Here is a 110,734-nt window from a genome sequence, read left to right as displayed (position 1 = left end):
CGACCTGGCCGGGACCCTGACGCCCGTCGACGTGGGCGACGTCTGCATGAACCTCGACGACGGCTGGTTCGAGGAGCACGGCGTCACGCCCCCGGTGACGCTCGAGGACCTCGCGAAGCCGGAGTACCGGGACCTCACGGTCGTCACCAACCCGGCGACGTCGTCGCCGGGCCTCGCGTTCCTGCTCGCGACGATCGGCGCCTTCGGCACGGACGGCTGGCAGGCCTACTGGGCCGACCTGCGCGACAACGGCGTCAAGGTGGCGGAGAGCTGGGAGGACGCCTACTACGTGGACTTCTCCGGCGCCGGCGAGGGCGGGCAGCGCCCGATCGCCCTGTCGTATGCGACGTCGCCCGCGTTCACGGTGAGCGACGACGGGAAGTCCTCCACCACGAGCGCGATGCTCGACACCTGCTTCCGGCAGGTCGAGTACGCGGGCGTGCTGACCGGCGCGAAGAACCCCGAGGGCGCCCAGAAGCTCGTCGACTTCCTGACGAGCGCCGAGTTCCAGGCCGACGTGCCCGGCCAGATGTACATGTACCCGGCCGACCCGGACGTGGAGCTGCCCGCCGACTGGCAGCAGTTCGCACCCCTGGCCGACGAGCCGTTCGAGGTGGCGCCCGCGGACGTCGCCGCGCACCGCGACGAGTGGATCGAGCAGTGGACGGCGACGGTCGTCGGCTGACGCGCCCCGTGCCCCGCGTCCCCCGCAGCACCGCCCGCCCGGCAGCCCGGGCGGCGCGGTGGCGCGCCGACCGGTCACGTGCCGGACGGTGGCGGGCAGACCGATGGGGCGCGTTGCTCGGCTGGGGCGCCGCCGTCGCGCTCCCGCTGGGCTTCCTCGCGGTCTTCTTCGCGTGGCCCGTGGTGTCGCTCGTCCTGCAGGGGTTCTTCACCGAGACGCCGGCGGGCCGCGAGCTCGACCTGTCCGGCTTCGCCGAGGTGCTGTCCCAGGAGCGCACGTGGCGGATCGTCGGGCAGACGCTGGCCCAGGCGCTCGCCGGCACGCTGCTGTCCGTGCTGCTCGGGCTGCCGGGCGCGTACGTGCTGTACCGGTGCCGGTTCCCGGGCCGCACGCTGGTGCGGGGCCTGGTGACGGTGCCGTTCGTGCTGCCGAGCGTCGTCGTCGGCGTCGCGTTCCGCGCGCTCTTCGCGCCCGGCGGTCTGCTCGGCTGGGCGTACCTGGAGGAGAGCTTCGCCGGCATCGTGCTCGCGCTGGTGTTCTTCAACTACGCGGTGGTGGTGCGCACCGTCGGCGGCATGTGGGAGCGGCTCGACCCGCGTGCCGAGCAGGCCGCCCGTGCGCTCGGCGCGACGCCCTGGCGGGCGTTCCGCACGGTGACGCTGCCGGCGCTCGGTCCGGCGATCGCGTCGGCTGCCGCGGTGGTGTTCCTCTTCTGCGCGACGGCGTTCGGCGTCGTCCTGGTCCTCGGGGGCCTGCGCTACGGCACGATCGAGACGGAGATCTGGACGCGCACCACCCAGTTCCTCGACCTGCGGTCGGCGGCCGTGCTGTCGGTGCTGCAGCTCGTCGTCGTCGCCGGTGCGCTGCTGGTCAGCTCGCGGGCGCGGGCGAAGCGGGAGCGGGCGCTGCACCTCACGAGCGACAGCGTGTCCGCGCACCGGCTGCGGCTGCGCGCCGGCGGGAACGGCACGGACCTCGTGCCCGCGCTCGTCACCCTCGCCGTCGTCGCCGGGCTCCTCGTGCTGCCCATGGCCGGGCTCGTCACCCGGTCGCTGCGCGCCCCCGACGGCTCCTGGGGCCTCGACAACTACGTGGCGCTCGGCACCACCGGCGGGCGCAACGCCCTCACCGTCACCGTGTGGGAGGCGCTGGGCAACTCGCTGCGCACCGCGGCGTGGGCCGCGCTGATCGCCGTCGTCGTGGGCGGGCTCGTGGCGCTCGTCGTGTCGCGACGCCCGCGGCGCGCGGGGCTGCGGCGGGCCGTCGGCGTGCTCGACGCGGCGTTCATGCTGCCGCTCGGCGTCTCCGCCGTGACCGTGGGCTTCGGCTTCCTCATCACGCTGGACAAGCCGCTCGGGCTCGACGTCGACCTGCGCACGTCGGGTGCGCTGGTGCCGATCGCGCAGGCGGTCGTGGCGATCCCCCTCGTGGTGCGCACGATGCTGCCCGTGCTGCGCGCCATCGACCCGCGGCTGCGCGAGGCGGCCGCCACGCTGGGCGCGGCCCCCGGACGGGTGCTGCGGACCGTCGACGGCCCGCTGGGCGTGCGGTCGCTGGGGCTGGCGATCGGGTTCGCGTTCGCCGTCTCGCTGGGGGAGTTCGGCGCGACGTCGTTCCTCGCGCGCCCGGACACGGCCACCCTGCCGGTGGTCATCTACCGCCTGATCGGACGGCCCGGGGCCGAGAACTACGGGATGGCGCTCGCGGCGTCCGTGGTGCTGGCCGTGCTCACCGCGACCGTCATGATGGTGGCCGAGCGCCTGCGCGGCGACCGGCCGGGAGGGGAGTTCTGATGCAGCAGGGCCAGACGTCGGGGCTCGCCGTGCGCGACGCCGTCGTGCGGTACGGCGCCACGCGCCGCCGGCCGGGGGCGGTCGCGGTGGACGGCATGTCGCTCGACGTGGCCGCCGGCGAGATCGTCGCGCTGCTCGGGCCGAGCGGCTGCGGCAAGTCGTCGCTGCTGCGCGCCGTCGCCGGGCTGGAACCGCTCGCGGGCGGCACGGTCGCCTTCGACGGCGCGGACCTCGCGGGGGTGCCCGTGCACCGGCGCGGGTTCGGGCTGCTCTTCCAGGACGGCCAGCTCTTCCCGCACCGCGACGTCGGGCGCAACGTGGCCTACGGGCTCGAGACCCAGGGCGTGCCCCGCGTCGAGCGGGCCGCGCGCGTCGCGGAGCTGCTCGCGGACGTCGGCCTGGCCGGGTACGCGGGCCGGTCCGTCGCGACGCTGTCCGGCGGGGAGAAGCAGCGCGTCGCGCTCGCCCGCGCGCTCGCGCCCCGCCCGCGCCTGCTGCTGCTCGACGAGCCGCTGTCCGCCCTTGACCGGCGGCTGCGCGAGCGCCTCGCCGTCGACGTCCGCGACACCCTCAAGGCCACCGGCACCACCGCCGTCTTCGTCACACACGACCACGACGAGGCGTTCACCGTCGCCGACCGCGTCGCCGTCATGGACGCCGGGCGGCTGCTGCAGGTGGACGCGCCCGACGTGCTGCTGAGCGCGCCCGCGAGCCCGCGGGTGGCGGAGTTCCTCGGGCTGTCCGCCGCCGACGACGGCGACGACGCCGACGACGATGCTGGTCGCCCGGAGACGACGGGTGCAAGAACCGCGGCCGTGACGACATCATCGGGGCATGACGTGGTCTGACGGCCGGCGATGGCGGGCCTTCGCGGCGGCGTGCGGCGTGGCCTGCCTCGCGGCGCTGGCCGGCTGCGCCGGCGGCCCGGGTGCGTCCCCGGCGAGCACGGGGGAGGAGCTGTTCGCGGAGCGCGCGCCGCTCCCGTCGTGCGGGGAGGTGACCGCGCGACCCGACCTCGGCGAGGGCGAACCGAAGGCGGAGCTGGCCGAGGCGTACGCGTGCCTCGATGCCGCGGCCTCGGGCGAGGGGGCGGAGCTGGTCGTGCGGTCCCTGACGGTCGAGGGTGACCCGATCGTGGAGTACTGGCGTACCGGGCCGGGGATCGACGGGCTCGAGGTCTACAGCGACAACACGCAAGACACCTACGGCGACCAGGTCTGGCGGCACCGGGTCTGTCCGGGCACGGCCACCGTGACCGAGCCGGAGGACTGCGAGGAATGGGCTCTCGTCGAGGGCTGAGGTCTCACGCCTCGCCGGCGTCGTGCACGAGCAGGGCGACCTGCGTGCGGTTCTCCAGCCCGAGCTTGTCGAGCACGCTCGACACGTGCGCCTTCACGGTGGGGACGCTGAGGTAGAGGCGGGCCGCGATGTCGGCGTTCGACGCGCCGTGGCCGAGCTCGACGGCGACGTCACGCTCGCGGGCGGTGAGGGCGTCCAGCGCAGCGCGGGCGCGGTCGCGCGAGCCGTCCGAGCCGGCGACGGCGGCCATGAGGCGCCGCGCGACGTCCGGCGCCAGCACGGGCTCGCCCGCGGCGGCGGCGTGCACGGCGGCGGCGATGCGGGCGGGCGGCATGTCCTTGAGCAGGTAGCCGGCGGCCCCGGCGCGCAGCGCGCCGCCCACCTCCTCGGCGGTGTCGAACGTGGTGAGCACGACGACGGCGGGCGGCGACGGGCGGGCGCGGACCCGCCGGGTGGCCGCGATGCCGTCCACGCCGGGCATCCGCAGGTCCATGAGCACGACGTCGGCCGGGTGCGCGTCCAGCACGGCGGGGACGTCCGCGCCGTCGGCCGCCTCCGCGACCACCCGCATCCCGTGCGCGCCGTCGAGCATGAGGCGCAGGCCCGCGCGCACCAGGGCGTCGTCGTCCACCAGCACGATCCGCACGGGAGTGGTGCCGGACGCGGGGCCGCCCGCAGGGCCGGGGACGGGGAACGGGCCGAGCCCGGGCGTCGTCGTCACGCGTCCCACGGTAGCCAGGCCTCGACCGCGAAGCCGCGCGACGCGTCGGTCGCTCCGGACGGGCCGCCGCGCGGGCCCGCGGACAGGGTGCCGCCCAGCAGCGTGGCGCGCTCGCGCAGCCCCACCAGCCCGGTCCCCGTGCCGACCCCGGCGGGGGCGACGGCACCCGGCGCCGCGCCGTCGTCGACCACCCGCACCCGGACCTCGCCCGGGGCGGTCGCCACCGTGACCCGGACGGCGGCACCCGGCGCGTGGCGGCGCGCGTTGGTGAGCGACTCCTGCACCACGCGGAAGACGGCGGTCGCGACCGCGGCGGGCGGGGTCGCGTCGGGCGAGGAGTCGCCCGTGCGCTCGTAGGTCACGTCCGTGCCGGCGGCGCGGGAGTCGTCGACGAGGCGGCGCACGTCGTCGAGGCCAGGCACGGGGCCCAGGTCGTCGGGGCCTGCGCGCAGCAGGCGGATGACCTGCCGCAGATCCTCCAGCGCGTCGCTCACCCCGGCGCGGACCCGCCCGGCGGCGGCGGCGAGGGCGGCCGGGTCGGCGTCCGGGCGGTACTCCATCGCGCCGGCGGTGGCGGCCAGGAGCGACAGGCGGTGCGCGAGGGTGTCGTGCATCTCGCGGGCGATCCGGGTGCGCTCGGCCGTGCGGGCCTCGGCCACCCGACGCTCCTGCTCGGCCTCGGCCCGGCGGGCACGGTCGCGCAGGGACCACAGCACGAGCGCGCGCTCGCGGCCGTACGCGCCCCAGCCGAAGAGCGCGGCGTGCACCGCGACGTCGCACAGGAGCCACCAGCCCAGCGGCAGGCCCACCGGCCGCCACAGCGCCTGGGCCGCGTGCCCCACGACGCCCGCCCCCGCGACCCACGCCGCCGTCCGCACCGGGTACCAGCGCGCCACCTGCAGCGTGGCCACCGTCGACGCGGGCGTCGCCGCCCCCGACACCGCGGCCAGGGTCGCCAGCGCGACCGCGGCGGGGACGCTGCGGCGCGTCATGAGCAGCGGCACGAGGGCGACGGCCACGACGGCGACGGCGACGTCGACCGCGGCCGGCACCTGCGGTGTCGTGCCGACGACGGAGGTGTCGGGCGTGGCTGTCACGACGGCCGCCGTCGCCGCCGCGGTGAGGACGGCGACGAGCCCCCACGCCGTCGCGAGGACGCCGCGCGGCACGGGCGGGGGGCCCTGGTCGGGCGGTGGGCCCGGGACGCCGGCGGGCGACGCCGTCGCCGGGTCGACGGCGGCGGCCTGCGGGGCGGTGCCGGTGGGCGTCATGACCGGGACGCTACGGCGCGTCGCCGTGCCGCGACACCGACCAAAGTCGGGGGTGCGGCCGACCGGCGACCGGGAGGCGACCGACCACGGCAGGGCGCGCGGGAGGCCCGCCGCACGGGAGCGTCGTCCTGTCGGCAGGGCGCCGGCGCCGAGGAGGGGACGACATGGACGCGACGTCGAACGACACCGACCGCCACCGCGCGACGCAGGGCAACGCCCGGGGCAGCTCGACCGGCGGCCCGGCAGGGCGCACGTGGCGCGACCGGGAGTGGTGGAACCGCCCGCGCACGGTGATCGTGGGCGCGGTGCTGACCGGCGCGGTGGTGTTCGGAGTCGGCACGCTGGCGGGCGTGGACCCGCAGGTGCGCGCCGGGTCGGGCACCCTCGAGGTGACGATCTCGATGGTCATCGCCGCGAGCCTCACGGCGGCTCTCGGCGGGTGGGGCGTCCGCGCCCTGCTGCTGCGCCGCCCGCGCGGCGGCCGCGCGCCGTGGCTGGTGCTGAGCGGCGCCGTCCTGCTGGTGTCGCTGCTGGGCCCGCTGGGGGCCGCGAACGCCGGCGCGACGCTGCTGCTCCTGCTGGAGCACCTCGCCGTGGGCGGCGTGATCATGCTGGGTCTCAGCGGGGCGGGCCCTCGGGGCGCCAGAGCGGCGTGACGACGTCGCGGGCCGCGAGCATGAGCGCGAGCAGGGGGCCGCGCTGCCGCTCGAACGCGGCCGGGTCCACCAGCCCGCGGTCGAGGCGGCGGTGCAGCATCGCCAGCTCGGTCGCGGCCTGCTGGTAGTCCCGCATCGCGCGGGCGGGGCCGGGGCCGCCCGCGGCGCGGACCTGGGCGCGGGCCCGGCGCCGCCGCTGCAGCGACGTGAGCATCACGACGTCCGGCAGGGCGACGACGCCCAGCGGCCCGTACTGCGGCAGGTGCTGCCCGATGAGCGCCACGATGCGGGCGCGGTCGTGGCGCACGACGACGAGCAGCGCGACCACGACGCCCAGGCCGAGCAGGTACACCGCCAGGACCACCCCGAGGCCGAGGGACGCGGCGCCGTTCCACAGCGCGTGGTACGCGATCGCGCCGAGCAGGCCGAGGAGCACGGGCCAGACCCGGGCCCAGCCGCGCGGGGCGAGCGCCGCCGTCGCGATCCCCAGGCCGGTGAGGGACGTGCACAGCGGGTGGATCAGCGGCGACAGGAGACCGCGCGCGACGAACGTCGCGGCCAGCGCGTCCGGCCCCGCGACCGTGTAGTAGTGGATGTTCTCCACGGTGGCGAAGCCGAGGCCCACCATCGAGCCGTAGATGATGCCGTCGGTGGGGCCGTTGAGCTCGTGCCGGCGGAACCAGAGCATGCCCACGAGCACCAGCGCCTTGAGGGTCTCCTCGACGACGGGCGCGGTGAGCACCGCCGTCGCGACGAAGCCCTCCTCCTGGCCGAGCAACGGCGTCCACAGCAGGGTGAGGCCGGCCGTGTTGATCCCCATCGCGACCAGCACGGACACCCCGGCGCCCCACAGGAACGCGAGCACCAGGGCGTCCGGCGGCTCCGGCTCGAGGCGGTCGAGGGCGAGCACGCCCGCCAGCAGCAGGGGCAGCGGCAGGACGGCGAGGAACAGGCCCTCGAGGAACGTCGGCCCCTCCGCCGACGTCACCACCAGCGCGGCGAGCAGGCACGCCGACGACGCCGCGATCGCCACGATGACGCCCACCGACGGGCGGCGCGTGGGCCGCCCGTCGAGGATCGCGCGAGGGTCCAGGGCCGGCATGGGGCCCGATCCTAGGGGGCGCGTCAGGCGCGGTGCTCCCGGTAGTAGCGGATGAGCGCCTGGGTCGAGGAGTCCTGCGCGGCCAGGGCGGCGTCGTCGCCCGACACGGCGGGCGCGATCTCCAGCGCCAGCTTCTTGCCGAGCTCCACGCCCCACTGGTCGAAGCTGTCGATGCCCCACACGACGCCTTGCACGAAGGTGATGTGCTCGTACAGCGCGACGAGCTGGCCCAGCACCGACGGCGTGAGCGCGGGCGCGACGATCGACGTCGTCGGCCGGTTCCCGGAGAACACGCGGGCCGCGACGATCTCCTCGGGCGTGCCCTCGGCGCGCACCTCGTCCGCCGTCTTGCCGAAGGCGAGCGCCTTGGTCTGGGCGAAGAAGTTGGCGAGGAACAGCTCGTGCACGTCGGCGCCCGCGGCCACGGCCTTGCCGTCGCCCTCGTCGTCCTTGAGGGGGTAGGCGGGGGTGGCGACGGCGATGAAGTCGGCCGGGATGAGGCGCGTGCCCTGGTGGATGAGCTGGTAGAAGGCGTGCTGGCCGTTGGTGCCCGGCTCGCCCCAGAAGATCTCGCCGGTCTGCGTGGTGACGGGCGACCCGTCCCAGCGCACCGACTTGCCGTTGGACTCCATCGTCAGCTGCTGCAGGTACGCGGGGAAGCGGTGCAGCTGCTGCGCGTACGGCAGGACGGCGTGCGTGTGGGCGCCGAGGAAGTTGCCGTACCAGACGTTCAGCATGCCCATGAGGACGGGCACGTTGGCCTCGAACGGCGTGGTCCGGAAGTGCTCGTCGACGGCGCGGAAGCCGGCGAGGAGGTCGCGGAAGACGTCGGGGCCGAAGGCGATCGCCAGCGACGTGCCGATGGCGGAGTCCACCGAGTAGCGGCCGCCCACCCAGTCCCAGAAGCCGAACGCGTTGGCCGGGTCGATGCCGAAGTCGGCCACCTTGTCGAGGGCGGTCGAGACCGCCACGAAGTGCGCCTTGACGGCGGCCTGCTTCGCGTCCGGGTCGTCCTCGATGACGCCGGCGGCGATGAGGCTCTCCCAGAGCCAGGCGCGGGCGAGCCGCGCGTTGGTGAGCGTCTCCAGCGTGCCGAACGTCTTGGAGGCCACGACGAACAGCGTGGTCTCCGGGTCGAGGTCCGCGGTCTTCTGCGCGACGTCGGTGGGGTCGATGTTGGAGACGAACCGGGCCTCGATGGCGTCGTCGCCGGTACGGCCGTACGGCTTGAGCGCCTCGTAGACCATGACCGGCCCGAGGTCGGAGCCGCCGATGCCGATGTTGACGACCGTGCGCACCGGCTTGCCCGTGACGCCCGTCCACGACCCGTCCCGGACCTGGTCGGCGAACGCGCTCACCTTGTCGAGCACGGCCTGCACGTCCGCGTCGACGTCCTGGCCGTCCACGACCAGCGGCGGCTGCGTGCCCGGCGCGCGGCGCAGCGCGGTGTGCAGGACGGCGCGGTCCTCGGTGACGTTGATGTGCTCCCCGGTGAACATCGCCTCGATGCGCTCGGGCAGGTGCACGTCGTGCGCGAGGCGGACGAGCAGGTCCAGCGTCTCGTCCGTCGCGAGGTTCTTGGAGAGGTCCACGTGCAGGTCGCCCGCGACGTGGGTCATGCGCGCGGCGCGGCCGGGGTCGGCGGCGAACCAGCCGCGCAGGTCGCCCCGGAACTCCTGGTAGTGGGCGTACAGGTCGCCCCAGGAGGTCGTGGTGGTGGGATCGACGGGGGAGGAGGTCATGAGGCCAACCGTACTGACCGCCCGGCCCGGTTGCGCGGCCTGTTCACGCTGCCAGGATGACCACTGCCGGGAACGGACCCGGCCTGGCGCAACGGAGGCACGCATGGCGAATTTCACGGTCTGGAAGTTCGACGACCCGGGCGCGGCCGACCGCGCCTTCACGGCCGTCAAGGGCGGCGAGAGGGACGGCCTGGTGAAGGTCGTCGACCACGCCGTGGTGAGCTGGCCGGAAGGCGCGAAGAAGCCCGACACCCACGGCTCGCACGACGACACGGCGAAGGCGTCCGGCTGGGGCGCCGTCTGGGGCCTGCTGCTCGGCGCGCTGTTCTTCCTGCCGGTCCTCGGGGCCGCGGCCGGCGCCGCGATCGCCGGCATCACCCGGTCGCTGTCCGACGTCGGGATCACCGCGAAGGACATCGAGCAGATGAAGAAGGAGATCGTGCCCGGCACGTCGGCCCTGTTCATCGTCACCGAGCCGATCGACCCCGACCGGCTGGCGGAGCGGCTCCACGGCGTCGACGCGACCCTGGTCAGCACCAACCTCACCGACGCGGAGCGCCGGAACCTGCTGGAGGCCTTCGGGCAGTGAGACGGCGGCCCGTCAGGCGGGCTGCCAGCGGCCGCCCCGCCGGCGGGTGAGCGTGCCGCCGAAGGTGTCGGCCAGCGCGTCGACACGGTCGTGGACGGCGTCCGCCACGCGGTGCGCGGCGGCGTCGTCCTCCGCCGTGAAGCGGACCGTGATGCGCGCCCGGCCCCGCACCACCCCGACGTCGTACGACTCCACCGTGACGAGCTCGCGCGCCGCGGCCGCCGCGGCGGGCAGCACGTCGGCGGGGTCGACCCCCGGTTGCAGCAGACCGACGGCGAGGCTCACGCGGTAGGAGGGCACGCGGCGATCCTGCCACCTCATGGGCACAGGTCCCCGACGAGCACCGTCCCGTCACAGGTCGCCCCGGTCCCGCACACCTGCGCCCCCGTAGACTCGCCGCCGTGACTGCCGAAGCCTCGACAGACCCCTTGTCCGTGCCCCCCACCGGGCAGGACGTCGCCCCCCGTGGCGTCGCCCTGGAGATCGCCGTGCAGGACGTCGCGGGCGCGCGCGTCGCGGCCGACGGCGGCGCGGACCGCCTCGAGCTGTGCGCCGCGCTCGCCGGCACGGGCGGGCTCACCCCGTCGGCCGGGATGGTCGCCGCCGTGGCCGACGCGCTGCGCGGTTCCGGCGTCGGCGTGCACGTGCTGGTGCGCCCGCGGGCCGGGGGCTTCGTGTTCGCGGCCGACGAGGTCGACGTGCAGGTGCGCGACGTGCGCGCGGTGCTCGACGCCGGGGCGGACGGCGTCGTCGTCGGCGCCATGACCGCGGACGGCGAGGTGGACGCCCCCGCGCTCGCCGCGTTCGTGGCCGCGGCCGGCGGCGCGGACGTCACGTTCCACCGCGCGATCGACCAGGTGGCGGACCCGGTCGCCGTCCTCGACGTCCTCGCCCGCGCGGGCGTGCGCCGCGTGCTGACCTCCGGGGGCGCCCCGCGGGCCGGCGAGGCCCTCGACGTGCTGGCGGCGCTCGCTGCGCGCGGCCGCGAGCTCGGCGTCGAGGTCATGGCCGGCGGCGGCGTCCGCGTCGAGGACGTGCCCGCCCTCGTCGGCGCGGGCGTGCACGCCGTCCACCTCTCCGCCAAGCGCACCGTGGTCGCCGACGGCGGCCCCGGGGGCGGCGGCAGCAGCGGCTACGACGTCACCGACCCCGACGCGGTCGCCGCGACCCGTACCGCCCTCGACGCCGCGCTCGCGACGACGCCCGACGCCGGGGCGGGCGCGTGACCGGCGTCGTCCACGCCGCCGCCGTGGCCGCCTCGACGACGGACCCGTCCGAGGGCTACGACGGCTTCATCGGCTGGGTGCTGCACCTGATGGTCACCCTCGGCGAGGTCGGCGTGGGCGCCGCGGTGCTGTTCGAGACGTTCATCCCACCCATCCCGTCCGAGGCCGTCCTGCCCGCTGCGGGCTTCCTCGCCTACGACGGGCAGATGAACGCCTGGCTCGCGATCCTCGCCGCCACGGCCGGCGCCGTCGTCGGCGCCTGGATCTGGTGGTACCTCGGCCGGCTGCTGGGGCGCGACCGCACCCGCGCGATCGTCGACGCCATCCCGCTCATGGACGGCTCCGACTTCGACAAGGCCGAGGCGTTCTTCGCGAAGTGGGGCCGCGTGGCCGTGCTCGCGGGGCGCTGCGTGCCGCTCGTGCGCAGCTTCATCTCCATCCCCGCGGGCATCGAGCGCATGCCGTTCTGGTCGTTCACGCTCTACACGGCCATCGGCTCCGGCGTGTGGAACGGCATCTGGGTGGGGCTCGGCTACGCCTTCGGTCCCGCCATCGAGCCCGTGCTGGAGCAGTGGAGCGGCATCATCTCCGACGCCGTCCTCGTGGTCATCGGGCTGCTCGTGCTGTGGTTCGTCGTCGTGCGGCTGCGGCAGCGCTATCTCGCCCGCCGAGCCCCCCGCGAGCCGCAGCACCGGCACGGCCGCCCGCGCTGACCGGCGGCACTCCCCGTCCGGGCCCTCGACGTGCCGGTCGGCTGACGACCGACTGTTACCGCGGCGGGGGTGCCGTCGAGGCGCGGACGACGAGCGACGTGGGCAGGCGCAGGTGGCGCTCGCGGGCGGTGCCCTCGAGGAGGTCGAGCACCATGCGCAGCGCCTCGGCGCCCATGCGGTGCAGGGGCTGCGCGACGGTGGTCAGCGGAGGAGTGCTGCCCCACGACTCGGGGATGTTGTCGAAGCCGACCACGGACAGGTCCTCGGGGACGCGCAGGCCGAGCTCGGCGGCTACCTCGATGACGTGGATGGCGGAGAGGTCGTTGGCGGCGAACACGGCGGTGGGGCGGTCCGGCCGGTCGAGCAGCGTGCGCACGGGCGCGTCCGCCAGGTCGGGACGGTAGCCGCCCACCTTGATGAGCAGGGGGTCGACGGCGATGCCCGCGCCCTCCAGGGCCTGGCGGTAGCCGAGCTCGCGCAGGCGGGCGGACTCGAGGTCGGCGCGGCCGCCCAGGTGCGCGACGCGCCGGTGGCCGAGCCCGATGAGGTGCTCGACGGCCTCGCGGGCGCCGGTGGTGTTGTCGGAGTCCACGGTCGGCGTGCCCTCGGGACCGGTGTGCGGGTCGACGGCGACGACGGGCACGGGGGAGTCGGACGACATCACCATCGTCGGCGTCACGACGATCGCCGCGTCGACGAGCGTGCCGGCCAGCCGCGACAGCGACCGTCGCTCCCAGCCGGTGCGCGCGCCGCCGTCGGTGCGGCCCGCGTAGGCGAGGAGCTCGTAGCCGGTGCCGTCGACGGCCGACGAGATGCCCTTGAGCAGCTCGGTGGAGTAGGGCTCGAACTCCGCGACGAGCACCCCGATGACGTTCGTGCTGGTACGGCGCAGGCTGCGGGCGACCAGGGAGGACTCGTAGCCGAGCTCCTCGACCACGGCGAGCACCCGCTCGGACGTGCCGGCGGCGACGCCGTACCGGTTGTTGACGACCTTCGACACGGTGGCGACCGAGACGCCGGCGACGCGGGCGACGTCGGAGATGGTGACGCGCCCGGCGGCGGGGGCTGAGGGACCACGTGACGGGTCGGCGGCGGTGCTCACGAGTCGACAGTATGCGCCATGCGCGCGGCGGTCACGTGTTCTCGACGCCGTCCGGCATGGCGGGCGGGTGAGGTGTCGAAATCGTTATCGACAACGATTGACGATCGGACCGTCCGCCTGTCACTCTCGTGTCAGGCACAACACCTACCTCGCGGCAGCGTCGCTGCCGTGCCCGTCGACGAGGACAAGGGATCGAAGATGACGAGGACGAGGTTCATGCGAGGCGCCACCGCGGTCGCGCTCGGGACCACCGTGGCGCTCCTGGGCGCCGCCTGCGCGGGCCAGGGCACCGGCTCGCAGGGCGACGACGACGGCGGCAGCAGCGCCGACGCCAGCACCATCACGTGGTGGCACAACTCCAACACCGGTGACGGCAAGGAGTACTACGACAAGGTCGCCGCCGACTTCGAGAAGGACCACCCCGGCACGACCGTCGAGGTCAGCGCCATGGCCCACGAGGACATGCTCACGAAGCTCGACGCCGCCTTCCAGGCGGGCGACGCGCCCGACGTGTTCATGGAGCGTGGCGGCGGCGAGCTCGCCGACCACGTCGAGGCCGGGCTGCTCAAGGACCTGTCGGAGCCGGCTGCCGACACGATCAGCACCATCGAGCCGTACATGTCCGGCTTCCAGGTGGACGGCGCGTCGTACGCCCTGCCGTTCTCCATGGGCGTCGTCGGCTTCTGGTACAACAAGTCGCTGTTCGAGAAGGCCGGGATCACCGAGACCCCGACCACGATGGACGAGCTGTACGACGTCTTCGACAAGCTGAAGGCCGCCGGCATCACGCCCGCCTCGGTGGGCGCGGGCGACAAGTGGCCCGCCGCGCACTACTGGTACTACAACGTGATCCGCCAGTGCTCGGCGGACACCCTGGACACCGCGGTCACGTCGGTCGACTACTCCGACCCGTGCTTCGTCAAGGCGGGCGAGACCCTCGACGAGCTGCTCGCCACCGAGCCGTTCAACAAGGGCTTCCTCACCACCCCGGCCCAGACCGGCGCGACGTCGGCCTCCGGCCTGCTCGCCTCGGGCAAGGTCGCGATGGAGCTGGCCGGCCACTGGGAGCCCGGCGTCATGCAGGGCCTGACGGAGGACGGCTCCGGCCTCGGCGAGGACACCGGCTGGTTCTCCTACCCCTCGATCGACGGCCAGCAGGGCACCGAGGGCGCGCAGATGGGCGGCGGCGACGCCTGGGCCGTGTCGAAGGACGCGCCCGACGTCGCGGTCGAGTTCGCCCAGTACCTCCTGAGCGACGAGGTCCAGCAGGGCTTCGCCGAGCTCGACATGGGTCTGCCGACCAACCCGACCGCCTCGGAGAAGGTCTCCGACCCGGCCCTGGCGGAGCTGCTCGAGGTGCGGGACAGCGCCCCGGAGATCCAGCTCTACCTCGACACGCTGCTCGGCGCGTCCGTGGGTGGCGCGATGAACGACGCGATCGCCCTGCAGTTCGCCGGCAAGGCGACCCCGCAGGACGTGGTCGACGCGGTGCAGTCCGCCGCGGAAGCGGACCAGTGACCGTCCGATGACGGACACCGCAGTCCGGTCCGCCGACCGTGCCCCGGCACGGTCGGCGGACCGCCGTCCGGAGCGCCGCGGCCGCGCCGCGACGTGGCGCAAGCGGGCGGAGATCGCCCTGTTCGTGACGCCGGCCCTCGCGCTGCTCGTCGCGTTCGTCGTGGTCCCCGTGGCCACCGCCGTGCAGATGTCGCTGTACAAGTGGAAGGGCTTCGGCCCGATGGTCGACTTCGTCGGCCTCCGCAACTACGTGTCGGTGCTGACCAACGAGGTCTTCACGGACGCCGTCGTGCACAACCTCATCATCGTGGTGGGCTCGATCGTGCTGCAGCTGCCCCTCGGGCTCGCGATCGCGCTGCTGCTCAACCGCAAGATGTGGGGCCAGGGCCTGCTGCGCACCATCATCTTCGTGCCGTACGTGCTGGCGGAGGTCATCGCCGGCGTCGTGTGGTTCCAGCTGCTGCAGCCGCAGTACGGCGTCATCGACACGATGCTCGCCGCCGTCGGCCTGCACGGTCCGGACCAGGGCTTCCTCGGCACGCCCGAGTACGCGCTGTGGACCGTGCTCGTGGTGCTCACCTGGAAGTACCTCGGCCTCGCCGTGATCCTCTTCCTCGCCGGCCTGCAGGGCGTGCCCGACGAGCTGTACGAGGCCGCCCAGCTCGACGGCGCCTCCTGGTGGCAGGTGCAGCGGCGCATCACGATCCCGCTGCTCGGCCCGACCATGCGCACCTGGGGCTTCCTGTCGATGATCGGCTCGCTCCAGCTCTTCGACATGGTCTGGATCCTCACCGGCGGCGGCCCCGCGAACGCCACGACGACGATGGCCACGTTCCTCGTCAACGAGGGCACCAAGCGGCAGAACTTCGGCATCGCCGGCGCCGCCTCCGTCGTCCTGTTCGTCATCGCCCTGGTGCTCGCGCTCGCGTACCAGAAGTTCATCCTGAGCCGCGACAGCAAGGAGGAGGGCCGATGAGCGCCGTCACGACGCCAGCCCGCCCGTCCGCCCGCACGGCGGACCGCGGGGCCCGGAAGAAGTCGTTCTCCGGCGGGAGCCCCCTGGTCTACGCGATCGCCCTCGTGGTGGTGGCGGTGACGCTCGGGCCCGTGCTGTACGGCGTGCTGGGCGGGTTCCGCACCAACGCCCAGCTCGCGGAGGACCCGGCCGGCCTGCCCAGCCCGTGGGTGTGGGACAACTACGCCGGCGTCCTCTCGGCCGACTCGCCGTTCTGGGGCTACTTCCTCAACTCCACGATCATCGCCGTCGTCACGACCGCCGTCGTCGTGGTGTTCGGCATCATGGCCGCCTATCCCCTCGCGCGGTACCGCTTCAAGGGCCGCGAGGCGCTGTTCATGGTGTTCGTGATCGGCCTGCTGTTCCCCGCGACGGTGGCGATCATCCCGCTGTTCATCCTGATCACGCAGAACTACCACATGGGCAACACCTGGTGGGGCGTGGCGCTGCCGCAGGCGGCGTTCGCGCTGCCGATGACGGTCGTCATCCTGCGGCCGTTCCTCCAGGCGCTGCCCACCGAGCTCGAGGAGGCCGCGCAGCTCGACGGCGCCAGCCGCATCGGGTTCTTCTGGCGGATCCTGCTGCCCCTGTCGGGGCCGGGGATGGTGACGGTCGGCGTGCTCGCGTTCGTCGGCTCCTGGAACGCCTACCTCCTGCCCCTGCTGCTGCTGCAGGGCGACATGCGGACGCTGCCCCTGGGCGTCGCCGACTTCTCCACGGAGCACTCGGCCGACACCGCGGGCGTGTTCGCCTTCACGACGCTGGCGATGATCCCTGCGCTGGTGTTCTTCCTCGCGATGCAGAAGCGCATCGTGAACGGCCTGCAGGGAGCCGTGAAGGGATGACCCAAGGAGAGCACGTGACCCACCCCGTCCCCACGGCGAGCCGGCTGCCCGAGCTGCCCGTGGTGTCCGAGCGCGTCCGCGCGCTGCACGCCCGCATGACCCTGGAGGAGAAGCTCGCGCAGCTGGTCGGCTACTGGCTCGACCAGGGCGGCGACGTCGTCGCCCCCATGCAGGGCGAGATGGCAGCCGGCGCCGGCGGCCGCCTCGAGGAGGTCACCCGGCACGGCATCGGCCACTACACCCGCGTGTACGGCACGCGGCCGGTGGACCCCGCCGAGCGGGCGGCCTGGCTGTGGGCGGAGCAGCAGCGGCTGCGCCGCGAGACGCGGCTCGGCATCCCCGCGCTCGTCCACGAGGAGTGCCTCACCGGCCTGTCCGCGTGGAAGGCGGCGACGTTCCCGACGCCGCTCGCCTGGGGCGCGTCGTTCGACCCGGACCTCGTGGCGGAGATGGGCGGCGTCATCGGCGCGTCCATGCGCGAGCTGGGCATCCACCAGGGCCTCGCGCCCGTGCTCGACGTCGTGCGCGACCCGCGCTGGGGCCGCGTCGACGAGTGCATCGGCGAGGACCCGTACCTCGTCGGGACGGTCGGCACCGCGTACGTGCGGGGCCTGCAGGACGCCGGCGTGCACGCCACGCTCAAGCACTTCGCCGGGTACTCGGCGTCGCGCGCCGGGCGCAACCACGCGCCCGTGTCGGCGGGCCCGCGCGAGATGGCCGACGTCTTCCTGCCGCCGTTCGAGATGGCGGTGCGCGACGGCGGGGTGCGGTCCGTGATGGCCACCTACGTGGACGTGGACGGCGAGCCGATGCACGCCAGCACGGAGTACCTCACGCGGATCCTGCGCGACGAGTGGGGCTTCGACGGCACGGTCGTCGCGGACTACTTCGGCGTCGCGTTCCTCGAGGTGATGCACCGGATCGCGGCCGACCGCGGCCAGGCGGCCGCGCAGGCGCTCGCGGCCGGCCTCGACATCGAGCTGCCGTCGGGCGACGCGTACCTCGAGCCGCTCGCGGAGGTGGTCCGCGCGGGCGGGCTGGACGAGGCGTACGTGGACCGCGCCGTGCTGCGCGCCCTCGCGCAGAAGGAGGAGCTCGGGCTGCTCGACGACGACGCGTTCGCCGGCGAGCCTCCCACCGTGGTCGACCTCGACTCGCCCGCGCACCGCGACGTGGCGCGCCGCCTCGCGGAGGAGTCGCTCGTGCTCCTCAGCAACGACGGCGTGCTGCCGCTGACGCGGTGGAGCGCCGCCCCGGCGCGCGTCGCCGTCGTCGGCCCCAACGCGCACCGCAGCGACGCGCTCATGGGGTGCTACTCGTTCGCGAACCACGTCCTGGCGCACCACCCCGACGTGCCCGTGGGCTTCCACATCCCCACGGTGTTCGAGTCCCTCGGGGGCGCGTTCCGCACCGCGGGCCTGCCGCAGCCGGAGCTCGTGCACGCGGCGGGCTGCGACGTCGAGGGCGAGGACACGTCCGGCTTCGCGGAGGCGGTCGCCGCCGCGTCGTCGGCCGACGTGGCCGTCGTCGTCGTGGGCGACCACGCCGGCCTGTTCGGGCGCGGCACCGTGGGCGAGGGCAACGACGCGGAGTCGCTGGAGCTGCCCGGCGTGCAGCGCGGGCTCGTCGAGGCCGTGCTCGCCACCGGCACCCCCGTCGTCATGGTGGTGCTCTCGGGCCGGCCGTACGCGATCGACTGGGCGCTCGACGTCGCGGGCGACTCCGACGACCGGCGCCCGGGCGCGGTGCTGCAGGCGTTCTTCCCGGGCGAGGAGGGCGGTACGGCCGTCGCCGCGGCGATCGCGGGAGCGGTGAACCCGTCGGGCCGGCTGCCGGTGTCGCTGCCGCGGTCGGCGGGGGCGCAGCCCTACTCGTACCTGCACCCCGTGCTGGGCGGGCCGTCCGACGTGACGTCCACCGACTCGACGCCGCTGCGGCCGTTCGGCTTCGGCCTGTCGTACACGACGTTCGCGTACACCGACCTGGCCGTGGACGGCGAGGTCGCCGCGGGCGGCTCGTTCGCGGCCGCCGTCCGGGTGACGAACACCGGGACGGTCGCCGGGTCGGACGTCGTCCAGCTCTACGGGCGCGACCTGATCGGGTCCGTGACCCGGCCCGTGGCGCAGCTGCTCGCGTACCGCCGCGTCGTGCTCGAGCCGGGGGAGTCCGCCCTCGTGACGTTCGACGTCCCCACGACGCGGCTCGCGTTCGCCGACCGCCGTGCCGTGCGCGTCGTCGAGCCGGGCGACGTCGAGGTGTGGGTGGGATCGCACGTCGCCGCCACGCCCGACGCCGAGGCCGAGGAGGTGCAGGACGCCACCGGCGGCGCGATCACCAGCGCCCGGCGCTCGGAGAAGCGCGACCTGCCGGGGACGGCGACGCCGCGCGCGACGCTCGTCGTCACCGGCGACACCTACGAGGTGACCGGTGCCGACCCGCGGGTGGTGACGTCGGTCGTGGCGTGACGATCGGTCGTGGTGTGACCGGCAGGGCCGGGCCCGAGGGTACCGCCTCGGGCCCGGCCCGCGCCGTCCCGGTCACCGGGCGAGCGCGGCGGCCCGATCAGGCGCCGTCCGGCCCGCCGTGCGGGCGCGACTCCCGGAACCACGCGGCGAGCGGCCGCGCGGTGAGCACCACGAACGCTCCGAACAGCGACTGCGGGACGAGGGCCGCCAGGCCGTCGCCGGTGGCGGCGACCACGCTCCCGTTCACGGCGACGTCGGCGACCATCACCACGACGCCCAGCACCACCCCGGCCCGCCGCCGCCAGAGGAGCAGCGTCACCACGAGCGGGTCGACGACGGTGAGGGCCACCCAGAACGCGCGGACGCCGGCGGGGTGCCCGGCGTAGACGTCGAGGCCGCCCAGCACGAGGTCGACCACGTGGGTCGTCGTGCCCACGAGGAACCCGGCCATCCAGAGCAGGCGCACCACGCCCAGGGCGCGTACGGACCACCGCGGCGAGGGCACCACCCCAGAATGGGGCATGGCCCGCCTGCTGCACGTCGTCCGGTCCGTCGTCGCGCCGATCACCCGGACGCGCGCCTTCCGCGCCGTCGCCCCCGTCGCCCTGCCGCCCGTGGAGCGCGCGCTCGCGTGGCTCACGCGCGGGCGGTTCCAGCTGTCCGCGGTGCTCGTGCCGTCGCTGGTGCTGCACACCGTCGGCGCCCGGTCGGGCGAGCCCCGCGACACCTACCTCATGTACACGCCCGTGGGCGGCCCGGACGGCACGGTGCGGCTGGTCGTCGCGGGCACGTCGTTCGCGCGCGGCCGGCACCCCGCGTGGACGTACAACCTGCTCGCCCACCCGGACGCGGCCGTGAGCATCCGCGGCCGACGGTTCGACGTCCGCGCGACCCCCGTCACCGACGACGGCGAGCGGGACGCGCTGTGGGCGCGCATCGAGGCGCAATGGCCGGGGTACCGCGCCTACGAGCGCGAGTCCGGGCGGGTGGTGCGGCTGTTCGTGCTCGAGCGGGCGGACGCCCGACGGTCACGCGCCCCGCGCCCGGTACGCGGTGGGTGACACCCCGTGGGTGCGGGCGAACCGGCGCGAGAAGTACAGCGCGTCGTCGTAGCCGCACGCCTGCGCGACGGCGGCGACGGGCAGGTCGGTGGAGTCGAGCAGCTCGCGGGCCCGCGCGAGCCGCAACCCGGCCTGGTACTGCAGCGGCGACGTGCCCACGCGCGCGCGGAACCGCGCCCCGAGCTGGGACGGGCTGAGCCCGACCATCGCCGCGAGCGACCCGACCGACGTGCGCTGCGGCGTCGTGGCCCGCAGGTGCTCGACGACGCGCTCGACCGGGTCCGGGGCCGGCCCCGGGGAGCGCCGCCCCGTCGCCACGACGTGCGCGAACGCGTGCCACGCCGCGCCCGTGGCACGGACCAGGCCGCCGGCCGTGCCGTCGTCGAGCCCGTCGATGGCCTGGGAGACGAGGCTGGCGAGCGCGGCCGGGTCGCGCAGGTGGGAGACCGGTCCGCCGGCGGCGGCGCGGGCGGCGGCGACGAGCTCGTCGGCGTCACGGCCGGCGGCGTGCAGCCACCAGAGGGTCCACGGGTCGTGCGCGGCGGCGGCGTACTCGTGCGGCGTCCCGGCCGGAACGAGCACCACGTCCCCGGGCCGGACGTCGGACCGGCCGTCCGGTGTGCGGCACCAGCCGGCGCCGGCGGTGCAGACCAGCAGGACGTGCTCCCGGGCGCCGTCGGGTCGCGACCGACCGTGGCGGGCGGCGTGCGGGAAGAACCCGGCGTCCGTCACGACGAGCCGGCCCGTCACCGGGCGCGCGAGGGCTGCGCGGACCGTGGGGCGCGGCACGACGACCATGCGCTGACCGGCGAAGCCGTCCCGGCGCGCCGCGGTCGCATCGACCGTCGTTTCGTCCATGTGCCCCAGGGAATCGCCCATCGTGCGACGCGGTCAAGCGGCCTACGTTCGTCCCATGCCAGGAGAAGAGTCGCGGATCGTCCTGCCGGCCGTCCCGGACGGCCTCGCCGACCGGCCCGTGCGCGGGTGGCGCGAGCCGGTGTCCATCGACACGTACGACATCGGCGAGCCGGACCGGTACCCGGCGTACCTGGACCAGCGGGTGTACCAGGGGTCGTCGGGGGCGGTGTACCCGATGCCGTTCGTGGACCGGGTCGAGCAGGCCAAGGCGCCCCGCGAGTGGGACGCGATCCACCTGGAGAACACGTTCGTGCGCCTCATGGTGCTGCCCGAGCTGGGCGGGCGCATCCACGTGGGTCTGGACCGCACGCGCGGCTACGACTTCTTCTACCGCAACGACGTCATCAAGCCGGCGCTGGTCGGGCTGGCCGGGCCGTGGCTCTCGGGCGGCGTCGAGCTCAACTGGCCGCAGCACCACCGGCCCGCCACGTTCCTGCCGACGGAGGCGTGGATCGAGGAGGAGCCCGACGGCGCGGTGACGGTGTGGTGCTCCGACCACGACCCGTTCGCGCGGATGCAGGGGATGCACGGCGTGCGGCTGCGCCCGGACAGCGCGCTCGTCGAGCTGCGCGTCCGCCTCGTCAACCGGACCGACGACGTGCAGACGTTCCTGTGGTGGGCCAACGTCGCCGCCGCGGTGCACGACGACTACCAGGCGTTCTTCCCCACGGACGTCACCGTCGTGGCCGACCACGCCAAGCGCGCCGTCACGACGTTCCCCGCGGCGTCGGGCCGCTACTACGGCGTCGACTACCCGGCGCAGCGCACCGCCGGGCGTCCCGACGGCGACCGCCTGGACCGGTACCGCAACATCCCCGTGCCGACGTCGTACATGTGCCTCGGCTCGCAGGACGACTTCTTCGGTGGCTACGACCACGCCGCCCGCGCCGGGTTCGTGCACTGGGCCGACCACCGGGTGTCGCCCGGCAAGAAGATGTGGACGTGGGGGAACGCCCCGTTCGGCTGGGCGTGGGACCGGCACCTCACGGACACGAACGGCCCGTACGTGGAGCTCATGGCGGGCGTCTTCACCGACAACCAGCCCGACTTCGCGTTCCTGCGCCCGGGCGAGACCACGACGTTCTCGCAGTACTGGTACCCGATCCAGGACGTCGGCCCGGTGCACCAGGCGACGCGCGACGCGGCGGTGCGGCTCGACGTCGAGGGCACGGCGGTGCGCGTCGGGGTGGCCGTGACGGCCCCGCGGCCGGGGGCGCGGGTCGTGCTGCGCGCCGGCGGCGAGGTGCTGCTGGACGAGCGGGCCGACGTCGCGCCCGGGGTTCCCCTCGTGCGCGAGCTCACCGGGCCCGCCGGCGTCGACCCCACCGCCTACGACCTGGTCGTGGAGCACGGCGGCGCGACCCTCCTGGCCTGGCGCCCCCGGGCCGCGGCGGACCCCGACGCCGAGGTCCCCGAGCCCGCCACCGAGCCGCCCGCGCCCGGCGAGATCGCGTCCTCCGACGAGCTCTACGTCACCGGGCTGCACCTGGACCAGTACCGGCACGCGACGCGGTCGCCCGAGCCGTACTGGGCGGAGGCGCTGCGCCGCGACCCCGGGGACGCGCGCTGCGCGACGGCGCTCGCGGCCCGGCGGGCGCGCGCGGGCCGCCTGGAGGAGGCCGAGCGGCTGCTGCGCACCGCGGTCGCGCGCCTCACGGTGCGCAACCCCAACCCGCGCGACGGCGAGGCGCACTACCGGCTGGGTGTCGTCCTCGCCCGGCAGGGCCGGACGGCCGAGGCTCGCGAGGCGCTGGGCACGGCGTCGTGGGACCAGGCGTGGCGGGACGCCGCGGCCGTCGCGACGGCGCGGCTCGACCTCGCCGAGGGGCGCGACGCCGCGGCCGCGGAGGAGCTCGACGCGCTGCTGCGCCGCAGCCCGGACCACGTGCAGGGGCGCAACCTCGCGGCCGTCGCCGCCCGGCGGGCCGGGAACACGGAACGCGCCCGCGACCTGGTGCGCGGCACGCTCGCCGTCGACCCCCTCGACGCGTGGGCGCGCGACCTCGGTGTCCGGCTCGGGCTCGCCGTCCCGGTCGGCCCGACGACGGACCCGACGATCGCGCTGGACGTCGCGCTGGAGCACGCGTCGGCGGGGGAGGTGGCGGCCGCCGTCGAGCTGCTGGAGGACGTCGCGACCCGCCCGTCCCCGCGCGGGCAGCGCGACGTGCGGGCCCTGGCCCTGCTGCACCGCGCCGACCTGGAGCTGGCCTGCGGCGACCGGGCGGCCGCGGCGGACGCGCTCGAGCGGGCCCGGAACGCCCCGCGCGCCTGGGCCTTCCCCGCGGCGACCGACGACGACGCCCTCGCGCGGCTGCGCCGGGCGTGGCCGCAGGACCCGCTCGTGGCCGGGCTGGCGGGCCACCGCCTCTATGCGGCCGGCCGGCGCGAGGACGCGGTCGCGGCCTGGGAGGTCGCGGCGGCGGGCGACGGGACCGACGTCGTCGTGCTGCGGAATCTCGGCGTGGCGGCCTACAACGTGCGCGGCGACGCCGACGCGGCGGCCGCCTGGTACGCCCGCGCGCGGGCGCTCGCCCCCGACGACGCCCGCCTGCTCTACGAGGCCGACCAGCTCGAGGCGCGGCGGGGCACCGACCCGGGGCGCCGCCTGACGACGTTGCTCGACCAGCCCGACCTGGTCGCCGCCCGGGACGACCTGTCGGTCCAGCTCGCGGAGCTGCTCACCGCGCGCGGCCGCGCGGCCGAGGCGCTCGACGTCCTGGGCGGCCGGGCCTTCCAGCCGTGGGAGGGTGGCGAGGGCCGGGTGCTGGCCGCCTGGGACGCCGCGCACCTGGACCTCGGCCGCCAGGCCCTGGACGGCGGCGACGCCGCGGCCGCGCTGGCGCACGCCACCGCCGCCCTGACCCCGCCGGAGTCCCTCGGGGAGGCGCGCCACCCGCTCGCCAACACCGCCGACCTGCACCTGCTGCTCGGCGACGCGCTCGCCACGCTCGGCCGGGACGACGAGGCCCGGGACGCCTGGCGCACCGCGGCCGACCAGCAGGGCGACTTCGAGGGCATGGCCGTCCAGGAGCTCTCGGAGCGGACGGCCGCCTCCGTGGTCGCGCTGCGCCGGCTGGGCCGTGACGACGATGCGCGGCGCCTGCGCGACGGGCTCGCGCGGTACGTCGACGAGGAGGCGGGCCGCCGTGCGACCGTCGACTACTTCGCGACGTCGCTGCCCGCCATGCTGCTGTTCGCCCACGATGTCCAGCAGGACCACGACGACCGGGTCCGCGCCCTGCGCGACCAGCTCGCCGCCCTCGACGAGGACGCCGCCGCGCCGGCGTCCGCCTGACCCCCCGCGTCTCGAAGGAGAGTGCCCCATGACCGTCGCCCCCTCCGGCCGGCGCTCCGTCCCGCACCGCGTGCAGGCTCGTCGCCCCACCCCGCCGCGTCGCGACCACCTGGAGCTGGGCGACCCGCCCGGCGCGTCGGACGCGGTGGCGGTGACCAGCCGGTACCTCGAGCGGGCGGGGCTGCCCTGGTTCCCCGTGACGGGCGAGGTGCACTGCTCGCGCCTCCCGCGCGAGCGCTGGTCCGAGGTGCTGGGGCACGCGAAGGCGGGCGGCCTGGACTCGGTGGCCACGTACGTCTTCTGGCAGGCGCACGAGCCCGCGCCTGGCGACTTCCGGTGGGACGGGAACCTCGACCTGCGCGCCTTCATCGAGACGGCCGGCCGGCACGGGCTCGACGTGGTCGTGCGGCTGGGGCCGTGGGCGCACGGCGAGGCGCGGTACGGGGGCTTCCCCGACTGGCTCGTCGAGCGCGGGCTGGCGACGCGCACGAACGACCCGGCCTACCTCGACCTGGTGCGCACCTACTACGCGCAGGTGGTGGCGCAGCTCGACGGCCTGACGCACGCCGAGGGCGGGCCCGTCGTCGGGGCGCAGGTGGACAACGAGCTCTACGAGCAGCCCGAGCACCTGGCCACCCTGCGCACGATCGCCGAGGAGCAGGGGCTGCGGGTGCCGGTCTGGACCGCGACCGGGTGGGGCGGCGCCCAGGTGCCGGCTTCGCTGCTGCCCGTGTACAGCGCGTACGCCGACGGGTTCTGGGAGGACGCCGAGACCGAGTGGCCGGCGTTCTCGCCCGTGCACTTCCGGTACAGCACGGTACGCGACGACCTCTCGGTGGGCGCGGACCTGCGCGAGGCCCTCGACGGGATCGTGCTCGGCGGCGACGGCCCCGGCACGGGCGTCGCCCTGAAGGACGACGACGTCCTGCCGTACGCGACCTGCGAGCTGGGCGGCGGGATGCACGTCGCCTACCACCGGCGCCCGCTGGTGACGCCCGACGACGTGGCCGCGCTCGCGCTCGCGAAGCTCGGCAGCGGCTCCGTGTGGCAGGGGTACTACATGTACGCGGGCGGCACCCAGCGCGTCGGGCCGCACGGCACCGAGCAGGAGTCCCACGCCACCGGCTACCCCAACGACGTGCCGAGGCGCACCTACGACTTCGGCGCCCCCGTGGGCGAGCACGGCCAGGTGCGACGTCACCACCACCTGCTGCGCCGCCAGCACCTGTGGCTGCAGGCCGACGGCGCGGCGCTGGCGGCCATGACCACGACGGTGGGCGGCGGGAGCAAGGACGCGGGCGAGCTGCGCTGGTCGGTACGGGCGGACGGGCGCCGCGGGTACGTCTTCCTCACGACGTACCAGCCGGCGCGGTGCCCGCTGCCGCCGCAGCCGGGCGTCCAGGTCGCGGTCGAGCTCGACGACGCCACCGTGACCGTCCCGACGCGTCCCGTCGACCTGCCCGCGGGCGTCTCGGTGGCGTGGCCGCTGCGGTACCCGCTGGGCGAGGGGCTGGTGCTGCGCAGCGCGACGGCGCAGCTGCTCACGAGGATCGACGGGGCGGGCGTCGGAACAGGAGTCGGCGGCGCCGCGCGGGAGGTCGTCGTGCTGGTCGCGACCGACGGCGTCCCGGTGGAGCTGGTGCTCGAGCGGGACGGCGACGGCGAGGTCGGGGCGAGCGGCCCGGTGGCGGCGCGCGCCGAGGACGGCGCGACCGTCCTCGACCTGGTCGGCGAGCCGGGGCCGGAGACCGTGATCCGGCTGCGCGGCCGTTCCGGTGAGGTCGACGTCCTCGTGCTCGACGAGGGGTCCGCGAACCGCCTGTACCGGCTCGACGTCGGCGGCCGCGAGCGCCTGGTGCTCGCCGACGCCCCTGTGCACGCGCTCGACGGCGGGCTCGTCGTGCACACGGAGGAGCCGGCGGTGACGGTGTCGATGCTGCCCGCGCCGCGGTCGCTCGAGGTGGCCGCCGGCGACGAGGCGCGCCTCGACCCGTCCGCCGCGCAGGGGCCGTGGACGTCGTGGACGCTCTCCGTGCCCGGGGCCGGGCGCCGCCGGGTCGCGACGGACCTGCACCCGGACGCTCCCGCCCCGCCGGAGCCGGCGACGGGCGGCCCGATGGGCCGGCTCAGCGCGCCGACCGACTTCTCCGGCGCCGCGCGCGTGGACCTGGACGTGGCCGCCGACGCGCTCGCCGGCGTCGACCGCGCGCTGCTGCGCGTCGCGTGGACGGGCGACGTGGGCCGCGCCGTCGTGCGCCGCGAGGGTGGCGACGTCGTCGTGAGCGACCACTTCTGGCACGGCCGGGACTGGGACGTCGACCTCACGCCGTGGCGCGACGCCGTCGCGCGCGCCGGCCTGACGCTCGAGCTGCTGCCGTGGCGCGCCGCGACCGGCGTGTGGGTGGACCCGTCCGTGCGCGACGTGCCGGACGGGATCGCCGTCGCCGCCGTCGATGTCGTGCGCGTGGCGCGGGTGGTGCTGGCGGTCGGCGACCCTGCCTAGGGTGACGGCATGGCCGACGTGAACGACCCGTACGAGCTCGTCCCCACCGCGCCGGACGTCGAGACCTACGTGCGGCTGCGTCGTGACGCGGGGCTCAGCCCCAAGACGCCCGAGCAGGCGGGGTACGCCGTCGCGAACAGCTGGGCGTTCGCCCACGTGCGGCACCGACCGTCCGGCGACGTCGTCGCGATGGGGCGCGTGCTCGGCGACGGCGGCTGGTACTTTCACGTCGCCGACATGGCGACCCTGCCCGACCACCAACGGCAGGGCCTGGGTCGGCGCGTGCTCGGGTGGCTGCTCGCGCAGATCGACGAGCGGGCGCCCGCGAACCCGTACGTGACGCTCATGGCGGACGCGCCGGGGCGTCCCCTGTACCGCAGCATGGGGTTCGTCGAGTCGGCGCCGCACAGCCTCGGGATGGTCCTGGCCGACCGGCCCTGAGCGCCCGGGCTGCCAGGTGCGGCCGGTCGCGAGACCATCGGACGATGGCGACCGACGGCGACATCCAGCAGACCATCAGCGACCTCATCGCCCGGGAACGAGAGCTGCGCGAGCGGCTGGCGAAGGGCGAGATCGACGCGAGCACCGAGCACGAGGAGCTCGCCGCGACGGAGACCCGGCTCGACCAGTGCTGGGACCTGCTGCGGCAGCGGCAGGCGGCGCGCGAGTTCGGCGGCGACCCGGACCAGGCGACCGTTCGCCCCGCGGACGTCGTGGAGCACTACCGGGGGTGACGCCGTCCGCCACCCCTGGAGCAAGGAGCCTCCGACCGATGCAGAAGATCCCCCGCCCCGCGACCACGAAGAACCCGCCCGAGCAGTTCCACGGCGACGTGTGGCTCGACCCGATCGCCGCGCCGCAGGAGGGCGACCAGCGGATGGTCGTGGCGCTCGTGCGGTTCGCGCCCGCGGCGCGCACGGCCTGGCACTCGCACGCCCGCGGGCAGACGCTGCACGTCGTGTCGGGCGTGGCGCTGGTCGGCACCCGCGACGGCGTCGTCGTCGAGGCCCGGCCCGGCGAGACGGTGTACTGCCCGCCGGGGGAGGAGCACTGGCACGGGGCGTCGCCGGACGACTTCATGGAGCACCTGGCGATGCTCGAGAACGCCGACGACCCGGCGGCGACGACCACCTGGCTGGAGCACGTCACGGACGAGGAGTACGCCCGCGCGCCGTGGCTCGACGTCTGACGCCGCTCAGATCAGCAGCGGCGCCAGGCCGAAGCCGATGGCGACGGCGGACGCGACGGACACCAGCCCGGGCACCATGAACGAGTGGTTGAACAGGTACTTCCCGATGCGGGTGGTGCCGGTGTCGTCGAGCTCGATGGCGGCGACGACGGTGGTGTAGGTCGGCAGCAGGAACAGGCCGGTCACGGCGGGGAACGACGCGACCATCGTCGTCGCCGCGACGCCCATCCCGGCCGCCACGGGCATGAGGGCGATCGTCGTCGCCGCCTGTGAGTACAGCAGGGCGGAGGCGAGCAGCAGCACGACGGCGAGCATCCACGGGTAGCGCTGGATGATGTCGCCGCCCAGCTCCTCGATCTCGGCGGTGTGGCCCTGCACGAACGTGTTGCCCAGCCACGCGACGCCGATGATGCAGACGGCGGCGCTCATGCCGCTGCGGAACGTCTGCTGCGTGATGACGGTGCTCACGTCGATCTTGCACAGCAGGGCGATGAGCAGCCCCGCCAGCAGCATGAACGTCATGATGGCGCCGCTGCGGGTGATGGTCGGGTCCTCGATGAGGCCCACGGAGTCGGACACGGCCGTGGAGTAGAGCACGACGACGAGCAGCGCCGCCGCGAAGATGATCAGCGACAGCAGGGCCCGCGGCTTCGCGACGAACTCGGTGCGCTCGCGCCGCTTCACCAGCCCCTTGGCGAGCCGCTCCTGGTAGACCGGGTCGTCCTGCAGCTCCACGCCCTGCCGGGACGCGACGACGGCGCCGACCATGCAGCCCACCAGCGTGGACACCCCCGCCACCGTGAGCAGGGTGAGGTAGTCGACGCCCAGCGGCTCGACGACGGCGGCCATCGCCACCACCGCCGCGGAGATGGGTGACGCCGCGATCGCCATCTGCGACGCCACCACCGCGATGGACAGCGGCCGCGACGGTCGCACGTTCGACTCCTTCGCCACCTCGGCGATCACCGGGAGCGTGGAGAAGGCGACCTGCCCGGTGCCGGAGAACACCGTCATCACGTACGTGACGAGCGGCGCGAGGAAGGTGATGCTGCGCGGGCGGGCGCGCAGCAGCACCTCCGTCTTCGCCACGAGGTAGTCCAGCCCGCCGGCCGCCTGCATCGCGGCGATGGCCGCGATGACGCACATGATGATGCCCAGCACGTCCCAGGGGACGCCCGTCGCCGGGTCGACCTCGAGCCCGAGCAGCCCGAGGACGATGACGCCGGCGCCGCCCGCCAGTCCGATCCCGATCCCGCCCAGGCGCGCGCCGATGAAGACGAAGACCAGGACGACGGCGAACTGGACGAGGATCACCGGGCGGCCTCACCCTCCTCGGCGGCCGTGGCGTCGTCGTCGTGCTCGTGCCCCGGGTCGGACGGCGCGCCGGTCGCGTCGTCGGACTCCACGACGCGCGACGACTCGCCCTCCTCGCCCAGCGGCGGGATGCCGCGCTCGTCCGGTGCGTAGAAGCGGCCGCTGTAGCGCGGGTGGAGGAAGTTCTCGGTGGTGAGGATCTTGTCGACCTCCTCGGCGGTGAGCAGGCCGCGCGCGACGACGACGTCGCGCACCGAGGCGCCCGTGCGGGCCGCCTCCTTGCCCACGAGGTCGCCGTTGTGGTGCCCGATCACCTCGTTGAGGTAGGTGACGATGCCGATGGAGCCGAGGACGTGCTGGCGCATGACCTCGGCGTTCGCGGTGATCCCGACGACGCACTTGGTGCGCAGCGCGTCGCACGCGTTGGTCAGCAGCCGGATCGACTCGAACATCGACTCCGCCAGCACCGGCTCCATGACGTTGAGCTGGAGCTGCCCGGCCTCGGCCGCGTGCGTGATGGTGACGTCGTTGCCCATCACCTTGAAGCACACCTGGTTGACCACCTCGGGGATCACCGGATTCACCTTGGCCGGCATGATCGACGACCCGGCCTGCAGCTCGGGCAGGTTGATCTCGTTGAGCCCCGCGCGCGGCCCGGAGGACAGCAGGCGCAGGTCGTTGCAGATCTTCGACAGCTTGGCCGCGAGCCGCTTCACCGCGGAGTGCACGGCCAGGTAGGCGCCGTTGTCGTAGGTGGCCTCGACGAGGTTCTCCGCCGGCACCGTGCCGAGCCCGGACACCTCCGCGAGCCGCCGCGCCGCGACCTTCGGGTAGCCGGGCGGGGTGTTGAGGCCCGTGCCGATCGCCGTCGCGCCCAGGTTGACCTCGAGCAGCAGGTCGGCCGCGTTCCGCAGGCGCTTGACCTCCTCCGCGACGTTCACGGAGAACCCGGCGAACTCCTGCCCCAGGCTCATCGGCACCGCGTCCTGCAGCTGGGTGCGGCCCATCTTCGGCAGGTCCGCGAACTCCGACGCCTTCTCGTCGAACGCCCGCGACAGCCGTCGCACCGCCACGACGAGCGCCTCGGTCAGGGCGTGCACGGCCAGGCGGAAGCCGGTGGGGTAGGCGTCGTTGGTCGACTGGGACTTGTTGACGTGGTCGTTGGGGTTGATGACGTCGTAGCGGCCCTTGGGGAAGCCGGACAGCTCCAGGGCGAGGTTGGCGATCACCTCGTTGGTGTTCATGTTGACGCTGGTGCCCGCGCCGCCCTGGAACACGTCGATCGGGAACTGGTCCATGCACCGCCCCTTGACCAGCACCTCGTCGCACGCGCCGATGATGGCGTCCGCGACGTCCCGCTGGATGGCGCGCAGCTCCCGGTTCGCGAGCGCCGCCGCCTTCTTCACCATCACCATGCCGCGGATCATCTCCGGCACGTCGTTGATGGTCGTCCCGGAGATGGGGAAGTTCTCGATCGCCCGGACGGTGTGGATCCCGTAGTACGCCTGCGCAGGGACCTCTTTCGGTCCGAGCAGGTCTTCTTCGACGCGCACGTCGGCCATGGGTTCAGCCATGGGCCCGACGCTAGCAACGCGGGCGCCACGACACCCGCGCAGAATGGACGGTGGCCTGCCGACGGAACGCCGTCGGGCCTTCGCACCGGAGGAGCAGGGAGTCGTCATGACCTACCAGATCGGCTACATCGTCGGGAGCCTCGCGAAGGGGTCCATCAACCGCACGCTGTCCCGGGCGCTCGTCCGGCTGGCGCCCGCGGACCTCGAGTTCACGGAGATCCCCATCGGGGACCTCCCGCTCTACAGCTGGGACTACGACGCCGACTACCCGCCCGAGGGCCGGGCCTTCAAGGCCGCGGTCGAGGCGTCGGACGGGCTGCTCGTCGTCTCGCCGGAGTACAACCGGTCGATCCCGGGCGCCCTGAAGAACGCCATCGACTGGGGCTCGCGCCCGTGGGGCCAGAACTCCTTCGCGCGCAAGCCCGTCGGCATCATCGGCGCGTCGCCGGGCGGCATCGGCACCGCCGTCATGCAGTCGTCGATGCGCGCCGTCCTCAGCTTCCTCGACGCGCCGCAGCTCAACGCCCCGGAGGCGTACATCACCTTCGTCGCCGACGACTTCGGCCCGGACGGCGAGGTGACGAACGAGAGCACCGCCGGTTTCCTGCGGCACTACATGGACGAGTACTGCGCGTTCGTGCAGCGCGTGCTCGCCGTCACGGCGCCCGGGCACATCGGCGACAGCGACCCGGCGTCGGCCAAGTAGCCGGTCGCCGACGCGGCCGGGGGCGGGCCGGGGCGTGAGAGGCTGACGTCGTGCGCGTGGACGTGTGGCTGTGGGCGGTGCGGCTCTTCAAGAGCCGGTCGTCGTCGGCCGCCCTGCTCCGGTCGGGGCGCGTGCGCGTGAACGGCACCGTGGCCAAGCCGTCGACGTCCGTCACCGTGGGCGACACCATCACGTGGCGCGACCCGCTCCGGGACCGCAAGGTCGTCGTCGTCGAGCTGCTGCCCAAGCGCGTCGGAGCGCCGCTCGCCGTGAAGGCGTACCGCGACGAGAGCCCGCCGATGCCCACTCGCCAGGAGCGCGAGGCCGTCGGCGTCCGCGACCGCGGCGCCGGCCGCCCCACCAAGCGCGAGCGGCGCGAGATCGACCGCCTGCGCGGCGGCCGCCGCTGACCGCGACGTGTCAGGACCACGCGCACGTTCCCGTGCTCCTGGCCCTGACAGCTCGGGTGGGGCGAGGCCGGTAGCGTGCGGGACATGACGAGCACCGCCGACCGCATCGCCGCGCTCCTGCGGGAGCACCCCGTCTGGGACGGGCACAACGACCTGCCGTGGGAGGCGCGCGACCAGGTCGCGTACGACTGGGCGCGGCTAGACCTGGAGGCCGGCACCGAGGGACGCACGCACACCGACGTGCCGCGGCTGCGGGCCGGGGGCGTGGGCGCGCAGTTCTGGTCGGTGTACGTGCCGTCCAACCTGCCCGGCAGCGCGGCGGTGACGGCGACGCTCGAGCAGGTCGACGCCACCCGCCGCATGGTGGCGCGCTGGCCGGAGCACTTCCGCCTCGCGACGAGCGCCGACGACGTCGTGGCCGCGTGGGCGGAGGGCAGGATCGCGTCGCTGATGGGCGCGGAGGGCGGCCAGTCGATCGACTCGTCGATGGGCGCGCTGCGGATGCTGTACGAGCTGGGCGTGCGGTACATGACGCTGACGCACAACCACCACACCCCGTGGGCGGAGTCGGCCACCGACGAGCGCCCCGCCGACGGGCGCTTCGACCACGGCGGCCTGACGCCCTTCGGGCGCGAGGTGGTGCGCGAGATGAACCGCCTCGGGATGCTCGTCGACCTGTCGCACGTGTCGGCGGGCACGATGCGTGCCGCCCTGGACGTCTCCGAGGCGCCGGTGATCTTCTCCCACAGCTCCGCGCGCGCCGTCTGCGACGTGCCGCGCAACGTGCCCGACGACGTCCTCGCGCGCCTCGCCGACAACGACGGCGTGTGCATGGTGACGTTCGTGCCGAGCTTCGTCACCCCCGCGATCGGCGAGTGGCGGGCCGAGGCCGGCGAGGCCGCGCGGGCCGCCGGGATCGCGCCGAACGACTACGCCGAGTTCGACCGGTTCTCCACCGCCTGGGCCGAGACCCACCCCAAGCCGCCGACGACGCTGGACGACGTCGTGGCGCACGTCGAGCACGTGCGCGAGGTCGCGGGGGCGGCGCACGTCGGGCTGGGCGGCGACTACGACGGCGCCGGCGGCTTCGCGGACGAGCTGCGTGACGTCTCCGGCTACCCCGCCCTGCTGGCGGCGCTCGCCAGCCGCGGCTGGTCGGACGCCGACCTGGCCGGGCTCACCAGCGGCAACGTGCTGCGCGTGCTGCGCGGCGCGGAGGACGTCGCGGCCCGCCTGCGGGGCGAGCGGGAGCCCAGCGTCGCGCGCCTGGAGGACCTCGACGGCGGCGCCTGACGGCCCCGGAGGCGCCCTCCTGATCGTTGCCCCCGACGGCTGCCCGGCCGGGAGCGGTCCGGAGGGCTAGCGTGAGCCCATGACCGGCGCGCCCGTGCGGGTGTTCCTCGTCGACGACCACGAGGTGGTGCGCCGCGGCGTCGCCGACCTGCTCGGCATGGAGGACGACCTCGAGGTCGTCGGGACGGCCGGGACGGCGGCGGAGGCCCTCGCGCGGGTCCCGGCCCTGCGGCCGGACGTCGTCGTCCTCGACGTCCGGCTGCCCGACGGCGACGGCGTCACCGTCTGCCGGGAGCTGCGCTCGCGCACCGACGTCGCGGTCCTCATGCTCACGTCGTTCGACGACGACCAGTCGCTGTTCGACGCGCTCCTCGCCGGCGCGTCCGGCTACGTGCTCAAGCAGGTGCGGGGCACCGACCTGGTGGCGGGCATCCGGACGGTGGCGGGCGGCGGCTCCCTGCTGGACCCGCGCGCGACGGGCCGGGTGCTCGCGCGCCTGCGCGGGCAGACGGAGGTCGACGACCCGCTCGCCGACCTCACGCCCCAGGAGCGGCGCATCCTGGCCCTCATCGGCGAGGGCATGACGAACCGGCAGATCGGTGCCGAGCTGTTCGTCGCCGAGAAGACCGTGAAGAACTACGTGTCCAGCCTCCTGGCGAAGCTCGGCCTCGAGCGCCGGGTGCAGGCGGCGGTCCTCGCGGCGCGGCTCGATCAGCTGGCGCGGCCCGAGGCCCCCGACCGGCCGCCTGCCCCCTGATCCGCGCCGGCGACGTCGCTGCGCCCGGGCGCGAGCGGCACCCGCCAGCGCAGCGCCGTGCCGCCGGCCCGACCCGGCCGCACCTCGAACGACCCGCCCAGCTCCGACGCCCGGCGGGCGAGGTTCGCCAGCCCGCTGCGCGGCGCGTCCGCGGGGATCCCGACGCCGTCGTCGACGACGCTCAGGGCCAGGTCGCCGTCGGCGCGCAGCGCGACCCGCACCCGCGTGGCGCGCGCGTGCCGGGCCGCGTTCGACAGGCTCTCCCGCAGCACGGCGACGAGGTGCGCCGCGACCGTGGACGGCACCTGGGCGTCGATCGGCCCCTCGAACCGCACGGTCGGCGCGAAGCCGAGCGCGTGGGTGGCGGCGTCGGCCTCCGCCAGGAGCAGCGAGCGGGTGCCGACGCGGTGCGGGAGGTCGCCGCCCGGGTCGCGCAGCCCCCGGATGGTGGTGCGGATCAGGTCGATCGTCTCGTCGATCTGGTCGATCGCCGACCCGACCCGGCCGGCCGCCTCGCGCGTCTCCTCCGCGTCCAGGGGGCCGGGCGACGCGAGGCGGCGGTCCACGGTCTGCAGGGAGAGCCCCGTCGCGTAGAGGCGCTGGACGGCGAGGTCGTGCAGGTCGCGGGCGATGCGGTCGCGGTCGCGCACCACGGCGAGCCGGGCCGCGTCGGCGCGCCGCTCGGCCAGCTCGAGCGCGACGGCCGCCTGGTTCGCGAACGCGCCCAGCGCCTCGACGACGACGGTGGGGAAGGGCTCGGCGCCGCGCACCCGCCCGACGACGAGGACGCCGCGAGCCCGCCGCCCGCGGCCCACCAGGGGGAAGGCGGCGACGGGGCCCAGCGTGCCGTCCGGGTGCAGGGCGACCTGGGCCCGGCCGTCCGTGGCGGCATCGGCCGTGACGACGGGGCGCCCGTCCACGAACGCCATCGCGCTGAACGAGCGCGGCGGGTCCAGCACCTGCCCGCGCAGGCTCTCCGCCCGGATCCCGACCGCCGAGCGGACGACGAGGGCCGGCGGGTCCTGGACGGGGCCGTCCTCCACCGGCACGGCGATGCCGGCCGTGTCGGCCGCGGACACGCTGATCGCCTCCGCCGCGACCAGGTCGAGCACGCTGTCCGGGTCCTCGCCGGACAGCAGGCGCCGCGCGATCTCGTCGTCGGCCCGCAGCCACCGCTCCCGCATCCGGGTCTCCTCGTAGAGGCGCGCGTTCTCGACGGCGAAGCTCGCGGCGGTGGCGAAACCCTCCAGGAGCCGCTGGTCGTCCGGCGTGAACTCCCCGCCGCTGCGCTTCTCGGTGAGGTAGAGGTTGCCGAACGGCTTCCCGTGCACCTGGAGGGGCACACCGAGGAAGCTGCGCATCGGCGGGTGGTGCGGCGGGAACCCGACGGAGCGCGCGTCCGCGGCGATGTCGGGGAGGCGCAGCGGGACGGGGTGGCGGATCAGCTCGCCGAGGATCCCGTGCCCCGTGGGGTACGGGCCGACGGCGCGGATCTCCTCCTCCGACATGCCCACGGTGAGGAAGCGGGCGATGCGTCGGTCGTCGCCGAGGACGCCGAGGGCGGCGTAGCGAGCATCGACCACCGTGGCGGCGGCCTGCACCACCCGGTGCAGCGTCGTCTCCAGCTCGAGGCCCCGGCCCACGGACACGACGGCGTCCAGGAGGACGTCCATGTGCCGGTCCGGGCGGCCCTGCCGCGGACTCACGGCACACAGGGTAGGAGCAGGGCCGTATGCCCGCCCGTTGACCCGCTCGTCCCGATCGGGACCTTCGGCCCGGCCGCCGGGGCGTTCGGCACTGACACGGTCCCCGGCACGCGTGGCCCACTGGTGCGGTCGGAGGAGGACGTCATGGTGACCAGCAGCGTGGAGGTACCCGTCCGGGACGTCGTCGTGGGCGTCGACGGCTCGGAGGGCGGCTACCACGCGATGGCGTGGGCGGCGGGCGAGGCGCTGCGCCTGACGGCGCGGCTCGTCGTCGTGCACGCCTACGCCCAGCCGGTCGGCGTCGGGTCGGTGACGACCCGCGGGCCCGACCCGAGGGGCGAGGCGGAGGCGCTGGTCGCGCGGTCCCGGGCGCGGTTCGAGCGCACCGCCCCGTCGCGGGAGCTCGCGACGACGCCGGGCGCGGTCGAGTTCGTGGCCGTGCGCGGCGACGCCTGCGCGGTCCTCGTGCACCACGCCCGCCGTGGCGCCGTCGTCGTGGTGGGACGCCGGGGCGTCGGCACCTTCGACCGCGTCCCGATGGGTTCGATCTCGTCCACCGTCGCGGCGCTGGCGCCCGGCACGGTGGTCGTCGTGCCGCGGGCCGCCCGCGCCCAGGACCCGCGCCGCGTCGTCGTCGCCGTCGACCCCCGCGAAGCCTCGGACCGCGTGCTCGAGGCGGGGTTCGACGAGGCCGACCGCGCCGGCGTCTCCCTCACCGCGGCGCACGCCGCCGACGAGGGGCTGTTCGCCGGTGCCACCGACGGCGACCTGGCCTGGCTGGAACGCCTGCGCGCGGAGGCGCGGGCGGACCTCGAGGCCCGGGTGGCGCGGTGGGGCGAGAAGTACCCCGCCGTCGGGTGGACGGTCGAGATGCGCGAGGGCGTCGCGCCGGGCGCGCTGCTCGCCGCGCTGCGGTCCGACGACCTGGTGGTGACCGGCGGCCGCGCCGCCTCCCTGCAGGTCGGCCGCGCGCGCAGCGGTCCCGACCGGATCGTGCGCCACGCGCCGTGCGCCGTGTCGGTGGTGCACGACTGAGCTTGCCGCCGCGCCCGTCGACTCCCCCGGAGGGCCGCGGCGGCAAGAACACCGGTCGGGGAGACGCCCTCAGGCGTGGAGCGAGCGCTGCGACCAGCTGGTCCCCAGGGCGCGCAGGACGTCGTGCGGGTCGCGCTGCGTCGCGTCGGTGTAGGCGCGCAAGGACATCACGGACGCCGTGAGCATGGTCGTGATGACCTCTCGCGCGAGGCGGGGGTCGACGCTCGCCTCGTCGAGCAGCTCCTGCACGACGCGGGACCGGATGCCGAGGTCGGGTTCGGAGCACGCCGTGAGCAGGGCGATCGTCAGCGAGCCGGCGTCCGTGCCGACGGTGCCGTCGCCGGCGCCTGTGCTGTCAGTACCCATGGCGTCCCCCTCCGCGGCCCGACGGGATCCGGTCTACCGCACGGGACGACGTCGCGCACGCGGACGGCGCTTGCAGGGCCGGGACGCCGCACGCAAGGATGCGCGCGATGATCCTCTCGCCCGCGCCCCGCCGTCGTGCCGCGCCGCACCTGCCGCCCGCCCTCCTCGGGGCCGGCCTCGCCGGCGCCCTGCTGCTGGCGGGCCCCGCCGCGGTCGCCGACGAGGGGCTCACGGAGGAGTCGCACAGCCGGTACGTGCTGCGGGCGAAGGACACCGAGGTGCGGGCGACGGCGACCACCACGATCGGCAACGTCACGCCCGACCGCGGGCTGACGTACTACTACTTCACGTCGTACTCGATCGCCGTCCCGGCGGGGGCCGAGGACGTGCGCGCGACGAGCGGCGGCGCCGCCCTGCCGGTGCGGCTCGAGGCGACCGAGGACCCGAGCACCCGGTACGCCGTGGCGACGTTCGCGCCGCTGCGGTACGGGCAGACGCGCACCATCGAGTGGAGCTTCGTGGTGCCGGGCGAGCCGGTCCGCTCGGCGGACTACACGCGGGTGGGCGACGGGTTCGCGACGTTCGCCGTGTCGGGCGTGGGGGACGTCGGCCGTACGACGGTCGAGGTGGTGCTGCCGGCGTCGATGACGTTCGACGCGACGTCCGACGCGTTCACGTCGGAGCGGTCCGGGAAGACGGTCACGTACCGGGCCACCGAGAACACCGACTCCGACGGCATCTGGGCGGTCGTCTCGGCGCGCGACCCGAAGAAGGCGGACGAGAAGTCCGTCGACGTGGACGGCACGAGCCTCACCCTGCAGAGCTTCCCGGGTGACACCAGGTGGACCGGGTTCGTGGCGAAGCGGCTGCAGAAGGGCCTGCCGGTGCTGGAGGACCTCGTCGGGCAGCCGTGGCCGGGCGGGCTGGACACCATCCGCGAGGACGTGTCGCCGAAGGTGCTCGGGTACGCCTGGTTCGACGCGGACAAGGACGAGATCGTCATCCCCGAGGACCTCGACACCGCGACGCTGTACCACGAGCTCACGCACGCCTGGCTGAACCCGGACCGGCTCACCGGGAGGTGGCTGTCCGAGGGGATGACGGAGGTGGTGGCGCAGCGCGCCGTCGACCGCACCGGGGCGACGAGCGATCCGTGGTCGACGCCGGACCGGGGCGCCGACGTCGCCGTGCCCCTGACGGCGTGGGACGCGCACCCCGGCGAGCTCGACGAGGACGCCGAGCAGTACGGGTACGCGGCGTCCTACGCGGTGGTGCAGAAGCTGCTGGGCGGGCTCGACGACGACGCGTTCACGGCGGTGGTGTCGGCGGCGCAGTCGGGGGAGAGCGCGTACGAGCGACCGGGGTCGCGGGAGGAGAACTGGGGGCGCACGGACTGGCGGCGCTTCCTCGACCTCGTCGAGGACCGCGGAGAGGTCTCCGGAGCCTCGAAGGTGCTGCGCACCTGGGTGCTCGACGCCGAGCAGAAGGCCGCGCTCGAGCCCCGGGCCGCCGCGCGCGACGCGTACGCGGAGCTCGACGACGCCGACGGTGCCTGGTCGCCGCCGCTCGGGCTGCGCACGGCCATGACCGACTGGGAGTTCGGCACGGCGAAGGACGTGCGGGCCGCGCTCGACGGCGCCGCGCAGGACGCCGGCGAGGTGCAGGCCGCGGCGGCCGCCGCGGGCGTGGAGGCGCCGGAGTCCGTGCGCGCGGCGTACGAGGGGGCGTCCGACGCCGACGCCTACGCGGAGCTCGCCGCGCTGCTGCCGCGGGCCGCCGAGGTGACGACGCGCGTCGGCGCGGCCGTCCGCGCGTCCGACGCGGACCGCGACCCGCTGACGGAGCTGGGGGCGCTGGTGCTCGGCGTCGACCGGGCGGCCGGGCGCGCGCGGGACGACCTCGCCGCCGGCGACCTGGACGCCGCCGCCGAGCACGCGGGCGCGGCGTCCGACCGGGCCGGGCTCTCGACGGCCGCCGGTGCCGGCGTCGTCGTGCTGGTGCTCGCCGCGGGGGCGGGCGTCGTCGCTCTCGTGGTGCGCCGCCGGCGCAGGTCAGTCGTCGTGGAGGATGCGCTGGAAGAGGGCGTGGTCCTGCCAGCGGCCGGCGATGCGGAGGTAGGACGGCGCGGTGCCGATGCGCTCGAACCCGGTGCGCGCGAGCACCTTCTGTGACGCCGCGTTGTGCAGCAGGGTCGCCGCCTGGACGCGGTGCAGGCCCAGGTCGTCGCGGGCGTGCGCGCACGCGGCCTCGACGGCCGCGGTCATGACGCCGCGCCCGGCGAGCGAGGCGTCGACCCAGTAGCCCAGGTGGGTGTTGCGGAACGCCCCGAGCACGACGTCGGACAGATTGACGCGGCCGACGATCCGGTCGCCGCGCTCGAGCACGAACGGCACCGACCGGCCGTCGTCGTGCGACCGCAGCTCCGTGGCGACGAGCTCGGCCTGCCGGTCGGCGTCGTAGAACTCCGGCGGGCGCGCGGGCTCCCACGGCTCCAGGTGCGCCCGGTTGCGGGTGTACGCCGCGGCGAGCGCGGGCCCGTCACCGGGGCGCAGCAGACGCAGGGTGACGCCGGCGGGCAGGGATCGGGACGTCGTGGCGGGCACGACCGCGAGCCTAGCCGCGGGCCCGGGCGCGCAGGGCCGCGAAGGCGGCCCGCACCTCGTCGGCGACCGGGCGCGCCTGGCCGGAGGCGATCCAGGCCTCGAACCCGACGCGGAACGCCGCCACGCCGGCCTCCGCGACCATCGAGGCGTCGGGCTCCGGGACCCCGCGACCGCGCAGGGCCGCCGCGGCGGCGTCGCGCAGCCCGGCGAGCTTGAGGAGCTCCCGCTCCTGCAGGCGCGGGGTCGCGGCGACGACGACGGCGCGGCGGGCCGCGAACTCGCGGCGCTCGTCGAGGACGGCGACGGCGGTGGCGACGGCCTCGCCGACGACGTCGAGCGGGTCGGCGGCCTGGGGGGCTCCGGCGATCGCGGCCTCGACGGCGGCCTCCAGCTCGTGCGAGCCGTCGAACAGCACCTCGCGCTTGTCCGCGAAGTGCCGGAAGTACGTGCGCTCGGTGACGCCGGCGCGCTCGGCGATCTGCGCCGTCGTCGTCTGCTCGAAGCCCTGCTCGGCGTAGAGGTCGAGCGCGGCACGCGTCATGCGTCCGCGCGCGTCGGGTTCCCATCGGGCCATGCGGGACAGTCTAGTGATGACAGCCTCTGACATCAGGTGTAGCGTGAGTGATGTCAGCAACTGACATCACCTGGCCCGCGCCCCGCGGGCCGAGAGGAGAACCCATGCGTGTCTTCGTCACCGGAGCCTCCGGCTGGATCGGCTCCCACACCGTCCCTCACCTGCTCGCGGCCGGGCACGACGTCGTCGGCCTCGGCTACTCGGACGACTCCGCCCGCCGGGTCGAGGCCCTGGGCGCCACCGTCCACCGTGGCGGGCTCGACGACCTGGAGAGCCTGCGCGCCGGCGCCAAGGACGCCGACGCCGTCGTGCACCTGGCCTTCAAGCACGACTTCGACGACTACGTCGGCGCGGGCCGCACCGAGCGCGCCGTCGTCCAGACCTTCGTCGACGAGCTGGCCGGCAGCGGCCGCGGCCTCCTGCTGGCGTCGGGCCTGATCGGCACCACCCCGGGCGCCGTGATGACCGAGAACGACCGCTCCGTGTTCTCCGGCCCGGACGCCCCGCGCGGCGGCTCCGAGGGCCTGGCCCTCGACGCCGCGGACCAGGGCGTGCGGTCCGTGGCGCTGCGGTTCGCGGCCACGGTGCACGGGGTCGGCGACCACGGGTTCACGGCCGTGCTGACGCAGATCGCGCGGGAGCGCGGCGTCTCCGGCTATGTCGGCGACGGGTCGAGCCGGTGGCCCGCGGTCCACGTCGACGACGCCGGCCGGCTCGTCGCCCTCGCGGTCGACAAGGCGCCCGCGGGCTCCGCGGTGCACGCCGTGGGGGAGGAGGGCGTGCCCTCCCGGGAGATCGCGGAGGCGATCGGCCGTGCCGTCGGGGTGCCCGCCGTCTCCGTCGACCCGGAGGACGCTCCCGAGCACTTCGGCTGGCTCAGCCGGTTCTGGGGCCTGGACGCCGTCGCGTCGAGCGCGCTCACCCGCGAGCGGCTGGGCTGGGAGCCCACGGGGCCGACCCTGGTCGAGGACCTCGCTGCCGGCGCCTACGACCACGTGGCGCGCGGCTGAGGTCTCTCAGCCCTGGCGGTCCTCGTCGGCCAGCCGCGGCTCGGTGCGCAGCGCCGGACGCAGGCCCGCCTTGTCGGCGTAGAACGCGCGGATCTCGTCCATGTCGGCGCGCACGTCGCCGGTGAGGCGGAGGGTGGGGCCGAGGCCCGTCGTCATCGTGGTGCGGTCCACGTACCCGAGCGTGACCGGCAGGTCCGCGGCCCGGGCGATGCGGTAGAAGCCCGACTTCCACCCGTCGCCCGACCGCGTGCCCTCGGGAGTGACGACGAGGTGGAACACCTCGCCGGCGCGGACGTGCGCGAGCACGTCGTCGACCACGCGGCTGGGGTCGCGACGGTCCACGGGGATGCCGCCGAGCGCGCGCATGAGCGGTCCGCGCCAGCCGGCGAACAGGGTGTGCTTGCCCAGCCAGCGCACGTCCAGCCCGAGCCGCCACGCGATGGCGAGCATGAGCACGAAGTCCCAATTGGACGTGTGCGGCGCGCCCACCAGCACGCCCGCCTGCGCCGGGGCGGGCTCGCTGCACAGGGTCCAGCGGCTGAGCCGCCAGTAGGTGGCGGCGAGCGCGCGGCGCAGGGTGCTGAGCATCGGGCGACTCTACCGGCCCTGGCGCAGGTGTGATGGAATCTGAACATGTTCAGACTGAACGTGTTCAGGAATCCGGCAGCGCGATGAGCGGCCCCGAGGAGTCGACCCGAGACCTGGTCCGTCGGACGGCCTTGCGGATGTTCCGCGAGCAGGGCTTCGCGGGGACGACGATGCGCGCCGTCGCCGCGGAGGCGGGTGTCGCGACCGGCGTCGCGTACTACTGGTTCGGCTCGAAGGCGGACCTGGTCCAGGAGCTCTACCTCGACGTGAACGAGGATCACGCCCGCCGCGCGGCGGGTGCCGTGGACGGCGAGACGGGTCTCGGCGCGCGGCTGCGCGCGCTGTGGCACGCGGGGCTCGACGCGTTCGAGCCGTACCACGACCTGGGTTCCGAGCTCGTCGCCGTCGCGATCCGGCCCGGTGCCGCCGAGAGCCCGTTCTCCCGGGCGTCCGACGCGACGGCGCGGCTCAGCCGGGACCTGCACGCCCAGGCGGTCGAGGGCGCGCGGGTCCCGGCCGCGCTGCGCGACGAGCTGCCGTACCTGCTCTGGCTGGCCTGGCTCGGGGTGACGCTGTTCTGGGTGCACGACGCCTCGCCGGGGCAGCGCAGGACGCGCGCGCTCGTCGACGGCGCGGCCCCGCTCCTCGCGCGGGTCGTGCGCCTCGCCGGCCTGCCCGGGGTCCGGTCGGTCGTGGACGACGTCGTCCGCCTCGCGGGGCAGGTGCGGGCGTGAGCGGCGAGCGGGAGGGCAGGGTGTGGCGCTTCGGCGGCGACGGCCCGTGGTCGCGGGCGTTCGGAGTCACCGCCCGGACGTGCGCGTGGGCCTCCGGCATCCTCCTCGCGCTGGTCCTGGTGGCGGCGGTCGTGGGCCTCGTCCTGGCCGTCGTCCTCGGGGCCAGGGGCGACGAGGGGGCGGGCTGGGGGACCGCGGCCGGTGCCGTCGGCCTGACCATGTGGATGGTGGCGGCCGTGGTCGTCTGGGTCGTCGGCCTCCCTGTGGGGACCGCCCTGGAGCGGGTGCTCGACGACGCGGCCGTCGCGCCCCCGTGGCGGGCCGCCGTCCTCGCCGGTCTCGGCGGCTCCCTGGCTTTCGCCGCGTCGGTCGTGGTCGGGCTGTGGGCGTGGCCGGGCATGCTGGCGGTACTCGTCGCCGCCGGGATGGCGGCCGCGGGCGTGGGACGCCTCCTCGTCGCGCAACGCGCCCGGTGCGTGCCGTCGTCAGGCAGGCTCAGCTCGTGACGGCGCAGCCAACGCACTCGTCCCGCTCCGCATCGCCCTCGTCGGCTCGGGCGCGGGCAGCACCGCCGACCACGTCCTGGAGTCCGGCGCGGCCGACGTGCGGCTCGTGCTCGGGAACAACAGCCGAGCGGGGATCTTCGACGTCGCCCGGCGGCACGGTGTCGCGACCGCCCACCTCAGCGGCCTCACGCATCCCGATCCGGGCGAGCTCGACGCCGCCGTCCTCGGGTGCTCGACGGCGCCGACGTGGACGTCGTGGTGCTCGCCGGGTACATGAAGAAGCTCGGGCCGCGCGTGCTCGCCCGGTTCGAGGGACGGATCCTCAACACCCACCCCGCGCTGCTGCCGGAGTTCGGCGGCGTCGGCATGTTCGGGGACCACGTGCACGAGGCGGTCCTCGCCTCCGGGTGCAGGGCTTCCGGTGCCACGGTCCACCTGGTGACGGCGGGCTACGACGAGGGCCCGGTCGTCGCCCAGGCGGAGGTCCCGGTCCTGCCCGGCGACGACGTGCCCGCCCTCCGCGCCCGGGTGCAGGCCGCGGAGAAGGCGCTCCTCGTCGACGTGCTGCGGACCTGGCGGCCCTGACCGGCGGGCGTACCGGCGAGTCCGCCCTGGGCGAGTCGTCGCACCGCACAGGTTGTCGTGCCGGGCTCTGTCGGCGGACCGGGAACGGCCGGTCAGCCCCGCGCCGTCAGGGCGAGCACCCCCGCCGCGACGGCGAGCGGCGCGACGACCACCCCCTGGAGCACGACGCGGCGCAGCAACCCCGCGGGCGCGGAGAACGTGTGCCGGCGGTACTGCTGCAGCCACAACAGCGTGGCCAGCGACGCCCAGGGCGTGACGAGCGGTCCGGCGTTGACGCCGACGAGCAGCGCCGCCAGCCGGGCGTCGTCGCCCGCGACGGTGGGGGCGAGGGCGAGGTAGGCGGGCAGGTTGTTCACCGCGTTCGCGGACGCCGCACCCACGGCGGCGACCTGGGCGAGGGCGCCGGCGTCGTCGCCCGTGCCCACGAGCGGGGCGAGCAGGTCGGTGAGGCCGTGCGCGTGCCAGGTGCCGACGACGGCGAACAGACCTGCGGTGACCACGACGGTGCGCCACGGCACCAGCTCGCGCGCCGGGACGAGCAGCGGCACCCGGCGCCATGCCGTCGCCGCGCCGAGCACGACGACGGCGCCCAGCGCCACGGGCAGCACCGGCAGCCCGGCCGCGAAGCCGACGCCCATGAGGACGACGACGGTCGCCGCCGTCCACAGCAGCACCGGGTCGTCGGCCCGGCGCGTCTCCGGCACGGCGAACGTGCCGCGCAGCGCCGGGGCGTGCAGGACGGCGAGCGTGGCGAGCACGACGACGAGCACCGCGACGGCGGGCGCGACCATGACGCCGAGGTAGCCGCCGTCGAACGACGACGCGGCCATCAGGTTGGTGAGGTTGGAGACCGGCAGCAGCAGCGACGCCGTGTTGGCGAGCGCCAGCACGGTGAGCGCGAGGGGGAGCGGGTCGCGGCCGGCGCGGCGCGCGACGGCGACGACCGCCGGGGTGAGCAGCACGGCCGTGGTGTCGAGGGACAGGACGACGGTGCAGAGGGTCGCGACCGCCGCCACGAGGAGCCAGAGCGTCACCGCCCGTCCGCGGGCGAGACGGGCGGCGCCGTCCGCGACGGCGTCGAACAGGCCGGCACCCGCGCAGAGCTCCGCGACGACGGTGAGCAGCACGACGAACCCCAGCACCGGGCCGGTGAGCTCGGCGAGGGAGCGGGCGTCGGCGGCGGGCAGCGCCCCCGACAGCGGTAGGACGACGACGAGGAGCAGCGCCGGCACCCACAGGGGCGGCAGGAACCTTCTCGCCGGGCGGCCGGGGCCGGTCACCGCCGGCTCGCGGGGGGTGTCACGGGCAGAGCGTAGACGTCGCGGGGAAGTTCGGTTGTAGTGATCGACCCCGTGCCGGCAACTGAGGGGTATGAGCACTCGACGCCCCGGGGACGCCTCCGCGCCCCTGATCTTCGCGCTCGTCGCGGTCGGCTGCGCCACCGTCTGGGTGGTGTGGCTGGGCGTGCTGATGCTCTCCGATCCCTCGGGGCCGCAGACCGCCGGCTGGGTGCTGACCGTCGCCGGGGGTGCGGTGCTGGCCGCCGTCGCCCTGCTGGTGGCGTCGCTGCTGCGCGGCCCGACCCGCATCGTGGCGCACGACCCGTCCGGCGCGCGCTGGTCGCTGCGCGCGGCCCCGGTGCCGGTGCGCCTGGCGACGTCGGAGCCCCTCGAGCCCGGGTCTCGTGGCGCGGCCCTCGCCGCCCAGGTGGTGCGCGCCGCCACCCGGCCCGGCACCGCCGAGCGCGTCGACCGGGCACGGGCCGTCCTGGTGCTGCGGCAGATCCTCGAGGTCGCGCAGGAGACCGACGGGACGGGCGGCCCCGGCGCCGAGTGGACGCGGGTGCGTGCCGCCGTCGTGGACCTGACCCTGCGGGCGTCCGACCACCCGCCGCACCCGGTCACCCCGCTGCCCTGGGAGGAGCACCTCGCCGCGCCGCAGTGAGCGGACCGCACCAGCTGCCCGCGGCGCCCGTCCGGCCTGATCAGGGGCTCGCCGGGCGGGCGCCGTCGGCGTCGGCCAACGCCTCCGCGACGAGGCGGTGGCCCTGCGCCTCGAACGCGTCGTCGCCCACCTGGTACGCCCAGCAGGCGGTCCCGATCGCCTCGCGCACCCGGGACCGGGCCCATGCCCCCGGTTCCCGCGGGTCGTGCCCGTACCCGCCGAGGAACGCCTCCTCGGCGCCCGCGTACCGCCGGAACTCCCGCGACGCGAGCCGGTCGAGGTCGCTCATCGCCGGCCGCAGGTCAGCGCGGCCGAGGTCGATGACGCGCACGGTGCCGTCGTCGTCCACCAGCCAGTTACGTGCCTGCCAGTCGCCGTGCGTCGGGACGACGACGGCGGGTGGCGTCGGCCAGGAGCGGATCAGCGTACGGAGCCGCTCCACGTCGCCCGGGGCGATCCGGTGCGGACCGTCCAGCCACCGCTCGGCCCGGGCGTTCGCCCTCGCCTCGTAGCCGACGTCCTCGACGGCGAGCTGCCCGTGCAGGGCGGCCAGCAGCCGCCCCGCCTGCTCGTAGGTGTCCGGGTCGCCGGCCGCGGCGTCGTCCCGGACCAGCCGGCCCGGCTGGTATGTCGTGACGAGCACCTTGGCGTCGACGTCGGCGTGCACCAGACGCCCGACCCGGTCCTCGTCGGGCGACGCACCGGGGTCGTCCGCGAGCCAGGGCCCCGTCCATTCCCGGTGCGCCCGGAGCTCCCGCGCGATGTGGTGGTCCTGCTCGCCCCCGGCCTTGACGACGAGCGTCCGCCCGCCCGCGGCCACGCGGAGCACCGTCGTCTCCACGAGCCCCCAGCTCATGTCCTCCTCGACCACGACGTCCGGCAGCCACGTGCTCAGCAGCACCCGCTGCCGGTCGGAGAGGGCGCGGAGGTGCAGGTTGGCGGGAGACATCCGGGCAGGCTAGCGCTCAGTCCTCGTGCCGCGTTCGTCCTCGGGCGGCGACTCACACGCGAGATCGGTCATCCGGTACGAGATCGGTCGGGATGAGGACCGATCTCGCACCGGATGACCGATCTCGAGGATCAGGCGGGGCGTTCCCCGGGCTTGACGGCGAGCACGGGGCACTCGGCGGTGAGCAGGATGCGCTGCGCGACGGAGCCCATGAGCAGCTTGCCCACGGGGCTGCGGTGCCGCAGCCCCACGACGACGAGGCGCGCGGACAGCTCGGCGGCGACGTCGAGCACCTGCTCCGCGACGTCGCGCCCCATCTCCTGCCGCACGACGTGCGGCAGCCCGGTGCCCCGCAGCCGCTCGGCGAGCTCGGCCAGCCCGGCAGGGGCGGCGTACCGCTCGTCCACGAGGGCGTCGCCGCGGGTGCCGTTGACGACCGCGATGCCGCGCCCGCCCTCACGCGCCCAGGCGATGCCGTGCTCCAGCGCGGCGTCGCCGAACTCGTCGGGCGTCCACGCCACCACGACCCAGCCGTCGGCGGGGGAGGTCTCGTGCTCCGTCATCGGACGGCTCCTTCCGTCTCGGCCTCGGCGTCCTCCGCCTCGGCGACGATCCGCGACTCGGTCCGCGACCGCCACCGCGACAGCAGCGGCCGGGTCAGCAGGACCAGCCCCAGCACCGCGTAGATGGCGATGGCCAGCGGCTCGCTCCACAGGATGGCGGGGTCGCCGCCGGAGATGGTGAGCGCCTCGCGCAGCTTGGTCTCCATGAGCGGGCCGAGGATGACGCCGAGGATGAGCGGCAGCACGGGCAGACCGAACCGCCGCATCGCCATCCCGAGCAGGCCGAACACCAGCAGCAGGGCGATGTCGAACGGGTCGAGGTTGGTGGCGTAGGCGCCGAGGCAGGCGAAGAAGAGGATGCCCGCGTAGAGCTGCGGCCGCGGGATGCGCAGCAGCCTGGCCCACAGCGGCGCCAGCGGCAGGTTGAGCACCAGCAGCAGAAGGTTGCCGATGAGCAGGCTGGCGAGCAGCGTCCACACCATGTCGGCGTGCTCGGTCATGAGCTGCGGGCCGGGCTGGATGCCGTACCCCTGCAGCGCGGACAGCATCACGGACGCCGTCGCCGTCACGGGCAGGCCGAGCGCCAGCATCGGCACGAGCATGCCCGCGGCCGACGCGTTGTTCGCGGCCTCCGGCCCGGCGACGCCCTCGATGGCGCCGTGGCCGAACTCGTCCTTGGCGCCCGCGCGCCGCTTCGTGACGCCGCGCTTCGCCAGGCTGCGCTCGGTGACGAACGACAGGAACGTCGGCAGCTCGGCGCCGCCGGCGGGCAGCGCGCCGAACGGGAACCCGTAGGCGGTGCCGCGCAGCCAGGGCTTCCACGACCGGCGCAGGTCCTCGCGACCCAGCCACGGCTGCCCGACCGGCACGACGCGCGCGGGCTTGCGCCGCAGGTGCGCCGCGACCCACAGGGCCTCGCCGAGCGCGAAGATGCCGACCGCCACCACCACGATGTCGAGGCGGTCCACGAGCTGCGTGACGCCGAACGTCAGGCGCGGCTGCCCGGTGTTGAGGTCCAGGCCCACCAGGCCGATCGTCAGGCCGACGAACAGCGAGAGGAGGCCGCGCAGCGGGCTCGCGCCCAGCACGGTCGCGGTCATGACCAGGGCCAGCACCATGAGCGCGAAGTACGACGGCGCGCCGATCTCGACGGCGACGTCGGCCAGCGCCGGCGCGAACATCGCGACCAGCAGCGTGCCGATCGTGCCGGCGACGAACGAGCCGACGGCGGCCGTGGCCAGCGCCTGCGCGCCCCGCCCGACCCGCGCCATGAGGTTGCCCTCGAGCGCCGTCATCACCGATGCCGACTCGCCGGGGGTGTTGAGCAGGATCGACGTCGTCGACCCGCCGTACATGCCGCCGTAGTACAGGCCGGCGAACATGATGAACGCCTGCGTGGGCTCCAGCCCGAACGTCACGGGCAGCAGCAGCGCGATCGCCATCGCCGGCCCGATGCCGGGCAGCACGCCGACGAACGTGCCGAGCAGCACGCCCACCGCGGCGTACAGGAGGTTCATGGGGGTGAGGGCGGCGCCGAGGCCGTCCCAGAGCAGTCCGAGGTTGTCCATCAGAGCCTCACAGGATCCCGTCGAGGACGCCGGGCGTGAGCGGGATGCCCAGCCCGACGACGAAGCCGTACCAGCTGGCGACGGCGAGCACGAGGCCCACCAGCACGTCGCGGACGACCGTGCGGCTGCCGAGTGCCCAGGCCGAACCGGCGAAGAGGATGGCGCCCGCGAGCGCCCACCCGAGCCAGCTCACGGTGGCGATGGTCAGCAGGATGACGCCCACGAGCTTGAGCACGGTGGGCCAGTCGGTGGCGGTCGTGGCGTCGACGTCCTCGCCCGCCTCCGGCTCGGGGCGCGAGCCGCGTGCCGTCGCGACCGCGAGCAGCACGCTCGTCACGGCCAGCCCGGCGCCGATGACGAACGGGAAGATGCGCGGGCCCACGGGGTCGGCGAACCCGACCTCGAGCGTCGCGGCGTCGACGACGGTGTACACGCCGACGACGAGCAGCACGGCCGCCAGCCCGTACTGGGCGCGGTCGACGCGGGGCGTCGTCGCCGGTGACTCCTCCTGGACGGTCACAGCAGGTTCAACTCCTTCAGGGTGGTCGACACCCGCTCGTCCTGCTCGCGCAGGAACCGCTCGAAGTCGTCGCCGGTGGTGAACGCGTCGGTCCAGCCGTTGTCGGCGAGGGCCTGCTCCCACTCGGGCGAGTCGTGCATGCGGGTGAGGTAGTCGATGAGCCGGTCGCGCGCCTCGTCGCTGATGCCGGGCGGGGCGACGACGCCGCGCCAGTTGGTGAAGACGAGGTCGATGCCGGACTCGGTGAGGGTGGGGACGTCGGCGAAGGCGTCGCCGGCGACGCGCTCCTCGCCGGAGACGGCGAGCACGCGCAGCTCGCCCGCCTCGATCTGCCCCTCGAACTCGGCGAGGCCGGAGAACCCGACCTGGATCTTGTGCCCCAGCAGGGCGCTGGTCAGCGGGCCGCCGCCGTCGTACGACACGTACCGCAGGTCCTTCGGGTCGACGCCCGTCGCCTTGGCGAGCTGCATGGGGAACAGGTGGTCGGGGCCGCCGGGCGACGACCCGCCGCCCACCACCACGGAGCCCGGGTCCTCCTTCCACGCGGCGACCAGGTCGTCGATGGTCTGGAACGGCGAGTCCGCGGGGACCAGCACGCCCTCCTGCTCCTCGATGAGCTGGGCGATCGGGGTGGCGTCGTGCGGGCGGGCGTCCACGCCGAACGAGTACGTGGAGCCGACCACGCCGAGCCCGAGCGTCATGAGGAGCCGCTCGTTGCCCGCCTCGCCCATGAGCCGCGACATCGCGACCGAGCCGCCCGCGCCCAGGATGTTGGTGACCTGGATGTCGCCGCCGGTGATGTCGTCGCGGTCGAGGACGCCGACGGCGGCGCGGCCGGTCTGGTCGTAGCCGCCGCCCGGGCTGTTGGGGATCCACATGTCGAGGTCGGTCGAGTCGTCGCCGCGCGTCACGCCGCACGCGGCGGAGACCGCCACGAGGGTCGCGGCGAGGGCGACGGCGACGGCGGCGCGCAGGCCTCGTCGTCGGCGGGATGTCGTCGTCGACACCGGGTACTCCAGACTGTCGGTGCTGCGGGGCGGCTGTGCCCCGGGTGAGATCGTCACAGGTGCGTGCGGGGCGCGTCATCATTGGGCAACCAAAGGAGGTTGTGGAACTTGCGGTCACGACGTGCGCGAGGCTCCCGGCGCCACCTGACGCTCGGCGGTCAGGTGCTGGCGCTGCAGCTCGCCGTGCTGCTCGTCGTCGTGGCCGCGGCCGCCGTCGTCTTCCTGGGACAGGCCGACGCCGCGTTCCGCGACGACCGCGCGGACCGCCTCGAGGTCGCGGCGGAGGGGCTCGCCGGCATCCCGGCGGTGCAGGCCACGCTCGCCGCGGACGCCCCCGACACCCAGGCGCTCGCGTTCTACCTCCAGACCCGCGCGGCCTACGTCGACGCCCGCAACGCCTACCTCACCGATCCCGAGGGCCGGATCCTCGTCGCCACCGACCCGACCCGTACGGGGGAGCGGCTCGACCTGCCCGCCGACGCCGCCACACGCGCCGGCAGCGGCGACGTCGCCGACGTGGCCGGGCGCTCGATCGCCGCGTGGGTGCCGGTGTACGGCGGCAGCGACCCGGCGCCGGAGCCGAGCGCCCCCGAGCCGGTCGCCGTCGTCGTGCTGGCCGACCCGTACCCGCCCCTGACGGAGCGGCTCTCCGACGCCGGCGGCGACGTGCTCGTGGTGCTCGGCATCGGCACCGCGCTCGCGGCGGCGGGGTCGTGGCTGCTGGCGCGCCTGGTCAAGCGACGCACGCGCGGCCTGGAGCCCGCGCAGATCGCGGCGCTCGCGGACCACCGCGAGGGCGTGCTGCGCTCGATCCGCGAGGGCGTCGTCGTCGTGGGCGACGACGGCGCGGTGAGCCTCATGAGCGACAGCGCGCGTGAGCTGCTCGGGATCCCGGCCGACGCGCCCGACCCGACGGGCCGCCGTCTGGAGGACCTGGGCCTCGACCCCGCCGTCCTCGACCTGCTGCGCGGCACCGACGAGGTGCACGACGCCGTGCTGGTCGCGGGCGACACGGTGCTGGTGCTCAACCGGCGCCGGGTGCTGCACGACGGCCGCCCGTCCGGCACGGTGACCACGCTGCGCGACCGCACCGAGCTGCTGGCGCTGCAGAGCGAGCTGCACGCGCGCGAGAGCGTCACCGAGACGCTGCGCGCGCAGACGCACGAGTTCAGCAACCAGCTGCACACCGTCTCCGGGCTCATCGAGCTGGGGGAGTACGACGAGGTGGGGCGGTTCGTGGAACGGCTCACGCGGCGGCGGGCCGACCTGAGCGACGTCGTGACGACGCGGGTCGCCGACCCGGCGGTGGCGGCGCTGCTCATCGCCAAGGCGACGCTCGCGGACGAGCGGCACGTGGAGCTCGTCGTCGACCCGGGCAGCGCGCTGCCCCGCCTGGACCCCGACCTGTCCGCGGACGTGGGCACCGTGCTCGGCAACCTCGTGGACAACGCCGTCGACGCCGCGGCGTGGGCAGCGGGCCCCGACGCGCGCGGCGTCACGGCGCCGGCCATGGTCCGGGTGCGCCTGGCGCTGGACGGGCCGGCGCACGACGTCCTCGTGGAGGTCGCGGACACCGGGCCGGGCGTGCCGCCCGAGCAGGCGGACGCGATCTTCCGCCGCGGCTGGAGCACCAAGCCGCACGGCGCCACCGGCCGCGGCGTGGGTCTCGCGCTGGTGCACGTGCTGGCGCAGCGCCGGGGTGGCCACGTGACGGTGCACAATGGCGGCGCCCGCGACGGCGAGGAGAACGGTCGCGACGGCAGCGGCGCCGTGTTCATCGCGCGCCTGCCGCAGACCGTCACGGGCACCGGACGGACCGATCAGGGGGTGCAGCAGGCGTGAGCCTCGACGTGCTGGTGGTGGAGGACGACTTCATGGTCGCGTCCATCCAACGCCGCTTCGTGGAGCGGGTTCCGGGGTTCCGGGTGGTCGGCGAGGCGCACTCGGGCGCCGACGCGCTCGCCGCCGTCGAGACCCTGCGCCCCGACCTCGTGCTGCTCGACGTGCACCTGCCCGACATGAGCGGCATCGAGGTGCTGCGCCGTCTGCGCGCGGCGGGCCACGACCTGGGCGTCGTCGTCATCACCGCCGCCCGCGAGGCCGACACCGTGCGCGCCGCGGCGGCCGGCGGGGCCGCGCACTACCTCGTCAAGCCGTTCGCCTCGGAGGATCTCACCGCGCGGCTCCAGGAGTTCCGTCGTTCGCGGGCGGCGCTCGAGGGCCTGGACGACGACGGCGTGGCGGGCAGCCCGGCCGACATCCAGGCCGACATCGACGCCGTCTTCGCCCGCCCGCCGCAGGCCGCGACGCCGCGCGCACCCCTGCCCAAGGGCCTCAGCCCGGAGACGGCGGACGCCGTCCTCGCGGCCCTCGCGGACGGCGCCGAGCTCAGCGCCACCGAGTGCGCCGACGCCGTCGGCGTCAGCCGGGTCAGCGCGCGTCGCTACCTGGAGCACTTCGCGACGACGGGCCGCGCCGCCGTGCGCCTCAACTACGGCACCGCGGGGCGCCCCGAGCGCCGCTACCGGCTGCGCTGAGCCGCTCCCTCCGGTCCGGCGTCGCCCAGCACGCGCGCCGTGATCCGGGGCAGCGCGTCCGTCAGCGCGGCGGGCCGCGGTGTGCGGGTGACGAGCGTGACCCGGACGGCCCCGGGCACCGGTGACGGCACGACCCGGTCGCCCGGTGCGGCGTACCAGCGGGCGGTGAGCTCGGGCACGAGGGCGGGGCAGCCCAGCTCGCGCGCGATGCGGAGCGTGGCCTCGGTGGTGGGGCCGCGGCGCGGGACGGCGCCCAGCGCGGACAGGCGCCGGTGCGTGGTCTCGCCGGCCAGGTCGATGAGGCTGTACACGACCGTGCGCCCCGCGAACGGGCGGCTCCCCGCGGCGAGCGGCGCCACGCCGTCGGGCAGCACGACCACCCGCGGCGACTCGCCCAGCGGCGTGCGCTGCAGCCCGCGCGGCACCGCCATCTGCTCCGCCACGGTGACGATCGCGGCGTCCAGCGTGCCCTCGTGCACCTGCCGGACGAGGTTCGGGCCGTGGTCCACCTCCGGCAGGATCGTGACCTCGGGCAGCTCGAGCTCGACGGCGGTGAGCACCATCGGGCTGAGCGCCTGGATGGTGCCCACGGACAGCGAAGGCGCGGCGACGGCGGCGAGCACCTGGTCGGGCAAAGCGTCCAGGTCGGCGAGGAGCCCGGCGGCCAGGCGGGCGAGCTCGCGGCCGGCAGGCGTGGGCCGGGCGCCGGTGGTGTCGCGGTCGAACAGCGGTGTGCCGAGGCGGCGCTCCAGGGCGGACAGGCGGCGGCTCGCGGACGGCTGCGCGACGAGCAGCTCGCGCGCGGCCGCGCCCACGGAGCCGTGCCGCGCGACCGCCTCGGCGAGCAGCAGGTCGTCCACGCTCAGACGGGAGGTCATGCCCTCAGTGTATGAGCGACGTGCCTGCGTCGCCGTCTACCGGCGGCGGCCGCGGCTGCCGAGGATCGAGGCATGCGTCGTCCCCTGCTGATCCTCACCGCGATCACCTTCCTCACCTGGGTGGGTGCGCGGATCACCGCCGTCGCGCTGCCGCTCGTGGCGCTCGCCGAGACGGGGGAGGCGTGGGCCACCGGGCTCGTGGGCGGCATGTCCGGGCTGCCGCTGCTCACCGTGGGCTGGTGGGGCCGCGGCCTGCGCGAGCGGCTCGTGTCCGGGCGGGCGCTCGCCGTCGTCATGCTGGTCCAGGTCGCCGGGCTCGCGATCGTGCCGGTCGCGGCGCTCGTCGGCCAGGTGGGCGCGGTCAGCCTGTGCGCGTCGGGCCTGGTGACCGGCGTCGCCGGGGCCCTCCTCGGGCCCGCCGAGCGCGCGCTCGTCGCCGACCTCGCGGACGCGGGACGGCACGGCGCCGCGGCGGGGAGGGGTGAAGGGGCCGGCGCGACGGCGGCCCGGTGGCTCGCGTGGCAGGACCTCGCTCACCGCGTGTCGATGATCTTCGCGCCGCCCCTGGGCGCCTGGTTGGTCGTGGCGTGGGGTGCGGAGCCCCTGCTGTGGTGCCAGGCCGCCGTCGTCCTCGTCGCCGCCGGGGCGATGCTCGGCGTGCCCCGGGCCGACGGCGTGCGGGGCGCCGGGAACGTCGAGCGGACGGCGCGGGCGCTCGCCGTCCTGCGCGCCCACCCGCAGGTCGCGGTGGGGATCGTCGCGGCGGGCGTCGGCGGGGTGTGCTGGTTCGGCTTCAGCCTCGGTCTGGCCGTCCTCGGCGTCGAGCACGGTATGCCCGGCGCGCTGATCGCGGCCGGGATGAGCGGGTACGGGGCGACGTCGGTCGCCGCGTCGCTGGCGGCGCCGCTGGTCGTGGACCGGCTGCCGCGCCTCGCGACGGCGGTCGGCACCTGGGCGGTGCTCGGCCTGTCGTTCGCGGCGCTCCCGGCGGTGGTGCCGAGCGTGGCGGGCGTCGCTCTCGTGGCGGCCGTCGGCGGGCTGGCGACGCCGTTCGGGATCGCCGCGCTCAACGCCCTCATCAGCGAGCAGACGTCCGGGGCCGAGCGGCGCGCGGCGTTCACCGCGGAGACCGTGCTGCACTCGGGCGGCGCGTCGCTCGGGCTGCTCGTCGGCGGCGCCGTCATCGGGTGGGTGGGCGCGGGGCCCGCGCTCGTCGCCACCGGCGTCGTGCAAGTCGCGGTCGCCGTCGTCGGGATGGGGGCCGCAAGGCGGCTCCGGGACCGCAGCCGGCGCGCCGTGGGCCCGACCGACGCGCTGCAGGGGCGGGCGCAGGTCGTCCGCGAGGGCGTCGATGCCGCAGGCTAGGGGCATGCGTCTCCTCCTGCTGCGACACGGTCAGACCCCCTCCAACGTGGCGGGGCTGCTCGACACCGGGGCGCCCGGCCCCCGGCTGACCCCGTTGGGCGAGCAGCAGGCTGCCGCCGTCCCGGCCGCGCTGGAGGGGCGGCGGATCGACGCGCTCGCGGTGTCGTCGCTGGTGCGGACCTCGGACACCGCCGGCCCCCTGGCCGCCGCCCGCGACCTGCGGCCCTCGGTGCTCGACGGGCTGCGCGAGGTCGAGGCGGGCTCCCTGGAGATGTCCTCCGCCTTCGACGACCACCACACCTACCTCGAGACCGTGTTTGCCTGGTCGCGCGGCGACCGTTCGCGGCGCATGCCCGGCGGGCCCGACGGGCACGAGTTCCTCGCCCGGTTCGACGACGCCGTCGCGGCGCTCAGCACCGTCAGTCGCGAGACCCGCGACGGCGGCGTCGTCCTCGCCGTCTCGCACGGCGCCGCCATCCGCTCGTGGTCCGGCGCCCGTGTCCGCGGCCTCGACGTCGAGGAGCTGGCGCACACCCCGCTGGCCAACACCGGCCTCATCGAGGTCCAGGGCGACCCGGAGTCCGGCTGGGAGCTCGTGGAGTGGCACCGCGAGCCCGTCGGCGGTGCGCTGCTCGACGCCGTCGTCGCGCACGACCCGACCGGCGAACCCGTCGACGAGTGACAGACGCCCGTCGACGTAGCACCTGGTGACGCTTCGTGCCGAGGAAGCGTCACCAGGTGCTACGTCGACGCGCGAAGGGTGCCAGCATGCTGCTCATGACGACCGTGACGCTGCGCCCGATGACCGCGGCCGAGTTCGACGAGTGGCAGGACGCGTTGGCCGAGGACTACGCGGCGGAGCAGGTCGCCGCGGGCCGGTGGCCGTACGAGGGGGCGGTGCGGCGCGCCCGCGAGGAGTCCGCGCGGCTGCTGCCGCAGGGTCCGGCCACGGAGCGGATGCTCGTCAACCTCGCCGTCGATGCCGACGGGGAGCCGGTCGGGCGCAGCTGGGTGGCGCTGGACCCGCCGCACGCGACGGCGGGGATCGCGTTCCTCTACGACATCGAGGTCGTCGAGGCCCGGCGCGGCCAGGGCCTGGGCCGAGCGCTCCTGACGGCGACCGAGGACGCCGCCCGGCGGGCGGGCGCGACGGCCCTGGAGCTCAACGTCTTCGGGCGCAACGCCGCGGCCGTGGCGCTGTACGACTCGGCGGGCTACGCCGTCGTCACGCAGCAGATGCGCAAGCCGCTCTGACGGTTCGGCGGACCCGGCGCCGCTGACGGGGTCCGCGGTGCTGCCGGTGGCGCCGCCCGGGAGACACTTGGGGGCAGGAATGTCAGCGAGACGAGGAGTCTGAAGTGCCCCAGGGAACAGTCCGATGGTTCGACGCCGACCGAGGGTTCGGCTTCATCGACCTCGGGAACGAGGCGGAGGACCTGTTCGTGCACGCGTCCGAGATCGTCGGCGAGGACGGGCCGAAGCAGCTCCGCGAGGGGCAGGCCGTCGAGTTCGAGGTGGGCGAGGGCGACCGCGGCCCGCAGGCGCGGCGCGTGCGGGTCACGGGCGACCGGGCCGCCGACGCGCCCGTGGGCGTGCTCGGCACGGTCGCCTGGTACGAGCCGGCCAAGGGGTACGGCTTCATCACCCCCGACGGCGGCCGCGGCGAGGTCTTCGTGCACAGCTCGGCCATCGTCACCGGCGGGGCGATCTCCGAGGGTCAGCGGGTGGCGTTCCTCGTCGTCGACGGCGAGAAGGGGCCGCAGGCCGACCACCTGCTGCCCCTCGCGGCGGAGGCGGCGGCGCCGTCCTCGGACGGCGGGGACGGCACCGTGTCCTGGTTCGACGACGTCAAGGGCTTCGGCTTCATCGCGCCCGACGCGGGCGGCGGGGACGTCTTCGTCCACGTCAACGCTCTCGGCCCGGGCCTGACGGGCCTCTCCGAGGGCGCCCGCGTGACGTTCGACGTCGTCGACGGCGACAAGGGCCCGAACGCCCGCGACGTGCGCCTCGTGCGCGGCGCCGGTGCGCGCGGGGGCGCGGGACGCGACCGCGACCGGGACCGTGACCGTGGCCGGTCGGGCCGCCCCGCCGCGTCCGGCGGTCCGGTGCGCGGGGGCGAGGGCACTGTCGCACGCTACGACGCGGACCGTGGCTTCGGCTTCATCACGCCCGACGCGGGCGGCGCGGACCTGTTCGTGCACGTGTCGGTCGTGCAGGACGCCGAGTTCCTGGAGGAGGGCGACCGGGTCCGGTTCAAGGTCCGCCAGAGCGACCGGGGGCCGCAGGCCGACCGCGTCGAGCTGATCTGAGCACCGGTCAGACCACCAGGCTGCTCGGGCCGCCCCGGCTGTTCGCTCACGGCGAACAGCCGGGCCTGCCTGCGGGAATATCGACGCCCGGAGCAAGGTTGAGCCAAACAGACTCAACTTTGGCGCCCACGGTTTGCGAGGCGCGGACGCCGAGATTTACGTTGAGTGCAGTTGACTCAACCTCGGGCGCACAGGCGCCCGGACGTACGCATGGAGGCAGCACACATGGCTCGAGCAGTCGGTATCGACCTGGGTACCACCAACTCGGTGGTCGCCGTCCTGGAGGGCGGCGAGCCCACCGTCATCGCGAACGCGGAGGGGTCGCGCACGACGCCGTCCGTCGTCGCGTTCTCCAAGACCGGCGAGGTCCTCGTCGGTGAGGTGGCCAAGCGCCAGGCGGTCACCAACGTCGACCGCACCATCTCGTCGGTCAAGCGCCACATGGGCACCGACTGGTCGGTCGAGATCGACGACAAGAAGTACACCGCGCAGGAGATCTCCGCGCGCGTGCTCGGCAAGCTCAAGCGCGACGCCGAGGAGTACCTGGGCGAGCCCGTCACCGACGCGGTCATCACCGTCCCGGCGTACTTCAACGACGCCGAGCGCCAGGCGACCAAGGACGCCGGCCAGATCGCGGGCCTCAACGTGACGCGCATCGTCAACGAGCCCACTGCGGCGGCCCTCGCCTACGGCCTGGAGAAGGGCAAGGAGGACGAGCTCATCCTGGTCTTCGACCTGGGCGGCGGCACGTTCGACGTCTCGCTCCTCGAGGTCGGCAAGGACGAGGACGACTTCTCCACCATCCAGGTGCGCGCCACGTCCGGCGACAACCGCCTCGGCGGCGACGACTGGGACCAGCGCATCGTGGACCACCTCATCAAGCAGGTGAAGAACACCTCGGGCGTCGACCTGTCCAAGGACAAGATCGCCCTGCAGCGTCTGCGCGAGGCGGCCGAGCAGGCCAAGAAGGAGCTCTCGTCCGCGACGAGCACCAACGTCTCGATGCAGTACCTGTCGATGAGCGAGAACGGCCCCGTCCACCTGGACGAGAAGCTCACGCGGGCGCAGTTCCAGCAGATGACGCAGGACCTCATCGACCGCACCAAGGCGCCGTTCCACGCGGTCATCCGCGACGCCGGCATCTCCGTCTCCGACATCGACCACGTCGTGCTCGTGGGTGGCTCCACCCGCATGCCGGCCGTGACCGACGTCGTCAAGGAGCTCACCGGCGGCAAGGAGCCCAACAAGGGCGTCAACCCGGACGAGGTCGTCGCCGTGGGCGCGGCCCTGCAGGCCGGCGTCATCGGCGGTGAGCGCAAGGACGTCCTGCTCATCGACGTCACCCCGCTGTCCCTCGGCATCGAGACCAAGGGCGGCGTGATGACCAAGCTCATCGAGCGCAACACGGCCATCCCGACCAAGCGCAGCGAGATCTTCTCCACGGCGGAGGACAACCAGCCGTCCGTGGCGATCCAGGTCTTCCAGGGCGAGCGCGAGTTCACCCGCGACAACAAGCCGCTGGGCACGTTCGAGCTCACCGGCATCGCCCCGGCGCCGCGCGGCGTCCCGCAGATCGAGGTCACCTTCGACATCGACGCGAACGGCATCGTGCACGTGTCCGCCAAGGACCGTGGCACGGGCACCGAGCAGTCGATGAAGATCACCGGCGGGTCGGCCCTCCCCAAGGAGGACATCGACCGCATGGTGAAGGACGCCGAGGAGCACGCCGCCGAGGACAAGAAGCGTCGCGAGGAGGCGGAGACCCGCAACCAGGCCGAGGCCTTCGCGTACTCGATGGAGAAGCAGATCGCGGACAACCGCGACAAGCTCCCCGCCGACGTCGTGACCGAGGTCGAGGCGGACATCGCCGGCGTCAAGACCGCCCTGGAGGGCGAGGACGCCGACGCCGTGAAGACCGCGTACGAGAAGCTCGGCGCGTCCTCGCAGAAGATCGGCCAGGCGCTCTACGCCACGGCCGAGCAGGAGCAGGCCGCGGGTGACACCCAGGCGGCCGAGGACGACGCGACCGCCGCCGCGGGCGCGACGTCCGCTCCCGACGAGGACGTGGTCGACGCCGAGATCGTCGACGACGAGGACGACAAGAAGTGACGGACGAGAACACGCCGGGAACCCCCGAGCCGGAAGGCTCGGGGGACACCCCGTTCCAGTTCACGGACAAGCGCAAGGTCGACCCCGAGTCGGGGGCGGCCCGGGAGCCGTCCGGCGGCGAGGGCACGCCCGAGAGCCCCGACCCGCTCGCGGCGCTCGACTTCGAGCCCGAGGGCGAGGCCGCCGAGAGCGCCGAGGTCCTCAAGGCCAAGGCGGAGGCGGCGGAGCACCTGGACGCGCTGCAGCGCGAGCGGGCGTCGTTCACGAACTACCGCAACCGGTCGCTGCGCGACCAGGAGGCGGCGCGCACCCAGGGCACGCAGGACGTGCTGGTCGCGCTGCTGCCGGTGCTCGACGACATCGAGCGCGCCAAGCAGCACGCCGAGCTGTCCGGGCCCATGGCGGCCATCGCGGAGAAGCTCGACGCGTCGCTGGCGAAGTTCGGCATCGAGCGCTACGGCGTCGTCGGGGAGGAGTTCGACCCGACGCTGCACGAGGCGCTCATGCACAACGTGGACCCCGACGCGACGGCGACCACCATCGCGATGGTGGTGGAGCCCGGCTACCGCATCGGTGAGCGGGTCGTCCGCGCGGCCCGCGTGGGCGTCGTCGGGCCCGAGTGACGAACGAGTGACAGGGAGGTCCGGGTGGGGCGTGCCGAGACCGGCGTGCCCCGCCCGGGCCCTTTCGACGAGGATGATGAGATCACGAGCATGACCAGGAAGGGGGCGTCGTGACAGGTCAGGACTGGATCGAGAAGGACTTCTACTCCGCGCTCGGCGTCCCCAAGGACGCGGACGACGCGGCCATCAAGAAGGCGTACCGCAAGCTCGCGCGCCAGTACCACCCGGACCAGAACCCGGGGGACGCGTCGGCCGAGGCGAAGTTCAAGGAGATCGGCGAGGCGTACGCCGTGCTGTCCGACTCCGAGCAGCGCCAGCAGTACGACGCCGTGCGCGCCATGGCCGGCGGCGGTGCCCGCTTCGCGGCGGGGCCAGGCGGCGGTGGCGGCAACGGGTTCGAGGACGTCTTCGGCTCCATGTTCGGCGGCGGCGCCGGCCCGAACGTGCGCTACCAGCAGTACCCGCAGGGCGGGGCCGGGGGCTTCGAGGACATCCTCAGCTCGATGCTGGGCGGCCAGGGCGGCTTCCGCGGGGGTCGGCAGCGCGCCGGCTTCACGACGCCGCAGAAGGGCCCGGACGTCGCGGCCGAGACCACGTTGCCGTTCCGCACGGCCGTGGAGGGCGCCACCGTGGAGTTCACGGTGGACGGCCGCAAGGTCAAGACGAAGATCCCCGCCGGGGTGAACGACGGCCGCAAGCTGCGCATCCGCGGCAAGGGTCGCCCGGGCTCGGGCGGCGGCGACGCCGGCGACCTCGTGGTCACCGTGCACGTCGCGCCGCACCCGGTGTTCACGCTCGACGGCGCGAACCTGCGCATGACCGTCCCCGTGACGTTCGCGGAGGCCGCGCTGGGCACGACGGTCGAGGTGCCGACGCTCGACGGGCACACCGTGCGGCTCAAGGTGCCGGCGGGCACGCCCACCGGCCGCGTGCTTCGGGTCAAGGGCCGCGGCGTGAAGGCCGCGAAGACGCAGGGCGACCTGCTCGTCACGGTCCAGGTGGCCGTGCCGCAGAAGCTCAGCAAGAAGGCGAAGGAGGCGCTCGAGGCGTTCGCCGCCGAGAGCGACCACGAGGACGTCCGGGCCGGGCTCGCGCAGCGCGCGGCGGAATGACGCGGCGCGTCGTGCGGCGGCGAGGGAGGTAGCGATGGTCACCGAGGACGCGCCGGTGCTGACCGTGTCGCAGGCGGCCCGGCTCGCGGGCATGCACCCGCAGACGCTCCGGCAGTACGACCGCCTCGGGCTGGTCACGCCGCGCCGCACCGCCGGCCGCGGCCGCCGCTACTCCCAGCGCGACGTCGCGCGACTCCTCGAGGTGCAGCGACTCGCGCAGGTGGAGGGCATCAACCTCGCCGGCATCCGGCGCATCCTCGACCTGCAGGAGCACGTCGCCCAGCTCGAGAGTCGTCTCGCCGCGCTGGCGATGCAGCCGGGCGGCCGCGTGTTCACCGCCGGCACGACGGGCGACGTCGTCGTCGTGCGCCGCGGCCAGCGCGTGCGCCGCGCTGAGCGGGCCGAGCTGGAGGCGGAGGAGGGCGCCCTGGTGCTGTGGCGCCCCCACCGCCGCGCCTGACGACTTTCCGCAACGCAATTCTTGGCTAATTCGCGAGGCAATCGGTAAGGCGTTCCTTATTCGATCAGGCGTGAATTCCTTCTTGCATTCGCTGTGCATTTTCGTGCGCGAGGAATATCGTGGTCGAAGGCGGCGAGAGCCGGCGTCGAGCGGCGAGGAGCGCACCATGAGCACGCTGATGGAGATGCCCGAGGTCACCGAGTGCACGGTCGAGGGCTGCGGCTACAACCACGACCACGGCTGCCATGCGGGGGCGGTGACGATCGCGGGCCACAGCGGCGACGCGGCGTGCGCCACGTTCATCCCGCTGAGCTCCAAGGGCGGCCTCGAGAAGGTCGTCGCCCACGTGGGCGCGTGCCAGCGCGGCGACTGCGTCCACAACAGCGACCTGGAGTGCGCGGCGTCGGCCATCCGCGTCGGGCCCGGCCCGGACGACGAGAGCCACGCCGACTGCCTCACCTACGCGCGGGGCTGACCCGCGCGGCGACCCGGGCCGGCCGTTACCGGGCCAGCTGCGTCAGCAGCTCGACGGCGGCCGCGTGCGACGTCGGGAGGCGCTCCACCCACACCCGGGTGGGGCGCCTCAGCACGTCCCCGAGACCCATGAGCGCGGCGTTGCGCTCCACCACCCCGCGGGTGGCCTTGGCCAGGTCGGGCACCCCCGTGTCGCGGCGGGCCAGCACGGTGAACACGCCGTCGGCGAGGGCGGCCATCGGGTGGCCCTCGCCGTAGACCTGCTCGAGGGCGCGGCCGACGGTCGCGGAGCGCGCGGCGCGGTCCCACGGGGCGAGCCCGTCGACGGCGACGTCGACGACGACGAGGCAGTGCGTGTCCGGCACCCCCGGCTCCGCGCCGACGGCGGCGCCGTACGTCTCGCGCAGCCGCTCGGCGAGGTACTCCCGGGTCGGCAGCCCGGAGCTGGGGTCGCGCAGCGAGCCGAGCGCCGGCTCGGAGTCCCGGCCGCGCACCCAGCCGACGGCCACGGCGCGGATCGCGTCGGGGTCCGGCGGGCGGTGGGCGGAGCGGTACAGGCACTCGACGTCGTCCAGCGTCTCGCCCAGGCCGACGCCCGCCCGTCCGCGCGCGGCGCCCAGGCGGTGCGCGGCGGCGTGGGGGGAGCGGCCGTCGTCGAAGGCCTCGACGAGCGCGTCCACGGCGGGGTGGTACCAGTCGTCGGGACGCAGCCACACCTCGGCGAGGCTCGTCGCCCGCCAGCGGTCGATCACCTCGGAGACGTGCTCGGGCGCATCGTTCTCGGGCGCGCCGCGGGGGCCGCTCGTGGACCGGTTCATGATGATGGGACCGCCATGGGTAGCCATCATGACGCAGTTGTCCGCCACTTTCACCGGTAGGTGCCCCGGGATAGCCCTCTCCGCTGCCTGAGGCACGGAAAACTGCGGGAATCCTGCGCTATTCCTGGGGAATTTCACCCCGGGGGCCGGGCGGGGAGCACGTAGAGTACGGGAGTCTGCGCGGTCGGGTGCGCAGGGCAGCCAGAGCGAGGTCGGCCATGACGGACGTCTACGTGGGGTCGGACGACTCGGCGCGCAGCGACGCCGAGCTGATCCTCGACGTGCGCGGCGGAGACCTCGAGGCGTTCGGAGCCCTGTACACGCGGCACGTCCCGGCGGCGCGGGCCGTGGCCCGGCAGTACGTGCGGTCGTCGGCCGACGCGGACGACCTCGTGTCCGAGGCGTTCCACCGGGTGCTCGACGTGCTGCAGCACGGCGGTGGCCCCGACGCGACGTTCCGGGCCTACCTGCTCACCGTGGTGCGGCGCCTCGCCGCCGACCTCGCGCGCGGCGTGAAGCGCACCCGCCCGACGTCCGACGACGGCACGTTCGAGGCGGCGCTCGGACTCGTGGACCCCACCGACGTCGCCACGTTCGAGGGCTTCGAGCACTCCGTGGTGAAGAACGCCTACCAGGCGCTGCCGGAGCGCTGGCAGGCCGTGCTCTGGTACACGGAGATCGAGGGCCGGGCGCCGGCCGAGGTGGCCCCGATCCTCGGGCTGACGCCCAACGGCGTGTCCGCGCTCGCCTACCGCGCCCGCGAGGGGCTGCGGGTCGGCTACCTGCAGGAGCACCTGACCCACGCGCCCACCGACGGCTGCCGCGCGGTGAACCCGCTGCTCGGCGCGTACGTGCGCGGCGGCCTCGCCCGGCGCGAGGTCGCGAAGGTCGACGCGCACCTCGAGACGTGCGCGGAGTGCCGGTCGCTCGTCCTCGAGCTCGGGGACATCGCCCACGGGATGCGGGCGGTCGTGGCCCCGCTGGTCGTCGGGCTGGCAGGGCTCGCAGTCGTGGGAGCGCTCCCCATCGGTGGTGCGCTCGGCGGCGCCGTCGCCGCCGCCGGGAGCACCGCGGGCGCCGGGAGCTTCGTCGGTGGCGGGAGCATCGGCACGGTCGCGGGCACCAGCACGGCCGCGAGCGGCACCGTCGGGGCCGCCTCCGTCGGTGGGGCGAGCATCAGTGGCGGCGCGGGGCTCTCGGGCGCCGCGGCCGGGACGACGGCGGTCGCGTCCGCGGGCACGACGGCGGCGGGAGCCGCCACGGCCACCGCGGCGACGGCCGCGACGGCGGGGACCACCGCGGTGGCGACGGCGGGCACGGCGGCCGCCGCGGGTGCGGCGGTCGGCACGGCGGGCGTCGCCGCGGCCGCGAGCGCGGTCGCCGTCGCCACCGTGGGGGTCGTCACGGTGCTCAACGCGCTCGGCGGCAGCGAGGAGCCGCCGGTCCTCACGCCGGCGCCGGTGACCGTCCAGGGCGCCCCGTGGACGCCGCCCGGGGAGCAGCCCGGCGACGGCGCGGTCCAGCCGGCCGACGACGACCCCGTCGAGCCCATCGCCGACCCGACCAGCCCGACCAACCTGCTCGGCACCACGCTGTTCGCGCCCGTGGCGAGCCTCCAGGTGGCCGCGGCCTCGGCGCCGCTCGAGCCCCGCACGGCGCAGCCGCTGGTCCTCACCGTCAGCAACACCGGGAAGGCGGCCGCGAGCTCGACCGTCGTCGAGGTCGCCCTGCCGGACGGGGTCGACCTGGCGCTGCCGCAGGCGCCGGCGGGCGCCGCCGCCGGCGACCCCCTGGCCGCGCCCGACGCCCTCGCCACCCCGGCCGGCCCCGGCGCCGCACCCGGCACCACCTCCGCTGCCAGCGGAGCCCTGTCGTGCGCCCCCGCGGACGCCACCGGCCGGACGGCCCGCTGCACGGTGGGCACCCTCGAGCCCGGTGAGTCCCGCGACGTCTCCGTGCCGGTGCGCGCACGCGCCGGCGGCAGCTACCCGATCGGCGCGGCGGTCTGGGCGGACGGCGTCGGCCGGCAGGACGTGGCGCTGCCGCCGACGACCGTGCGGCCCTTCGGCGCGGAGCTCACGGCCTCCGCCGGCGACGCGGTCCCGGTCTCCAACCCGGGCGCCGCGTGGGTGCCCGTCGCCGTGCGGAACACGGGTGACCAGCCCGCGACCGCCTGGTCCGTGCAGCTGGACGTGCCCGCGGGGCTGCGGCCGGTGGCGTCGGACGGCGACCTCGTGTGCGTGCCGGGCGCGGCGGGCGACGGCGGTGCGGTCTGGACCTGCGTGGCCCGGCCCGACGCGGCCCCGCTGGCCCCCGGCGAGCAGCGGTCGGTGCGGCTGCGCGTCGTGGCGGACGGCTCCGCGGCGCCGGGCGCGGTGGCGGTCGCCGCCGTCCCGCAGCTGCCCGGTTCCCCCCACACGGTGGGCGGCAGCGCGGCCGTGACGGTCGCGAGGTCCTGGGCGGGGGCCGCGTCCGGCGCGCGCGCCGTCCAGGCCCGGTGCGAGGCCGTCGGCGGGGTGGGCACCGCGTCCGCGGTGGTCGAGGGCACCTACGTCAACCTCACCGACCAGACGCTCACGGTCCGCCTCGAGGCCGCCGGGGATTCCGCCCCGGCCGCGCGGTCGGTGGCGCCCGGGGAGTCGGCCACCGTGCGCGTGCCCGACGGGCTCCGGGTGCCCGCGGGCGGCGCCACCTGGTCGGTCGCGACGACGCTGGCCGGCGAGACGTACCGCACCAGCGTGCCCGCCGGGAACCACTCCTCCGCGGAGTGCTACGACCCGAGCTGGGACGTGGCGACCTCCGCGCAGACGACGAACGTCGACGGCCTCCTGCAGGTGCGCGGCACGCTGACGAACACCGGCACGGAGGCGATGCGGGTGGAGATGGCGGCCGCCGGCGTCACCACGGAGCCGCAGCGGGTGGCCGCGGGAGAGAGCGCCACGTTCGTCGCCGCCACCGACCGCACCGCGCTCGGCGCGGGGGCCGCCGAGTTCCGGCTGTACCGGTGGGTGGCCGACCGCGACGGCGACGAGCCCGCGCAGGGTGTCGTGCCCGCCGTCGCCCCGACGGCGTCGTACGACGCCGCGACGCTCGCCCCCGCCGTCGGCGGCCCGGTGACGCTCACCGCGGCCGCGTGCCGGTTCGACGACGCCGCCGACACGTCGTGGCGCACGGTCACCGTGCCGGTCGACAACACCGGCTCCACGCACGCCGTGCGGTTCGCGGTGACCGGCGGGGCCGGGGACGGGCGGTCCGCGACGGTGGGCGCCGGGGCGACGGGCGCCCTGACGGTGTCCGTGCCGTGGGGCACCCGCACCCTGGCACTGACCGCCGACGGGCGCTCCCTCGCGACCGTCGACGTCCCGGCGTTCGAGAGCTGCGCGACCGTGAGCTGGCCGGACGCGGTGGACGTCTCCGCCGCCACGCGCTGCGTCGACGACCAGGCGCAGGTGGAGGTCGCCGTGCGCAACCGCGGCGCGGTCGCGTGGACGGCGGCGCTCGGGGGCGGGGACGGGACGGCCGTCGAGCCCGGCTCCACCGCCACGCTCCGCACCGCCCCGGGCGGGCTGACGGCCGAGGCCGGGCAGGTGACCGTGCGGCTCGGCCGCGAGATCGAGGGCGCCCGGCGGACCGTGGATCGGACCGTCGACCACGACGCCGTGTCGTGCGTCGTCGTCGACCCGCAGGCGCGGCTGGACCCGGGCGCCGTGCAGGTGGAGAAGGAGCGGCGGCGCTCCACGTCCACCCGGCCGGTGACGGTGGTGCTCGACAACACCGGGTCGTCGGTGCCGCAGGACTTCACCGTGCGCGGCTCGAACGGCGCGTCCGTCGACGTGACGGTGCCCGCGCGGAAGAGCGTGACCGCCGACGGCGGCACCGTGCGGGGGCGCGACGGCGCCACCTACACCGTGCGGGCCGGCGACTGGTCGGTCGAGCTCGTCGTCGAGCCCTTCACCGGCACGACCGGCTGGTGCGCGGACCGGGTGCGCCGGGGCGGCGAGTACGCCGTGGGCGACGTCGCGTCGTGGCGCGGCGCGAACTACCGGTACGTGGGCAAGGACGGGGCGCAGGACCGGCGCCACGGCCACGGGCAGGGCCACGGGTGGGGCCGGGCGTGGGAGCGGGTCGGCGACTGCGAGTACCGCTGAGCCCCGCAGGCCCGGGACCCGTCAGACGATGCCGTACAGCCGGTCCCCGGCGTCGCCGAGGCCGGGGACGATGTACTTCTGGTCGTTGAGCCGCTCGTCGACGGCGGCCACCACGATCTGCACGTCCACGCGCGAGCCGACCGCGTCGTCGAGCACCTTCAGCCCCTCGGGCGTGGCGAGCAGGCACACGGCGGTGACGTCGCGGGCGCCGCGCTCCAGGACGTAGTCGATGGCCGCGACGAGCGTGCCGCCGGTGGCGAGCATCGGGTCGAGGAGGAAGACCTGCCGGTCGGTGAGGTCGTCGGGCAGGCGGTTCGCGTACGTGACGGCCTCGTAGGTGGACTCGTCGCGCTGCAGGCCGAGGAAGCCGACCTCCGCCGTCGGGATCATGCGCGTCATGCCCTCGAGCATCCCCAGCCCGGCCCGCAGGATCGGCACGACGATGGGGCTCGGGTCGCTGAGGCGCACGCCCGTGGTCGTGGTGACCGGGGTGCGGATCTCCTTCGGCTCCGTGCGCACGTGCCGCGTCGCCTCGTAGGCGAGCAGGGTCACGAGCTCGTCGACGAGGAGACGGAACGTCGCCGACGGGGTGTTCTCGTCGCGGAGGACGGTGAGCTTGTGGTCCACCAGCGGGTGGTCGGCGACGTGCAGGCGCATGGCCCCACGGTACCGGCGTGAGAGCCCGGGGCACCTCCCGCGGCTAGCCTGGGACCTGTGACGTCCGACGCCGCGCCCGGCCCCGCAGGCTCCGGCCTCGCGCTCCCTTGGGCCGACGGCGAGTTCCCGCCGCACACGGTCAGCCAGCGGCGTGCGGTGTGGGACGCGCTGATGGGGCTGGCGCTGCACGAGGCGTCGCACGCGCTGGCCAGCGACGACGTGCCCGTGGGGGCGCTCGTCGTCGACGCGGACGGCCGGCTCGTCGGGCTCGGCCGCAACCGCCGCGAGGAGACGGGCGACCCGACGGCGCACGCCGAGGTGCTCGCGCTGCGGCAGGCCGCGACGACGCGCGGCGAGTGGCGGCTCGAGGGCTGCACCCTCGTCGTCACGCTGGAGCCGTGCGTCATGTGCGCGGGCGCGCTCGTCGCGGCGCGGGTGCAGCGGCTGGTCCTCGGCGCCTGGGACCCGAAGGCCGGCGCCACCGGCTCCGTCTGGGACCTGGTGCGCGACCAGCGCGCCAACCACGCCGTCGAGGTCGTGGGCGGCGTGCGCGAGGACGAGTGCGGCCGAATCCTGCGAGACTTCTTCGAGTCCCGCCGCTGACGACGACGCCGTGCGGGCCGATGAGTCCCCACGACGACGGAGGTCACCACGGCATGGACACGACGGGCACTGGCACGAGGCGCACAGCCACGACGGGACGCGCGACGACACCGACCCTGGCGGACTACGCCCGGCACAGCGCGTACTCCGACCCCGGCCCGCACGCCGACCTGCTCCGCGCCGTCGCGCCGACTCCGGCCGCCACGGGGGCCGCGGCGTGCGCGACGATCGTGCACTACCGCGCCGGCCGTCCGGCGCTGACCGACGCCCAGCGCGCCGACATCGACCAGCGGTGGCTGGCGACGATCCTCGACACCGCCGTCGCCCGGCAGGCCGGCCCGCTCGACGCGCCCCGCGACCTGCCGCGACAGGTCGCCGGCTGCTGCCGCGACCACACGCTGTTCTCGCTCGGCGTGCTGCGCGCGCACGGCGTGCCCGCCCGGTCGCGGATCGGCTTCGCGGGGTACTTCGAGCCGCCGTTCTTCCACGACCACGTCGTCGTCGAGCACTGGGCGGACGACGGCGCGGGCGGCGGCCGGTGGGTGCGCTGGGACCCGGAGCTGACGCCCGACAGCTCCTGGGGCTTCGACGTGCGCGACATGCCCACGGGTCCGGGGTCGCCGTTCCCCACGGCGGCGGAGGTGTGGCGGGCGGTCCGCGCGGGCGAGGTGGACCCGGCGTCGTACGGCGTGGACCCCGGGCTGCCGCAGCTGGGCGGGAAGGACTTCGTGCGCGGCTACGTGCTGCTCGAGCTCGCGCACCGGATGCGCGACGAGGTGCTGCTGTGGGACGTGTGGGGCGCCACGCCCGACGACGTCCCCGGCGTGGCGGAGCTCTGGGCGCAGGAGGCGGACGGCGACGCGTCAGCGCCGGAGCCGTCGTCCGACGAGCTCGACGCGCTGGCCGACGAGGTCGCCGCGCTGCTGGTCGCCGCCGACGCGGGCGACGCGGCGGCGGAGGCGGCGCTCGCGGACCGCTACGCCGGCCGGTGGGCCGCGCGCGGGCGGGTCACGACGCTCTCGCCCTCCGGCCGCGTCGGGATCACCGACCTGGCGGAGCGCACCACCCGGTGGGCCCCGGCCCCCTGACGCCTCCCGGGCCGCCGACAGCCCGCGCGCTCCGGCGGGCCGCGCGTGAGCATGGGCAGATGGCTGACCCCGGAAGCCCCGCGTCCGCCGCCCCGACGTCGCCGGCCCGCACCGGCCCGGTCGCCGGGACGCCCGACCAGTCCGTGCTGCGCCGCATCGCCGCGCTGCTCGCGCCGTACAAGGCCCAGCTGGTGCTGGTCGCGGTGGCGGTCGTGGCGGCCGCCGCGCTGACGAGCGTCGCGCCCTTCCTCACCCGCGCGGTGTTCGACGACGCGCTGTTCCCCACGGACGCGACGGGCCAGATCGGCGAGCCCGACCTGCGGCTGCTCGGCTGGCTGGTGGCCGGGCTCGTCGCGATCCCGCTGGTCAGCGCGCTCATCGGCGTCGGGCAGACCTACCTCACGACCCGGGTCGGCAACGGCGCGATGGCGGACCTGCGCGTGGCGCTGTTCGAGCACCTGGAGAAGATGGAGCTCGCGTTCTTCACCTCCACGCGCACGGGCGACATCCAGTCGCGGCTCGCGAACGACGTCTCCGGCGTACGCAACGTGCTCACCTCGACGGCGACGACGATCCTGCAGAACGTCGTCACGGTGGCCGCCGCGCTGGTGTCGATGCTGCTGCTCAGCTGGCAGCTCACGATCATCACGCTGGTGCTCATGCCCGTCTTCGTGGTGATCCAGGTGCGGGTGGGCCGCCGCCGCAAGCGGCTGCAGCGCCGCACGCAGGAGTCGCTGAGCGAGATGACGGCCATCACCGAGGAGTCGCTCGGCGTCTCGGGCGTGCTGCTCGCCAAGGTGTTCAACCGGTCCGACGTCGAGGTGGCACGCTACCGGCGCGAGAACCGCCGCCAGACGCGGCTGCAGGTGAAGAACGCGATGACCGGGCAGACGTTCTTCTCGATCGTCTCCACGTTCTTCGGCCTCACGCCGGCGATCGTCTACCTCGTGGCGGGGCTGCTCATCAACGGCGGCACCCTCATCGGCGGGGAGGTGCTCACCGCCGGCACGATCGTCGCGTTCACGACGCTGCAGTCGCGGCTCCAGCAGCCGCTGGTGGGCCTCATGCGCGTCACCCTCGACGTGCAGACGTCGTTCGCGCTGTTCTTGCGGCTGTTCGAGTACCTCGACCTCGAGCCCGCCATCACCGACCGGCCGGACGCGCGCGTGCTCGACAAGGCGACGACGCGCGGCGAGGTCGAGCTCCGCGACGTGTGGTTCCGCTACCCCGAGGCGCGGGAGGTCTCCGCCCCGCCGGCGCGGCCGGGCCGCGGCGACCGTGCCGCCGGTCGTCCGGCAGCCCGGCGGTCCGGGCGCGGGTACCGCGCGCTCGAGGTGCCCGTCGTCGCGACGCTCACCGACCCCGCCGCCACGTACGTGATGTCCGCGGCGTCGGCGCCCGGGCTGGCGGCCGCCGTGCCCGTCGAGGGCGACCCGGAACCGTCGTCGAGCGCCCCGGGCACCCCGCCGGGCGCGACCGGCGACGACGAGGGCTGGGCGCTGCGGGGCGTGTCGCTGCGGGTGCGGCCGGGGCAGCTCGCCGCGCTGGTGGGCCCGTCGGGCTCGGGCAAGACGACGCTCACCTACCTGGTGCCGCGGCTGCACGAGGTGACGCGCGGCGCGGTGCTGGTCGACGGCACGGACGTGCGCGACGTGACGCTCGGGAGCCTCGCCGACGTCGTCGGGATGGTGACGCAGGAGCCGTACCTGTTCCACGGCACCATCACGGAGAACCTGCACTACGCCCGCGCGGACGTCACCGACGCGGAGATCGTGGAGGCGTGCCGCGCGGCCAACATCCACGACCGGATCATGAGCTTCGCCGACGGGTACGAGACGGTGACGGGGGAGCGGGGCTTCCGGCTGTCGGGCGGGGAGAAGCAGCGGCTGTCCATCGCGCGCGTGCTCATCAAGGACCCGAAGATCCTCATCCTCGACGAGGCGACGTCGGCCCTCGACACCGCCACCGAGCGCCTCGTGCAGGGGGCGCTGGAGCGGGCGATGGCCGACCGCACCACGTTCGCCGTCGCGCACCGGCTCAGCACGATCATGAACGCCGACGTGATCTTCGGGATCGCCGACGGCCGCCTCGTCGAGCACGGCACGCACGCCGAGCTGCTGGAGCGCGGGGGCCTGTACGCGAGGCTGTACGAGGAGCAGTTCGGCGGCGGCACCGTCGAGGCGCGGCTGGAGGACTGCGTGCGGTTCGCCGACGGGACCACGCTGCCCCGCCGCGGTGTGCACCCGCGCTCGGACCTGCCGGTCTGAGTCCTGGCTACAGCGCTGCGACGCGGATGCCGAAGATGTCGCGCAGCGCGCGGCGCGCGGCGTGCCAGCCGCCCATGCCGTGCACGCCGGGGCCGGGGGGCGTCGACGCGGAGCAGAGGTAGACGCCGCCGGCCATGCGGTAGGGGTTCGCGCGGGGCGTGGGGCGCGCCAGGAGCTGCCACATCGTGGCGGCGCCGGCGGAGATGTCCCCGCCGACGTAGTTCGGGTTGTGCTCCGCCATCGCGGCGGCGGGGATCGCGCGCGCGGCGACGACGACATCGCGGAACCCGGGTGCGAAGCGCTCGATCTGGGCGGTGACGGGCTCGGTGACGTCGAGGTCGGAGCCGGCGGGCACGTGCGCGTACGCCCACAGGGGCCGCAGCTCCCCGTCCCCTGCCATGACGCGGCGGGAGGGGTCCGTGACGGTGGGGTCGCTGACGAGGCACACGGGACGCTCGGCGTGCCGGCCGGCGGCGACCGCGTTCTCGGCTGCGGCCATCTCGGCCCGCGTGCCGCCCACGTGCACCGTGCCCGCCCGGCCGACCTCCGGGTCCGCCCACGGCACCGGGCCGGACAGCGCGTAGTCGACCTTGGCGGCCGCGTTCCCGTGCCGGAACGCCGTCAGCGCGCGCCGCAGGCCGGGCGCGACGGCGGGCCCGAGCACGTCGAGCACGGTGCGCGGCGTCGTGTCGAACAGCACGGCGCGCGCGGCGGGGAGGTCCGCCGGCGTACGCACCCGATGCCCCGTCACGACCGTGCCCCCGTGCGCCTCCAGGTCCGCCACGAGCGCCGCCACGATCGCCCCGGACCCGCCGCGCGGCACCGGCCAGCCGCCGTCGAACGACCCGTCCCGGCCGGGGGTCGCGTGCGCCAGGGCCCCGAGCAGCAGCGCGGTGCCGGCGGCGGAGAGCGAGGGCAGCGGGGTGATGGTGTGCGCGGCGACGCCGGTGAGCAGCGCGCCGCCGTCGCCGGAGAACCGGGCGTCCCACGCGCGGGTGCCCTGCTCCAGCAGGGCCAGGGCGAACCGGACGGCGCCCGCCCCGGCGCGCAGCGGGTCGGGCGCGTCGAGGATCCCGGGCGGCACGGAGCGTCGGTCGCCCATGCCGACGGCGACCATGGCCTCCCACTCCTCGACCAGCGGCCCCATCAGGGAGCGCCACGCGGCGCCGTCGGGCCCGAGCCCCTCGGCCGTGCGCCCCAGGTCGCGGTACGCGACGGCGGCCCGCCCGCCCGGCAGCGGCTGCGCGTAGGACACCTCGGGCGTGAGGAGCTCGACGCCGTGCGCCCGCAGGTCGAAGGCACGGAAGAACGGCGACGCCCAGGCCATCGGGTGCACGGCCGAGCACAGGTCGTGCACGAGGCCGGCGGGCAGGCCCGCGAACAGGTCGCCGTCGTCACCGGGCGCGAGGGTGCGGGCACCGCCGCCCACGGTCTGGGTGGCCTCCACGACCGTCACCGACAGGCCCGCCCGGGCGAGGGTCACGGCGGCGGCGAGCCCGTTGGGGCCCGACCCGACCACGACGGCATCCAGCATGCTGCCTCCTCCGGCCGCCGTCGGCGACCTCCGGCGTGGGATCTCCCTACCGTGACGACGTGGGTGCGCGGACTGTCCGGCCGATACCGCGCAGCCTAGTCTCGACGTCATGACCAGCACGGACGCCGCCAGCCGCGGCGTGGACGCCGCCCCGGCCCTGGGCTCGCGGGCCGGGCTGCTGCACGCGCCCGTCGACCCGGCCACGGGCCGCGCCGTCGCGCAGCTCGCCGTGGGGACGGTGTGGCTGGCGAGCGCGGGCGTCGTCGTGTGGGTGCTGGTCCTGGTGTCGTCGGTCCTCGTGCCCGTCCTGGGGCTCGGGCTGCTCGCGCTCGGCGTGACGCTGCCCGTCGGCCGCTGGTTCGCCGCCCTCGAGCGGGAGCGGCTCGCCGCCCAGACCGGCGTCGTCGTGCCGGGCCCACCGCTCGCCGCGACCGGGCTGCCGCGGTCGTGGGCCGGCCTCCGGGCCACGCTGCGCGACGGGCGGGCGTGGGCGGCCGCGGGCTACGCGCTCGTCGGGATGCTCGTGTCCGCCGCCTTCCTCGCCGCGGTGGTGGCCCTCGTCGCCGGCGCCGTGGCGCTGGTCGTGGTCATGGTGCGGGGCGGGGTCGGCACCGTCGACGGCCAGGCCGGGCTCGCGTGGCCGGTCGCGCTGGTCGGGGGCGCCGTCGGGGCGGTGGTGCTGCTCTGGCTCGCGGCGGCCCTCGCCCAGGCGGGCACGCTGCTCGTCCTGGCGCTGGCGCGCGCCTGCCTCGGCCCGTCGGCGGCGGACCTCGCCCGCGCTCGGGCGCGCGACGCCGAGCACGCGGCGACGGCCGCGGCCGAGCGCGCCGCCGTCCTCGCCGAGACGCGGACCCAGGCCGTCGCGGCCGCGGACGCCGAGCGCCGCCGGATCGAGCGGGACCTGCACGACGGCGCCCAGCAGCGGCTCGTCGCCCTCGGGGTGGAGCTCGGTGTGGCCCGCCGGCTCGCCGAGCGCGACCCCTCCGCGTCCGCCGCGGCCCTCGAGCACGCGCACGACGAGGTGAAGGCCACGCTCGCCGAGCTGCGCGACCTCGTGCGCGGCATCCACCCCGCCGTCCTGTCCGACCGCGGCCTCGACGCCGCGCTGTCCGCGCTGGCGGCGCGCAGCCCCGTCCCCGTGCGGGTCGAGGCGTCGCCCGACGTCGCGCGGGCCGGGTCGGCCGCGCAGGCCGCGGCGTACTTCGTCGTCGCCGAGGCGCTGACCAACGTGGCCAAGCACGCGGGCGCCGGCTCCGTCCGCGTGCGCGCCGACGTCGTGGACGACGGCGCGGACGACGGTGGGGACGACGACGCCCGCCTGCGCGTCGTCGTCGAGGACGACGGCCGGGGCGGCGCCGAGCCGTCGCCCGGGAGCGGCCTCGCGGGCCTGCGCGGGCGGGTCGCCGCGCTCGACGGCGTCTTCGAGCTCGACAGCCCGCCCGGCGCGGGCACCCGACTGACCGTGGAGGTGCCGTGCGCATCGTGATCGCCGAGGACTCCGTGCTCCTCCTGGACGGCCTCACCCGGCTGCTGGCCGCCGAGGGCCACACGGTGACCGGCCACCGCACCGCCGACGAGCTCGTCGCCGCCCTGTCGCGGCCCGGCGCCGCGCTGCCCGACCTGCTCGTCACCGACGTCCGGATGCCGCCGTCGCACACCGACGAGGGGCTGCGGGCCGCGCTGCACCTGCGCAGCCTGCACCCGGACCTGCCGATCCTCGTGCTGTCGCAGTACGTCGAGCAGCGGTACGCCGCCGAGCTCCTGGCCCGCGGCGCCCACGCCCTCGGGTACGTGCTCAAGGACCGGGTGGCCGACGTCGACGCGTTCCTCGACGCCGTCGACCGGGTGGCCGGCGGCCGCACCGTCATCGACCCCGAGGTGGTGACGCAGGTCATCGCCCGCAGCCGCCGCTCCGACCTCGACCAGCTCACCCGCCGCGAGCGCGAGGTGCTCGCGCTCATGGCCGAGGGCCGCTCCAACACCGCGATCGCGGACCGCCTCGTCGTCGGCATGCCGGCCGTCGAGAAGCACGTCACCAGCATCCTCACCAAGCTCGGGCTGCCGCCCGACGCCGACGACAACCGCCGCGTGCTCGCCGTGCTGCGGTGGCTCGACGAGAACGGAGCACGACCATGACGTCCACCGGACCGACCGCCGGACCCGCCCCGGTGCCCACCGCGACGGCGCCGCACGAGCCGCACCGCGGCCCCGTCGGCCGCGCGCTGCTCGTCACCGGCATCGTCGTCGGGCTGCTCGCCGTGGCCTGGGGCGCGCTGTTCCTCGTGGACCGCGCGGTCGCGAGCACGACGACGCAGCACGAGACCTACGCCGCGGTCGGCACCGTCGAGCTGGTCGCCGACGGCGACGTGACCGTCCGCGCCGCCGACGGCGGGGACGTCGAGGTCGACGCGATCGCGCGAGCGGGCCTCACGAGCCCCACCTACGGCGCCGACGAGGGCGTCGACAGGCTCGTCGTGCGGCACGAGTGCGAGTCCTGGCGGTGGGTGCCCGGCCGGTGCGCCGGCGACCTGGCCGTCACCCTTCCCGCCGGTACCGCGCTCGTGGTGCGCACCTCCAACGGCGACGTCGTCGCGTCCGGCGTCACCGGGGGCGCCGAGCTGCGGTCGAGCAACGGCGATGTCGAGGTCACGGGTGCGGGCGGCGGGCTCGACGTCGGCTCCAGCAACGGCGACGTCGTCGTGGACCGCGCCGTGGGCGACGTCGTCGCGACGACGTCGAACGGGTCGATCGAGGTGACGGGCGTCGAGGGCAGCCTCGACGCGGACACGAGCAACGGCCGGGTCGACGTCTCCGGCGTGACCGGCGACGTCCGGGCCGAGTCCAGCAACGGCGACGTCACCGTCGTGGGCGACGGCGAGCCCGTGCGGCTCACGATCGAGACCTCGAACGGCGAGCAGACCACCGAGGGTCCCACCGACCCGGGCGCCGACCGCACCGTGGAGATCCGGTCGTCCAACGGCGACGTCGCGTACCTGGCGCCCTGACGTCGGGACCGGTGCGGGCCCGGCGTCGCTGCGCGGCGGTTATCGTCGTCGGCCATGGGGATCTTCTCGCGCCGGACGGCGGCCTCGCCCGGCCCCGCCGAGCCGTTCGAGCTGCTGGTCGACACCGTGTTCGTCGTCCCGACGCGGGGCCACGCGTTCACCGGCACCGTGACGTCGGGGCGCGTGCGCACCGGCCAGGCGGCGGTGCTGCACCTGCCGACGGGTGAGCACGCGGTGACCGTCACGCGGATCGACGTGCGGCGGCGCAAGGCCGACGTCGCCGAGGCCGGCACCGAGGCCGCCGTCTACCTCGACGGGCTGGGGCGCGGCGCGCTGCCCGTCGTCGCGGGCGGCGACGGCAGCCTGATCGACGCCGAGGGGGTCCGCGGCGCGCGGCTGGTCGCGGCCCCGTAGCCGCCCGCCGTCGTCAGAGCCGGTCGGCGAGCGCGACGAGCGTCTCGGTGACGCCGCCGTCCACCTTGACGGTGGCGAGCGGGTCGCCGCGCGTCTCGCCGCGGTTGACGATGACGACCGGCTTGTCGGCCTTCGCCGCGTACCGCACGAACCGCAGCCCGCTCATCACGGTGAGCGACGTGCCCGCCACGAGCAGCGCGTCGGCGTCGTCCACGAGGGCGTAGGCGCGCTGCACGCGCTCGCGCGGCACGTTCTCGCCGAAGTACACGATCTCCGGCTTGAGCACCCCGCCGCAGAACTCGCACGCCGCGGGCACGAAGTGGCTCGTCTGCTCGATGACGGCGTCGGCGTCCGGGGCGGTCTCGATGTCCGCGACCGTGGCGCCGTCCTCCAGCACCGACTCGACGAAGCCCGGGTTGAGCGCGTCGAGCCGCTCCGCGAGGTGTGCGCGGCTGATGACCCGCCCGCACGTCAGGCAGATGACCCGGTCGTAGCGGCCGTGCAGGTCGATGACGTGCCGCGACCCGGCGTCCTCGTGCAGCAGGTCCACGTTCTGCGTGATGACGCCGCGCACCACCCCGCGCTCCTCCAGCCGCGCGAGCGCCCGGTGCCCCGCGTTGGGCTCCGTGCGGCGCACCACCTGCCAGCCCACGTGGTTGCGGGCCCAGTAGTGCCGTCGGAACGCCTCGTCGGCGACGAACTGCTGGTACGTCATCGGCGCGCGCTGGGGCGAGTCCGGGCTGCGGTAGTCCGGGATGCCCGAGTCGGTCGACACGCCCGCGCCCGTCAGCGCGGTCACCGTGCCTCCCGCCAGGGCGCGCACGGCGTCGTCCACCGTGCCGTGGTGCACGACGGCGTCGGGCGGGAGCTCCCACCGCCGGTCCTGGTAGGTCGGGGCGAGCGGTCGGGGCACGGGTTGCACGCCTTCGAGCGTACGACGGCGCGGCCGGGCCCACCTCGGCGTCAGCTCGCGGCGGCGCCCGACGACGACGGGTCGGTCTGGCCGCCCTGGTCGGTGGAGCCGTCGGGAGCGGCGCCGCCGTGGCCGCCGCCCATGCCGCCCTCGGGCGCGTCGCCCGCCGTGGCGGTGCCGACCTCGTCGCCGTCGGCGGTGAGCGTGTACGTGTCGCCGTCGACGATCTCCGGCCCGGAGTACACGACGGACTGCGCGGTCTTCGAGAGCGTGATCGTCGCGACCTGCGTGCCGTCGGCGTCCACGACCGCGACCTCGGTGCCGGCCTCCAGCGTGGCGTCGGCGGTCAGCGCCACCCAGCCCTGCGTCGAGCCCTCGTCGAACGCCTCGGCCATCCCCGACGACCCGACCGCCAGCACCGTGCCGCCGGAGACCGTGCTGCCGCCCGCGGAGTCGAGCGCGCCGTTGCCGCCGTTCGTCGGGCCCTCGACGACGACGTCGCCGCCGCTGACGACCGTGACGCCGTTGGAGTCCAGGCCGTCGCCCTCGGCGTCCACGTGCAGCGTGCCGTCCGTGATCGTCAGCGACGCGCCCTCCTCGACGGCGTCCATGCCACCGCCGCCCTGCGGCATCTGGCCGTCGGCCGGCGCCTGCCCGTCGGCCGGCGGCTCGCCCGTGGGCATCTCGCCGTCCGCCGGGGGCTCGGGCTGCGTCTGCTGGTCGCCGGTCGTGGTGTCCTCGGTGCTCTCGTCGGTGGCCGTGTCGTCCTCGGCCCCCTTGACGGTCGCGTTGAGCCCGTCGTCGGTGGAGGTGATGTCGGTGTCGCCGCCGGAGACGGCGATGGTCGCGGCCTCGATGCCCTCCTCGGAGCCGGTGACGGTGAGGGTGCCGCCGGTGATCGCCACGTCGGTGAAGCCCTGCACGCCGTCGGAGCCCGCCTCGACGGTGACGTCGCCGCCGGTGAGCGCGACGTACCCGGCCGTGGCGTCGTCGTCGGCGTCGGACTTCAGCCCGTCGCCCCCGGCGGTGGCGTCAATCGTGCCGCCCGAGACGACGAGGTAGTCCTTGCCGCGGATCGCGTCGTCGGCGGCGTCGACCGAGATGGTCCCGCTCGCGATCACCAGCCCGTCCTTGCCGGTGATGCCGTCGTTCGCGTTCCCGACCACGTCGAGCGCGCCGCCGCCGGAGATCGCCAGGTCGGCCGTGGAGTACAGGGCCGCGTTCGCGGCGTTGTCGGACGTCGTGTCCGCGTACTTCGCGGCGTCCTCGAGCCGGTTCGTGGAGCCGTCGGCGAGGACGACCGACACCTGGTCGGCGTCCTGCACGTCGATCGCCGCGCCGGTGGAGCTGGTGACGTCCGCGCCGTCGAGCACGAGGCGCACGACGCCGTCGGCGGACGAGTCGACCACGACCTGGCCGTCGTCGAGCGTGCCGGAGATCCGGTACGTGCCCGGCTCGGTGATGGTGACCGTCGAACCGTCGACGGTGACGCCGGACGCCGATCCCGGCACCGACGCGGAGTCGCCGTCGAGGGTGACGGCGACCTCGTCGGCCACGTCCCAGGTCTGGTCGGCCAGCGCCGCGGTCTCGTCGGACGAGAGGTTGTCCGCGAGGACGTCCTGCGCCGAGCGGCCGGAGTTGTCGGTCGCGGAGATCTCGGCGGCGGAGGAGTCGTCGGACGCCGCGGTCGCGGAGCCGTCGCTGCACGCGGCGAGCGCGCCGACGGTCAGGGTCCCGGCGGCGGCGAGCGCCACGGTGCGTGTCCAGAGGGTCTTCTTCGGGCGGGGGATGCGCATGGTTCGGTTCCTTCTCTGGGGGAGTCCGGTGGTGAGGTCAGGCGACGCCCAGCCGCTCGCGCCGCAGGCGGCGCCAGGGGTGGTCGGGCAGGTCGGGCCGCAGGGTGGCGAGCCCGGTCGCGTACTTGGAGATGCGGTCGGGGCGGTGGCCGGCGCGCCACAGGGCACGGTCGGCGGACGACGGCGCGGTGCCGGCCTTGGTCTCGACGACGACGAGGTCGCCGACGTCGGCGGTGCCGCGGCCCGCGGTGTCGCCGTCGGGCCCGGTGAGCCGCCACCGCAGGCCGGTGTCGAGGGTCATGCGGGCGTCGGGCAGCAGCACGGTGGTGCGGCGGTACGCGGACCGCAGCACGGGGGCGAGGTGCGCCGACGGGGGAGCGTCGAGGCGGGCGGCGGCGAGCCGGTCGTCGACGAAGTCGAGCCCCTCGCCGGCCAGCGGGGTCGCGGGCTCCCAGGGGCGGCGCTCCTTGACGGTGACGCCGCGGGCGACGCGCGTCTTGACCTCGAGGAACGTGGTGTTGCCGGTGTCGACGTAGGTGCGGGTGCGGACCTTGAACCGACGGCGACGGCGGCGCGCGGCGAGCCGGAAGGTCAGCAGGTCGGCCGTGTCGTAGTAGGTCGAGGCGTACGTGAACGACCGGTCGCCGTCGATCTCCAGCACGCGCGGGCCGTGGGCGGACAGGGTGGCGAGCAGGGCCGCGACCTCGTCGGGGGCGAGCACGTACTTGCGGTCGACGCGGGTCTGGAGCGCGGCGGTGGCGTCGAGCTCGGCGAGGGCGACCGGCGCGGCGGCCGCGAGGCCCCGGGCGACGGTGACCTCGGCGGGGGCCGCGGCGCTCAACGGGTCACCGCCAGCGCGCCGTCGGGGGCGGCGACGGCGCGGGCGGGCCGGTCGCCGTCGCGCGGCAGGTCGTAGCGGACCTCGACGCGCGTCGTGTCGTCCGCGAGGTCGATCTCCTGCACGGACACGGACCGCACGCGGGCGCCGAGCAGCGCCTCGAGGTGGGCGGTGAGCTCGGCGCGGTCGACGACGGCGCGGTCGAGGACGATCGTCTGGGCGCCGTGCCGCGCGAGGAGCCGCGGGTGGTCCGCGACGGCCATGACCACGAGGATCAGCGCCGACCCGGCGACGCCGAGCCAGCCGCCCGACGTGCCCAGCCCGCCGAGGAGGCCCAGGGCGAGCGCGGCGAAGTAGTACGCGACCTCGCGCTGGGACAGCTCGTCGGACCGCAGCCGGATGATCGACAGCACCCCGAACAGGCCCAGCCCGAGCCCGGCGGCGATCGAGCTGGACGCGAGCACGGCCGACACCGCCAGCACGCCGACGTTGACGCCGAGGTACGCGACCACGAGGTCGCGGCGGCGGTGCCGGGGGAAGTAGAGGCCGAACGTCAGGATCGCGACGGCGACGAGGTCGACGGCGTACAGGGCTGCGGGAGGCATGCGGGCTCCGGGAGGTGGGGGACCGGTCGCGGTCCGTGGGTGGGAAGGACACCCAGTGGACACCCCCCGTTCAGGTGGGCGCTGGGGGCTCCCTGGGAATCGGCTCGGAGCGGTGGGCGGTCGCTGAGAACGCCGCTGAGCAGGCCCGACGTGCGGGCACCCGCCGGACGTGCTGATCATCGGGGCGTGACGCAGCAGACAGGACGACGACGGCTCGCGGGCGGAGGCCGTGCTCTCGTCGTCGTCCTCGTGACGCTGCTGGCGAGCACGGGGTGCGTCGCGAGCCGGCAGGAGCCCGGGCAGGCGACGGCGGCCGTGGCGGACGCGCTCGCCGAGGCCGGGTCCGCGGGCGAGACCGCGCGGATCGCGGTCGGCCTGCTCGACGAGGGCCGGGTCACCGGACCCGTCGCCGACACGGTGCTGCTGGACCAGCTGCGCGTGCTCGACGACGCGGAGTCGGCGCTCACGACCCTCGTGCCGCCCGACGCGGCGACGGCGGCCCGCCGGACCACCGGCCTGGACGCCGTGGGCGACGTCTCGGACGCCGTCGTCGCGGCGCGCTCCTGGGTGGCCGTCCGGTCCGGGGGAGACCTCGCCCGGGGTGCCGCCGAGGACACGGGCGTCCCCGCCTCGGCCGACGAGCTGCTGGCCGACCTCGCGTCGGCCCTCGACGCGGCGGACGCCGCCCTGGCCGAGGCGGGCGGGCCGTGAAGAAGCTGCTCGCCGCCGCGCTCGGCATCCTCACCGCCATCGGCGGGTTCGTCGACATCGGGGACCTGGTGACCAACGCCGTCGTCGGGTCCCGGTTTGGCATGTCGCTCGCCTGGGTGGTGGTGCTCGGCGTGGTCGGCATCGTGCTGTTCGCGAGCATGTCCGGGCGGGTCGCGGCGGTGAGCGGCCGCGCCACCTTCGAGATCGTCCGCGAGCGCCTCGGGCCGCGGGCCGCGGGCGCGAACCTCCTCGCGTCGTTCGCCATCAACCTGCTCACGCTCACCGCGGAGGTCGGGGGCATCGCGCTCGCGCTGCACCTGGCGAGCAGCGTGGAGCCGCGGCTGTGGATCCCGGTGGCGGCGCTCGCGGTGTGGCTCGTCCTGTGGCGCGTGAAGTTCCAGGTGCTGGAGAACGTCGCCGGCCTCATGGGGCTGCTGCTCGTCGGGTTCGCGATCGCGCTGTTCCAGCTCGGCCCGGACTGGGGCGAGCTGCTGCGGCAGGCCGTGCCGCCGTCGCCGCCCGGCACGGAGCACCCGGCGTCGTACTGGTACTACGCCGTCGCGCTGTTCGGCGCGGCGATGACGCCGTACGAGGTGTTCTTCTTCTCGTCCGGTGCCGTCGAGGAGCGGTGGACCACGAAGGACCTCGGCACCAACCGGCTCAACGTGCTGCTCGGCTTCCCCCTGGGAGGCCTGCTCTCGCTCGCGATCGCGGCGTGCGCCGCCGTCGTGCTGCTGCCGGCGGGCATCGAGGTGTCGTCGCTGTCGCAGATCGTGCTGCCGGTCGCGCAGGCGGGCGGGGTGCTGCTGCTCGCCGTCGTCATCCTCGGGATCGTCGCCGCGACGTTCGGCGCGGCCCTGGAGACGGCGCTGTCCAGCGGGTACACGCTGGCGCAGTACCTCGGTTGGTCGTGGGGCAAGTTCCGCCGGCCCGCCCGGGCGGCGCGCTTCCACCTCACGATGATCGTGGCGCTGCTGCTCGCCGTCGGGATCCTCATGACCAGCGTGGACCCGGTGGCGGTGACGGAGATGTCGGTGGTGTTCTCCGCCGTCGCGCTGCCGCTGACGTACGTGCCGATCCTCGTGGTCGCCAACGACCCGGAGTACATGGGCGAGCACGTCAACGGGCGGGCGGTCAACGCGCTGGGCACGGTGTACCTGGTGATCGTGGTCGTCGCGGCGGTCGCGGCGATCCCCCTGATGATCGCGACGGGAGCGGGGTCATGAGCGACCCGAGGGGAGAGGTGCGCCTCGTCGACGCCCGCCTGCACCTGCTGAGCCGGCAGGTGCTCGACGTCGACGGCGAGCCGGCGGGCGTGGTCGACGACCTGGCCCTCGCGGGCCCGGACGGGGCCGAGGTCGAGGCGGGCCGGGACGTGCACGTCGACGCCATCCTCGTCGGCCCGGTGCTGGCGACGCGCCTCTTCGGCGGGCGCGTGCCCGACAGCCGCCTGCCCCGCATCGCCTGGGACGACGTCGGGCACGTCGGCACGGCGATCGAGCTCACCGTGCCGTCCGACCGGCTCGACGCCGTCTGGGTGGAGCGCTGGGTGCGCGACCGGCTGATCGCCCGCATCCCGGGCGGCCGCCACGACCCGGAGGCCGGCGCATGAACGTCGGCGACCTCCTCGACGCGCGCGTGCTGGGGCCGGACGGCAAGGCCCTGGGCGTCGTCGTCGACGTCCGCCTGGCGCTCGAGGTCGTGGACGAGCCCGAGGGCGGGCCGGGCGCGGGCGAGGACCGCGAGGAGGCCGAGCACGACGCCCCGCTGAGCGCGCAGGCGCGTCGCGACGCCGTCGGCGGGGCGCGCCTGGTCGGGCTGCTGGTCGGGCCGCGCGGCGCCGGGTCGTTCCACGGGTACGAGCGCACCGACGTCCGGTCGCCGTGGCCGGTCCCGCAGCTCGTGCGCCGCCGGCACCGCGGCACATTCCTCGTGCGCTGGGAGGACGTCGCGGCCCTCGAGGCCGACCCGGCCGCCGACGACGGGACCCCGCGCGTGCGCCTCGCGCCGGGCTACGCCGAGCTGCCCGCGGCCCTCGGATGACCCGAGGACGGCGCCGGGCCGTCGCGGCCGTGCACGACGCCTGGGTGCGGCACCCGCGGTGGTCGCTGGCGCTGCGGGGCGCGCTGGCGGCGGCGCTCGCCTGGCTCGTCGGGGTGCTCGCGCCGCCGCCGCTGTCGGACTACCCGTACTACGCCCCGCTGGGCGCCGTGATCGCCACGACGAGCACGCTGGCCCGGTCGGTGCGCGAGTCGGCGCAGACCGTGGGGGCGCTGCTGCTCGGCGCCGCCATCGCGCTCGTCGTCGACGCCGTGCTCGCGCCCGGCGTGCTGTCGGTCGCGCTGGTGGTGGGGCTGGCGCTGCTCTGCGCGGGCTGGCGGGGGTTCGGCGCCCAGGGGGCGTGGGTGGCGAACGCGGCCGTCTTCGTCCTCGTCCTCGGCCAGGGCGACGACGTCGCGTACGTGGGAGCCTTCGCGGGCCTCGTCGTCGTGGGGGCCGCGATCGGGACGGGCGTGAACCTCCTCCTGCCGCCGCTCCTGCTCACGCCGTCGGCCCTGGCGCTCGGGGCGCTGCGCGACGCCCTCGTGGACCAGCTCGAGGACCTGGCGGGCTGGCTCGACCACGAGGGCCCGCTGGACGCGGAGGAGTGGGAGCGGCGACGGCACGCGCTCTTCCCGACGATCGAGGGCGCAAGGGCGGCGGTGGACCGCTCGGGGGAGGCGTCCCGCGGCAACCCGCGGGCCCGGCGGCACGGCGAGCGGGTCCGGGCGCAGGCCCGGCAGGCGGAGGCGCTCGGCACCGCGGCCGAGGTGGTCGACGAGGTGGTGCGGCTGCTCGTCGGCTGGGAAGGAGCGGGCCGCGACGACGTCGCGCTGGGCCCGCGGCTGCGCCCGGAGCTCGCGGACGCCCTGCGGTCCTACGCCGACGCCCTGCGCGGGGAGGACGATGACGCCGACGTCGATCCCGGCGTGGGGCTCGCCCGGTCCCTCGACCGGTTCCACGCCGTCGTCCGCGACGCGCGCACCCGCTCCGGCGACGACCTTCTCGTGGCCGGGGCGCTGGTCGTCGTGCTGCGGCGGGGCGCCGACGCGCTGGACGGTTGAACGTCGCCTGCGGCACCGGTGGTGTCTTTTCGCGCCGAAGCGGCTACGGTCGAGGGGAGTCATGAGGCGGCTCTAACTCCAGCGGCGTGATCCGCCAGGTCAGGAGGATCCACATGACCGACACGACATCGTGGGACATCGAGGGCACGTTGGCCCTCGGCACGAGCCATCCGGTGGGCCGGTACCGCCACGACCTCGTCACGGGGCGTTGGTGGTGGTCGGACGAGACGTACCGCATCCACGGCTTCGAGCCGGGCGACGTCGTCCCCACCACCGCGCTGATCCTGGCGCACAAGCACCCCGACGACCGCGACCGGGTGAGCCAGGTGCTCCAGCGCGCGTGCACCACCGGCGAGCCCTTCAGCAGCGTGCACCGCATCATGGACGCCCACGGCGACGAACGGACCCTCGCGGTCGTCGGGGAGGGGCGCCGGGACGCCACGGGGAGCGTCTGCGAGCTGGTCGGTTACTTCACCGACGTCACCCCCGCGGTCGCGCGCATCGCCGACGTGCGGGCGACGGCGAGCATCCGCGCGTCCGCCGCGCACCGCGCGACGATCGAGCAGGCCAAGGGCGTCGTCATGTGCGCGCTCCGCACCGACGTCGAGGGCGCCTTCGAGTGGCTTCGGGAGGCCTCGAACCACTCGAACCTGCCGCTGCGCGACATCTCGGCGCGCATCGTGGAGCTCGCGGCGAGCGGCAACGGCGACATGCGCCAGGTCGCCGAGACGATGGCCGACCTGCTCCAGAACCGCTCCGAGCGCCGCCCAGGGTAGGGGGGCTCAGCGGCTCCCGGGCACGTGCCGGGGCTCGCGCATCGCCTGCGCGAGGTGGCCGCCGAGGTACCCGCCCGCGCCGACCGCGCCCATGCCGGCCAGGCTGAGCAGGGTGCCGAGGCCGGTGCGGCCGCGCCGCCGGGCACCCCACGACGCGAGCGCCAGCAGCGTGCCGACGCCGTTGCACGTGGCGTGCACGACGGCCACGCGCCGGGCCCGCACGCTCAGGGCGCGGAAGTCCGCCAGGCCCGTCAGCGCCGTCGGCGGCGCGGCGAGGAGCCCGAGGCCGACCAGCCGCCGGGCGGCGTCGGCGTGCCCGGGCGGGCGCGTGACATCGAGCGCCACCGCGCTCGTCCACAGCCCGATGGGCAGATCGGTGAGCACGCTGTGCACCGGGTGGCCGACGGATCGGCCGCGGAGCTCGTCGCGCACGCGCCCGGGCGAGGGCACCACCGTGCGGGAGATCCGGTCGTAGATGCTCGCCAGCGGGTCGAGGCGCTCCGCGCGCTCCAGCTCGGCGGTGAGGCGCGGCAGCGGCGGGTCGGTGGGCGGAACTGCGGGCTGGTCTGCAGCCATGGTGCCTCCTCCTGGCGTCGACGCCACGTCTCGACGCCTCCCTCGACCGTAGGGCGGGTTCCCGGTGCTCGCCGTCGCGGGCCCGGGTGCGGGCTACGCGGACCCGCCCCAGGCTGGGACGACGTGCCGAGACCGAGGAGGACCGCATGACCGAGCACCCCACCGACGACCCCACGACCGAGGACCGCGCGGACCGGGACGACCCGCGCCACCAGGCCGAGCGCGAGCGGGCCGTGCACGACGCCGGTGACGGCAGCGCCGCCGACGTCGAGGCCGTACCCGGCGAGACGCCGAAGGACGACCCCGACGAGGAGGGCGAGGACCGCTTCGACGCCGGGTGACGGCGGATGCGGGTGTCGGCGGGACGGGTCGTGACGGATCGGAACGGGGGAGCGGTGGCCGTCCCCGGCCGCGGGCGCTAGCGTGAAGGTCCGGCGTCAGGAAGCGGCACCGACCCTCCCCCATCGGAGGTCACGATGACGACGACAACTCCCGCCGACACCGACCATCTCGTCTCCGCGCTCGCGGTCGGGACCCACCTGCTCACGGGCTCCTACCGGGCCGAGGCGGGGACGGGGCGGTGGTGGTGGTCCGACGAGGTCGACACGATGCTCGGCCACCAGCCCGGGGCGCTCGAGCCCGGCCCGGAGACCCTCGAGGCCAAGCTGCACCCCGACGACCGCGACCGCGTGGTGCACGACGCCGCCCGCGCGCTCGGCTCCGGCGGGCCGGTCGTGACGGCCCGGCGCGTGGTGGACGCGCACGGCCGCACGCGCACCCTGCTGGTCACGGCGCAGGCCCGGCGCTCCCGCGGCGACGGCCCGCCCGAGGTGGCGGGGTACGTCGTGGACGTCACGCCGGTGCAGCGCGAGGCCGTGCAGCGGGACGTCCGCCGCGCCCTCGACAGCGCCTTCGTCTCCGCGGCCTCGATCGAGCGCGCCAAGGGCGTGCTGATGGCGGTGCACGGCGTGGACGAGGACACGGCGGAGAACATGCTCACCGAGGCGGCGGGCGCGACCGGCGCCACGCTGCGCGAGACCGCGACGCAGCTGATGGCGCAGCTGGCCGCCGGCGACGGCTTCGGCCGGCTCGCCAAGCAGGCCGTCCGGGAGGCCCTGGCCGCCGTGCAGCCCGCCAAGCGCCCGCACGTGCACGAGGCGCAGCTCGCGCGCCGTCGTGCTGCGTGACGACGCACCGTACGGACGACCCACGACACGAGGAGGACAGCATGGCCGACGACCAGCAGTCGTTCCCCGCCCAGCAGCAGGAACCGCCGGGACTGACCGGCGCGATGACCCCGACCCCCGACCACGGCGAGGAGAGCTACCGCGGCTCCGGCCGGCTCGACGGGCTGCGCGCCCTGATCACCGGCGGGGACTCCGGCATCGGGCGGGCCGTGGCGATCGCGTTCGCGCGTGAGGGCGCGGACGTCGCGATCGGGTACCTGCCGGAGGAAGAGGAGGACGCGCAGGAGACGGCGCGCTGGGTCCGGGAGGCGGGCCGGAAGGCCGCGCTGCTGCCCGGCGACCTCACCGACGAGACGACGGCGCGCGGCCTGCCCGACAGGGCCGTGGCGGAGCTCGGCGGGCTCGACGTCCTCGTGAACAACGCCGGCTTCCAGATGGCGCGTCGTGACTCCGTCGAGGACATCACCACCGACGAGATCGACCGCGTGCTCAAGACCAACCTGTACGCCCTGCTGTGGGTCACGCAGGCGGCGCTGAAGCACCTGGGTGAGGGCGCGAGCATCATCAACAACTCGTCCATCCAGGCGTACGAGCCGTCGTCGTCGCTGCTCGACTACGCGTCGACGAAGGCGGCCATCAACAACCTCACGGTGAACCTGGCGGCCGAGCTCGGGGAGCGCGGCATCCGCGTGAACGCCGTCGCGCCGGGGCCGATCTGGACGCCGCTGCAGCCGGCCACCCAGCCGGAGGAGAAGGTGCAGAAGTTCGGCCAGGACACGCCGCTCGGGCGGGCGGGGCAGCCGGCGGAGGTCGCGCCGGCGTTCGTGTTCCTCGCCTCGCCGCGCGACGCCAGCTACGTGTCCGCGACCGTCGTCGGCGTCACGGGCGGCAAGCCGGTGTTCTGACCGTCGCTGTGATCGTGAGGTGACGGCGTGGCGCTGCACGTGCCGGACGGCCCGGTCACGCTCGACGACGTCCCCCGGCTGCGGTCGCTGGGGGACGTCGTCGAGCTGCTCGCCGTCACGACGCCGCTGTACGTGCGCTTCAGCGCCGGGCCCGTGGCGGACGCCGGCACCGAGAGTCGCGACCACGAGAGCGGGTGCCTGCTGCCGGGTCTCAGCGTGAACCCGCTGGACCCGGAGCCGTGGTGGGACCGCCCCGTGGAGCACTGGGTGGCCCGGCAGCTGTGCCAGTACGCGCACCTGATGACGCCGGAGCGGTTCCCGTGGGTGCTCACCGGGGACGTCGTCGGTCGTGGCCCCGACAGCGAGCCGCTGCTGGACTCGACCACCCCCGTGGCGTCCATCGACCGCGCCGTCGTGGACGAGGCGGCCGCGCTCTACGAGCGCGTCTTCGACCCGGGCAACGACGGCACCTGACCGGTCTCACCCCGTCTGACCTGGGATCGGGCTGTCCAGGGCCTGGCCGTTCCGTGCCGTCCACGCTATTGTGCAGGAGCCCGAACAAATCCTGATCCGGGTGCGCCCGGAGGAAGCAACGAGGCTCCCGATGAGACACCGACCGTCCCCGCGCCGCCACGGCGCCCTCACGCTCGCCGCGGCCGTCGCCGTCGTCGGGCTGACCGCCGGCGGGGCCTCCGCCGCCCCCGCGCCGTCGACCCCGCCCCTGCCCGGCGCCGCGTCCGTGCACGACGCCGACGGCGTCAACGGGTTCAAGACCCCCGCGTACTTCCCGGGCTGGGGCCCGCAGGACGTCGGGTTCGAGGTCGCCGACCTGCAGCGCTCCGGGGCGGTCGAGGACCTCACCCACCTCAACTACGCCTTCGGCAACGTCACGACCGACCTCGTGTGCGACATCACGGACCGCGTCGACCCCGACGAGGGCGAGATCGACCCCGAGACCGGCGAGCCGGTGGGTCACATGGAGGGCGACCCGCTGAACGACTACGTGCAGCTCAAGGGCGCCGGCCAGGCCGTGGACGGCGTCGCGGACAGCGCGGACCAGGCGCTCGCCGGCAACTTCAACCAGCTCAAGAAGCTCAAGGCGGCCAACCCCGGGCTGAAGGTGCTGATCTCGCTGGGCGGCTGGACCTGGTCGGACAACTTCTCCGAGGCGGTGAGCAGCCCGGAGAACCGGCAGCGGCTGGTCGACTCGTGCATCGACCTGTACCTCGACGGGAACCTGCCCGTCGTCGACGACCCGGAGCACGGCGCCAAGGGCGGCGACGGCGTCGCGGCAGGGATCTTCGACGGGTTCGACATCGACTGGGAGTGGCCGGTCGTGGGCGGGGAGCACCCGAGCGACCACCCGGAGGCGGACAAGGAGAACTTCCTGGCCTTCGCGGAGCTGCTTCGCGCCGAGCTCGACGCGCGCGCCGCGACCACCGGCGAGGACTACCTCATCACCGGCTTCGCCCCGGCGTCGTGGGCGGGGCGCACCGAGGGCGGCTGGGTCGACCCGCGGCTCGCCGCCGTCGTCGACTTCCTCAACATCCAGGGCTACGACTACGTGGGGCCGTGGCAGGCGGGCAGCACCGGTCACCAGGGCAACCTGCACGAGTACCCGTCGTACGCCGACCCGAGCCAGTCGGCGAACTGGGGCCTCGCCGCCGACGGCCTCATGAACGCCTACAAGAACGCCGGGTACCGCGGCGACCAGCTCGTGCTGGGCTTGGCCGCGTACGGGTACGGGTGGAAGGGCGTCGACGACCCGACGCCCGGCGCGCCCGCCAGCGGCGGCTGGCTGCCGTTCACGTACTACGCCCAGCTCCAGGACCGGTTCGCCGACGGCGGCTTCACCGAGCACTACGACGAGCAGGCCGGGCAGAGCTACTACTACAACGGCGACGAGTGGTGGACGCTCGACACCCCCCGCTCCGTGACGGCCAAGGCCGAGTGGCTCGCCGAGAACGGCTTCGGCGGCGCCTACCTGTGGGACATCGCCGGCGACGCCGACCGCGACCTCAGCTCCGCGCTCGTGCGGACCTTCCAGGCCGCGACGCCCGGCCCCCTCGTCGACGGCGACGGTGCCGCCCCCTGGTACCCGACGGGCGTCTACGAGACCGGCGACGTCGTCTCGCACGACGGCGTCGAGTACGCCGCGAAGTGGTGGACGCGCGGCGTCGCCCCCACGTCGGTGGCGGCCAAGAAGGACCCGTGGAAGGTCGTCGGCCAGCACGGCGACCACCCCGTCGCCGCCGAGGACTGCGGCCCGGTGTTCGACGCGGGCGCGACGTACTCCACCGGCGACGTCGTCTCCCGCGCCGGCGTGAACCACACCGCCCAGTGGTGGACCCGCGGCGAGCTGCCCGGCAGCGACGTCAAGGGAGCCTGGGACGCCGGGGTGCCCTGCGTCTGACATGACGATCCCCGCGAGGTAGTGCCTCCCGTCGTCCGGTAGTGCGCGCCGTGCACGACCGGAGGACGGGAGGCACTACCGGACGGCTTCGGACGCCGGATTTCGGGTCTGCCGATCCATTGGGTATCCTCGGTGGGCCGGTTCGTCCGGCGAGGTAGCGTGTCCGAGCGGCCTAAGGAGCACGCCTCGAAAGCGTGTGTGGGTGAAAGTCCACCGTGGGTTCAAATCCCACCGCTACCGCCACCCGAAGGGCCCCACCCGCGAAATTCTGCGGCTGTGGGGTCCTTCGTCGTTCCCGCACCTCGCCTCGGGAGTGGATTCGCACTCAGTGCATGAAGCGTTTCTTACCCGCAGCGCCGGTGATGGCGACCGCCATCGCGAACAGGGTTACGACCATCGCTGCGCTCATGATCGACGCATCGAGGGGAAGCATCGCGCAGCCGGCCGACGAGTCCTCGTCCGGGCAGGTCCGCCACGGCTGCAGGAAGTAGATGACGGACACCACCGCTCCGACCACGGCCAGCGCCGTGCCACCGACGAGCATCACGGTCGATGCGCGAGTCCTCATCCGGCGACAGTAGGGGAGGGTCGGACGTCGGACGGGCGCCGGACGAGACTTCACCCGGGACTACGCCTGGTCGAGCGCGTCCCAGTCCCGGCGGAGCAGCCCGAACACCCACGAGTCGGAGACGTCACCGTTGACGACGCAGTCCTCGCGCAGCGTCCCCTCGTGCACGAACCCCAGCTTTTCCAGGATGCGGGCGGACGCCGCGTTGCGGGTGTCGGTCTCGGACTGGACGCGGTTGAGGGGCAGCGTCTCGAAGCCCCACCCCAACAGGGCTCGCGCTGCCTCGGTCGCGTAGCCGTGGCCCCACATCTGCTCGCCGAGGCAGTAGCCCAGCGTCGCGCTGCGGAAGTCGGGGTTCCACTCGAACAGGCCGCACCAGCCGACGAAGGCGCCGTCCGAGCTGCGGTCGATGGCCACCCGGGCGCCGGTGCCCTCCTCCTCGATGGTCCGGGACATGGCGACGAAGCGGTCTGCGCGTGCCCGGTCGGTCCAGGGCGGGGAGTCCCAGTAGCGCAGCACGTGGGCGCTGCTGTGCATCGCGTACAGGGCGTCGGCGTCGCTGTCGGTGACCGGCCGCAGCCGCAGACGGTCGGTGGTCAGCGTCGGGGTGGGCAGCGGCATGCGCCCATCGTGGGTGTTCGCCCCGCGACCGTCACGGCAAATACCTGCCTACCGTGCGTCGTCGCGCCGATGAGTCCGCCGCGGTCGCGCCGTCTGCAGAACGACCGTCGACCCGAGGGGCACACGATGAAGCTGCTGCTGACGTCCGCAGGCGTCCGGAACGCGACGATCCGGGCCGCGCTGGAGGACCTGCTCCCGCGACCGGTCGCGGACTGCACCGCCCTCGCCATCCCCACCGCGCTGTACGGGCACCCGTGGGTGGGCCCCGGCCGGAACGCGTGGAACTTCATCACCGGCACCACGGACCACATGACCGGCCTCGGCTGGAAGTCGGTCGGCGTGCTGGAGCTGACCGCGCTGCCGAGCCTCCCTGAGGAGCGCTGGGTGCCGCTGGTGCGGGAGACCGACGTCCTGCTGGCCGCGGGCGGCGACGCCGGCTACCTCGCGTACTGGATGCGCCGCTCCGGCCTGGCCGACCTGCTGCCCACGCTGGACGACACCGTGTGGGTCGGGATGAGCGGCGGCAGCATGGTCATGACGCCGGCCATCGGCGAGGAGTTCGTCGGGTGGCTGCCGCCCGACGGCGAGGACGCTGCCGCGCTCGGCGTCGTCGGCTTCTCGATGTTCCCGCACCTGGGCCACCCCGACCTCCCCGACAACACTGAGGACGCGGCCGAGCGCTGGGCGGCGAAGCTCGGCGGGCCCGCCTACATGGTCGACGACGAGACGGCGTTCGTCGTCGACGACGGCGCCGTCGAGGTCGTGTCCGAGGGGACGTGGCGGAAGCTGGCGTGACCGGCGGGCGCTGTACCTTGGCCTGCGGCGGCCGGGCACGGTCGGCCCACCCCGATCACCCCCGCGAGGAGAGCACCACCGCATGGCGACGCACCACGACGGATACCCGGACGAGCAGGGACCGGACCCGCTCCGCGCGGCCGCGGTGGTCGGCGTCGCGCTCATCCAGGCGGGCCTCGCCGGGCTCTTCGTGACCACGTGGTGGCGGCACGTCCAGACGATCGTCGAGTCGCCGGAGCTCCTGCCCGCGCTGTTCTGCGTGCTGTCGGCGGTGCTGTTCGTGTGGGTGGTCGTCGCGGAGGTCCGCGGGCTGGTGCGCGGACGGCGCTCGCCGCTGCTGGTCGTGTCGCTCGCGGGAGCCGCGACCGTCGGCGTCCTGCTGCTCGAGGTGCTCGCGCCCCGCTGACCGGGCCTGTCAGGGGATGGGGGACGCGCCGAGACGTTCCATCGCCGCGTCCGAGCACTTCGCCCTGGTGGTGGGCAGCACCATGTTCGCGCCGGGATAGGTCGCGCGGTAGGAGTACGGGCCGACCTCGTAGGAGACGGTGCTGTACGGGAACGAGCCGCCGCTCGTGTCGACGTCCAGCACGTACGCGAGCTGCACCCACTCACCGGGTTCCAGCGTGATCCCCGCCGGCCCGACGACGGACGTGGCCTCCCAGCCCGGATCCTGCGGGTCGAACTCGGTGCCGAAGACGATGTCCGGCGACCGCGGCACGATCCGCACCTCGTGCACCGCCAGGCCAGGCGTCGCGGCGGGCTCGATCCTGCTCACGTGCACGGTGGCACCGGTCGTGTTCGACAGCACCGGCGCGTCGACCACCTGCAGCGGCCCGTCCCACGGCATGCAGCCGATGCCGGCGGCCGTGCGGAGCTCGTCGCCCCAGACCAGAGAGGAACCGACGGCCCGGTAGTGCGCCCACCCGCCGACCCCGCACGCCAGGATGGCGAGGGCCGCGACGGCGATCGGCAGGCGGTGGCGAGGGAAGGGACCGCCGGTGCGCGCCGTCGTGCTGGGCCTGTCGACTCCGCCGTCCACGGCGAGATCGTAGGGCTGGGGCAGCTCGACGACCCCGCGCTCGGCCGTGTCAGGGCGGGTGAAGTTCGAGGCACGGAACGCCCCGTCGTCGCCAGAAACACCATGACGCCACGCCACGCAGCGCGGATCCTGGGTCCGTGCTCCCGACGCTCACCCCCGACACCACCGCCGACGAGGCGCGCGCCGCCCTCGAGTCCGGAGGCTGGCGCGAGATCGGCACCGGCGACTGGGCGTGGGTGCTCGCGTCCCCCGACGACACGCTCGCCGCGCGCGTCACGCCGTTCGACCCGGCGTTCCGGATGTTCGCGGACGCCTGCCTCTCCGGGCCGCCGAACCCGTTCCTGGTGCATGTGGACGATGTCGTCCCGCTCCGCCACCGCGGCTACGTCGTCGTCATGGAGCGGCTGTACCCGGCGGACGAGGGGCGCGCCCGGGACCTCGTCGCGTCACTCGGCATCACGAGCGCGTCCGACCCGGCGCCGCCCGCCGGCGCCAGGCCGAACCTCGCCGACCACCCCGACGTCGTCGCCCTGCGCCGCCGGATCGAGGACCTCCTCGCCGACGGCGCCCGCCGCTGCCGGCTGTGGGGCGGCGCGGACATCCGGCCCGGCAACATCCTGCAGTCCGCGGACGGCGGGCTCCGGCTCACCGACCCCGTCTTCGTGCACGGCCCCACGGTCGTCGAGTCGATCCGCGACGGCCGGGCGGACCTGCTCGCCGACTTCTGCCGCGCCGACCTCGAGGACTTCCTGCGCATCCCCGCGTTCGCGCCCGGACCGGACACGGACGCCCTGCGTCGCGCGCTCGACGGCCTCGTGCTGAGCGACGCTCAGCGGACGACGTCGTAGACGACGTGCACCGCCGTCGTCGACGGTGTCACCGTCCGCTGCACCAGCGTGTGGCCCTGACCGCCGACGAACAGCGGTGTGCCGTCGCCGAGGACGACGGGGGAGAGGTGCAGGACGAGCCTGTCGAGCAGCCCGGCGTCGAGGGCGGACCCGACGGTCGTACCGCCGCCCATGAGGACGACGTCGCCGTCCCCGTCGCCGGCCTCCGCCGCCTCGCGCGCCTGGGCGACGGCGTCGCGAAGGCCCGTGGTGACGAACGTCCAGAACGCGAGCCGCGTGCGCACGGGCGGGTCGCTCGTGACGACGAAGAACGGCGGCCGGCCGACCTCCCGGGCCCCGTAGCCCACCTCGTCGTTCCAGCCCTGCGGCCCGTCGACGACGTCGAACAGGTTCCTCCCCAGCACGACGGCGCCGCTGCTCGCCGTGGCGGAGCGCAGCTGCTCCCGGTCCACCGGGTCGTCGCTGAACGCCCAGGTGTGCAGGGCCTCGCCGCCGTCGCCCAGGCCGTTCGCGGGTCCCGCGTTCGGACCGGAGACGAACCCGTCCAGAGAGATCGAGATGTCGCCCACCACCCTGGTCATGGGTGGTGGACCGTCACGACGGCGCGGAGTCATCGCCGGCCCCGGGAGCCGGCGTGGCTGGGGCCGTCAGCCGACGACCTCGACGAGCGCCGACTGCAGTGGCGCGCAGGACGCGTCGGGGAGGATCTCGCAGGTCGGGCTCCAAGTGCCGCGCGCCGTCCGGTGGATGAGGGCCCGGAGCGCCTGAGCGCCGTCAGAGCGCGGCGAGGACACGCGCGATGCGCGCGTGCGTCATGAACGACTGGTTCATCCGCCGGTAGGCGTGGAAGTTGAGCACCACGTGGGCGTCCTGCCGCGGGTAGTAGAACAGATGCGTCGCGAAGTGCCCGAGGCCGCCGACGGGTTCGGGCAGCCCAGCGCAGGAACGGCGGCGTGAACTCGCCGAACCGGACGGTGACGGTGCCCGCCCCGTAGTGGATGCCGCGGCGCAGGCGGTGCCGCGGCCGGCTCATCCAGGCCAGCGTGGCGGGGTAGACGAGGCGTCCGCCGTGCAGCGCGCGCTGGAACGCGACGAGGTCCGACGGCGGGGCGACGACGCCGCCGCCGGCCCAGTCGAGGCTCATGCTGAGGGCGCGGCTGAGCTCGTGGTCGCTGATCCAGAACGGCGCGACGTCGAGGCCGGCGAGGTCCTCGGGTGCGCGGGCGTCGGTGTAGGGGGTGGAGGAGCGCTCCATGCCCGCGGGCGCGAGGACCCGTTCGCGCAGGACGTCGTTGAACCGGCCCCCGGTGACCTCCTCGACGACCCGGCCCAGCAGCACGAACCCGGGGTCGCCGTAGCAGAACCGCTCGCCCGGACGCCCGACGGCGGCATGGTCGCGGACCTCGTCGAGCAGCGTCGTGGGCGTCCACCGGCGGTCGGGCTGCCCTGCCGTGACCTCGATCGAGTACGTCGTCTCCCGGACGCCCGACGGTTCGAAGAGGTCGGGCAGCCCGCTGGTGTGCGTGAGCAGGTGCTCGACGGTGACGTCGGCACCGACGTCGACGCCCGGGGCGGCAGGGAGGCCGTCGAGGTCGCTCCCCGGGAGCACCTTCCCCACCGGGGTGTCGAACCCGAGACGGCCCTGTTCGACGAGCATCGCGACGAGCGTGGCGGTCATGACCTTGCCGACGCTGGCCGCGTGGAACGGCTGCGACCCGCCCGACTCGAGCTCGAGCCCCGGCGCGACGACGAGCACCTGCGGCGGCGGCATCGACGGGTGGCGACGGGCGATCCGGTCCAGGGACGACCGCAGGCGGTCGACCGCGCGTGACGTGCTCATGACCCCTCCTTCGACAACATATCTCATAGACATGTCTACTAGACAGGTCTATGAGGGTCAACGGTCTAGGGTCGGACCATGGCGCACGTGATCCTCGGGCTGCTCCTGCTGCGGCCGGCCAGCCTCTACGACCTGGTCAAGCACTTCGAGGCGTCGGTCTCGCTGTTCTACAGCGCGAGCTCGGGCAGCATCCGGCGCGCGCTCGAGACTCTGCTGACCGGCGGCCTCATCGAGGTCGCCGACGTCGCCCCCGGCGCCCGGGGCCGCAAGACGTACCGCGTCACGGACGCCGGCCGCGCGGACTTCCGCGCCTGGCTGACCGGCCCGGTGACGGGCCCCGACGCCGATGCCGCCGTCCTGCCGCGACTGTTCTTCCTCGGCCTGCTCGAGCCGGACGAGCGCGCCGCCGTGCTGCCGCGGCTGACGGCGCGGGTCGAGCAGGACGTCGCGCGGCTGGAGGCGCTCGACGAGCAGCTCGCCGCACAGGAGGTCCCCGACGAGCTCGCCGACGTCTTCGCCTACCAGCGCGCCACCCTCGACTACGGCCTCGCCTCGGGCCGCTTCGCGCGCGACTGGTTCCGCCGCTACGCGCAGGGGCACGACGCCCCGACGTCGTGAGCGACGGGCGGTGCGCTTGCTAGAGTCGTGCCGCCGGTCAAGCAGTGGCTGGTCCGCTCTGAGCAGTGTCGGAGGCGACTGTGCCCACAGACACCACCGTGACCGGTGAGCCCTCGGGCCTCCGTTCCCCACGACTGGTGGGCTCCTTCCGCCTCGACCTGTCGTCCGACCGCTGGACCTGGTCGGAGGCCCTCTACCGCCTGCACGGTTTCGAGCCGCACGAGGTCGTGCCCACCACCGACCTCGTCCTCGCCCACACCCACCCGGAGGACCGGGACGACGTCCGCGCCGCACTCGGGACGGCGCCCGCGACGGGCGCGTTCTCGAGCGTGCACCGCATCGTGACGGCTCGACGCCGCGAGCTCACGGTCGCCGTCGTGGGCAGCGCGGAGGGCGACGAGCATCGTGACGAAGCGGCGGGCTACTTCCTCGACCTGACCTCCGACATCGCGGAGCGGGCCGGCGTGCGGGCCTCCGAGGACATCCGGGCGGCCGCGACGACCCGCGGCGTCATCGAGCAGGCGAAGGGCGTGCTCGCCGTCGTCTACGACGTCGAGATCGACGCCGCCTTCGAGCTGATGCGCTCGGCGTCGAACGACCACAACGTGGCGGTGCGGGACCTGGCGCGCGCCGTCGTCGACGTCGCGCACCGCAGCGACGTCGACCGCCGCGCCACGCTCGACCGCGTGCTGCGCCGCGACTGACCGCGGTCAATCGTCGGCGCGGCCCGACTCCACGGGCCCGGCCTCGTCCGCGAAGCTCAGCCGCCGCGCCAGGACGTCCTCGGCGACGTCCTCGAGCGTGCTGCCCCGCCCGAAGGCGTGCGCGCGCAGGACGGCGAGGGCGTCGTGCGGCTGCACCCGCAGCTGCGCGGACACCATGCCCGTGGCCTGGTCCACCCGGGCGCGCGCCGACCAGCCGACCTGGTCGATCTCGCCGAGCACGGCCGTGCCGATGGCGTCCGCGAGGAACTGCGCGTCCTCATCGTCCCGGGCCAGCACCCGACCCGGCCCGACGACGAGCCCCAGCACCCCGACCGGCTGCCCGCCCACGCGCATGGGGACGCCGAACCAGGTGCCGTCCCCGGTGGCCTCGCCGGCGAGCTGCGAGAACACGGGATAGGGATCGTCCCCCGTCGTGGCGCCGAGCGGCGCCGAGACGATCGCGTCGTCCTCGAACGCCCGCCGGGCGGGGCCCTCGCCGAGCATGTCCTGGATGCCCGCGACGCGTGCCGCGGCCGCGTCCGTGCTGGTCACGGTGACCTGCTCGCCCGGCAGCGTGGCGAGGGTGAGGCTGCCCGAGCGCGCGCCGAGGATCGTGGTGCAGGCCTGGCACATCCGCGCCGCGACCGTCGCGTCGGCGTCGAGACCGGCCAGGGTCCGCGCGAGCAGGCCCAGCAGCTCGGAGGTGTTCACCGCTCGCTCCGTCCTGTCGCCTCCGGGTCAGTGTGGCACCGATGGGCGATGCACGACACGGAGCGCTCGACGAGGAGCGTGCGGCGCCCGGCTCAGCGGTCGAGGTCGCCGATGACGTCGCCCTCGCCGCCCAGGACGAGCGTCCGCACGATCGCCTCGGCGACCTCCCGCTCGCTGAGCCCGCGACGGTCCGCCGCCGTCCGCAGCGTGGTGCGTGCCTCGTCCTCGGGGCAGTCGTTCGAGGCCATGATCGCGCCCACCGCCTGCTCCACCGTCGCCCGGTCGGACAGGGTGCGGTACAGGCCGGCGACGGCGTCGCCGAGGTCGGCGAACTGGAGCTGGAGGCGCACGGCGTCGGCCGCGAGCCCGGCGTGGCCGACGGCGGCGTCCACCAGGCCGGCGGGCCAGTCCCCGGCCGTGCGGCTGTACACGTTGATCGCCACGCGCACGCCGGGGCCCACCTCGGCCGGGACGGCGAGCGCCTGGACGAACCCCTCGGCCTCCGCGGCCTCCCGCCAGGCCTCCCAGCCCGGCACGACGTCCGGGACCGCGGTCGTCAGCACCGTGCCCCGCCGCATCGCGTCGATGCACGGGCCGGCGTCGGCGCGCGCCTCCGCCTGGTCGCAGCGGCCCGCGCCGGGGGTGCTGCTGCCGGCGCGCAGCGAGATGCCGTGCTCGCGCAGGCTGATGCTCGCCTCGACGCCGTGGCCGAGCACGGCCGCGGCACGGATCGCGCACTCGTCGAGGTAGCGGGACAGGGTCATGGGCGTCACGGTACTCGCGCGCCCCGGCCTCGTCCCGCGGGTCCCGCGGTGCCCTCAGCGGCGGCCGGTGAGCCGGTCCACCTGGAAGAGGGTCGTCGTGCCGGACACCTCGTTCGCGACGGCGAGCAGGGGCCGGTGCGTGGGGGAGTCGGACGCGGGGACGAACGTCAGGCCCTCCGGGCCCAGGTCGCCGGCGCCGGCGAGCGCGTCGGCGGGGGCGGCGCCGTCGTCGACCGCGTCCTCGACGGACACCCCGTAGTCGCGGTTCGAGACGTAGGTGACGAACGCGGCCCGCTCGGGGCGCGTGACGTCGTAGACCATGACGCCGCTCGCCCGCTCCAGGCCGACGAAGGCGTACGTGCGGCCCGCCACCTCGCCGATCGCGAGGTTCTCCGGCTCGGGCCCCTTGTCGTCGCTGCGGCCGTCGCCCTTCGTCTCGGTGTGGTTGGTGTTGAACGCGTCGCCCAGGGCGTCGGCCGTCACGCGCTCGAACTCGTCGCCCGAGTCGAAGACGAGCTCGCCGTCCGTGGTCCACACCGAGAAGGACCGGCCGCCGAACGCGTACAGCTCCTCGTAGCAGGAGCCGTCGGCGCGCAGGCCCGACGCCGTGGTGACGTTCAGCCGGCCGAGGTCGGCGTCGCCGAGCAGACCGGCGGCGGGGGAGTCCGCGCAGGCCGGTGCCAGGTCGTCGTCGCCCAGGTCCTTGACCCGTGCCGGCTCGACGTAGTCGCCCCACTCACGGGCGTCACCCTCGTTCGCAGTGACGAGGTAGGTCTCGCCGCGAGACGTGTACGACGCGATCCCGTCCGGCATGTACAGCCCCCGGACGGGGACCTCGCGGACGGCCGCCACGCCGTCCTTGTCCGAGGGGTCGATGCCCTGCCCGGGCACGGAGTGGTCCTTGCTGCCGAGCGACCACAGGTCGGTGGTGCGCGCGCTGCGCAGGTCGACCTCGGCGACGGCGTTCGCCTCCTGCAGGGCCACGTACGCGGTGCGGGAGTCCTTCGACACCGTCACGTACTCGGGTTCGAGGTTGCGCGAGACGCGGTGGGCGAGCGACCCGTCCGGGCCCGCGACGTCCGGCCCGAAGACGCGGACGCCGTCGGGCAGGCGGTCGCCCTCGAAGGCGTGGAACGTCGCGGTGCGCACGTCGCCCTGCGCGATCGCGCCCCCGTGCTCGCCCGTGAACCTGCGGGGCAGGTCGACGACGGACACCGAGCCCTCGGGGTCCACGGAGAAGTCGTCGGCGGGCTCGCCCTCGTTCGCGACGACGGCGCTGCGGCCGTCGGCCGTGATCGTCACCATGTCCGGCAGGGCGCCCACGCGCCACGCGCCGAGCGCGTCGCCGTCGCCGGCGGCGTCGAACAGCACGAGCCAGCCGGCGGAGACCTTGTCGGGCGACTCGACCGCGACGACGCCCAGCCCGTCCGGGCGGACGGCGACCGAGTTCGCGACCGCCCCGTCGGGCACGGTGGAGCCGTCCGCGGCGCGCACGCCCGTCGTCTCGAGCGCGAAGAGCTTGCGGGGCGACGACGGGCGCGCGACGTCGAGCACGGTGACCTCCCCCGCCTGCGCGTTCACCGAGAACAGGCGCTCCGAGCGGGCGTGGTACGCGACGATCTCCGCCGCCGACTCGTCGAACACGCCCGTGGCGTACGCGCCGAGGGGCGTGAGCGAGACCCGGGCGTCCTCGGCCGACAGCTCGACCGGGTGGGCGACGACGCCGGCGCCCGGTGTCGTGCTGCCGCCCCCTGTGGCGCCCAGCGCCGACGCGGTGAGCGCGACGGGCCCTGCCAGCGCGACGGCGACGGCGGTGGCGCAGCCGGCGACGACGGCGCGGCGCGGGGTGGGTGCGAGTCGCGAGGTGCGGGGGAGCGGTGTGCGCAAGGGGTCCTCCGGGGCCGGGGGCGCGCGCCGAGCGCGCCGTCGGGGTGACCGTAGGGAGGACGGATGACGGCCCGGGGAGCCGGGGATGAACGGGCGCCGACCCGCCGGTGAACGCCTGCCCGGGCGCCCGCTCAGGCGGGGACCACGGCCTCCGCGCGCACGCCGTCGCGGCCGAGCTGCACGATCCGCCACACCGCGCCGACGAGCAGCACCACGAGCGCGAGGTTCCGCAGCGCCTCGACGACGACCATCGCGGGCTGTCCGGCGAGGAACTCGCCGTACGCCACCGGGTAGACGATCTGCGTGCCGAGCGCGGCCAGCAGCACCCCGACGGCGGGCGGCCCCCAGAGCCGCCGCGTGCCGGGGCCGGCCAGGGCGATCGCGGCGGCCAGCGGCGGCCCGATCCACGCCACGAACTGCGGCGAGCCCACCTTGTTGAACACGATGAGCGAGAGCAGCAGAGCGGCGGTGCTGAGCAGCAGGACGTCGCCCGCGTGGTCGGGTCGGCGGCGCGCCGTCCACCAGGTGAGGGCGGCGATCAGCAGCACCGCGACCGGCAGCAGCCAGTCGAGCAGGGACGCGACCTGCCGGGCGGCGTCGCCCTGCACCTCGTAGGTGAAGATCACGTCGTTGTAGTCGATCCGCACGGACGGGTCCCACAGCCGCGCCACGCTGAACCAGGTGGCGAACACGGACTCGGCCTGGAGGGTGCGCGCCTCCTGCTGGCCGAACACGCTGAACGCGCGCTGACCCGCGCCGCCCGCCAGGGCCAGCCCCACGACGACGACGCTCACCGCCGCACCCGGCAGCACGACCTGCCGCACCACGTCGCGCCAGCGGGCCCGGGTCGCCGCCAGCGCGACGACCACGGCCCCCGGCGCGATCTTGATCCACGCGCCCGCGGTGGCGACCGCCGTCGCGAGCGTCGGGCGGCGTGCCGCGACCGCCAGGGAGATCAGGATGAGCGGTGCGACGACGCCGTCCAGCCGGCCCAGGAAGATCGGCCCGAGGGCGAGCAGGAACACGAGCCACCACCAGGCGCCCAGCACCCCGCGCGGCGCGGAACGCACCAGCACCACCGTGGCGACGGCGTTCAGCGCGACGACCATCGCCGTCCAGACGATCTCGTACCCGAGCAGACCGCCCGTCACCAGGGCGGGCAGCGTCACGGGCACGAGGGCGCCGGCCGGGTACACCCAGTCGTAGTCGAGGACGGGCCACTGCCCGGTGGCGAGCCCGTGGCGGGCCCACCACTCGTACAGCGTGACGTCGCCGTAGATCGTGTAGCCCCAGGTGATGGCCTGCCCGATCACCCAGGCGTGCACGGCCACGAAGCCGAGCGCCAGCAGCCACCGGGACCTCAGCACGGCGCCGAGGGGACCGGGGGCGTTCCGCGCGGCGGAGGTCTGCGTGGAGGGCACGCCCGACATGGTGACAGACCGGGCTCGGCGGCGCCCCGGAGCTTCCACGGGGATGCGTGATGCGGGCGTAGACGTCTAAGGTTTCGGGTAGCCGAAAACTTGCCGACGACGAGCCGCCGGAGGACCGCATGACCCGATCGACCCTCGATCGACCCGCCCAGGGGGTGCGCCACGCGCGCCTGGTCACCCTGCTCGGGCCGGCGTTCGTCGCGGCGATCGCGTACGTCGACCCGGGGAACGTCGCGGCCAACCTCACCGCCGGGGCGCGGTTCGGGTACCTGCTGGTGTGGGTGCTGGTCGTCGCCAACGTCATGGCGGTGCTGGTGCAGTACCTGTCCGCCAAGCTCGGCGTCGTCACGGGGCGCTCGCTGCCCGAGGTGCTCGGGGAGCGGCTCTCCCGGCGCGGCCGGATCGCCTACTGGGCGCAGGCGGAGGTGGTCGCGATGGCCACCGACGTCGCCGAGGTGATCGGCGGCGCCATCGCCCTGCACCTGCTGTTCGGGGTGCCGCTGGTGCTGGGCGGGATCATCACCGGGGTCGTGTCCATGCTGGTGCTGGGCGTCCAGCAGCGCCGCGGTCAGCGCGTCTTCGAGACGGTCGTGACGTCGATGCTCGGGGTGCTCACCGTCGGGTTCTGCGCCGGCCTGTTCTTCGCGCCGCCCGACCTGGGCGCCGTGCTCGGCGGCCTCGTGCCGCGGCTCGACGGCCCGGAGTCGGTGCTGCTCGCCGCGTCGATGCTCGGCGCCACGGTCATGCCGCACGCGATCTACCTGCACTCCTCGCTCGCCCGCGACCGCGTGCGCCACGACGCCCGCGTGCAGCGGCGGCACGCGCTCGCCGCCGGGGCGGAGGATCGTGCGGGCGGCGCGGTCGACGGCGGTGCCGCAGATGGCGTGGTGGTCGAGGTCGCGACGGGCGACGACGTGGCCGTGCCCGGGCCGCCGTCGCCGCCGGTGGTCCGTCGCCTGCTCACCGCCACGCGGTGGGACGTCGTCGCCGCGCTGGTCCTGGCGGGCAGCGTGAACATCGCGATGCTGCTGCTCGCCGCCGCGAACCTGCCCGGTCGTACGGGCACGGACTCGATCGAGGGTGCGCACGCGGCCATCGAGTCGTCGCTCGGTCCCGGCGTCGCCGTGCTGTTCGGGGTGGGGCTGCTCGCGTCGGGGCTGGCGTCGACGTCGGTGGGCGCCTACGCGGGCGCCGAGATCATGTCCGGCCTGCTGCACGTGCGCGTCTCGCTGCTCGCGCGGCGGCTGGTCACGCTGGTGCCCGCGATCGTGCTGCTCGCGACGGGCGTCTCGCCCACGTGGCTGCTGGTCGTGAGCCAGGTGGTGCTGAGCTTCGGCATCCCGTTCGCGATGGTCCCGCTGGTGCGGATCACGCGCGACGCCGGCCTGCTCGGAGGGTTCCGCAACGGCCTCGCCACCCAGGTCGCGGCGTGGGCCGTGGCCGCCGTCATCGTGGCGCTGAACCTCGCGCTGCTCTGGCTGACGTTCACCGGCTGACCGCCGAGGTCGTTCAACCTCGCGAGGTAGTTCGAGAGTCCGCGAGGTAGTTCGGACTATCGGCGCAGAGCGGACTCCAGACGGTCGACGAACGCGGCCTGGGCGCTGACGACGAGGCGCCGCGCGTCGTCGGGCGCGAGCCAGGCGACCCGGTCGATCTCGGGCACCTCGATCCGCTTCCCCGACCGCGGGGGCCACTCGATCTCGACCGTGTTGCTGCGCACCTGCTCCAGGTCCGGGCCCGGCGGCGGCCACTCGCGCGCCCACGCGAGGACGCGCTTGCCCGACCTCTGCCGCACCTCGCCGAGGTCGATATCGGGGGACGGCGGCGCGGGGAGCGGCAGCCCGAGCTCCTCCGCCGCCTCGCGCAGCGCCGCGGCGTGCGGCTCCTCGTCCGGCTCGAGCTCCCCCTTGAGGACGGTCCATGCCCCCTCGTTCTTGCGCGCCCAGAACGGGCCGCCCATGTGCCCGAGCAGCACCTCGAGGCCTGCGTCGTCCGTGGTGCGGTAGAGGAGCAGTCCCGCGCTGGTGGTCGCCATGACCACAGTCTCGCCCGGCGCGGCTGTTGAGACGGAGTATCGCTTGACGTGAGACGCGGTCGCGGGTGACGATGGAGAAGGACCGGCGCCGACCACCACCAGCCTCGGACGGCGCCGGTCCTCACTCCTCACCGGGCCCGGAACGCCGGACCCCCGCGCAGAGAGAGGTCGTCGATGACCCGCAGCCCGTCCCGTGATGTCCCTGTCATGCCCGGCGTGACCGCCCCCGACTACGACGTCTCGCAGCCGCTCGACCTGGACTACGTGGGTGCCTTCGCCGACGTGAAGCCCGAGGAGCGCGCCCACCAGCTCGCCGTCCGCGAGTTCGTGCAGGAGGACGTCCTGCCCGTCATCGACGGGTACTGGGAGCGCGCCGAGGTGCCGTTCGACCTCGTGAAGAAGCTCGCCGAGCGCGACTTCCTGCGCGACGGCGTCGACGTCGACGGCCGCCCGAAGATCTCGTTCATGGCCGAGGGGCTGGCGAGCATGGAGATGTCGCGCGGCGACGGCTCCGTCGCCACGATCTGCGGCGTCCAGGGCGGCCTCGCGCTGCGGTCGATCGTCATGCACGGCTCGCCCGAGCAGGTCGCGACCTACGCCGAGCCGATGGCGCGCGGGGAGATCCTCGGCGCGTTCGCGCTCACCGAGCCCACCCACGGCTCGGACTCCGTCTCGCTCGAGACCACGGCCCGCAAGGAGACCCGTGACGGCGTCGAGGGCTACGTCCTCGACGGCGAGAAGAAGTGGATCGGCTTCGGCTCCTGCGGCGACATCACCGTCGTCTGGGCCCGGCTCGTCGGCGACGACGGCGACAACCAGGTGCACGGCTTCATCGTCCCGCAGGACGCGCCCGGCTACAGCGCCACGACCATCGAGGGCAAGGTCTCGCTGCGTGCCATCTGGCAGGCGCACATCGTGCTCGACGACGTGTTCGTCCCCGCGGGCGCCGCGCTGCCCGGCGCGACGTCGTTCAAGGCGACCGCCGCCGTCCTGTTCGCGACGCGCCTCGCCGTCGCCTGGTCCGCCGTCGGGCACGCCGTCGCCTGCTACGAGGCGGCCGCCGCGTACGCGACGCAGCGCATCCAGTTCGGGCGTCCGCTGGCCAAGAACCAGATGGTGCAGGAGCGGCTCACCCGGATGCTCTCGCTGGTCACGCAGATGCAGCTGCTCGTCGCGCAGATCACGCGCCTCGCCGACGCCGGCACCCTGACCGGCGAGCAGGCGTCCCTCGCGAAGTACACGACGACGCGTCAGGCCCGCGAGGTCGCGTCGATCGCCCGCGACATGCTCGGCGGCAACGGCATCCTGCTCGCGAACCGCGTCGCCCGGCACTTCGCCGACCTCGAGGCGCTGCACACCTACGAGGGCACCGAGTCCATGCAGGCGCTCATCGTCGGTCGTGACATCACCGGGGTCTCGGCCTTCGCCTGAGCCCCCCGGCGCCCGAGCGCGCCACCCGCACGTCGAGCCCCGTCTCTCCCAGGGAGACGGGGCTTGACGCGTTCTGCGGTCACTGCCAGAGTCTGGCGACGGAAATCGTTTTCGATGCCACGACGAGGTGGAGGGTGCGATGCGGCTCAGGCAGGTCTGCCTGCTGGTGGGAGTGCTGGCGACGGCGACGGGGATGGCGGCGTGCGGCGCCCCGGAACAGCCCGCCGTGATCCCGGCCTCCTCCGGCCCGCCGGCGGGCGGGCTCACCGCCTGGTCGCTCTCCGGCGGCAGCGACATCGTGCTGGACCGGTCCTTCGACCGCTGGAACCGCGACCACCCCGACCAGGAGATCGAGGTCGGCTGGCTCGAGAACGACGTCTACAAGGACGAGATCCGGAAGGCGATCGACGACGGCACGGCGCCGACCCTCGTCTACGGCTGGGCCGGGAGCGACCTGGCGGGCTACGTGGCGGACGGGGACGTCCTCGACCTCACCGGCAGGGTGAACCCCGTGCTGGACAAGGCGCTGCCCGCCGTGGCGAAGAACGGCACCGTGGACGGGCGCACCTACGCCGTCCCCGCCAACCAGACCCAGCCGGTGCTGCTCTACCACAACGCGGAGGTGCTCCAGGAGGCCGGGGTCGAGCCGCCCGAGACCTTCGAGGACCTCCTCGACGCCGTCCCCGTGCTCCGCAAGGCCGGGGTGCGGCCCATCGCCCTCGCCGGTGGGAGCCGGTGGCCCGAGCTCATGTACCTGCAGTACCTCACCGACCGCATCGGCGGCCCCGAGGTCTTCCAGCGCGTCGTCGCGGGCGAACCGGACGCCTGGTCGGACCCGGCCTTCGTCGAGGCGCTCCACCAGATCCGCGCGCTCGTCGACGCCGGCGCGTTCGGCGACGACTTCACGGAGGTGACGGCGGACTCGAACGGGGACGTGGGGATGCTGGCGTCCGGCAGCGCGGCGTTCCTGCTGCAGGGGGCGTGGATCTACCCCGACATCGTCACCGCCGTCCCCGAGGTCGTCGCCGCGGGAGGCATCGGCTACGGCGCGTTCCCCACCGTGGACGGCGGTGTGGGCGACCCCGAGAACGTCGTCGGCAACCCCGCGAACTTCTGGTCCGTCTCCGCCTCGGCGTCGCCCGCCGACCAGCAGGCGGCGATCGACTTCCTCAACGCGGAGGTCTACTCCGAGCGGGCGGTCGACACGTTCCTCACCGTCCGCACGGTGCCGCCGGTGCGCGGGATCGAGGAGAGCCTGGCCGACGGCGACAGCGCGGACTACCTCCGGGCCGTGTACGAGATGGTCGACTCCGCCCCGCACTTCCAGCTCTCGTGGGACCAGGCCGTCCCGTCCGACCAGGCGGGCGCGCTGCTCGAGCACCTGCACCAGGTGTTCACCGGCGAGCTCGACCCCGAGGGCTTCGTCGATGCCATGAACGACACCCTCTGAGCCGTGATCGCCTGTCGCTCCTCGCGGACGCGGACGACCGACTCACGGCGGCAGTTCGCGTTCGGCGCGGCAGTTCGAACTGCCGCGCCGAACCCGAACTGCCGCGGCGAGCGGGTCAGGGGGCGACGGCGGGCGTCGTCGTCCCCGTCTCGGCCTGCTCGCGACGGTGCACGCGCCACCACACGAAGAACCCGGTCAGGGTGAAGGCGCCGTAGAACACGTACATGAGCGCGGTGGCGTAGTACCCGGCCGACCAGAGCAGCGGGACGCCCACGACGTCGACGGCCACCCACACCAGCCAGAACTCGACCCAGCCCTTGGCCATGCCGTACGTGGCGACCAGCGAGCCCATGAAGATCCACGCGTCCGACCACACGGGCTCGTACGAGCCGAGGGCGCGGAACAGCGGCGTGAGCAGCAGCGTGCCGCCCACCATGACGACGACGATGCCGAGCCGCGCCCGCCACGAGGCCCAGTGCGGGTGCACCGCGGCACCGCCGTCGGCGGGGATCCTGCCGTCGGCGCGCACCTCGAGGTCGGCGCGCTGCGTGCGGCGCCACTGCACCCAGCCGTACACCGAGACGACGAGGAACATGACCTGCCGGCCGGCCTGGCCGAGCATGTCGGCGCGGCTCGAGTCGCCGAACCACGAGCCCATGAAGACGGTGAACAGCACCAGGTTGCCGACGATGCCGACGGGCCATGCCCACACCTTGCGGCGCATGCCGCCGAGCGCGGAGGCGAGGCCGAACAGGTTGCCGACGATCTCGCGCCACGACATGTGCTGGTCGCCGATGGTCAGTGTGGCGTTGAAGAACGCGTCGATCGCGTCCATCGTTCACTCTCCCGGTCCGAGGTGCGGCGTCCGGGGTGAAGGGTCGGCGCTCGCCGAGCGCGGCCCGCGGGCCGTCGCCGACGACACGACGCCCGGCGGCACCCGCCCTGCCGGGCGCGTGCCGCACGTGCTTCCTCCCATCCGGACTTTGACCGTCGGCCCTGGAGTTCCACCAGATCAGCCGGCTGCCTTCCCTGAGGAAGGAGCCGGGTCGCGGGCTGTCACCGCCGGCTCGGAATTTCACCGACCCCGGAGCACGTACGTGCGTGTCTTGCCGCCGCCGGAGGTCCCGGCGGCGTCCTGCACAACTCAGGATGCCACAGCGGCATTCCCGCCCGCCGCGTCGCCCTCCGTCGTCTCGAGCGGTGGTCAGGCCAGCGCGTCGCGGACGGCGCGGGCGACGTCGTCGGGCCCCGCCCCCGGCTCCAGCACCGTGACCACGACGCGCTTCCCGTCGCCGCCCGAGGTGACCGTCCGGGCCTCGTCGGCGGTGGCCGCGGCGTCGGCGGCGTCGTCGTCCGCGGTGGGCGTCGACGGCGCGGGCTCGCCGCCGGTGTGCGGGAACGGGGCGACGGCGGCACGGCGCAGGTCGGCGAACGCCTCCTCCAGCTCCGGCCGCAGGTCGAGGTGCGGGTGGCGCAGCCAGCGGCGCAGGATCGCGTTGTGCACGGCGACGACGGACGCCGCGAAGGCGATCGACATCGTGGTCGTGGAGCGGTCCGGCGGCAGGGTGTCGCGCAGGTAGGCGGTGAAGGCGCGCTCGTAGCGGTGCGTCGTGACCAGCTCGCGGTCGCGCAGCGCGGGCACCTGCTGCAGCAGCTGGTGCCGGGCGATCGACGTCTCGCGCTGGCCCACGTGGTGGTCGAAGACGAGCCGCGCCGCCCGGCAGACCTCGAGGTACGGGTCGGTGGTCGGGTCCCACGCCCGCTCGGGGGCACGGCCGGACTCCTCGCTCGCCCGCGCCTCGGGGCGCGTCTCCGCGAGCATGACCACGACCTCCTCCAGGAGCAGCTCGTGGTCGGCGAAGACCACGTCCTCCTTGGAGCGGAAGCGGCGGAAGAACGTCGCACGGCTGACGCGGGCTGCGTCGGCGATCTCCTCGACGGTGGTCTGCTCGTAGCCCTGCCGGGAGAAGAGGTCGATCGCTGCGTCGACGGCCTGGGCGTGGGTGTGCGTCCGGACGGCGGTCATGCCACGGAGGCTACTCCGAGCGACGGCCGCGACGCCGCCCGGTGTCGGCGTCCGGCTCCCCGCGGCGGCGCTCGTCGAAGCCCGCCTCGGCGGGGCGGCGGGAACGCTGCAGGTACCGGATCTCGCGGATCGCGACGCCGGCGGCGAGGAAGAACGGGATCCACGCCCAGACCCTGCCGCGCAGCACCACCCACAGCATCGCGAGCGCGACGACGCACGCCCCGAGAACGGTCCACACGCTCGCCCACCGCACCTTGCGCACGGGCCGAGGCTACCGCCGCCCCTTCCCGCGGAACACGTGCCCCCGGCATGGGTAGGGTGGCGGTCGTGACTTCCGGGACCACGACCGCGCCTGCGACCACGACCGCCCCCACCACGACCGTCCCGGTCGTGGACGTCTACGTCGACCCGCTGTGTCCCTTCGCGTGGGTCACGTCGCGCTGGGCGCTCGAGGTGGCGGAGCATCGCGACGTGGAGCTGACGTTCAGGCTGATGAGCCTGTACCTGCTGAACTCCGGCCGGGACATCCCGGCCGACTACCGAGCGAAGATCGAGGCGTCGCGCGGCATCGGCCGCGTCGCTGCGGCGGTGCAGACCGAGCACGGCCCGGACGCGTTCAGCGCCTTCTACACCGCGGCCGGCACGCGCATCCACCCCGGCGGACGCCGGGACGACCTCGACGCCGTCGCCGTGGAGGCGCTGGCCGAGGCCGGCCTGCCCGCGTCGCTCGCCGACGCCGCGACGTCGGACGCGTACGACGACGCCCTCGCCGCCTCCCACGAGGCCGGAATGACGCCGGTCGGGGAGGACGTCGGCACGCCGACGATCCACGTGGACGGGGTCGCGTTCTTCGGCCCGGTCCTCACGCGCATCCCGCGCGGCGAGGACGCGCTGCGGATCTTCGACGGCGCCGTCGCGCTCGCGTCGTTCCCGGACTTCTTCGAGCTCAAGCGGTCGCGCACCAGCTCGCCGTCCTTCGACTGACCCGCACCACCCCGCACCCCGAGAGGCGAACCATGACCCTCGACCTGCGTGTCTTCACCGAGCCCCAGCAGGGCGCGTCCTACGACGACCTGCTCGCCGTCGCGAAGGCGACCGAGGACCTCGGCTTCAGCGCGTTCTTCCGCTCCGACCACTACCTGACGATGGGCGGCGACGGCCTGCCCGGCCCCACGGACGCGTGGACGACGCTGGCGGGCCTGGCCCGCGACACGTCGACCATCCGCCTGGGCACCCTCGTCACCTCGGCCACGTTCCGCCACCCCGGCGTGCTGGCGATCCAGGTGGCACAGGTGGACCAGATGTCCGGGGGGCGCGTCGAGATCGGCCTCGGCGCCGGCTGGTTCGCCCGCGAGCACGAGGCGTACGGCATCCCCTTCCCGGCCAAGCGGTTCGGGCTGCTCGAGGAGCAGCTGGAGATCCTCACCGGCCTGTGGGGCACGCCCGTCGGCGGGTCGTACTCGTTCGACGGCGAGCACTACACGCTCGTCGACTCCCCGGCGCTGCCCAAGCCGGCGCAGGCGAAGATCCCCGTCATCGTGGGCGGCGGCGGGCCGAAGCGCACCCCGGCGCTGGCCGCCCGGTTCGGCGACGAGTACAACCAGGCGTTCCCCGAGCTGGACACGGTCGGGCCGCGGATCGGCGTGATCAACGAGGCGCTGACGGCGGCGGGCCGCACCCCGGACTCGATCGCGCAGTCCGTCGCCCTGGTGCTCGCGGTCG

General features: G+C 75.0%; 111 protein-coding genes, 1 tRNA gene, 1 pseudogene and 1 riboswitch (2 of these 114 only partly in view). Of the genes and pseudogenes, 70 read left to right on the top strand and 43 right to left on the bottom strand.

Annotated elements, in window-relative coordinates; all coding sequences use genetic code 11:
• From ACQP60_RS15435 to ACQP60_RS15420, 4 genes are all read left to right on the top strand, one after another.
• Positions 1–685: the 3' portion of a thiamine ABC transporter substrate-binding protein gene (locus ACQP60_RS15435; protein ID WP_429734345.1), read on the top strand. It extends 392 nt beyond the left edge of the window; the window shows 685 of its 1,077 coding nt (coding positions 393–1,077); the start codon falls outside the window, past its left edge; the stop codon is at positions 683–685.
• A 113-nt stretch (positions 686–798) separates the two neighbouring features.
• The gene (locus tag ACQP60_RS15430) at positions 799–2,478 is read left to right on the top strand and encodes an ABC transporter permease (protein WP_429734343.1); all 1,680 of its coding nucleotides are present in this window, start codon (positions 799–801) and stop codon (positions 2,476–2,478) included.
• The gene (locus tag ACQP60_RS15425) at positions 2,478–3,326 is read left to right on the top strand and encodes an ABC transporter ATP-binding protein (protein WP_429734341.1); all 849 of its coding nucleotides are present in this window, start codon (positions 2,478–2,480) and stop codon (positions 3,324–3,326) included. The genes ACQP60_RS15430 and ACQP60_RS15425 overlap by 1 nt, the downstream gene beginning before the upstream one ends.
• The gene (locus ACQP60_RS15420; RefSeq protein ID WP_429734339.1) at positions 3,313–3,777 is read left to right on the top strand and encodes a hypothetical protein; all 465 of its coding nucleotides are present in this window, start codon (positions 3,313–3,315) and stop codon (positions 3,775–3,777) included. The genes ACQP60_RS15425 and ACQP60_RS15420 overlap by 14 nt, the downstream gene beginning before the upstream one ends.
• 4 nt (positions 3,778–3,781) lie before the next feature.
• Here ACQP60_RS15420 and ACQP60_RS15415 read toward each other — a convergent pair whose 3' ends face one another.
• Positions 3,782–4,423, bottom strand: coding sequence for a response regulator (locus ACQP60_RS15415; RefSeq protein ID WP_429734379.1), 642 nt, complete (start codon positions 4,421–4,423; stop codon positions 3,782–3,784).
• 71 nt (positions 4,424–4,494) lie between these two features.
• Complete coding sequence (locus tag ACQP60_RS15410) at positions 4,495–5,769, bottom strand: sensor histidine kinase (protein ID WP_429734337.1); 1,275 nt, start codon at positions 5,767–5,769, stop codon at positions 4,495–4,497.
• A 164-nt stretch (positions 5,770–5,933) separates the two neighbouring features.
• Here ACQP60_RS15410 and ACQP60_RS15405 point away from each other — a divergent pair, with 164 nt between their 5' ends.
• A complete protein-coding gene (locus tag ACQP60_RS15405; protein WP_429734335.1) occupies positions 5,934–6,425 on the top strand; it encodes a DUF6069 family protein in 492 nt (163 codons plus the stop codon).
• On the opposite strand, the gene ACQP60_RS15400 is transcribed toward ACQP60_RS15405, so the two are convergent.
• Both ACQP60_RS15400 and pgi read right to left on the bottom strand, forming a co-directional pair.
• Complete coding sequence (locus tag ACQP60_RS15400; RefSeq protein WP_429734333.1) at positions 6,388–7,527, bottom strand: PrsW family intramembrane metalloprotease; 1,140 nt, start codon at positions 7,525–7,527, stop codon at positions 6,388–6,390. The genes ACQP60_RS15405 and ACQP60_RS15400 overlap by 38 nt on opposite strands.
• 23 nt (positions 7,528–7,550) lie before the next feature.
• Positions 7,551–9,269 (bottom strand): glucose-6-phosphate isomerase, encoded by a 1,719-nt coding sequence (pgi, locus tag ACQP60_RS15395; protein WP_429734331.1) that lies wholly within the window; start codon positions 9,267–9,269, stop codon positions 7,551–7,553.
• A gap of 103 nt (positions 9,270–9,372) precedes the next feature.
• On the opposite strand from pgi, the gene ACQP60_RS15390 reads away from it, so the two are divergent.
• The gene (locus tag ACQP60_RS15390; protein WP_429734329.1) at positions 9,373–9,858 is read left to right on the top strand and encodes a DUF1269 domain-containing protein; all 486 of its coding nucleotides are present in this window, start codon (positions 9,373–9,375) and stop codon (positions 9,856–9,858) included.
• Between the two features lie 12 nt (positions 9,859–9,870).
• Here ACQP60_RS15390 and ACQP60_RS15385 read toward each other — a convergent pair whose 3' ends face one another.
• Positions 9,871–10,158: a hypothetical protein gene (locus ACQP60_RS15385; protein ID WP_429734327.1), complete on the bottom strand. Its 288-nt coding sequence runs from the start codon at positions 10,156–10,158 to the stop codon at positions 9,871–9,873.
• A 176-nt stretch (positions 10,159–10,334) separates the two neighbouring features.
• On the opposite strand from ACQP60_RS15385, the gene ACQP60_RS15380 reads away from it, so the two are divergent.
• The gene (locus tag ACQP60_RS15380; RefSeq protein ID WP_429734377.1) at positions 10,335–11,084 is read left to right on the top strand and encodes a copper homeostasis protein CutC; all 750 of its coding nucleotides are present in this window, start codon (positions 10,335–10,337) and stop codon (positions 11,082–11,084) included.
• Positions 11,081–11,797, top strand: coding sequence for a DedA family protein (locus ACQP60_RS15375; RefSeq protein ID WP_429734325.1), 717 nt, complete (start codon positions 11,081–11,083; stop codon positions 11,795–11,797). Before ACQP60_RS15380 ends, ACQP60_RS15375 begins: the two co-directional genes overlap by 4 nt.
• Positions 11,798–11,852: 55 nt before the next feature.
• Here ACQP60_RS15375 and ACQP60_RS15370 read toward each other — a convergent pair whose 3' ends face one another.
• Positions 11,853–12,899, bottom strand: a complete 1,047-nt coding sequence (locus tag ACQP60_RS15370; RefSeq protein ID WP_429734323.1) for a LacI family DNA-binding transcriptional regulator — start codon at positions 12,897–12,899, stop codon at positions 11,853–11,855.
• Between the two features lie 216 nt (positions 12,900–13,115).
• On the opposite strand from ACQP60_RS15370, the gene ACQP60_RS15365 reads away from it, so the two are divergent.
• The 4 genes from ACQP60_RS15365 to ACQP60_RS15350 are packed head-to-tail and all read left to right on the top strand — an operon-like array spanning position 13,116 to position 18,742.
• Positions 13,116–14,417 (top strand): ABC transporter substrate-binding protein, encoded by a 1,302-nt coding sequence (locus ACQP60_RS15365; protein WP_429734321.1) that lies wholly within the window; start codon positions 13,116–13,118, stop codon positions 14,415–14,417.
• Between the two features lie 7 nt (positions 14,418–14,424).
• On the top strand, positions 14,425–15,393 hold the full coding sequence (locus tag ACQP60_RS15360) for a carbohydrate ABC transporter permease (protein ID WP_429734319.1): 969 nt from the start codon (positions 14,425–14,427) through the stop codon (positions 15,391–15,393).
• Entirely contained in the window at positions 15,390–16,277 is an 888-nt protein-coding gene (locus ACQP60_RS15355; protein WP_429734317.1) for a carbohydrate ABC transporter permease, read from the top strand. The genes ACQP60_RS15360 and ACQP60_RS15355 overlap by 4 nt, the downstream gene beginning before the upstream one ends.
• Entirely contained in the window at positions 16,274–18,742 is a 2,469-nt protein-coding gene (locus tag ACQP60_RS15350; protein WP_429734315.1) for a beta-xylosidase/alpha-l-arabinosidase, read from the top strand. The genes ACQP60_RS15355 and ACQP60_RS15350 overlap by 4 nt, the downstream gene beginning before the upstream one ends.
• Before the next feature lie 97 nt (positions 18,743–18,839).
• Here ACQP60_RS15350 and ACQP60_RS15345 read toward each other — a convergent pair whose 3' ends face one another.
• Positions 18,840–19,265 carry a hypothetical protein gene (locus ACQP60_RS15345; RefSeq protein WP_429734313.1) on the bottom strand — a complete coding sequence of 142 codons (426 nt, stop codon included), beginning with the start codon at positions 19,263–19,265 and terminating at the stop codon, positions 18,840–18,842.
• On the opposite strand from ACQP60_RS15345, the gene ACQP60_RS15340 reads away from it, so the two are divergent.
• A complete protein-coding gene (locus tag ACQP60_RS15340; protein ID WP_429734311.1) occupies positions 19,264–19,803 on the top strand; it encodes a nitroreductase family deazaflavin-dependent oxidoreductase in 540 nt (179 codons plus the stop codon). The two genes, ACQP60_RS15345 and ACQP60_RS15340, sit on opposite strands and share 2 nt — an antisense overlap.
• Here ACQP60_RS15340 and ACQP60_RS15335 read toward each other — a convergent pair.
• Positions 19,771–20,661: a helix-turn-helix domain-containing protein gene (locus ACQP60_RS15335; protein WP_429734309.1), complete on the bottom strand. Its 891-nt coding sequence runs from the start codon at positions 20,659–20,661 to the stop codon at positions 19,771–19,773. The genes ACQP60_RS15340 and ACQP60_RS15335 overlap by 33 nt on opposite strands.
• A gap of 55 nt (positions 20,662–20,716) precedes the next feature.
• On the opposite strand from ACQP60_RS15335, the gene ACQP60_RS15330 reads away from it, so the two are divergent.
• Genes ACQP60_RS15330 through ACQP60_RS15310 form a run of 5 tightly spaced genes read left to right on the top strand, consistent with a single transcriptional unit; the run spans position 20,717 to position 27,708 of the window.
• Positions 20,717–24,016 carry a DUF5107 domain-containing protein gene (locus ACQP60_RS15330; RefSeq protein WP_429734307.1) on the top strand — a complete coding sequence of 1,100 codons (3,300 nt, stop codon included), beginning with the start codon at positions 20,717–20,719 and terminating at the stop codon, positions 24,014–24,016.
• Positions 24,017–24,044: 28 nt separating this feature from the next.
• Positions 24,045–26,519 carry a beta-galactosidase gene (locus tag ACQP60_RS15325; protein ID WP_429734305.1) on the top strand — a complete coding sequence of 825 codons (2,475 nt, stop codon included), beginning with the start codon at positions 24,045–24,047 and terminating at the stop codon, positions 26,517–26,519.
• Positions 26,520–26,528: 9 nt separating this feature from the next.
• Positions 26,529–26,960, top strand: a complete 432-nt coding sequence (locus ACQP60_RS15320) for a GNAT family N-acetyltransferase (RefSeq protein ID WP_429734301.1) — start codon at positions 26,529–26,531, stop codon at positions 26,958–26,960.
• Positions 26,961–27,004: 44 nt separating this feature from the next.
• A complete protein-coding gene (locus ACQP60_RS15315) occupies positions 27,005–27,253 on the top strand; it encodes a DUF2630 family protein (protein ID WP_429734299.1) in 249 nt (82 codons plus the stop codon).
• Positions 27,254–27,291: 38 nt separating this feature from the next.
• The gene (locus tag ACQP60_RS15310; RefSeq protein ID WP_429734297.1) at positions 27,292–27,708 is read left to right on the top strand and encodes a (R)-mandelonitrile lyase; all 417 of its coding nucleotides are present in this window, start codon (positions 27,292–27,294) and stop codon (positions 27,706–27,708) included.
• A 6-nt stretch (positions 27,709–27,714) separates the two neighbouring features.
• Here the strand turns inward: ACQP60_RS15310 and ACQP60_RS15305 are convergent, their stop codons facing one another.
• A complete protein-coding gene (locus tag ACQP60_RS15305; protein WP_429734295.1) occupies positions 27,715–29,022 on the bottom strand; it encodes an anaerobic C4-dicarboxylate transporter in 1,308 nt (435 codons plus the stop codon).
• Complete coding sequence (gene aspA / locus ACQP60_RS15300) at positions 29,019–30,596, bottom strand: aspartate ammonia-lyase (RefSeq protein WP_429734293.1); 1,578 nt, start codon at positions 30,594–30,596, stop codon at positions 29,019–29,021. The genes ACQP60_RS15305 and aspA overlap by 4 nt, the downstream gene beginning before the upstream one ends.
• Before the next feature lie 106 nt (positions 30,597–30,702).
• On the opposite strand from aspA, the gene ACQP60_RS15295 reads away from it, so the two are divergent.
• From ACQP60_RS15295 to ACQP60_RS15280, 4 genes are all read left to right on the top strand, one after another.
• Positions 30,703–31,302, top strand: a complete 600-nt coding sequence (locus ACQP60_RS15295) for an NADPH-dependent FMN reductase (protein ID WP_429734291.1) — start codon at positions 30,703–30,705, stop codon at positions 31,300–31,302.
• A gap of 50 nt (positions 31,303–31,352) precedes the next feature.
• Positions 31,353–31,712: an RNA-binding S4 domain-containing protein gene (locus ACQP60_RS15290; protein ID WP_429734289.1), complete on the top strand. Its 360-nt coding sequence runs from the start codon at positions 31,353–31,355 to the stop codon at positions 31,710–31,712.
• An 84-nt stretch (positions 31,713–31,796) separates the two neighbouring features.
• Positions 31,797–33,005 (top strand): dipeptidase, encoded by a 1,209-nt coding sequence (locus ACQP60_RS15285; protein WP_429734287.1) that lies wholly within the window; start codon positions 31,797–31,799, stop codon positions 33,003–33,005.
• Positions 33,006–33,084: 79 nt separating this feature from the next.
• Positions 33,085–33,762, top strand: a complete 678-nt coding sequence (locus tag ACQP60_RS15280) for a response regulator (protein ID WP_429734285.1) — start codon at positions 33,085–33,087, stop codon at positions 33,760–33,762.
• On the opposite strand, the gene ACQP60_RS15275 is transcribed toward ACQP60_RS15280, so the two are convergent.
• The gene (locus ACQP60_RS15275; protein WP_429734283.1) at positions 33,717–35,468 is read right to left on the bottom strand and encodes a sensor histidine kinase; all 1,752 of its coding nucleotides are present in this window, start codon (positions 35,466–35,468) and stop codon (positions 33,717–33,719) included. The two genes, ACQP60_RS15280 and ACQP60_RS15275, sit on opposite strands and share 46 nt — an antisense overlap.
• Before the next feature lie 144 nt (positions 35,469–35,612).
• On the opposite strand from ACQP60_RS15275, the gene ACQP60_RS15270 reads away from it, so the two are divergent.
• Positions 35,613–36,503, top strand: coding sequence for a universal stress protein (locus ACQP60_RS15270; RefSeq protein WP_429734281.1), 891 nt, complete (start codon positions 35,613–35,615; stop codon positions 36,501–36,503).
• A gap of 69 nt (positions 36,504–36,572) precedes the next feature.
• Here the strand turns inward: ACQP60_RS15270 and ACQP60_RS15265 are convergent, their stop codons facing one another.
• Positions 36,573–36,869, bottom strand: a complete 297-nt coding sequence (locus ACQP60_RS15265) for a hypothetical protein (RefSeq protein WP_429734279.1) — start codon at positions 36,867–36,869, stop codon at positions 36,573–36,575.
• A gap of 107 nt (positions 36,870–36,976) precedes the next feature.
• Between ACQP60_RS15265 and ACQP60_RS15260 the strand changes: the two genes are divergently transcribed.
• Positions 36,977–39,040: a hypothetical protein gene (locus ACQP60_RS15260; protein WP_429734277.1), complete on the top strand. Its 2,064-nt coding sequence runs from the start codon at positions 36,977–36,979 to the stop codon at positions 39,038–39,040.
• On the opposite strand, the gene ACQP60_RS15255 is transcribed toward ACQP60_RS15260, so the two are convergent.
• The gene (locus tag ACQP60_RS15255; protein ID WP_429734275.1) at positions 38,921–39,472 is read right to left on the bottom strand and encodes a GNAT family N-acetyltransferase; all 552 of its coding nucleotides are present in this window, start codon (positions 39,470–39,472) and stop codon (positions 38,921–38,923) included. The two genes, ACQP60_RS15260 and ACQP60_RS15255, sit on opposite strands and share 120 nt — an antisense overlap.
• Positions 39,473–39,482: 10 nt before the next feature.
• Positions 39,483–40,046: a TetR/AcrR family transcriptional regulator gene (locus ACQP60_RS15250; protein ID WP_429734273.1), complete on the bottom strand. Its 564-nt coding sequence runs from the start codon at positions 40,044–40,046 to the stop codon at positions 39,483–39,485.
• Between the two features lie 104 nt (positions 40,047–40,150).
• Between ACQP60_RS15250 and ACQP60_RS15245 the strand changes: the two genes are divergently transcribed.
• Positions 40,151–41,056 carry an SDR family oxidoreductase gene (locus tag ACQP60_RS15245; protein WP_429734271.1) on the top strand — a complete coding sequence of 302 codons (906 nt, stop codon included), beginning with the start codon at positions 40,151–40,153 and terminating at the stop codon, positions 41,054–41,056.
• A 6-nt stretch (positions 41,057–41,062) separates the two neighbouring features.
• On the opposite strand, the gene ACQP60_RS15240 is transcribed toward ACQP60_RS15245, so the two are convergent.
• The gene (locus ACQP60_RS15240) at positions 41,063–41,644 is read right to left on the bottom strand and encodes a 1-acyl-sn-glycerol-3-phosphate acyltransferase (protein WP_429734269.1); all 582 of its coding nucleotides are present in this window, start codon (positions 41,642–41,644) and stop codon (positions 41,063–41,065) included.
• A gap of 83 nt (positions 41,645–41,727) precedes the next feature.
• Here ACQP60_RS15240 and ACQP60_RS15235 point away from each other — a divergent pair, with 83 nt between their 5' ends.
• The 3 genes and pseudogenes from ACQP60_RS15235 to ACQP60_RS15225 all read left to right on the top strand — a co-directional run.
• Positions 41,728–42,378: a TetR/AcrR family transcriptional regulator gene (locus tag ACQP60_RS15235; protein WP_429734267.1), complete on the top strand. Its 651-nt coding sequence runs from the start codon at positions 41,728–41,730 to the stop codon at positions 42,376–42,378.
• A complete protein-coding gene (locus ACQP60_RS15230; RefSeq protein ID WP_429734265.1) occupies positions 42,375–42,884 on the top strand; it encodes a hypothetical protein in 510 nt (169 codons plus the stop codon). Before ACQP60_RS15235 ends, ACQP60_RS15230 begins: the two co-directional genes overlap by 4 nt.
• 207 nt (positions 42,885–43,091) lie before the next feature.
• A pseudogene (locus tag ACQP60_RS15225) lies at positions 43,092–43,469 on the top strand (formyltransferase family protein); the annotation flags it as partial.
• Positions 43,470–43,561: 92 nt separating this feature from the next.
• Here the strand turns inward: ACQP60_RS15225 and ACQP60_RS15220 are convergent.
• Entirely contained in the window at positions 43,562–44,749 is a 1,188-nt protein-coding gene (locus ACQP60_RS15220; RefSeq protein WP_429734263.1) for an SLC13 family permease, read from the bottom strand.
• A gap of 91 nt (positions 44,750–44,840) precedes the next feature.
• Here ACQP60_RS15220 and ACQP60_RS15215 point away from each other — a divergent pair, with 91 nt between their 5' ends.
• On the top strand, positions 44,841–45,413 hold the full coding sequence (locus tag ACQP60_RS15215; protein ID WP_429734261.1) for a hypothetical protein: 573 nt from the start codon (positions 44,841–44,843) through the stop codon (positions 45,411–45,413).
• Between the two features lie 40 nt (positions 45,414–45,453).
• On the opposite strand, the gene ACQP60_RS15210 is transcribed toward ACQP60_RS15215, so the two are convergent.
• The 5 genes from ACQP60_RS15210 to ACQP60_RS15190 form a co-directional block, all read right to left on the bottom strand.
• Complete coding sequence (locus tag ACQP60_RS15210; RefSeq protein ID WP_429734259.1) at positions 45,454–46,362, bottom strand: aminoglycoside phosphotransferase family protein; 909 nt, start codon at positions 46,360–46,362, stop codon at positions 45,454–45,456.
• 131 nt (positions 46,363–46,493) lie between these two features.
• A complete protein-coding gene (locus tag ACQP60_RS15205; protein ID WP_429734257.1) occupies positions 46,494–46,925 on the bottom strand; it encodes a universal stress protein in 432 nt (143 codons plus the stop codon).
• Entirely contained in the window at positions 46,922–48,493 is a 1,572-nt protein-coding gene (locus tag ACQP60_RS15200; protein WP_429734255.1) for a tripartite tricarboxylate transporter permease, read from the bottom strand. The genes ACQP60_RS15205 and ACQP60_RS15200 overlap by 4 nt, the downstream gene beginning before the upstream one ends.
• Positions 48,494–48,500: 7 nt before the next feature.
• Positions 48,501–49,013 (bottom strand): tripartite tricarboxylate transporter TctB family protein, encoded by a 513-nt coding sequence (locus ACQP60_RS15195; protein WP_429734253.1) that lies wholly within the window; start codon positions 49,011–49,013, stop codon positions 48,501–48,503.
• A complete protein-coding gene (locus tag ACQP60_RS15190) occupies positions 49,010–50,020 on the bottom strand; it encodes a Bug family tripartite tricarboxylate transporter substrate binding protein (RefSeq protein WP_429734251.1) in 1,011 nt (336 codons plus the stop codon). Before ACQP60_RS15190 ends, ACQP60_RS15195 begins: the two co-directional genes overlap by 4 nt.
• Positions 50,021–50,128: 108 nt before the next feature.
• Between ACQP60_RS15190 and ACQP60_RS15185 the strand changes: the two genes are divergently transcribed.
• Positions 50,129–51,862, top strand: a complete 1,734-nt coding sequence (locus ACQP60_RS15185) for a sensor histidine kinase (RefSeq protein WP_429734249.1) — start codon at positions 50,129–50,131, stop codon at positions 51,860–51,862.
• Complete coding sequence (locus ACQP60_RS15180; RefSeq protein WP_429734247.1) at positions 51,859–52,557, top strand: response regulator; 699 nt, start codon at positions 51,859–51,861, stop codon at positions 52,555–52,557. Before ACQP60_RS15185 ends, ACQP60_RS15180 begins: the two co-directional genes overlap by 4 nt.
• Here ACQP60_RS15180 and ACQP60_RS15175 read toward each other — a convergent pair.
• Positions 52,542–53,435, bottom strand: a complete 894-nt coding sequence (locus ACQP60_RS15175; protein WP_429734245.1) for a LysR family transcriptional regulator — start codon at positions 53,433–53,435, stop codon at positions 52,542–52,544. The genes ACQP60_RS15180 and ACQP60_RS15175 overlap by 16 nt on opposite strands.
• 72 nt (positions 53,436–53,507) lie before the next feature.
• On the opposite strand from ACQP60_RS15175, the gene ACQP60_RS15170 reads away from it, so the two are divergent.
• The 9 genes from ACQP60_RS15170 to ACQP60_RS15130 all read left to right on the top strand — a co-directional run bounded on the left by ACQP60_RS15170 (position 53,508) and on the right by ACQP60_RS15130 (position 61,888).
• The gene (locus ACQP60_RS15170) at positions 53,508–54,800 is read left to right on the top strand and encodes an MFS transporter (RefSeq protein WP_429734243.1); all 1,293 of its coding nucleotides are present in this window, start codon (positions 53,508–53,510) and stop codon (positions 54,798–54,800) included.
• A 4-nt stretch (positions 54,801–54,804) separates the two neighbouring features.
• Positions 54,805–55,482: a histidine phosphatase family protein gene (locus ACQP60_RS15165; RefSeq protein WP_429734241.1), complete on the top strand. Its 678-nt coding sequence runs from the start codon at positions 54,805–54,807 to the stop codon at positions 55,480–55,482.
• An 86-nt stretch (positions 55,483–55,568) separates the two neighbouring features.
• Entirely contained in the window at positions 55,569–56,054 is a 486-nt protein-coding gene (locus tag ACQP60_RS15160; protein WP_429734239.1) for a GNAT family N-acetyltransferase, read from the top strand.
• A gap of 104 nt (positions 56,055–56,158) precedes the next feature.
• On the top strand, positions 56,159–57,109 hold the full coding sequence (locus ACQP60_RS15155) for a cold-shock protein (RefSeq protein ID WP_429734237.1): 951 nt from the start codon (positions 56,159–56,161) through the stop codon (positions 57,107–57,109).
• A gap of 225 nt (positions 57,110–57,334) precedes the next feature.
• Positions 57,335–59,218, top strand: coding sequence for a molecular chaperone DnaK (gene dnaK, locus ACQP60_RS15150; protein WP_429734235.1), 1,884 nt, complete (start codon positions 57,335–57,337; stop codon positions 59,216–59,218).
• Positions 59,215–59,841 carry a nucleotide exchange factor GrpE gene (gene grpE, locus ACQP60_RS15145; protein ID WP_429734233.1) on the top strand — a complete coding sequence of 209 codons (627 nt, stop codon included), beginning with the start codon at positions 59,215–59,217 and terminating at the stop codon, positions 59,839–59,841. Before dnaK ends, grpE begins: the two co-directional genes overlap by 4 nt.
• Before the next feature lie 110 nt (positions 59,842–59,951).
• Entirely contained in the window at positions 59,952–60,953 is a 1,002-nt protein-coding gene (locus ACQP60_RS15140; protein WP_429734231.1) for a DnaJ C-terminal domain-containing protein, read from the top strand.
• A 34-nt stretch (positions 60,954–60,987) separates the two neighbouring features.
• Positions 60,988–61,413 carry a heat shock protein transcriptional repressor HspR gene (locus tag ACQP60_RS15135; RefSeq protein WP_429734229.1) on the top strand — a complete coding sequence of 142 codons (426 nt, stop codon included), beginning with the start codon at positions 60,988–60,990 and terminating at the stop codon, positions 61,411–61,413.
• Positions 61,414–61,579: 166 nt separating this feature from the next.
• The gene (locus ACQP60_RS15130; RefSeq protein ID WP_429734227.1) at positions 61,580–61,888 is read left to right on the top strand and encodes a DUF1540 domain-containing protein; all 309 of its coding nucleotides are present in this window, start codon (positions 61,580–61,582) and stop codon (positions 61,886–61,888) included.
• Positions 61,889–61,913: 25 nt separating this feature from the next.
• Here the strand turns inward: ACQP60_RS15130 and ACQP60_RS15125 are convergent, their stop codons facing one another.
• Positions 61,914–62,705 carry a hypothetical protein gene (locus ACQP60_RS15125; RefSeq protein ID WP_429734225.1) on the bottom strand — a complete coding sequence of 264 codons (792 nt, stop codon included), beginning with the start codon at positions 62,703–62,705 and terminating at the stop codon, positions 61,914–61,916.
• A gap of 218 nt (positions 62,706–62,923) precedes the next feature.
• On the opposite strand from ACQP60_RS15125, the gene ACQP60_RS15120 reads away from it, so the two are divergent.
• Positions 62,924–66,853, top strand: a complete 3,930-nt coding sequence (locus tag ACQP60_RS15120) for a sigma-70 family RNA polymerase sigma factor (protein WP_429734223.1) — start codon at positions 62,924–62,926, stop codon at positions 66,851–66,853.
• 21 nt (positions 66,854–66,874) lie between these two features.
• On the opposite strand, the gene upp is transcribed toward ACQP60_RS15120, so the two are convergent.
• Positions 66,875–67,510 carry a uracil phosphoribosyltransferase gene (gene upp, locus ACQP60_RS15115; RefSeq protein ID WP_429734221.1) on the bottom strand — a complete coding sequence of 212 codons (636 nt, stop codon included), beginning with the start codon at positions 67,508–67,510 and terminating at the stop codon, positions 66,875–66,877.
• 57 nt (positions 67,511–67,567) lie between these two features.
• On the opposite strand from upp, the gene ACQP60_RS15110 reads away from it, so the two are divergent.
• The 3 genes from ACQP60_RS15110 to ACQP60_RS15100 are packed head-to-tail and all read left to right on the top strand — an operon-like array spanning position 67,568 to position 71,468.
• Positions 67,568–68,113, top strand: coding sequence for a nucleoside deaminase (locus ACQP60_RS15110; protein ID WP_429734219.1), 546 nt, complete (start codon positions 67,568–67,570; stop codon positions 68,111–68,113).
• A 53-nt stretch (positions 68,114–68,166) separates the two neighbouring features.
• The gene (locus tag ACQP60_RS15105) at positions 68,167–69,201 is read left to right on the top strand and encodes a transglutaminase domain-containing protein (RefSeq protein WP_429734217.1); all 1,035 of its coding nucleotides are present in this window, start codon (positions 68,167–68,169) and stop codon (positions 69,199–69,201) included.
• 59 nt (positions 69,202–69,260) lie between these two features.
• Positions 69,261–71,468, top strand: a complete 2,208-nt coding sequence (locus ACQP60_RS15100) for an ABC transporter ATP-binding protein (protein WP_429734215.1) — start codon at positions 69,261–69,263, stop codon at positions 71,466–71,468.
• Between the two features lie 7 nt (positions 71,469–71,475).
• On the opposite strand, the gene ACQP60_RS15095 is transcribed toward ACQP60_RS15100, so the two are convergent.
• Positions 71,476–73,002, bottom strand: coding sequence for a phytoene desaturase family protein (locus tag ACQP60_RS15095; RefSeq protein ID WP_429734213.1), 1,527 nt, complete (start codon positions 73,000–73,002; stop codon positions 71,476–71,478).
• A gap of 109 nt (positions 73,003–73,111) precedes the next feature.
• Between ACQP60_RS15095 and ACQP60_RS15090 the strand changes: the two genes are divergently transcribed.
• The 4 genes from ACQP60_RS15090 to ACQP60_RS15075 are packed head-to-tail and all read left to right on the top strand — an operon-like array spanning position 73,112 to position 76,421.
• On the top strand, positions 73,112–74,488 hold the full coding sequence (locus ACQP60_RS15090; protein WP_429734211.1) for a sensor histidine kinase: 1,377 nt from the start codon (positions 73,112–73,114) through the stop codon (positions 74,486–74,488).
• The gene (locus ACQP60_RS15085) at positions 74,476–75,138 is read left to right on the top strand and encodes a response regulator (protein ID WP_429734209.1); all 663 of its coding nucleotides are present in this window, start codon (positions 74,476–74,478) and stop codon (positions 75,136–75,138) included. The genes ACQP60_RS15090 and ACQP60_RS15085 overlap by 13 nt, the downstream gene beginning before the upstream one ends.
• On the top strand, positions 75,135–76,007 hold the full coding sequence (locus ACQP60_RS15080; protein ID WP_429734207.1) for a DUF4097 family beta strand repeat-containing protein: 873 nt from the start codon (positions 75,135–75,137) through the stop codon (positions 76,005–76,007). The genes ACQP60_RS15085 and ACQP60_RS15080 overlap by 4 nt, the downstream gene beginning before the upstream one ends.
• 54 nt (positions 76,008–76,061) lie before the next feature.
• Positions 76,062–76,421 (top strand): hypothetical protein, encoded by a 360-nt coding sequence (locus ACQP60_RS15075; RefSeq protein ID WP_429734205.1) that lies wholly within the window; start codon positions 76,062–76,064, stop codon positions 76,419–76,421.
• 13 nt (positions 76,422–76,434) lie between these two features.
• Here ACQP60_RS15075 and ACQP60_RS15070 read toward each other — a convergent pair whose 3' ends face one another.
• Genes ACQP60_RS15070 through ACQP60_RS15055 form a run of 4 tightly spaced genes read right to left on the bottom strand, consistent with a single transcriptional unit; the run spans position 76,435 to position 80,573 of the window.
• Complete coding sequence (locus ACQP60_RS15070) at positions 76,435–77,343, bottom strand: NAD-dependent protein deacetylase (protein ID WP_429734203.1); 909 nt, start codon at positions 77,341–77,343, stop codon at positions 76,435–76,437.
• A 41-nt stretch (positions 77,344–77,384) separates the two neighbouring features.
• Complete coding sequence (locus tag ACQP60_RS15065) at positions 77,385–79,130, bottom strand: carbohydrate-binding domain-containing protein (protein WP_429734201.1); 1,746 nt, start codon at positions 79,128–79,130, stop codon at positions 77,385–77,387.
• A 37-nt stretch (positions 79,131–79,167) separates the two neighbouring features.
• Complete coding sequence (locus ACQP60_RS15060; protein ID WP_429734199.1) at positions 79,168–79,971, bottom strand: polyphosphate polymerase domain-containing protein; 804 nt, start codon at positions 79,969–79,971, stop codon at positions 79,168–79,170.
• Positions 79,968–80,573, bottom strand: a complete 606-nt coding sequence (locus ACQP60_RS15055) for a DUF4956 domain-containing protein (protein WP_429734197.1) — start codon at positions 80,571–80,573, stop codon at positions 79,968–79,970. The genes ACQP60_RS15060 and ACQP60_RS15055 overlap by 4 nt, the downstream gene beginning before the upstream one ends.
• A gap of 186 nt (positions 80,574–80,759) precedes the next feature.
• Between ACQP60_RS15055 and ACQP60_RS15050 the strand changes: the two genes are divergently transcribed.
• From ACQP60_RS15050 to ACQP60_RS15025, 6 genes are all read left to right on the top strand, one after another.
• Positions 80,760–81,284, top strand: a complete 525-nt coding sequence (locus ACQP60_RS15050) for a hypothetical protein (protein WP_429734195.1) — start codon at positions 80,760–80,762, stop codon at positions 81,282–81,284.
• A complete protein-coding gene (locus ACQP60_RS15045; protein WP_429734193.1) occupies positions 81,281–82,510 on the top strand; it encodes an NRAMP family divalent metal transporter in 1,230 nt (409 codons plus the stop codon). Before ACQP60_RS15050 ends, ACQP60_RS15045 begins: the two co-directional genes overlap by 4 nt.
• Positions 82,507–82,896 (top strand): hypothetical protein, encoded by a 390-nt coding sequence (locus ACQP60_RS15040; protein ID WP_429734191.1) that lies wholly within the window; start codon positions 82,507–82,509, stop codon positions 82,894–82,896. Before ACQP60_RS15045 ends, ACQP60_RS15040 begins: the two co-directional genes overlap by 4 nt.
• Complete coding sequence (locus ACQP60_RS15035) at positions 82,893–83,327, top strand: hypothetical protein (protein WP_429734189.1); 435 nt, start codon at positions 82,893–82,895, stop codon at positions 83,325–83,327. Before ACQP60_RS15040 ends, ACQP60_RS15035 begins: the two co-directional genes overlap by 4 nt.
• On the top strand, positions 83,324–84,388 hold the full coding sequence (locus ACQP60_RS15030) for an aromatic acid exporter family protein (RefSeq protein WP_429734187.1): 1,065 nt from the start codon (positions 83,324–83,326) through the stop codon (positions 84,386–84,388). Before ACQP60_RS15035 ends, ACQP60_RS15030 begins: the two co-directional genes overlap by 4 nt.
• A 113-nt stretch (positions 84,389–84,501) precedes the next feature.
• Complete coding sequence (locus ACQP60_RS15025; RefSeq protein WP_429734185.1) at positions 84,502–85,164, top strand: PAS and ANTAR domain-containing protein; 663 nt, start codon at positions 84,502–84,504, stop codon at positions 85,162–85,164.
• 6 nt (positions 85,165–85,170) lie between these two features.
• Here ACQP60_RS15025 and ACQP60_RS15020 read toward each other — a convergent pair whose 3' ends face one another.
• Complete coding sequence (locus ACQP60_RS15020; RefSeq protein ID WP_429734183.1) at positions 85,171–85,740, bottom strand: DUF2231 domain-containing protein; 570 nt, start codon at positions 85,738–85,740, stop codon at positions 85,171–85,173.
• A gap of 146 nt (positions 85,741–85,886) precedes the next feature.
• Between ACQP60_RS15020 and ACQP60_RS15015 the strand changes: the two genes are divergently transcribed.
• The 6 genes from ACQP60_RS15015 to ACQP60_RS14990 all read left to right on the top strand — a co-directional run bounded on the left by ACQP60_RS15015 (position 85,887) and on the right by ACQP60_RS14990 (position 90,488).
• Entirely contained in the window at positions 85,887–86,081 is a 195-nt protein-coding gene (locus tag ACQP60_RS15015) for a hypothetical protein (protein ID WP_429734181.1), read from the top strand.
• 135 nt (positions 86,082–86,216) lie between these two features.
• On the top strand, positions 86,217–86,927 hold the full coding sequence (locus ACQP60_RS15010; RefSeq protein WP_429734179.1) for a PAS and ANTAR domain-containing protein: 711 nt from the start codon (positions 86,217–86,219) through the stop codon (positions 86,925–86,927).
• A gap of 41 nt (positions 86,928–86,968) precedes the next feature.
• Positions 86,969–87,832 (top strand): SDR family oxidoreductase, encoded by an 864-nt coding sequence (locus ACQP60_RS15005; RefSeq protein WP_429734177.1) that lies wholly within the window; start codon positions 86,969–86,971, stop codon positions 87,830–87,832.
• Positions 87,833–87,859: 27 nt separating this feature from the next.
• Positions 87,860–88,306 carry a DUF6098 family protein gene (locus ACQP60_RS15000; RefSeq protein WP_429734175.1) on the top strand — a complete coding sequence of 149 codons (447 nt, stop codon included), beginning with the start codon at positions 87,860–87,862 and terminating at the stop codon, positions 88,304–88,306.
• A 130-nt stretch (positions 88,307–88,436) separates the two neighbouring features.
• Complete coding sequence (locus ACQP60_RS14995) at positions 88,437–90,245, top strand: glycosyl hydrolase family 18 protein (RefSeq protein ID WP_429734173.1); 1,809 nt, start codon at positions 88,437–88,439, stop codon at positions 90,243–90,245.
• Between the two features lie 153 nt (positions 90,246–90,398).
• Positions 90,399–90,488: transfer RNA gene (locus tag ACQP60_RS14990), tRNA-Ser, on the top strand.
• An 82-nt stretch (positions 90,489–90,570) separates the two neighbouring features.
• Here ACQP60_RS14990 and ACQP60_RS14985 read toward each other — a convergent pair.
• Complete coding sequence (locus ACQP60_RS14985) at positions 90,571–90,813, bottom strand: hypothetical protein (RefSeq protein WP_429734170.1); 243 nt, start codon at positions 90,811–90,813, stop codon at positions 90,571–90,573.
• A 60-nt stretch (positions 90,814–90,873) separates the two neighbouring features.
• A complete protein-coding gene (locus tag ACQP60_RS14980) occupies positions 90,874–91,434 on the bottom strand; it encodes a GNAT family N-acetyltransferase (RefSeq protein WP_429734168.1) in 561 nt (186 codons plus the stop codon).
• Positions 91,435–91,560: 126 nt separating this feature from the next.
• Here ACQP60_RS14980 and ACQP60_RS14975 point away from each other — a divergent pair, with 126 nt between their 5' ends.
• Together ACQP60_RS14975 and ACQP60_RS14970 are read left to right on the top strand one after the other, a co-directional pair.
• Positions 91,561–92,229, top strand: coding sequence for a Type 1 glutamine amidotransferase-like domain-containing protein (locus ACQP60_RS14975; RefSeq protein WP_429734166.1), 669 nt, complete (start codon positions 91,561–91,563; stop codon positions 92,227–92,229).
• 82 nt (positions 92,230–92,311) lie between these two features.
• Positions 92,312–92,635: a hypothetical protein gene (locus ACQP60_RS14970; protein WP_429734164.1), complete on the top strand. Its 324-nt coding sequence runs from the start codon at positions 92,312–92,314 to the stop codon at positions 92,633–92,635.
• 9 nt (positions 92,636–92,644) lie between these two features.
• On the opposite strand, the gene ACQP60_RS14965 is transcribed toward ACQP60_RS14970, so the two are convergent.
• Positions 92,645–93,268, bottom strand: a complete 624-nt coding sequence (locus ACQP60_RS14965; protein ID WP_429734162.1) for a hypothetical protein — start codon at positions 93,266–93,268, stop codon at positions 92,645–92,647.
• 137 nt (positions 93,269–93,405) lie between these two features.
• Between ACQP60_RS14965 and ACQP60_RS14960 the strand changes: the two genes are divergently transcribed.
• Positions 93,406–94,116: a hypothetical protein gene (locus ACQP60_RS14960; protein WP_429734160.1), complete on the top strand. Its 711-nt coding sequence runs from the start codon at positions 93,406–93,408 to the stop codon at positions 94,114–94,116.
• On the opposite strand, the gene ACQP60_RS14955 is transcribed toward ACQP60_RS14960, so the two are convergent.
• Both ACQP60_RS14955 and ACQP60_RS14950 read right to left on the bottom strand, forming a co-directional pair.
• Positions 94,098–94,697 (bottom strand): dihydrofolate reductase family protein, encoded by a 600-nt coding sequence (locus ACQP60_RS14955; protein WP_429734158.1) that lies wholly within the window; start codon positions 94,695–94,697, stop codon positions 94,098–94,100. The two genes, ACQP60_RS14960 and ACQP60_RS14955, sit on opposite strands and share 19 nt — an antisense overlap.
• A gap of 29 nt (positions 94,698–94,726) precedes the next feature.
• Complete coding sequence (locus tag ACQP60_RS14950) at positions 94,727–95,956, bottom strand: serine hydrolase domain-containing protein (protein ID WP_429734157.1); 1,230 nt, start codon at positions 95,954–95,956, stop codon at positions 94,727–94,729.
• 78 nt (positions 95,957–96,034) lie between these two features.
• Between ACQP60_RS14950 and ACQP60_RS14945 the strand changes: the two genes are divergently transcribed.
• Positions 96,035–96,574: a PadR family transcriptional regulator gene (locus ACQP60_RS14945; RefSeq protein WP_429734155.1), complete on the top strand. Its 540-nt coding sequence runs from the start codon at positions 96,035–96,037 to the stop codon at positions 96,572–96,574.
• Between the two features lie 80 nt (positions 96,575–96,654).
• Positions 96,655–97,278 (top strand): PAS and ANTAR domain-containing protein, encoded by a 624-nt coding sequence (locus tag ACQP60_RS14940; RefSeq protein ID WP_429734153.1) that lies wholly within the window; start codon positions 96,655–96,657, stop codon positions 97,276–97,278.
• Between the two features lie 6 nt (positions 97,279–97,284).
• Here ACQP60_RS14940 and ACQP60_RS14935 read toward each other — a convergent pair whose 3' ends face one another.
• The 4 genes from ACQP60_RS14935 to ACQP60_RS14920 all read right to left on the bottom strand — a co-directional run bounded on the left by ACQP60_RS14935 (position 97,285) and on the right by ACQP60_RS14920 (position 102,070).
• Positions 97,285–97,989 carry an ANTAR domain-containing protein gene (locus tag ACQP60_RS14935; protein WP_429734151.1) on the bottom strand — a complete coding sequence of 235 codons (705 nt, stop codon included), beginning with the start codon at positions 97,987–97,989 and terminating at the stop codon, positions 97,285–97,287.
• Between the two features lie 92 nt (positions 97,990–98,081).
• Complete coding sequence (locus ACQP60_RS14930) at positions 98,082–98,753, bottom strand: ANTAR domain-containing protein (RefSeq protein ID WP_429734149.1); 672 nt, start codon at positions 98,751–98,753, stop codon at positions 98,082–98,084.
• A 54-nt stretch (positions 98,754–98,807) separates the two neighbouring features.
• The gene (locus ACQP60_RS14925; protein ID WP_429734147.1) at positions 98,808–100,640 is read right to left on the bottom strand and encodes a choice-of-anchor I family protein; all 1,833 of its coding nucleotides are present in this window, start codon (positions 100,638–100,640) and stop codon (positions 98,808–98,810) included.
• Between the two features lie 131 nt (positions 100,641–100,771).
• Positions 100,772–102,070, bottom strand: a complete 1,299-nt coding sequence (locus tag ACQP60_RS14920) for a glycosyltransferase 87 family protein (RefSeq protein WP_429734145.1) — start codon at positions 102,068–102,070, stop codon at positions 100,772–100,774.
• 119 nt (positions 102,071–102,189) lie between these two features.
• Here ACQP60_RS14920 and ACQP60_RS14915 point away from each other — a divergent pair, with 119 nt between their 5' ends.
• On the top strand, positions 102,190–103,566 hold the full coding sequence (locus ACQP60_RS14915; protein ID WP_429734143.1) for an Nramp family divalent metal transporter: 1,377 nt from the start codon (positions 102,190–102,192) through the stop codon (positions 103,564–103,566).
• A 56-nt stretch (positions 103,567–103,622) separates the two neighbouring features.
• On the opposite strand, the gene ACQP60_RS14910 is transcribed toward ACQP60_RS14915, so the two are convergent.
• Positions 103,623–104,105, bottom strand: coding sequence for an NUDIX hydrolase (locus ACQP60_RS14910; RefSeq protein ID WP_429734141.1), 483 nt, complete (start codon positions 104,103–104,105; stop codon positions 103,623–103,625).
• Positions 104,106–104,312: 207 nt separating this feature from the next.
• Between ACQP60_RS14910 and ACQP60_RS14905 the strand changes: the two genes are divergently transcribed.
• Positions 104,313–105,536 (top strand): acyl-CoA dehydrogenase family protein, encoded by a 1,224-nt coding sequence (locus ACQP60_RS14905; protein ID WP_429734139.1) that lies wholly within the window; start codon positions 104,313–104,315, stop codon positions 105,534–105,536.
• 139 nt (positions 105,537–105,675) lie between these two features.
• Positions 105,676–106,986 carry an extracellular solute-binding protein gene (locus ACQP60_RS14900; RefSeq protein ID WP_429734137.1) on the top strand — a complete coding sequence of 437 codons (1,311 nt, stop codon included), beginning with the start codon at positions 105,676–105,678 and terminating at the stop codon, positions 106,984–106,986.
• A gap of 115 nt (positions 106,987–107,101) precedes the next feature.
• Here the strand turns inward: ACQP60_RS14900 and pnuC are convergent, their stop codons facing one another.
• From pnuC to ACQP60_RS14885, 3 genes are all read right to left on the bottom strand, one after another.
• Complete coding sequence (pnuC, locus tag ACQP60_RS14895; RefSeq protein WP_429734135.1) at positions 107,102–107,821, bottom strand: nicotinamide riboside transporter PnuC; 720 nt, start codon at positions 107,819–107,821, stop codon at positions 107,102–107,104.
• A 123-nt stretch (positions 107,822–107,944) separates the two neighbouring features.
• A riboswitch (FMN riboswitch) is annotated at positions 107,945–108,083 on the bottom strand.
• 107 nt (positions 108,084–108,190) lie between these two features.
• Positions 108,191–109,012 carry a TetR/AcrR family transcriptional regulator gene (locus ACQP60_RS14890; protein WP_429734133.1) on the bottom strand — a complete coding sequence of 274 codons (822 nt, stop codon included), beginning with the start codon at positions 109,010–109,012 and terminating at the stop codon, positions 108,191–108,193.
• 10 nt (positions 109,013–109,022) lie between these two features.
• Positions 109,023–109,274 (bottom strand): hypothetical protein, encoded by a 252-nt coding sequence (locus ACQP60_RS14885; protein WP_429734131.1) that lies wholly within the window; start codon positions 109,272–109,274, stop codon positions 109,023–109,025.
• Positions 109,275–109,339: 65 nt separating this feature from the next.
• Between ACQP60_RS14885 and ACQP60_RS14880 the strand changes: the two genes are divergently transcribed.
• A complete protein-coding gene (locus ACQP60_RS14880) occupies positions 109,340–109,996 on the top strand; it encodes a mycothiol-dependent nitroreductase Rv2466c family protein (protein WP_429734129.1) in 657 nt (218 codons plus the stop codon).
• Positions 109,997–110,028: 32 nt separating this feature from the next.
• A protein-coding gene (locus ACQP60_RS14875) for an LLM class F420-dependent oxidoreductase (RefSeq protein WP_429734127.1) crosses the window boundary here: on the top strand, positions 110,029–110,734 show its 5' portion. 218 nt of this gene lie beyond the right edge of the window; only the first 706 of its 924 coding nucleotides appear in the window; the start codon lies at positions 110,029–110,031; the stop codon falls past the right edge of the window.

This window comes from Isoptericola variabilis, assembly GCF_050311655.1.
Classification (GTDB): Bacteria; Actinomycetota; Actinomycetes; order Actinomycetales; family Cellulomonadaceae; genus Isoptericola; species Isoptericola variabilis.
The sequence above is the reverse complement of the archived record's forward strand: the minus strand, read 5'-3'. Positions and strand labels throughout refer to the sequence as shown.

Bases quoted from the DNA above. Each gene is read 5' to 3' on its own strand.
- ACQP60_RS15425 (WP_429734341.1), top strand. From the start codon at position 2,478: ATGCAGCAGGGCCAGACGTCGGGGCTCGCCGTGCGCGACGCCGTCGTG.
- ACQP60_RS15420 (WP_429734339.1), top strand. From the start codon at position 3,313: ATGACGTGGTCTGACGGCCGGCGATGGCGGGCCTTCGCGGCGGCGTGC.
- ACQP60_RS15410 (WP_429734337.1), bottom strand. From the start codon at position 5,769: ATGACGCCCACCGGCACCGCCCCGCAGGCCGCCGCCGTCGACCCGGCG.
- ACQP60_RS15405 (WP_429734335.1), top strand. From the start codon at position 5,934: ATGGACGCGACGTCGAACGACACCGACCGCCACCGCGCGACGCAGGGC.
- ACQP60_RS15400 (WP_429734333.1), bottom strand. From the start codon at position 7,527: ATGCCGGCCCTGGACCCTCGCGCGATCCTCGACGGGCGGCCCACGCGC.
- pgi (WP_429734331.1), bottom strand. From the start codon at position 9,269: ATGACCTCCTCCCCCGTCGATCCCACCACCACGACCTCCTGGGGCGAC.
- ACQP60_RS15390 (WP_429734329.1), top strand. From the start codon at position 9,373: ATGGCGAATTTCACGGTCTGGAAGTTCGACGACCCGGGCGCGGCCGAC.
- ACQP60_RS15365 (WP_429734321.1), top strand. From the start codon at position 13,116: ATGCGAGGCGCCACCGCGGTCGCGCTCGGGACCACCGTGGCGCTCCTG.
- ACQP60_RS15360 (WP_429734319.1), top strand. From the start codon at position 14,425: ATGACGGACACCGCAGTCCGGTCCGCCGACCGTGCCCCGGCACGGTCG.
- ACQP60_RS15355 (WP_429734317.1), top strand. From the start codon at position 15,390: ATGAGCGCCGTCACGACGCCAGCCCGCCCGTCCGCCCGCACGGCGGAC.
- ACQP60_RS15350 (WP_429734315.1), top strand. From the start codon at position 16,274: ATGACCCAAGGAGAGCACGTGACCCACCCCGTCCCCACGGCGAGCCGG.
- ACQP60_RS15340 (WP_429734311.1), top strand. From the start codon at position 19,264: ATGGCCCGCCTGCTGCACGTCGTCCGGTCCGTCGTCGCGCCGATCACC.
- ACQP60_RS15345 (WP_429734313.1), bottom strand. From the start codon at position 19,265: ATGCCCCATTCTGGGGTGGTGCCCTCGCCGCGGTGGTCCGTACGCGCC.
- ACQP60_RS15335 (WP_429734309.1), bottom strand. From the start codon at position 20,661: ATGGACGAAACGACGGTCGATGCGACCGCGGCGCGCCGGGACGGCTTC.
- ACQP60_RS15330 (WP_429734307.1), top strand. From the start codon at position 20,717: ATGCCAGGAGAAGAGTCGCGGATCGTCCTGCCGGCCGTCCCGGACGGC.
- ACQP60_RS15325 (WP_429734305.1), top strand. From the start codon at position 24,045: ATGACCGTCGCCCCCTCCGGCCGGCGCTCCGTCCCGCACCGCGTGCAG.
- ACQP60_RS15320 (WP_429734301.1), top strand. From the start codon at position 26,529: ATGGCCGACGTGAACGACCCGTACGAGCTCGTCCCCACCGCGCCGGAC.
- ACQP60_RS15315 (WP_429734299.1), top strand. From the start codon at position 27,005: ATGGCGACCGACGGCGACATCCAGCAGACCATCAGCGACCTCATCGCC.
- ACQP60_RS15310 (WP_429734297.1), top strand. From the start codon at position 27,292: ATGCAGAAGATCCCCCGCCCCGCGACCACGAAGAACCCGCCCGAGCAG.
- aspA (WP_429734293.1), bottom strand. From the start codon at position 30,596: ATGGCTGAACCCATGGCCGACGTGCGCGTCGAAGAAGACCTGCTCGGA.
- ACQP60_RS15295 (WP_429734291.1), top strand. From the start codon at position 30,703: ATGACCTACCAGATCGGCTACATCGTCGGGAGCCTCGCGAAGGGGTCC.
- ACQP60_RS15285 (WP_429734287.1), top strand. From the start codon at position 31,797: ATGACGAGCACCGCCGACCGCATCGCCGCGCTCCTGCGGGAGCACCCC.
- ACQP60_RS15280 (WP_429734285.1), top strand. From the start codon at position 33,085: ATGACCGGCGCGCCCGTGCGGGTGTTCCTCGTCGACGACCACGAGGTG.
- ACQP60_RS15270 (WP_429734281.1), top strand. From the start codon at position 35,613: ATGGTGACCAGCAGCGTGGAGGTACCCGTCCGGGACGTCGTCGTGGGC.
- ACQP60_RS15265 (WP_429734279.1), bottom strand. From the start codon at position 36,869: ATGGGTACTGACAGCACAGGCGCCGGCGACGGCACCGTCGGCACGGAC.
- ACQP60_RS15260 (WP_429734277.1), top strand. From the start codon at position 36,977: ATGATCCTCTCGCCCGCGCCCCGCCGTCGTGCCGCGCCGCACCTGCCG.
- ACQP60_RS15250 (WP_429734273.1), bottom strand. From the start codon at position 40,046: ATGGCCCGATGGGAACCCGACGCGCGCGGACGCATGACGCGTGCCGCG.
- ACQP60_RS15245 (WP_429734271.1), top strand. From the start codon at position 40,151: ATGCGTGTCTTCGTCACCGGAGCCTCCGGCTGGATCGGCTCCCACACC.
- ACQP60_RS15240 (WP_429734269.1), bottom strand. From the start codon at position 41,644: ATGCTCAGCACCCTGCGCCGCGCGCTCGCCGCCACCTACTGGCGGCTC.
- ACQP60_RS15235 (WP_429734267.1), top strand. From the start codon at position 41,728: ATGAGCGGCCCCGAGGAGTCGACCCGAGACCTGGTCCGTCGGACGGCC.
- ACQP60_RS15215 (WP_429734261.1), top strand. From the start codon at position 44,841: ATGAGCACTCGACGCCCCGGGGACGCCTCCGCGCCCCTGATCTTCGCG.
- ACQP60_RS15210 (WP_429734259.1), bottom strand. From the start codon at position 46,362: ATGTCTCCCGCCAACCTGCACCTCCGCGCCCTCTCCGACCGGCAGCGG.
- ACQP60_RS15205 (WP_429734257.1), bottom strand. From the start codon at position 46,925: ATGACGGAGCACGAGACCTCCCCCGCCGACGGCTGGGTCGTGGTGGCG.
- ACQP60_RS15200 (WP_429734255.1), bottom strand. From the start codon at position 48,493: ATGGACAACCTCGGACTGCTCTGGGACGGCCTCGGCGCCGCCCTCACC.
- ACQP60_RS15175 (WP_429734245.1), bottom strand. From the start codon at position 53,435: ATGACCTCCCGTCTGAGCGTGGACGACCTGCTGCTCGCCGAGGCGGTC.
- ACQP60_RS15170 (WP_429734243.1), top strand. From the start codon at position 53,508: ATGCGTCGTCCCCTGCTGATCCTCACCGCGATCACCTTCCTCACCTGG.
- ACQP60_RS15165 (WP_429734241.1), top strand. From the start codon at position 54,805: ATGCGTCTCCTCCTGCTGCGACACGGTCAGACCCCCTCCAACGTGGCG.
- ACQP60_RS15160 (WP_429734239.1), top strand. From the start codon at position 55,569: ATGCTGCTCATGACGACCGTGACGCTGCGCCCGATGACCGCGGCCGAG.
- dnaK (WP_429734235.1), top strand. From the start codon at position 57,335: ATGGCTCGAGCAGTCGGTATCGACCTGGGTACCACCAACTCGGTGGTC.
- ACQP60_RS15135 (WP_429734229.1), top strand. From the start codon at position 60,988: ATGGTCACCGAGGACGCGCCGGTGCTGACCGTGTCGCAGGCGGCCCGG.
- ACQP60_RS15130 (WP_429734227.1), top strand. From the start codon at position 61,580: ATGAGCACGCTGATGGAGATGCCCGAGGTCACCGAGTGCACGGTCGAG.
- ACQP60_RS15125 (WP_429734225.1), bottom strand. From the start codon at position 62,705: ATGAACCGGTCCACGAGCGGCCCCCGCGGCGCGCCCGAGAACGATGCG.
- ACQP60_RS15120 (WP_429734223.1), top strand. From the start codon at position 62,924: ATGACGGACGTCTACGTGGGGTCGGACGACTCGGCGCGCAGCGACGCC.
- upp (WP_429734221.1), bottom strand. From the start codon at position 67,510: ATGCGCCTGCACGTCGCCGACCACCCGCTGGTGGACCACAAGCTCACC.
- ACQP60_RS15105 (WP_429734217.1), top strand. From the start codon at position 68,167: ATGGACACGACGGGCACTGGCACGAGGCGCACAGCCACGACGGGACGC.
- ACQP60_RS15100 (WP_429734215.1), top strand. From the start codon at position 69,261: ATGGCTGACCCCGGAAGCCCCGCGTCCGCCGCCCCGACGTCGCCGGCC.
- ACQP60_RS15095 (WP_429734213.1), bottom strand. From the start codon at position 73,002: ATGCTGGATGCCGTCGTGGTCGGGTCGGGCCCCAACGGGCTCGCCGCC.
- ACQP60_RS15090 (WP_429734211.1), top strand. From the start codon at position 73,112: ATGACCAGCACGGACGCCGCCAGCCGCGGCGTGGACGCCGCCCCGGCC.
- ACQP60_RS15080 (WP_429734207.1), top strand. From the start codon at position 75,135: ATGACGTCCACCGGACCGACCGCCGGACCCGCCCCGGTGCCCACCGCG.
- ACQP60_RS15075 (WP_429734205.1), top strand. From the start codon at position 76,062: ATGGGGATCTTCTCGCGCCGGACGGCGGCCTCGCCCGGCCCCGCCGAG.
- ACQP60_RS15065 (WP_429734201.1), bottom strand. From the start codon at position 79,130: ATGCGCATCCCCCGCCCGAAGAAGACCCTCTGGACACGCACCGTGGCG.
- ACQP60_RS15055 (WP_429734197.1), bottom strand. From the start codon at position 80,573: ATGCCTCCCGCAGCCCTGTACGCCGTCGACCTCGTCGCCGTCGCGATC.
- ACQP60_RS15040 (WP_429734191.1), top strand. From the start codon at position 82,507: ATGAGCGACCCGAGGGGAGAGGTGCGCCTCGTCGACGCCCGCCTGCAC.
- ACQP60_RS15035 (WP_429734189.1), top strand. From the start codon at position 82,893: ATGAACGTCGGCGACCTCCTCGACGCGCGCGTGCTGGGGCCGGACGGC.
- ACQP60_RS15030 (WP_429734187.1), top strand. From the start codon at position 83,324: ATGACCCGAGGACGGCGCCGGGCCGTCGCGGCCGTGCACGACGCCTGG.
- ACQP60_RS15025 (WP_429734185.1), top strand. From the start codon at position 84,502: ATGACCGACACGACATCGTGGGACATCGAGGGCACGTTGGCCCTCGGC.
- ACQP60_RS15020 (WP_429734183.1), bottom strand. From the start codon at position 85,740: ATGGCTGCAGACCAGCCCGCAGTTCCGCCCACCGACCCGCCGCTGCCG.
- ACQP60_RS15015 (WP_429734181.1), top strand. From the start codon at position 85,887: ATGACCGAGCACCCCACCGACGACCCCACGACCGAGGACCGCGCGGAC.
- ACQP60_RS15010 (WP_429734179.1), top strand. From the start codon at position 86,217: ATGACGACGACAACTCCCGCCGACACCGACCATCTCGTCTCCGCGCTC.
- ACQP60_RS15005 (WP_429734177.1), top strand. From the start codon at position 86,969: ATGGCCGACGACCAGCAGTCGTTCCCCGCCCAGCAGCAGGAACCGCCG.
- ACQP60_RS14995 (WP_429734173.1), top strand. From the start codon at position 88,437: ATGAGACACCGACCGTCCCCGCGCCGCCACGGCGCCCTCACGCTCGCC.
- ACQP60_RS14985 (WP_429734170.1), bottom strand. From the start codon at position 90,813: ATGAGGACTCGCGCATCGACCGTGATGCTCGTCGGTGGCACGGCGCTG.
- ACQP60_RS14980 (WP_429734168.1), bottom strand. From the start codon at position 91,434: ATGCCGCTGCCCACCCCGACGCTGACCACCGACCGTCTGCGGCTGCGG.
- ACQP60_RS14975 (WP_429734166.1), top strand. From the start codon at position 91,561: ATGAAGCTGCTGCTGACGTCCGCAGGCGTCCGGAACGCGACGATCCGG.
- ACQP60_RS14970 (WP_429734164.1), top strand. From the start codon at position 92,312: ATGGCGACGCACCACGACGGATACCCGGACGAGCAGGGACCGGACCCG.
- ACQP60_RS14955 (WP_429734158.1), bottom strand. From the start codon at position 94,697: ATGACCAGGGTGGTGGGCGACATCTCGATCTCTCTGGACGGGTTCGTC.
- ACQP60_RS14950 (WP_429734157.1), bottom strand. From the start codon at position 95,956: ATGAGCACGTCACGCGCGGTCGACCGCCTGCGGTCGTCCCTGGACCGG.
- ACQP60_RS14945 (WP_429734155.1), top strand. From the start codon at position 96,035: ATGGCGCACGTGATCCTCGGGCTGCTCCTGCTGCGGCCGGCCAGCCTC.
- ACQP60_RS14930 (WP_429734149.1), bottom strand. From the start codon at position 98,753: ATGACCCTGTCCCGCTACCTCGACGAGTGCGCGATCCGTGCCGCGGCC.
- ACQP60_RS14920 (WP_429734145.1), bottom strand. From the start codon at position 102,070: ATGTCGGGCGTGCCCTCCACGCAGACCTCCGCCGCGCGGAACGCCCCC.
- ACQP60_RS14915 (WP_429734143.1), top strand. From the start codon at position 102,190: ATGACCCGATCGACCCTCGATCGACCCGCCCAGGGGGTGCGCCACGCG.
- ACQP60_RS14910 (WP_429734141.1), bottom strand. From the start codon at position 104,105: ATGGCGACCACCAGCGCGGGACTGCTCCTCTACCGCACCACGGACGAC.
- ACQP60_RS14905 (WP_429734139.1), top strand. From the start codon at position 104,313: ATGCCCGGCGTGACCGCCCCCGACTACGACGTCTCGCAGCCGCTCGAC.
- ACQP60_RS14900 (WP_429734137.1), top strand. From the start codon at position 105,676: ATGCGGCTCAGGCAGGTCTGCCTGCTGGTGGGAGTGCTGGCGACGGCG.
- pnuC (WP_429734135.1), bottom strand. From the start codon at position 107,821: ATGGACGCGATCGACGCGTTCTTCAACGCCACACTGACCATCGGCGAC.
- ACQP60_RS14890 (WP_429734133.1), bottom strand. From the start codon at position 109,012: ATGACCGCCGTCCGGACGCACACCCACGCCCAGGCCGTCGACGCAGCG.